This is a genomic window from Paenibacillus glycinis, assembly GCF_009909185.1.
Lineage (GTDB): Bacteria > Bacillota > Bacilli > Paenibacillales > Paenibacillaceae > Paenibacillus_Z > Paenibacillus_Z glycinis.
Window position 1 is genome coordinate 173015 of the sequence record NZ_JAAAMV010000012.1, and the last position, 115343, is coordinate 288357.

89 protein-coding genes, 1 pseudogene and 4 riboswitches (2 of these 94 running past the window's edge) are annotated in these 115343 nt (G+C 51.0%); of the genes and pseudogenes, 21 read left to right on the plus strand and 69 right to left on the minus strand.

All coding sequences use genetic code 11. The features are described 5' to 3' along the window. From GT019_RS16400 to gcvH, 27 genes are all read right to left on the minus strand, one after another. On the minus strand, positions 1-1781 hold the 5' portion of the coding sequence (locus GT019_RS16400; RefSeq protein WP_161744269.1) for an alpha-mannosidase. It extends 1522 nt beyond the left edge of the window; the window shows 1781 of its 3303 coding nt (coding positions 1-1781); it begins with the start codon at positions 1779-1781; its stop codon lies off the left edge, out of view. Between the two features lie 46 nt (positions 1782-1827). After that, complete coding sequence (locus GT019_RS16405) at positions 1828-2580, minus strand: sugar phosphate isomerase/epimerase family protein (RefSeq protein WP_201755415.1); 753 nt, start codon at positions 2578-2580, stop codon at positions 1828-1830. Beyond that, a complete protein-coding gene (locus GT019_RS16410; RefSeq protein ID WP_161744270.1) occupies positions 2577-3518 on the minus strand; it encodes an aldo/keto reductase in 942 nt (313 codons plus the stop codon). Before GT019_RS16410 ends, GT019_RS16405 begins: the two co-directional genes overlap by 4 nt. A 97-nt stretch (positions 3519-3615) precedes the next feature. After that, a complete protein-coding gene (locus tag GT019_RS16415) occupies positions 3616-4575 on the minus strand; it encodes a carbohydrate kinase family protein (RefSeq protein WP_161744271.1) in 960 nt (319 codons plus the stop codon). 44 nt (positions 4576-4619) lie between these two features. Continuing rightward, positions 4620-5630, minus strand: coding sequence for a LacI family DNA-binding transcriptional regulator (locus tag GT019_RS16420; RefSeq protein WP_161744272.1), 1011 nt, complete (start codon positions 5628-5630; stop codon positions 4620-4622). Between the two features lie 49 nt (positions 5631-5679). Beyond that, the gene (locus GT019_RS16425) at positions 5680-6507 is read right to left on the minus strand and encodes a carbohydrate ABC transporter permease (protein ID WP_161744273.1); all 828 of its coding nucleotides are present in this window, start codon (positions 6505-6507) and stop codon (positions 5680-5682) included. 18 nt (positions 6508-6525) lie between these two features. Then, on the minus strand, positions 6526-7410 hold the full coding sequence (locus GT019_RS16430; protein WP_161744274.1) for a carbohydrate ABC transporter permease: 885 nt from the start codon (positions 7408-7410) through the stop codon (positions 6526-6528). 97 nt (positions 7411-7507) lie between these two features. Continuing rightward, positions 7508-8806: an ABC transporter substrate-binding protein gene (locus GT019_RS16435; protein ID WP_161744275.1), complete on the minus strand. Its 1299-nt coding sequence runs from the start codon at positions 8804-8806 to the stop codon at positions 7508-7510. A gap of 461 nt (positions 8807-9267) precedes the next feature. Next, positions 9268-9738, minus strand: a complete 471-nt coding sequence (locus tag GT019_RS16440) for a hypothetical protein (RefSeq protein WP_161744276.1) — start codon at positions 9736-9738, stop codon at positions 9268-9270. A gap of 397 nt (positions 9739-10135) precedes the next feature. After that, positions 10136-10702 carry a GNAT family N-acetyltransferase gene (locus GT019_RS16445; protein ID WP_201755416.1) on the minus strand — a complete coding sequence of 189 codons (567 nt, stop codon included), beginning with the start codon at positions 10700-10702 and terminating at the stop codon, positions 10136-10138. Between the two features lie 281 nt (positions 10703-10983). After that, entirely contained in the window at positions 10984-12054 is a 1071-nt protein-coding gene (locus GT019_RS16450; protein ID WP_235948333.1) for a glycoside hydrolase family 88 protein, read from the minus strand. A gap of 83 nt (positions 12055-12137) precedes the next feature. Beyond that, the gene (locus GT019_RS16455) at positions 12138-12950 is read right to left on the minus strand and encodes a response regulator transcription factor (RefSeq protein WP_161744277.1); all 813 of its coding nucleotides are present in this window, start codon (positions 12948-12950) and stop codon (positions 12138-12140) included. 20 nt (positions 12951-12970) lie between these two features. After that, positions 12971-14830, minus strand: a complete 1860-nt coding sequence (locus GT019_RS16460) for a cache domain-containing sensor histidine kinase (RefSeq protein WP_161744278.1) — start codon at positions 14828-14830, stop codon at positions 12971-12973. An 18-nt stretch (positions 14831-14848) separates the two neighbouring features. Then, positions 14849-20620, minus strand: a complete 5772-nt coding sequence (locus GT019_RS16465; RefSeq protein ID WP_161744279.1) for a sugar-binding protein — start codon at positions 20618-20620, stop codon at positions 14849-14851. Positions 20621-20800: 180 nt separating this feature from the next. After that, positions 20801-22489, minus strand: a complete 1689-nt coding sequence (locus GT019_RS16470; RefSeq protein ID WP_161744280.1) for an extracellular solute-binding protein — start codon at positions 22487-22489, stop codon at positions 20801-20803. A gap of 30 nt (positions 22490-22519) precedes the next feature. Beyond that, on the minus strand, positions 22520-23395 hold the full coding sequence (locus tag GT019_RS16475; RefSeq protein ID WP_161744281.1) for a carbohydrate ABC transporter permease: 876 nt from the start codon (positions 23393-23395) through the stop codon (positions 22520-22522). 18 nt (positions 23396-23413) lie between these two features. Next, the gene (locus GT019_RS16480; protein ID WP_161744282.1) at positions 23414-24364 is read right to left on the minus strand and encodes an ABC transporter permease; all 951 of its coding nucleotides are present in this window, start codon (positions 24362-24364) and stop codon (positions 23414-23416) included. A 403-nt stretch (positions 24365-24767) separates the two neighbouring features. After that, positions 24768-26375: an extracellular solute-binding protein gene (locus tag GT019_RS16485; protein ID WP_161744283.1), complete on the minus strand. Its 1608-nt coding sequence runs from the start codon at positions 26373-26375 to the stop codon at positions 24768-24770. A 58-nt stretch (positions 26376-26433) separates the two neighbouring features. Next, positions 26434-27363 carry a carbohydrate ABC transporter permease gene (locus GT019_RS16490; RefSeq protein WP_161744284.1) on the minus strand — a complete coding sequence of 310 codons (930 nt, stop codon included), beginning with the start codon at positions 27361-27363 and terminating at the stop codon, positions 26434-26436. 19 nt (positions 27364-27382) lie between these two features. Then, positions 27383-28288, minus strand: coding sequence for an ABC transporter permease (locus GT019_RS16495; protein ID WP_161744372.1), 906 nt, complete (start codon positions 28286-28288; stop codon positions 27383-27385). Positions 28289-28735: 447 nt separating this feature from the next. Then, positions 28736-31021, minus strand: coding sequence for an AraC family transcriptional regulator (locus tag GT019_RS16500; RefSeq protein ID WP_161744285.1), 2286 nt, complete (start codon positions 31019-31021; stop codon positions 28736-28738). Positions 31022-31364: 343 nt separating this feature from the next. Continuing rightward, a complete protein-coding gene (locus tag GT019_RS16505) occupies positions 31365-32309 on the minus strand; it encodes a nucleoside hydrolase (protein WP_235948337.1) in 945 nt (314 codons plus the stop codon). A gap of 61 nt (positions 32310-32370) precedes the next feature. Next, positions 32371-32470: riboswitch (purine riboswitch) on the minus strand. A 48-nt stretch (positions 32471-32518) separates the two neighbouring features. Continuing rightward, on the minus strand, positions 32519-33463 hold the full coding sequence (locus tag GT019_RS16510; RefSeq protein WP_161744287.1) for a lipoate--protein ligase family protein: 945 nt from the start codon (positions 33461-33463) through the stop codon (positions 32519-32521). A 4-nt stretch (positions 33464-33467) separates the two neighbouring features. Beyond that, positions 33468-34907 (minus strand): dihydrolipoyl dehydrogenase, encoded by a 1440-nt coding sequence (lpdA, locus tag GT019_RS16515; protein ID WP_161744288.1) that lies wholly within the window; start codon positions 34905-34907, stop codon positions 33468-33470. A gap of 25 nt (positions 34908-34932) precedes the next feature. Continuing rightward, positions 34933-35826: an L-serine ammonia-lyase, iron-sulfur-dependent, subunit alpha gene (sdaAA, locus tag GT019_RS16520; protein WP_161744289.1), complete on the minus strand. Its 894-nt coding sequence runs from the start codon at positions 35824-35826 to the stop codon at positions 34933-34935. Between the two features lie 13 nt (positions 35827-35839). After that, on the minus strand, positions 35840-36505 hold the full coding sequence (gene sdaAB / locus GT019_RS16525; RefSeq protein WP_161744290.1) for an L-serine ammonia-lyase, iron-sulfur-dependent subunit beta: 666 nt from the start codon (positions 36503-36505) through the stop codon (positions 35840-35842). 38 nt (positions 36506-36543) lie between these two features. Beyond that, positions 36544-36933 carry a glycine cleavage system protein GcvH gene (gene gcvH, locus GT019_RS16530; RefSeq protein WP_161744291.1) on the minus strand — a complete coding sequence of 130 codons (390 nt, stop codon included), beginning with the start codon at positions 36931-36933 and terminating at the stop codon, positions 36544-36546. Between the two features lie 201 nt (positions 36934-37134). Further along, positions 37135-37261: riboswitch (glycine riboswitch) on the minus strand. 158 nt (positions 37262-37419) lie between these two features. Next, a riboswitch (glycine riboswitch) is annotated at positions 37420-37522 on the plus strand. 3 nt (positions 37523-37525) lie between these two features. Then, positions 37526-37633: riboswitch (glycine riboswitch) on the plus strand. A 103-nt stretch (positions 37634-37736) separates the two neighbouring features. Between gcvH and gcvT the strand changes: the two genes are divergently transcribed. From gcvT to GT019_RS16555, 5 genes are all read left to right on the plus strand, one after another. After that, the gene (gcvT, locus tag GT019_RS16535; RefSeq protein ID WP_161744292.1) at positions 37737-38849 is read left to right on the plus strand and encodes a glycine cleavage system aminomethyltransferase GcvT; all 1113 of its coding nucleotides are present in this window, start codon (positions 37737-37739) and stop codon (positions 38847-38849) included. A 5-nt stretch (positions 38850-38854) separates the two neighbouring features. Beyond that, a complete protein-coding gene (gene gcvPA, locus GT019_RS16540; RefSeq protein ID WP_268896060.1) occupies positions 38855-40213 on the plus strand; it encodes an aminomethyl-transferring glycine dehydrogenase subunit GcvPA in 1359 nt (452 codons plus the stop codon). Beyond that, the gene (gcvPB, locus tag GT019_RS16545) at positions 40210-41715 is read left to right on the plus strand and encodes an aminomethyl-transferring glycine dehydrogenase subunit GcvPB (RefSeq protein WP_161744293.1); all 1506 of its coding nucleotides are present in this window, start codon (positions 40210-40212) and stop codon (positions 41713-41715) included. Before gcvPA ends, gcvPB begins: the two co-directional genes overlap by 4 nt. Positions 41716-42073: 358 nt before the next feature. Then, positions 42074-42676, plus strand: a complete 603-nt coding sequence (locus GT019_RS16550; protein ID WP_161744294.1) for a TetR family transcriptional regulator — start codon at positions 42074-42076, stop codon at positions 42674-42676. Positions 42677-43050: 374 nt separating this feature from the next. Then, positions 43051-43794, plus strand: coding sequence for an SDR family oxidoreductase (locus GT019_RS16555; RefSeq protein ID WP_161744295.1), 744 nt, complete (start codon positions 43051-43053; stop codon positions 43792-43794). Between the two features lie 152 nt (positions 43795-43946). Here GT019_RS16555 and GT019_RS16560 read toward each other — a convergent pair whose 3' ends face one another. Both GT019_RS16560 and GT019_RS16565 read right to left on the minus strand, forming a co-directional pair. Then, positions 43947-44390, minus strand: coding sequence for a cell wall hydrolase (locus tag GT019_RS16560; protein ID WP_161744296.1), 444 nt, complete (start codon positions 44388-44390; stop codon positions 43947-43949). Between the two features lie 140 nt (positions 44391-44530). After that, positions 44531-45361 carry a sugar phosphate isomerase/epimerase family protein gene (locus tag GT019_RS16565; protein WP_161744297.1) on the minus strand — a complete coding sequence of 277 codons (831 nt, stop codon included), beginning with the start codon at positions 45359-45361 and terminating at the stop codon, positions 44531-44533. A 201-nt stretch (positions 45362-45562) separates the two neighbouring features. Between GT019_RS16565 and GT019_RS16570 the strand changes: the two genes are divergently transcribed. Genes GT019_RS16570 through GT019_RS16580 form a run of 3 tightly spaced genes read left to right on the plus strand, consistent with a single transcriptional unit; the run spans position 45563 to position 49382 of the window. Then, the gene (locus GT019_RS16570) at positions 45563-47125 is read left to right on the plus strand and encodes a spore germination protein (RefSeq protein WP_328803978.1); all 1563 of its coding nucleotides are present in this window, start codon (positions 45563-45565) and stop codon (positions 47123-47125) included. Next, the gene (locus GT019_RS16575; RefSeq protein WP_161744299.1) at positions 47122-48297 is read left to right on the plus strand and encodes a Ger(x)C family spore germination protein; all 1176 of its coding nucleotides are present in this window, start codon (positions 47122-47124) and stop codon (positions 48295-48297) included. Before GT019_RS16570 ends, GT019_RS16575 begins: the two co-directional genes overlap by 4 nt. Beyond that, positions 48297-49382 carry a GerAB/ArcD/ProY family transporter gene (locus tag GT019_RS16580; RefSeq protein WP_161744300.1) on the plus strand — a complete coding sequence of 362 codons (1086 nt, stop codon included), beginning with the start codon at positions 48297-48299 and terminating at the stop codon, positions 49380-49382. Before GT019_RS16575 ends, GT019_RS16580 begins: the two co-directional genes overlap by 1 nt. A 73-nt stretch (positions 49383-49455) precedes the next feature. Here GT019_RS16580 and GT019_RS16585 read toward each other — a convergent pair whose 3' ends face one another. The 3 genes from GT019_RS16585 to GT019_RS16595 all read right to left on the minus strand — a co-directional run bounded on the left by GT019_RS16585 (position 49456) and on the right by GT019_RS16595 (position 52953). Continuing rightward, positions 49456-50643 carry an epoxide hydrolase family protein gene (locus tag GT019_RS16585; RefSeq protein ID WP_161744301.1) on the minus strand — a complete coding sequence of 396 codons (1188 nt, stop codon included), beginning with the start codon at positions 50641-50643 and terminating at the stop codon, positions 49456-49458. A gap of 464 nt (positions 50644-51107) precedes the next feature. Then, on the minus strand, positions 51108-52547 hold the full coding sequence (gene pdxR / locus GT019_RS16590) for a MocR-like pyridoxine biosynthesis transcription factor PdxR (protein WP_161744302.1): 1440 nt from the start codon (positions 52545-52547) through the stop codon (positions 51108-51110). A gap of 130 nt (positions 52548-52677) precedes the next feature. Then, positions 52678-52953: a hypothetical protein gene (locus GT019_RS16595; RefSeq protein ID WP_161744303.1), complete on the minus strand. Its 276-nt coding sequence runs from the start codon at positions 52951-52953 to the stop codon at positions 52678-52680. Between the two features lie 102 nt (positions 52954-53055). Between GT019_RS16595 and GT019_RS16600 the strand changes: the two genes are divergently transcribed. The 6 genes from GT019_RS16600 to GT019_RS16625 all read left to right on the plus strand — a co-directional run bounded on the left by GT019_RS16600 (position 53056) and on the right by GT019_RS16625 (position 59253). Beyond that, positions 53056-53697 carry a GntR family transcriptional regulator gene (locus tag GT019_RS16600; protein WP_161744304.1) on the plus strand — a complete coding sequence of 214 codons (642 nt, stop codon included), beginning with the start codon at positions 53056-53058 and terminating at the stop codon, positions 53695-53697. A gap of 229 nt (positions 53698-53926) precedes the next feature. After that, the gene (locus GT019_RS16605; RefSeq protein ID WP_161744305.1) at positions 53927-54748 is read left to right on the plus strand and encodes a metallophosphoesterase family protein; all 822 of its coding nucleotides are present in this window, start codon (positions 53927-53929) and stop codon (positions 54746-54748) included. 83 nt (positions 54749-54831) lie between these two features. Beyond that, complete coding sequence (locus tag GT019_RS16610) at positions 54832-55764, plus strand: ABC transporter permease (protein WP_235948340.1); 933 nt, start codon at positions 54832-54834, stop codon at positions 55762-55764. A gap of 13 nt (positions 55765-55777) precedes the next feature. Next, entirely contained in the window at positions 55778-56665 is an 888-nt protein-coding gene (locus tag GT019_RS16615) for a carbohydrate ABC transporter permease (RefSeq protein WP_161744306.1), read from the plus strand. A 57-nt stretch (positions 56666-56722) separates the two neighbouring features. Next, positions 56723-58324, plus strand: a complete 1602-nt coding sequence (locus GT019_RS16620) for an ABC transporter substrate-binding protein (protein ID WP_161744307.1) — start codon at positions 56723-56725, stop codon at positions 58322-58324. A gap of 122 nt (positions 58325-58446) precedes the next feature. Then, the gene (locus tag GT019_RS16625) at positions 58447-59253 is read left to right on the plus strand and encodes a tyrosine-protein phosphatase (RefSeq protein WP_161744308.1); all 807 of its coding nucleotides are present in this window, start codon (positions 58447-58449) and stop codon (positions 59251-59253) included. Between the two features lie 121 nt (positions 59254-59374). On the opposite strand, the gene map is transcribed toward GT019_RS16625, so the two are convergent. From map to GT019_RS16640, 3 genes are all read right to left on the minus strand, one after another. Continuing rightward, entirely contained in the window at positions 59375-60121 is a 747-nt protein-coding gene (map, locus tag GT019_RS16630; RefSeq protein WP_161744309.1) for a type I methionyl aminopeptidase, read from the minus strand. Positions 60122-60199: 78 nt separating this feature from the next. Beyond that, the gene (locus tag GT019_RS16635; RefSeq protein WP_161744310.1) at positions 60200-61405 is read right to left on the minus strand and encodes an MFS transporter; all 1206 of its coding nucleotides are present in this window, start codon (positions 61403-61405) and stop codon (positions 60200-60202) included. Between the two features lie 242 nt (positions 61406-61647). Further along, complete coding sequence (locus GT019_RS16640; protein ID WP_201755418.1) at positions 61648-62514, minus strand: aldo/keto reductase; 867 nt, start codon at positions 62512-62514, stop codon at positions 61648-61650. Between the two features lie 430 nt (positions 62515-62944). Between GT019_RS16640 and GT019_RS16645 the strand changes: the two genes are divergently transcribed. Then, positions 62945-64516, plus strand: a complete 1572-nt coding sequence (locus GT019_RS16645; protein WP_161744311.1) for an amidase — start codon at positions 62945-62947, stop codon at positions 64514-64516. 123 nt (positions 64517-64639) lie between these two features. Here GT019_RS16645 and GT019_RS16650 read toward each other — a convergent pair whose 3' ends face one another. The 8 genes from GT019_RS16650 to GT019_RS16685 form a co-directional block, all read right to left on the minus strand. Beyond that, a complete protein-coding gene (locus GT019_RS16650) occupies positions 64640-65242 on the minus strand; it encodes a short chain dehydrogenase (protein WP_161744312.1) in 603 nt (200 codons plus the stop codon). A 38-nt stretch (positions 65243-65280) separates the two neighbouring features. Then, the gene (locus GT019_RS16655) at positions 65281-66024 is read right to left on the minus strand and encodes a sugar phosphate nucleotidyltransferase (protein WP_161744313.1); all 744 of its coding nucleotides are present in this window, start codon (positions 66022-66024) and stop codon (positions 65281-65283) included. Between the two features lie 132 nt (positions 66025-66156). Continuing rightward, positions 66157-67605 (minus strand): hypothetical protein, encoded by a 1449-nt coding sequence (locus GT019_RS16660; RefSeq protein ID WP_161744314.1) that lies wholly within the window; start codon positions 67603-67605, stop codon positions 66157-66159. Continuing rightward, positions 67602-68369: a hypothetical protein gene (locus GT019_RS16665; RefSeq protein ID WP_161744315.1), complete on the minus strand. Its 768-nt coding sequence runs from the start codon at positions 68367-68369 to the stop codon at positions 67602-67604. The genes GT019_RS16660 and GT019_RS16665 overlap by 4 nt, the downstream gene beginning before the upstream one ends. 114 nt (positions 68370-68483) lie before the next feature. Continuing rightward, the gene (locus GT019_RS16670) at positions 68484-69518 is read right to left on the minus strand and encodes an MFS transporter (protein ID WP_407945086.1); all 1035 of its coding nucleotides are present in this window, start codon (positions 69516-69518) and stop codon (positions 68484-68486) included. 408 nt (positions 69519-69926) lie between these two features. Continuing rightward, positions 69927-70493, minus strand: coding sequence for a TetR/AcrR family transcriptional regulator (locus tag GT019_RS16675; protein ID WP_161744316.1), 567 nt, complete (start codon positions 70491-70493; stop codon positions 69927-69929). 236 nt (positions 70494-70729) lie between these two features. Further along, positions 70730-72025 (minus strand): glycosyltransferase, encoded by a 1296-nt coding sequence (locus GT019_RS16680; RefSeq protein WP_161744317.1) that lies wholly within the window; start codon positions 72023-72025, stop codon positions 70730-70732. 46 nt (positions 72026-72071) lie between these two features. Further along, the gene (locus GT019_RS16685; RefSeq protein WP_161744318.1) at positions 72072-72821 is read right to left on the minus strand and encodes an SDR family NAD(P)-dependent oxidoreductase; all 750 of its coding nucleotides are present in this window, start codon (positions 72819-72821) and stop codon (positions 72072-72074) included. 344 nt (positions 72822-73165) lie between these two features. Between GT019_RS16685 and GT019_RS16690 the strand changes: the two genes are divergently transcribed. Further along, positions 73166-73969, plus strand: a complete 804-nt coding sequence (locus GT019_RS16690; RefSeq protein ID WP_161744319.1) for a GNAT family N-acetyltransferase — start codon at positions 73166-73168, stop codon at positions 73967-73969. Between the two features lie 1002 nt (positions 73970-74971). Here GT019_RS16690 and GT019_RS16695 read toward each other — a convergent pair. The 17 genes from GT019_RS16695 to GT019_RS16775 all read right to left on the minus strand — a co-directional run bounded on the left by GT019_RS16695 (position 74972) and on the right by GT019_RS16775 (position 95687). Further along, positions 74972-75622, minus strand: coding sequence for a gamma-glutamyl-gamma-aminobutyrate hydrolase family protein (locus GT019_RS16695; RefSeq protein ID WP_161744320.1), 651 nt, complete (start codon positions 75620-75622; stop codon positions 74972-74974). Continuing rightward, positions 75619-77943, minus strand: coding sequence for a PEP/pyruvate-binding domain-containing protein (locus GT019_RS16700; RefSeq protein ID WP_161744321.1), 2325 nt, complete (start codon positions 77941-77943; stop codon positions 75619-75621). The genes GT019_RS16695 and GT019_RS16700 overlap by 4 nt, the downstream gene beginning before the upstream one ends. Positions 77944-78113: 170 nt before the next feature. Then, complete coding sequence (locus GT019_RS16705) at positions 78114-78599, minus strand: NUDIX hydrolase (RefSeq protein ID WP_161744322.1); 486 nt, start codon at positions 78597-78599, stop codon at positions 78114-78116. Between the two features lie 230 nt (positions 78600-78829). Continuing rightward, positions 78830-80125 (minus strand): UDP-N-acetylmuramate--L-alanine ligase, encoded by a 1296-nt coding sequence (murC, locus tag GT019_RS16710; RefSeq protein ID WP_161744323.1) that lies wholly within the window; start codon positions 80123-80125, stop codon positions 78830-78832. Between the two features lie 105 nt (positions 80126-80230). Further along, complete coding sequence (locus GT019_RS16715; protein WP_161744324.1) at positions 80231-80875, minus strand: hypothetical protein; 645 nt, start codon at positions 80873-80875, stop codon at positions 80231-80233. Between the two features lie 347 nt (positions 80876-81222). After that, positions 81223-82620, minus strand: a complete 1398-nt coding sequence (locus GT019_RS16720) for a Mur ligase domain-containing protein (RefSeq protein ID WP_161744325.1) — start codon at positions 82618-82620, stop codon at positions 81223-81225. 155 nt (positions 82621-82775) lie between these two features. Beyond that, a complete protein-coding gene (locus GT019_RS16725; RefSeq protein ID WP_161744326.1) occupies positions 82776-83507 on the minus strand; it encodes a phosphocholine cytidylyltransferase family protein in 732 nt (243 codons plus the stop codon). 208 nt (positions 83508-83715) lie between these two features. Continuing rightward, positions 83716-84831: a serine hydrolase domain-containing protein gene (locus GT019_RS16730; RefSeq protein WP_161744327.1), complete on the minus strand. Its 1116-nt coding sequence runs from the start codon at positions 84829-84831 to the stop codon at positions 83716-83718. Positions 84832-84955: 124 nt separating this feature from the next. Next, entirely contained in the window at positions 84956-86233 is a 1278-nt protein-coding gene (murA, locus tag GT019_RS16735) for a UDP-N-acetylglucosamine 1-carboxyvinyltransferase (RefSeq protein ID WP_161744328.1), read from the minus strand. Positions 86234-86251: 18 nt separating this feature from the next. Further along, a complete protein-coding gene (gene murB / locus GT019_RS16740; RefSeq protein WP_161744329.1) occupies positions 86252-87163 on the minus strand; it encodes a UDP-N-acetylmuramate dehydrogenase in 912 nt (303 codons plus the stop codon). Then, the gene (locus GT019_RS16745) at positions 87160-88932 is read right to left on the minus strand and encodes a carbamoyltransferase family protein (RefSeq protein WP_161744330.1); all 1773 of its coding nucleotides are present in this window, start codon (positions 88930-88932) and stop codon (positions 87160-87162) included. Before GT019_RS16745 ends, murB begins: the two co-directional genes overlap by 4 nt. Before the next feature lie 47 nt (positions 88933-88979). Beyond that, on the minus strand, positions 88980-89915 hold the full coding sequence (locus GT019_RS16750) for a hypothetical protein (protein ID WP_161744331.1): 936 nt from the start codon (positions 89913-89915) through the stop codon (positions 88980-88982). Between the two features lie 86 nt (positions 89916-90001). After that, entirely contained in the window at positions 90002-90724 is a 723-nt protein-coding gene (locus GT019_RS16755) for a hypothetical protein (RefSeq protein WP_161744332.1), read from the minus strand. Positions 90725-91053: 329 nt separating this feature from the next. Beyond that, a complete protein-coding gene (locus GT019_RS16760) occupies positions 91054-92217 on the minus strand; it encodes an alkaline phosphatase family protein (RefSeq protein WP_161744333.1) in 1164 nt (387 codons plus the stop codon). Between the two features lie 130 nt (positions 92218-92347). After that, positions 92348-93049: an HIT family protein gene (locus GT019_RS16765; RefSeq protein WP_161744334.1), complete on the minus strand. Its 702-nt coding sequence runs from the start codon at positions 93047-93049 to the stop codon at positions 92348-92350. Positions 93050-93144: 95 nt separating this feature from the next. After that, the gene (gene pyrH / locus GT019_RS16770) at positions 93145-93888 is read right to left on the minus strand and encodes a UMP kinase (RefSeq protein WP_161744335.1); all 744 of its coding nucleotides are present in this window, start codon (positions 93886-93888) and stop codon (positions 93145-93147) included. Between the two features lie 422 nt (positions 93889-94310). Then, positions 94311-95687, minus strand: coding sequence for a nucleotidyltransferase family protein (locus tag GT019_RS16775; protein ID WP_161744336.1), 1377 nt, complete (start codon positions 95685-95687; stop codon positions 94311-94313). A 252-nt stretch (positions 95688-95939) separates the two neighbouring features. Between GT019_RS16775 and GT019_RS16780 the strand changes: the two genes are divergently transcribed. Together GT019_RS16780 and GT019_RS32685 are read left to right on the plus strand one after the other, a co-directional pair. Continuing rightward, complete coding sequence (locus tag GT019_RS16780; protein WP_328803979.1) at positions 95940-97340, plus strand: MATE family efflux transporter; 1401 nt, start codon at positions 95940-95942, stop codon at positions 97338-97340. Between the two features lie 488 nt (positions 97341-97828). After that, positions 97829-97945: an IS3 family transposase gene (locus GT019_RS32685; protein ID WP_161744338.1), complete on the plus strand. Its 117-nt coding sequence runs from the start codon at positions 97829-97831 to the stop codon at positions 97943-97945. A 305-nt stretch (positions 97946-98250) separates the two neighbouring features. Here GT019_RS32685 and GT019_RS16790 read toward each other — a convergent pair whose 3' ends face one another. The 4 genes and pseudogenes from GT019_RS16790 to GT019_RS16800 form a co-directional block, all read right to left on the minus strand. Beyond that, the gene (locus GT019_RS16790) at positions 98251-98892 is read right to left on the minus strand and encodes a class I SAM-dependent methyltransferase (protein WP_161744339.1); all 642 of its coding nucleotides are present in this window, start codon (positions 98890-98892) and stop codon (positions 98251-98253) included. 655 nt (positions 98893-99547) lie between these two features. Beyond that, positions 99548-99689 (minus strand): annotated as a pseudogene (locus GT019_RS32690) (IS110 family transposase); the annotation flags it as partial. A gap of 876 nt (positions 99690-100565) precedes the next feature. Next, positions 100566-102188: an MORN repeat-containing protein gene (locus GT019_RS16795; RefSeq protein ID WP_161744340.1), complete on the minus strand. Its 1623-nt coding sequence runs from the start codon at positions 102186-102188 to the stop codon at positions 100566-100568. A 69-nt stretch (positions 102189-102257) separates the two neighbouring features. Then, positions 102258-103478, minus strand: a complete 1221-nt coding sequence (locus GT019_RS16800) for an IS256 family transposase (protein ID WP_161744341.1) — start codon at positions 103476-103478, stop codon at positions 102258-102260. Between the two features lie 572 nt (positions 103479-104050). Here GT019_RS16800 and GT019_RS16805 point away from each other — a divergent pair. Continuing rightward, a complete protein-coding gene (locus GT019_RS16805) occupies positions 104051-105631 on the plus strand; it encodes an ATP-dependent nuclease (RefSeq protein WP_161744342.1) in 1581 nt (526 codons plus the stop codon). Further along, positions 105613-106722 (plus strand): DEAD/DEAH box helicase family protein, encoded by a 1110-nt coding sequence (locus GT019_RS16810; protein WP_161744343.1) that lies wholly within the window; start codon positions 105613-105615, stop codon positions 106720-106722. Before GT019_RS16805 ends, GT019_RS16810 begins: the two co-directional genes overlap by 19 nt. A gap of 241 nt (positions 106723-106963) precedes the next feature. Here the strand turns inward: GT019_RS16810 and GT019_RS16815 are convergent, their stop codons facing one another. Genes GT019_RS16815 through GT019_RS16835 form a run of 5 tightly spaced genes read right to left on the minus strand, consistent with a single transcriptional unit; the run spans position 106964 to position 115157 of the window. After that, complete coding sequence (locus GT019_RS16815) at positions 106964-108907, minus strand: TnsD family Tn7-like transposition protein (protein ID WP_161744344.1); 1944 nt, start codon at positions 108905-108907, stop codon at positions 106964-106966. After that, positions 108898-110310 (minus strand): TnsD family Tn7-like transposition protein, encoded by a 1413-nt coding sequence (locus tag GT019_RS16820; protein WP_235948343.1) that lies wholly within the window; start codon positions 110308-110310, stop codon positions 108898-108900. The genes GT019_RS16815 and GT019_RS16820 overlap by 10 nt, the downstream gene beginning before the upstream one ends. Continuing rightward, positions 110307-112124: an ATP-binding protein gene (locus GT019_RS16825; protein WP_161744346.1), complete on the minus strand. Its 1818-nt coding sequence runs from the start codon at positions 112122-112124 to the stop codon at positions 110307-110309. Before GT019_RS16825 ends, GT019_RS16820 begins: the two co-directional genes overlap by 4 nt. A 43-nt stretch (positions 112125-112167) precedes the next feature. Next, positions 112168-114324 carry a Mu transposase C-terminal domain-containing protein gene (locus GT019_RS16830; RefSeq protein WP_161744347.1) on the minus strand — a complete coding sequence of 719 codons (2157 nt, stop codon included), beginning with the start codon at positions 114322-114324 and terminating at the stop codon, positions 112168-112170. Beyond that, positions 114321-115157 (minus strand): TnsA endonuclease N-terminal domain-containing protein, encoded by an 837-nt coding sequence (locus GT019_RS16835; protein WP_161744348.1) that lies wholly within the window; start codon positions 115155-115157, stop codon positions 114321-114323. Before GT019_RS16835 ends, GT019_RS16830 begins: the two co-directional genes overlap by 4 nt. Positions 115158-115314: 157 nt before the next feature. Between GT019_RS16835 and GT019_RS16840 the strand changes: the two genes are divergently transcribed. Beyond that, positions 115315-115343: the beginning of a helix-turn-helix domain-containing protein gene (locus GT019_RS16840; protein WP_161744349.1), read on the plus strand. Its footprint extends 340 nt past the window's final position; the window shows 29 of its 369 coding nt (coding positions 1-29); its start codon is at positions 115315-115317; its stop codon lies beyond the right edge, outside the window.

Here is a 115343-nt window from a genome sequence, read left to right on the forward strand (position 1 = left end):
TCCGCATAGACCTCGGCGATCGAGGAGCCGGGAATGATATCATGGAATTGATTGCGCAAAATAATCGTCCAGCCTTCGTTCAGCGCCCGCTGCCCGTAGAGGCTCCAATCGCCGCGCTGCACGGCGGCCAGCGCGCTCAGCCATTCCGTCTCGCGGTACAGCAGCTCGAGCTTGCGGTTCATCCGCTTGTTGTACGCCTGGCTCGTATACGTGCCGCGGTGGTACTCCAGGTACAACTCGCCGTCCCACGTATGCACGTAGCGGTCTGTCGAAGCGAAGGTGTCCTGCAGCCGCCGGAAATAATCGTCCGCGCGGCCCGTCTTCACGTTCGGCAAGCCGGGCATGCCGTCGAGACGGCGCCGCATCTCGAGCATCTCGCGGTTCACGCCGCCCCCGCCGTCCCCGTAGCCGTAAGACAGCAGCAGCTCCTGGTTGACTTCCTTGTCGCGGTAGCCGTCCCAGATGCCCTTGACCGTCTCCGGCGTGACGAAGCCGTTGTACGTATAGAAGAACGCGTTCGCTTCCTCCCAGTCGTCCGGCGTCGTGATGAAATGCGTCAGCACCTCCGAGCCGTCGATGCCCCGCCACTTGAACGTGTCGTTCGGCATCCGGTTGAACTGGTTCCAGCTGATCTTGGTCGTCATGAACGTATCGAAGCCGGATTTCCGCAGGATCTGCGGCAGCGCCCAGCTATAGCCGAAGACGTCCGGGAGCCACAGGTACGTGCTTTCCGCGCCGAACTCCTCGCGCATGAACCGCGTGCCGAACAGGAACTGGCGAACGAGCGATTCGCCGGACGTCAGGTTGCAGTCGGCTTCCAGCCACATGCCGCCGCCGATCTCCCAGCGTCCTTCGCGGATCCGCTCGCGAATTTGCTCATAGATATCCGGGTAATCTTGTTTGATATAGGCATAAAGCTGCGGCTGCGTTTGCAGGAACACATAATCCGGGAAACGCTCCATCAGGCGCAGCACCGTCGAGAACGACCGCGCGCTCTTCTCCCGCGTATGCTTCAGCCGCCACAGCCACGCGACGTCGATATGCGTATGGCCGACGCAGGTTACCGTCACCGGGGAGCGCTTGTCGAACTTGCCCAGCTCGCCGTTCAACAGCTCCCTCGCCGCATGGACGGATTCGTAATACGCATCCGAGCCCGGCAAGGACCAGTCGATCAGCAGAAACGCCCGGTCGAGCGCCTTGACGAGCGCGGCCCGGTCGGGATGGGACGGATCGAGCTCCTTGATCGTGCCCAGCACGGCTTGGCCCGTATAATAGAGGTCGTCGACCCGCTCGTCCAGCCAGCACAGCTCGGCGCGCTTCACGGTATGCTTCATGTCGCGCGGCTTGCCGCCGCCTTCGAGGCCGGTCCACAACCGAATATCCATTCTTCCGGCGGCGCCTGCCGCGTCCTCCGGCAGGAACACTTCCTGATGATTCGAATCGACGCCTTGGTACGGAACGCCGTTCCAATAAAACAGCGATTCGAAGCCGTCGTTGTTGCCCCCGCCCGTCTCGCCGAAATCAAATCGGCCGAGCACGGACCGGCCTGCCCATTCCGCCGGCACGTCGACGCCGCGCGACAGCCATACGTAGCGGTCGCGGCCCTGCCACGTATCGCCGACGTTCAATTCGTACGCCGCGCCGGAGGCGGGAGGACGGGCGCCGTTCGCGCCCGCCTCGTCCTCGATCGCGGTAAACCTATCCAAAGGCCGGACGTCGCGATAGCGGGTTTCGCTCAATTCGCGCAGCCGGGCCGCAAGCTTCGATTCCGTAAACAACATGGGTTAGCCTCCCCTTCGCTTTCCTGCGGAAATCGCGATAATCGGCTTAGAGCGTTTCGTCCAGCTTGAGCAGGTACTCCAGGCTTGTCGCGAGGCTGTCCAGCGGGCTGCCCGGGCAGTAATCCTGCTCGACGGCGAACCATTCGACGCCGCTCGCAAGTCCCCAGCGCAGGATCGGCGCGAAGTCGATGACGCCGGAACCGATCTCCGCGAAATACTGGCGGTCGTCGGCTGTCATGTCCTTCAAGTGAAGGATCGGCATCCGGTTCGCGTAGCCGCGGATGAACGACAGCGGATCCTGGCCCGCTTTCTTCACCCAGTACGTATCGATCTCGGCGTATACCGCCGGGTCTTCGAGCAGGTATTCGAGCGCGAACTTGCCGTCGATCGTCGTGTGGAACTCGAAATCGTGGTTATGGTAGCCGACCCGGAATTCCGTTCCCTTCACGCGCTCCGCGACGGCCAGCAGGTCATGCTTCACGCTCGCGTACCCTTCCGGGTTCTGCAATCCGTCCGGCAGGGAGTGGCAGATGAAATCCCGCGTGCCGAACAAACGCGCTTCCTCGAGCACGTTGTCCAGGTCGTCCCGCATCCGAGGCAGCCCGACGTGCATGCCGGCGGTCTTGAGGCCGAGCTCGTTCATGACCGCCGCGATGTCGCGCGCCGGGTTGCCGTGCAGGCCGTCGATTTGGACGGCTGCCCAGCCCATTTTGGCCAAGTCCCGCAGGACGGCTTCGAAATCCTTCTTCAGTTCGTTGCGCACGGTGTACAGCTGCGCGGCCAGTTGATGCTTGATCATTGCGCGATCGCCTCCCTTTTCAAATCCAGCCATTCGACTTCTTCGTGCGTCAGATGCAGATTCATCGCCTCGACCGAGGAGAGCAGCTCTCCGGGATTGCGCGGTCCGATGATCGCGCCGGTGGCGAACGGCTGATGCAGCACGTAGGACAGCGCGAGCTGGATCGGGGTGACGCCCTTCTCCTCGGCCATCTTCACGGCCCGGCGGTAACGCTCCCAGTTGCCTTCGCTGTAGTACACGCGCACCATCTCCTCGTCCGCGCGGTTCTCGGGCGTGAAGTGGCCGGAGAAGAATCCGCCCGCCTGCGCCGACCAGGACAAGAGCGGCAGGCCGTTCGCCGCGTGCCAGGCGATCGTCGCCTCGTCCGCCGAGACGACGCCGGGCCACCGCGCTTCCTGCGGCTTGGCCAGGCTCAGGTTCGTGCTGCTGAACGCGAATCCGGTCAAGCCGTGCGCGGCCGCGTAATCGTTCGCTTCCTGAATCCGCGCGTGCGTCCAGTTCGACGCGCCGAACGCGCGCAGCCGCCCGGCTTCGAGGTTCGCGTTCAGCTCCTCGATGATCGGTCCGACCGGCACGGTCTCGTCGTCGCGGTGCAGCGCGAAGAGCTCGACGTGATCGGTGCCGAGCCGCTCCAGGCTTTCCGCCAGATCCTGCCGGATCGCCTGCGGGTTCACCCGCGGTCCCGGACTCCCGTCGTCGTGATGGGCGCCCTTCGTCAGGATGACGACCTTGTCCCGCAGCTTCTCCTCGGCGAGCCACTCGCCGAGCAGCTTCTCCCTGCCCCGGTATTGATGGGCGGTATCGAACGCATTGCCGCCGGCGTCCACGTAAGCGCGCAGCATCAGCCGTTCGTTCTCCTCCAGCTTGCGCAAGTCGCCCGTGCCCATGATCAGCCGGGAGATCGGTTTATCCACACCTTGAATATGCAACGCGTTCATCCTTGCATCCTCCTTAGACAGCTCAAGTTAGATCCGCTTTATTCATCCGCTTTGCGAAACTTTCATCTGGTATCGATTCCATATCGACCGCTCCCGCTCATTGCGAGATCGCCCGCGGCAGGCTGCGGCTGCCTTCGTGCCGCTGCAGAAACGCCCGCAGCCCGTTCAAATCCGCCGTGCCCGTGCTCCCGCCGTACGCGCCGACGGACATCGCGCCGCAGGCGTTGCCGAACTTGAGCGACGTCTCGACGTCGAAGCCTTGGATGAAGCCGTACAAATACCCGGCATTGAAGGAATCTCCCGCGCCGGTCGTATCCACGGCCTCGACCTTGAACGCCGGATGCCGCGTCATGACGCCGTCCTTCATCGCGACGGCTCCGTCCGAGCCGAGCTTCACCACGATATGTCCGCCGTGATCCGCCATGAGCGCGAGCGAATCCGCGATCCGCTCGCGGCGCGTATAGTGCAGCGCTTCGGTCTCGTTCATCAGGAACACGTCGACGTGGCGCATCAGCTCGAAAATGCCCTCGTACCATTCGCCGGAATCGTCCCAGCCGACGTCGCAGGAGAGCGTAACGCCCTTTTCCTTCAGCTGCTTGACGATCGCGAGAAACTGATCGTGGTTGTCCCTGCCCCGGTAGCCCGTCAGATGGACATGCCGCCCCTGCGCGATCTGTTCGAGGTCGAGCCGCTCGAGCGCCAGCTCCTGATTGGATCCCATATAGGACAGGAAGGAGCGGTCCGTATCCGGATTGAAGGCGATCGAGATGCCGGTTTGATGGGTTTTGCTCGTTTGAATGAGGCTGGTATCGATACCATATTGGGCGAATTGCTCCCGGATGAAGCTGCCGTTGCTGTCATCCCCCAATACGCCGTTGAATGCGACGCCAAGGCCGAGCTTGGCGAGAGAGAGCGAGAACAACGCCGCTCCCCCGCCTACGTGCATCATCATGTTATCCACGAACACTTCCTGGCCGGGCTGCGGCACCTGGCTGTACCCCACTACCACAAGATCTATATTGACGTCTCCGACGACGACAGCATCGAATTTCTTCAAGTCTCTCTCCCTCTTCCACTCCGATGTAATGATGCCTGCGCTAATTATCCATGCTGCCTGCAGCTGTCGCGCACGACGAGATGATGCCGCAGCACGACATCCTGTCTAGGCGCGTCTTCTTGATCCATGATCATGTCGATCAATACCTCGACCGTGACCTTCCCCATCTCCTGGATCGGCTGCTCCATGGACGTCAAACGCGGCCGCACGAGCTCCGTCAGCTGGCTTCCGTCGAAGCCGACGATCGAGAGGTCGTCCGGCACCGCCAGCCCTTGGTCGCGCACGGCGTTCATGGCGCCTACCGCCATGTCGTCGCTGACGGCGAAGACGGCCGTCGGACGGTTATCGCACGCAAGCAGCTCCCGGATGAGATCGTACCCGCTTTGCGTCTTGTAATCGCCGAAACGAACATGCTCGTCCACGAGCGGCAGCGAGCTGTCGGCCATCGCCCGGCAGTATCCGATGTAGCGGTTCTGCCCCGACGTCACGTCGCGCATGTCGCCGCCGATGAAGCCGATCCGTTCATGCCCGAGCTCGATCAGGTAGCGCGTCGCGTCGTAAGCGGCCGTGTAGTCGTCGATGATTACGGAGACGAACGCCTGCTCCGTCGGCTTGACGCTGGAGAAGATGATCGGGATTCCGAGCTTATGGATCATGTCCCGGATCTCGTCGTTCAGCTTCTCGTGCATGATGATGATGCCGTCCACGCGCATTTCCTTGAACACGTTCAAGTATTTGAGCTCTTTGTCGATGTCCTCGATGATGTTGCACACCAGCAGGTTATACTCGTTCATGCTCGCCGTTTTCTCGATGCTGCTCAGGATGGTGGAATAAAAGCTCGACGTCACGTCGGGCACGATGACCCCGATGAGATTCGTCTTCTTCCGGACGAGACTCCTTGCGATATGGCTTGGCGTATATCCCAGTTCGTCGATTGCCCGCTTCACTCTGTCCTTCAAGTCGTCTTTGACATACTTTTCGCCGTTCAGCACTCGCGAAACCGTCGTAACCGATACGCCCGCCTTTTTCGCCACATCTTTGATTTTCGGCGCCATACGCTCATCAAGCCCCCAATTTCTTCATCCATGCGTCGTTATCGCCCCGTTAGCTCTTGACCGCTCCTTCCATGATTCCGGCGATGAACTGCCGGCTGACCACGAGGAAGATGACGATAAGCGGCAAGGTTGCCATGAGCGTGCCGGTCATGACCATGGAGTAATCTGCCGTATGAACTGATTTTAACTGTTGGAGAGCTAACATTAAAGTGAATTTGGACGTATCCGTCAAAACAATTAACGGCCACAGGTAATCTTCCCACGTGCCCATGAACGTCGTGATCGCCAGAAACGCCAGCGCCGGCCGCAGGATCGGCAGGGCGATGCGCCAGTATTGGCCGAATTTGCTGCAGCCGTCGATGCGCGCGGATTCCAGCAGCTCGTTATGGATGGCCAGCGCGTACTGCCGGATCCAAAAGATTCCGAACGCGGAGGCGATACCCGGCACGATCAGCGCTTTATAGTCGCCGACCCAGCCGAGCTCCTTGATGATCATGAACTGCGGCACGAGCAGCATTTGCCCCGGAATCATCATCGTGCCGATCATGACGTAGAACAGCGCCTTGGAGCCCGGGAATTGGAACTTCGCGAACGTAAACCCCGTTAACGAGTTGAAGAACAGCTGCAGCGTCGTGCTGAGCACCGCGATGAAGATGGTATTGAAGAGGGCGCGAATGAAATTGGTGTTATCCATGACATGATTGAAGTTCGTCATGAAATACCCGCCGAACGTCAGCTTCGGAGGGAACGCGAAGATGGCGCTCGTCTGGTTCGTCGACATGACGACCAGCCAGTAAAACGGGAAGATCGATACCAGCACGCCGATCATCAGCACGGTGTGCAGCAGGATCTTCTTAGTCAGGATTGCCTTGCCCATCCGTCATTCACCTCGTTATCAATCGTCAGATTTATTGAAGACTTTCCAGTTCAGGACCGACAGCAGGCCGATGATGATGAAGAGCACCCACGAGACGGCGGCCGCGTAGCCGTAGTTCTGATACGTAAAGCCTTCCCGGAACATGTACAGCACCACGGTATCCGTGCCGGGATACGGGGATTGCGTGCCTGCCAGAACCTGCGGTTCGGTGAAGATCTGGAATCCGCCGATCGTCGACATCATCACGGAGAACAGGATGATCGGCTTCAGCATCGGCAGCGTGATCCGCAGGAACGTCTGGACCGTCGACGCGCCGTCGAGCTCGGCCGCCTCGTACAGGTCTTTCGGGATCCGCTGCAGGCCGGATAAGTAGATGATGGCGTTGTAGCCCATGTACCGCCAGCAGATCATCGCCGCGATGACGACGCGGGACGCGAAGGGCGAGTTGAACCATTCGATGCGCGAGAGTCCTACTTTCTGCAGCAGGAAATTGATCAGCCCGTATTCGTTGCCGAACAGGGACTGGAATATGATAACGACAGCGACCATGGCCGTAATATTCGGTAGGAAATAAGCGATGCGGTAGAAACCCTTGAACCTCACGATGGCCATGTTGATCAAGAAGGCGACGATCAAGGCGCAGATCAGCTGCGGCGCGTTCCCCAGGATCCAGAGGATGATGTTGTTGACGAGCGCATGCCAGAACGTCGGATCCGTGAACAGGTACGTGAAATTGGCGGAGCCGACGTACTTCATCTCCCCGATGCCGTCCCATTTGTGGGTCGAGAGGAAGACGGAGTAGAAGATCGGGAATACGGAAAAGACCAGGAACAAAATATAAAACGGCGAGATAAACAGATACAACGCTCTGCTCTTGTAGATGTCTTTCAAAAGGCCTCCCATGCGATTCCTCCGTTACTTGGCTGGGACGGGAAGGGCCTGCGCCCTTCCCCGTTCCATCCGTTATGAATGCCAAGCTTGGCTGCGGTCCCGGATCCGCTTAGTGGGACAGCTGTTTCTTGATTTTGTCCTGCGCGTCCTGCCACGATTTGACGGGATCGCGCTTCTTGTCGACGGCGACGAGCGCGTCGGTGATGGCCGTGCTCGCAACCGTGTCGCGGGAATCGGTGTGCGCGACCTTGACGTCTTTCGCGGCGTCCGCGAACACGGTGCTCAGGTCTTGGTTGCCGAAGAATTCATTCTTGTTGACCATGTCCGGGCTCGTGTAGATCTCCGGCGTCGACGGATAGTTGCCGAATTCCTTGTATGCCGTCACCAGGTTTTCCGGGCTGACGAGGAACTGGATGACTTCATAGGCTTCCTTCGGATGCTTCGTCGAGCTGAGCGCGCCGAAGAACGAACCGCCTTGGTTGCCGGCGCCGCCCGGCGGATGCGCGATGTTCCATTTGCCCTTCGTGTCCGGAGCCGCGCTGATCAGATCGCCGACGGCCCACGAAGCGCCCGTGAACATGCCGATTTTGCCGTTGTTGATGGCCGCGTTTTGCTCGGAACCGTTGGAGTACGGGAAGGTCAAGCCCTCCTGATCGGCTTTAACCGACATGTCGTACGCGCTCTTCACGTGCGCTTGGTCGCCGATATAGTTGCCTTGCTCGTCGAAGTACGACTTGCTGCTTTGACCCATGATCGTGTTGTAGATGTCGGCGATATTGCCCGTCGTGGCGCCCGTCGCGTCCTTCAATTTCTTCAGCAGGGCGAAATAATCGTCCCACGTCTTCACCGCGGTGCTGACCGCGTCCGGCGTGTTCGGTATGCCCGCTTTCTCCAGCAGGTCCGTGCGGTAGTAGAGCACGACCGGCGCAACGTCGATCGGCATGCCGATCAAATATTTATCGTCCGGCGTCGCGGCCATTTTCCATTTCCAGTCCAAGTACTTGGATTGCACGTCCTTGGCGCCTTGGTCGTACAGATTCACGAATTTATCTTTATACGTCAACATCGAGGAAACCCAGCTGTCCATCGCGACGATATCGGGACCGTCCCCGCCGCCGACGAGGGTAGCTTTCAACTTGGTGAAATAGTCGTCCCCGGATGGAAGCTTCTCTGCCTGCAGATCGATGTTCGGGAATTTCGCTTTCGCCGCTTCGATCGTGGAATCGGAAATCGCGCCGTTCCAGTACCATAGCTTCAGCGGAATTTTTTCGGTTGAAGCGCTTTCTCCGTTGCCGTTACCGGATGCCGTGTTATTGGAACCGTTGGATCCGTTAGAACCGCAAGCCGTCAGGACAAGCAGCACGCACGCCAGCAAGATGGCGGTTAAACCAAAGGACTTTGTTTTCATTGACTCGTTCCCCCAATTTTAGAAAATAAAGTGCATTCATAGGATGACTGCATTCCGCTTTCTTCAAAGCTTTCCTCATTCGCAACTTCCTATTCACCTGCCGACATGCTTTCCGATCCTACCACCACCCTCGAAAAATAAGTCGGAACACGACACTCTGGTATCGATACCAGAAAAAGAATAAAAAATATGGTACCGATACCAGAATAACGAATGCGTTTTCTATGGTATCGCTTCCATACCGTTGTGAACAGTATAATCGCATCGTTTCGTTTTGACAATCCTTTTTTTAGTCGAATGTAAGCGTCCCACATGGACGGGATACGTCCCGATTGTTTACTTTTTTTGGTGCCGCCCGCGGACGCAGGCGGCACGGCCGCGGTTCCCGCGTATCCCTGCGAGATGGAAAGTCAGGGTTTCGATTGCGCGATCGCTTTTCTAAACGAACGCTGACGCGTCCCTTATTGTGCGCTGCTGCTCGTGCATTTTGCCGTTCCTCTGTTCGGGGAATCCGGATCCATGTCGAATTCGCAGCGTTGTTTTTGGACTTGGTAGGCATCTGCCTTCTTCACGATATGATAGTCTACCGCGGGATAATCGAATTCGTCCGCGTACTTGAATTTAACGGATACCTTGATGTCTTCGGAATCGGACGCGTCCGTATGCATGATTTCGAAGCCGAGCGGAGCCGTTGCGTCCCCCTCCTTGCTTTCGCCGCTCTCGTTCCGCGCCATGACGGCCGCAAAATAATCCTGCATGATTTTATTCGCGGCATCCGCGGGCGCTTTGCTGAACTCTTCGACGGACATCGCGGTCTTGGCTTCCAAGGAATTCGCCGATTTCGACCTCTTAGCCCCGACGACGCCGACCGCGATGACCATGGCCAGAAAGACGACCACCACGATCGTCGCGAATTTGTTCTTGCTGCTCATCGACACTTCCACCCCATCCGAATTTTCAGTTCCCTGCTAGTTCATCGTTCGGGAACGCCGTTTTGTTTCAATCGCATTCGATTTCCGCCTAATTCATCCGAATCGCAAGTCTCTCCGGCGCGCACGGCAGCACGAAAAAGACAGCCGTTCGGTAGCGGCTGCCCTGATCGTAATGCCTATTCGGTTCTCTTTCCCGCGAGCGAGGTCACTCGAATGCTATCTCTTGGTCCAATATGATTTCCCTGCGCGGCGACTCCATTGGGTGCGCATAGCAAACTCCCCAATCATTACCAGTATTAAAAGGCAAGCTTTAAGCCTTGATTCGGCAAGGTTCACGTATGCCGCCATTGCATTCATTTGTACCGAAGAGGTGCGATTCACGCGTTGCCCGCCAACGCTACAAGTCCTCGCCGGCAATTTCTTGGCGCGCCGCCCACTCGCGGACCAAAAGCCCCATCGCGATGAGGTCATAGCGCCGACCGCCGCGCAGAACGGCTTCGCGAAGCCTGCCTTCCTCGACGAACCCGGCCCCGATATACGTTCGGCGGGCGGCTTCGTTGTACGCGATCACCTCCAGGCTGATCCGTTCCAGGTTCAGCTCGAGAAACGCGTAGCGCAGCAGCATGTCGACGGCATCCCGGCCATAGCCCAGGCCGCGGTCGCCAGGATGGCCGATGCCGACGGCCATGCGCGAGGAGCGGTTGTTCCACTCGATGCCGTGGAGCGCGGCGAAGCCGACCAGCCGGTCGTCCTCGATCGTCCGGAGCATGAACTCGATCGTGTTTTTGCCGTTCTCGGCCTGTTCGAAATATTCCGCCGTTAGCGGCACCGCGTATTCGGTATCCACATTGCGCATGTAGTCGTAGCTCTCGGTAAAAACCGACAGCTGCGCGGCATCGTCCGGCCGGACCGCCGCAAAACGCAGCCATTCGCCGCTGAACAAATCTAAATCCCGGAATCCCATGCGAATTCGTCTCCTCCTTCAAGCCAATCGGCCGCGCCTCTCCGCCCCGTTGGCGCCAGCGGAATAAGCGCCTGCCGACTCATTATGGCACATCGCGCCGAGAATAATAACAAACCGGCTCCCCCGCGGATGGCAAGCGAGAGAGCCGGCTTCTGCCGAGCGGCAGGCTTGAACGTCATGCCACTGTCAGTAGGCGATAATCCGCCCCTCGTCAACCTAATCTGGATCGGCGAAAGCGCTGTCCGCCTCCCGGCCTTTGCTCGAGCTATACGCGGCGCCCGTCAAGCCTTCAGCGCTTCCGCCAGCAGCATCAGCGTCAAACCTTGCCCGTACAGCGTCGGGAAGATCGGAACCGCGTCGTACGCTTCGATGCTCGCAAGCACGGGCGTTCCGCCGGAGACGCCGGCGACCGCGCCGTTCTCGCGGATCTGGCGCAGCACGGCGGGAACCGCCCGCTCGGCGCTGCCGATCAGCGCCCGCGGAACGAGTCCCGCCCGGGCCGCCTTGTACAAGCCGCAGGCGATGCCGGCGGAGCCGGACGTCTCCTCGTAGTAGGACGGCCGGTCCAGCACGGTCTGCCACAATCCGCCCGGCCCCTGCCGCGCGACGAGCGCCTCGGCGAGCCGGTGGTACCGCTCCTTGATCTCGCCGAGCGGTCCGGCGTCATGGTCCGCCGCCGCGGCCGCCTCCAGAATCATCGGAACGCCGACCGCGTTCCAAGCGTTCGCCCGATTCCACTTCGCGGCCGACATCCAGTCGTTCGTGCCGCAGTTCCAGGCGTGGTAGAGCAGGCCCGTCTCTTCGTCCTGAAGCGCCTGCAGATGCAGCAGCAGCTGGCGGATCGACTCGTCGGCCATTTGGCGGTCCCCGGTCATGCCCGCGGTCCTGGCCAGGAAGAGCACCGCCATGAAGACGGTGTCCGCCCAGATCTGCTCCGCGAACGACGCGTTCTCGGTCACGGTGTGCTCGAACGCGCCGCTGCGCGTGCGCGGCGCCTGCCCGATCAGCCAATCGGCGATTTGCCTGCTCTTCTCCGCGTAGTACGACTCGCCCGTCTCCTCGTGCAGCGCGGGGAACACGGCGAACGGCGCGACCGCGTTAATGACCATCGCCGCCCCGGATTGCCGGATGTTGCGCGTCATCCAGGCTTCGACCTCGCGGATGATCGCCGTTCCGCGGCCCGTCTTCGCGTAATCGGCCGCCGCGATGATGCCGACGCCCGAGTTCCAGTCCCATCTGTCGATATTCATGGCCCAATCGGTCCAGGCATGGTCTCCCCACGCGTCCGGGCGGCTGTGCATCATATAAGCGTATACGCGCCCGGCCGATTCTTGCACTGCTTTCCTATCCATTCGTATGCCCCTCTCTTCGGCAGCCATGCGGGCGATGCTCCCGCTTCGCATGGCTTTATGATCCTAATCATTCACGCCTTTAACTAGGCATGGCCGTTGCGGTACTCGGTCGGCGTCACGCCGTATTGCCGTTTGAACACCTCGCGAAAATGATCCAGGTCCGCGTAGCCGATCCGCTCGCAAATCTCGTAAATCCGGTTGGACGGATCCTGCAGCAGCCGCGCCGCTTCCTCCATGCGGAAACGAATGATCGCATGATTGATCGTCGCGCCGGTCACTTCCTTGACGAGTACGTTCAAATACTTGTCGCTGAGCCCTACCGCGGCGGCCACGTCCGGCAAGGCCAAGTCCTTGCGCATGTAATGCGCCTTCATGTAACGGATCGCCTGGTCCACGAGCTTCCTCTTCTTCAGGTCGCCGGACCATTCGCCGGCCTGCGGGGCGTCCGGCAGGCGCGGCGGCCGTTCGCCCGGCGGATGCCCGGAAACGGACGCGCCGCTTCGCGCTTCCCGCTCCTCGCGCAGCTCCCGAACGACGTTCGCGAACACCTCGGCGATCTCGCCGGGGTCGATCGGCTTCAGGATGTACTCCTGCACCTGCAGCTTGATCGCTTTCCGCGCATGCTCGAATTCGTTGAGACCGGACAGAATGACGCAGCGAATATCCGGCTTATGCGCCTTGAACGCCTCGATGAGCGCGAGCCCGTTCATCTTGGGCATCCCGATATCGGTCAGCAGCACGTCCGGCTGCTCGCGGCCTCGATCCAGCCAAGCCAGCGCCTCTTCGCCGTTCTCGGCCGTGCCCAGCAGCGAAATGCCGAGCTTCTCCCACGGAATGGAACGGGCCAAGGTCTCGCGAACCGTCTTCACGTCCTCCGCGATCAGCAGCTTGAACATCGGTTCCGCCTCCTTCTCTGTTAAACCGGCATGCGCGGACGGATCGGCAGGACGGCTTCGACGCAGGTCCCTTCGGCCGCCGCCACGTAACGCAATCCGAACGCTTTCCCGCCGTACAATTGAATTCTCCGGTGCACGTTCAGCGTGCCGTACCCCGTGCCGCTCCCGAAGGCGGAGTCGGCGACCGCGTCGCGGCCCGGATGCGATTCGGCAGCCGGCTGTTCCCGAAGGGCGCGGTTCATCCGGTCCGGATCGCAGCCCGCTCCGTTGTCCTCCACGCGCAGGACCAGCATGCCGCCCTCCAGCCTGGCCGTGATCGCGATCAGGCAGCCGGACGAGCGGCCGGCGAAGCCATGGATGATCGCGTTCTCCGCGAGCGGCTGCAGGATAAAATGCACGATGCTCATGGGCAGCAGGTCATGCGGCACGCGAACGTCGATGCGCATGTCCTCGATCATCATCCGCTGAATATGCAGGTAAGCCTCGACTTGCTTGAGCTCTTCCTCCAGGGAAATCCAAGCCTGCCCCCGGTTCAATCCGTAGCGGAACACGTTCGCGAGCGAGCGGACGATGGCGCTCGTCTCCAGATCGCCGGCCATGATCGCCCGGCAGTTGATCAGATCGAGCGTGTTGTACAGAAAGTGCGGATTGATTTGCGCGTTCAGCAGCTCCAGCTGCAGCTGGCGCCGCTCCATCTCCTCCGCGAAAGACTTCTCGACCAGCCCGTGCAGGGTGACCAGCATGGAAGCGAACTGCGCATTGAGCGCATCCACCTCGTAAATGCCCGAGCGTTGGGCGGGCAGCGGCTCCTTGAATTCCAGCACCTCCGGACGCTGAATGGCACGGGCCAGCCTCGTGATCGGCACGGTCACCCGCACGACGATCCGGCGAAGCCAGACGCCGGCGATCAGCAGGGCGGCGGCGGCGGTAATGCCGCCGATCGCCGAGATGGCGAACGCGTACCGGTTGAAGTGGCTTTCCGGCACGACCGTAAGCAGCTTCCATCCGTTCTCGAGCGTCTCGTACATGACCCGATGCCGGGCGCCGTCGATCTTGGCCGTCACCGAACCCGCGGAACCGGCTAATGCGCGCACGTATGGCAGCTCCCCGACGGAGGCGAGAAATCCGTACCGTTCGCTGAAGATGACCCGGCCGTCGGCATCCATGAGCAGATGGTAGCCCGATGCCAGCGAGGCGTTGTCGAACACGCCCCGGATGCTTCCGGTATCGGCGCCGACGATGACGGTGGCGATGCTCCGGCCGTCCTTGATGCTCGTTTTCTTCGTGGCTGAATAGATCATCGGCGCGTCCGCGCGTCCCGCCTTCTGCGCCCACCAGACGGTTTGCCGCTCCCCGCTTCGCAAGGCCAGGTACCACGCCTGGTTCTGCAGGTCCGTGTCCTTGAAGATGCCCGTCACGGGATCGAAACGATCGGCCGCAAGGGGATAGAGCCCGCTCTCCGGCTCCAGCGCGACGGACACGACGTAGGACTGCTGGACGACGCTCTTCGAGCCGGTGTCGCTGAGGAGCGAGAGCAGCGACAGGTTCTGCAGGTTGGACTGGAGCGTGAACAGGTCGCCGACGGCTTCGAACGGCTGCTGGTAGGCGCTCTCGAGCAGATTCTCGATGGATTGGTTCGATACGACGAACGCCGCCATGTTGTTCATCGTGTCGAGCTGGTATTCCACGTTCCGGTAAACGAATTTCATCGACTGCTCCGCCATCTGGCGGGTGTGGTCGTTCTGCACCCGAATGAGAATATAGCTGGCCGACGTCGCGAACAACGCGATGAGCGTCACGATGAGCGCGAACACCGGCAGGCTGATCCGAAGCAGCAGGCTCGATGGCCGGCCGCGCCGGGGCACCACGCTTGCGTCCATGGCCGCTCCTCCTTCGTGTTATTGCTCCCGCAGGTATGCGATGTCCAGCTGCAGGCTGGCTGCAAAAGCGGCCATTATTTTTTTTCCGCTTTGGGCTATGATTTCGTCGAGCAAGGGCTTGAAGTCGACCTTCTTGTCTTTGTCTTTGTCTTTGTCCTTGTCTTTGTCTTTGTCTTTGTCGTCTTTGCCTTTATCATCCTTACCGTCTTTATCGTCCTTGGCCTTGTCGTCCTTGCCCTTGTCGTCCTTGGCCGCGTCCTTTTGAATCTTTTGCGCCTTGGCGAGCAGGCTCTGCAGCGCGCCCTTATCGGTAATCCAGCCCTGCGCGTAGCCGTAATTCAGCATGTCGTCCAATTCATCGATGCCGAAGATCACCTTCAATGTCGCGGATTGCGTCGAGCGGTTGCCCGCCGCATCCACGGCTTCGACGGTCAGCGCGTGAACGCCCGCCGCCAAGGACAACGGCTGGATGACGTACGGGCCGGCAATCGGCTGGCCGTCCAATTGAAGAGACGCCGTCGCCAAGCCGCTCAGCGCGTCCTGCGCATCCGCGGCCAACGTTCCGGATGCAAGGCGCGACAGGGTCGTCGGGCCCGAGATGCGAACGACTGGCCCGGTTCCGTCCACCGTAACCGCCGCGGAGCCTTGAATGCCCCCGGCCTTCGTCGTTGCCGTGACGGTCGTCACGCCCTCGCCAAGCGCCTGGACGAGTCCACCGGCGGATACCGCCGCCACCGCCGAATCGCCGATCGACCAGGCCACCGTCTTGTCGGCCGCGTCATCCGGCGCCACGAGCGCGTTCAGCGTCTGCTCCTGCCCCGGCCGGAGGAGCAGCGCTCCCGGCTGGAGCGTGACTTCCGCCGGCGCGGCCGGCGGATCGTAATCGATGAACGCGAACGCGTCGTACAGCGCCGTGTTCTTCGCGTCGGCCGTCCCGTTCGTCCATTGAATGAAATCGTCCCGGCCGTTCTGCAGATCCGCGTCGTTGACGGCGACGTTCAGGCCGATCACGCCTCCGCCCGCCGGCGCCAGGTCATGCACGTAGGACGCAGGAATCTCGAATTCGTAATAGGTCATTTTCGCGGCATCGTCCCGAACCGCCGCGAACGGCGTTTGGCCGCTGACGTCCCCGTTCGGGTTCGGCGCGCCGGAGCTGAAGATCTGCACGAGCCGCGTGCCGTCGTCCGCCAGGGCGAAGCCCCATTCGACGTCGTCCGGTCCGTACGGCGCCTCGCGATTGTTCAGCGGATCCAGACTGATCTGAACGGAATCGTTCTTCCACATGTTCGCCGCGTTCTCCGACTGCTTGTGGATGTCGTCGCGCACCGCTACCGCAACGTACAATCCGTTTGCCGCCCATTTGGCGTACGCGGTCGCCTCCAGATTGTCGGGATCGTGGAAGCCGCTCGCGTTCTGGGCCTTGCTGCGAAGATGGAACGGGAACGCATCCTGCCAATCGGCAAGATTGCCGTCGATCGTCACGCCGTCCGTTCGCTGAACCAAGTTGAATTCGACCGGCATGGCGGCATCGTGAAAAATCGTCTTGCCGGTCGTCGTATCGTCGATTTGCAGGTCGACGTCGTATTCGTTGAACGGAACCGGCTGATGATCCGTCCATAAGAAGCTTAGCTGCACCTTGCCGCCCTTCTGCAGCGAGGCGAACGCATTCGAGGCGACCGGCTGCAGCTCGTTTCCGTCCGGACCCTTGATCGTCACTTCGCCGGTCTTCGCGAACGACGACGTTCCTTCGAGCTCCACGGTCAGCGTGTCCAGTTCCTCGATCGTCCGCTTGACGGGAAGAAGCTTGACGCCGATCCCGTCTTCCACCGTCAGCTGCGCGCGCTTGGTCTCGAACAAGGCGCCGTCGTAGCTCACGTCGAAGTCGATCCCGTAACGTCCCTTCGCCGCGTCCTCCGGCACGACGACCGGATAAGATTCGTCGAGCGAACCGTTTGCCGGAATCGTGTAATCCGCCGCGGCCGGCGCGGTCTGCGACGATGCCCATCCGTCCGGCAGCCCGAGGTGCACCGACACCTGCTGCGGCACGTCCGTATCGTTGACCAGCGACAACGTGAACGTATTGACATGCCCGGCTTCGCCGTTCGCCTGCGTCGGCACGAGATTGGCCATGACGCCGATGAACTTCGGCTGCTCCGAGGCGACCATCGCTTCCGCGGCGCCGGCGAATTCCCGCGCCAGCAGGTTATAGGCGTAGCTCTCCGCATAGTTCCCCCGCTCATGCAGGCTCTCGGCCAATCTGCCGTAGCGGTTCATCCGCAGAATCGCCGACGAAGCGACCGGCATGACGCTGAACTCGCCTTTCTTGACGTTGAACGCGTCCGTCGCGGCCTGAGCCGCCCCGGCGTAATCGAAGCTGTTCGGTCCGATCCCGCCGAGCGCGTAGACAAGAGACACGGACGCGCTCTCCGCCAGATTGTATAGCGCCTCCAATTGGACGTAACCGGGCGCCCGCTCCAGGGAGCCGTCCCCGATTTCATCCGCAATGTCCGCCATCAGGGCATAGATGTCCTTGATTCCTTGCTCCAAGCCCGCAGCCGGCTGGCTGCCGCCGATCGCCGCCGCGAGGTTCGCGGAGATGCCGCCGAGCGCGGCCTGATCGCCGTCGACGACCGCGGCGTTCGCAGAGGTCCGCAGCGCCAGCAGCTTGGCGGAGGCGTCCTGCTCCTTCTTCGCCAGCAGCTGCTCCGCGGCTTCATGCACGAAGCCGGAGCTCGCTCCCGTCACGTAGACCGGCGCGCCGGATACGGTCAATTGCAGGTCCCCGTTCGCGGCCGCGACCGCGGGAATCCCGACGCCGTTAATATCCTTCACCGTCGCCCCGGCCGCCGGGAAAGGCAGCGTGATTACGCTCGTCGCCGGATGCGAGGCGGGATCGTCCTTCGCGTCGACCTTCTTCCAGGCGACCGCGACCGGCACGCCGTCGTTCAGGAACAATTGCACGGTCACGTCCGGATTCCCGGTATCCCACGCGCCGAGATATTGCGCGTGATCCAGCGCGGTCATCAGCTCGTTTACCGCGGCGTAAGCCAGCTTCGGCCGGCCGTCGTTGTCCGTGATGCCCCAGAAGATATCGTAGTAGCGGTCGTCCGTGCCGTCGTTCTTGTAGTTGTAGTATTCATAAGCCTTCACCTGATCCTCGGCCATGTAATTCAGGAACGCGCGGACGATGTAGTCGCGCTGGGTTTCCTCCGAGACGGACGGATACCCGGCATTGGCCGTCGGCCAGCCGCCCTCCGTCAAGTAGTAATCCTTCCAGCCCCCGTAGTCGTTGACCATGTCCTTCACGCCGTTAAGCATGTTCTGCAAATTGCCGTCCGGCATGGAGTTGTAGACGTACGGGTGGAACGAATACGCGTCGGCATAGTCGTACGAGCCGAGCGCCAGCTCCTCCGGCAGCACGCTGAGCACGCTGGAGGTATGGTCGCCGGCGAGCAGCATGGCGTCCGGATCGGCTTTCTTCATGTTCAGGTACGCGGTCTTCTGCAGCTGGACGAATTCCTCCGGAATGTACGGCTTGGAGAAGATCTCCGGCTCGTTCGGCATTTCCCACTGCCGGATTCGGCCCTTGTAGCGGCTCACGGCGTCGTACACGAAGTCGCCCATCGCCTTCAGCGCGGGAGTCGTATTCACGATGCCGTTCTGATAGGCGGCATTCGTATCGATATCGAGCCCGGTGATCTGGTTGAAGCCGTACGTGAACAGCTTGTTCAGCAGGGCGTCGGATTCGGCGTAATCGTAGACCGCCTTGCCGGAGGCGTCTTTGACGTTCTTGTCGATCGCTTCCCAGGAGATGCCGGAACGATGGGCGCGCGCGCCCAGCTTGCGGGCGCCGTCGATGATGTCGTCCTTCCAATTGAGCGCGTAATGCGTATTCAGGCCGAATTTGCTCTCGTTGTCGAGATCCGGCTCGCTGACCGGCGCGGCCCGGTTCACGACGGCCAGGCGCATCCTTTTCGACAACGCCGGCGCCGGATTCCCGTCGATGGCGAATGCGGCGGCTACTTCGTACGTGCCGATCCCGCCAATCGCCGGCGCGAATGCGAGCGCGTCTGAAGTCCGTTCGTATTCGCCGAGGCCGTACGTCTTGGAGCCGGAGGCGACGACCGCCTTGTCGCCGTCCGCGCGCCGCACGGTGTAGGCGATTCCGATCTCGTGCGCCGCCGCTCCGGCATCCAGCGACAATGCCAGGCCCGGCGTCTCTTCCTGCGCATAGATGCCGGCGTAGTTGCCGGACGGCTGCAGATCGACGACGTACGGCAGCGGGATCGGGTCGATCTCGAAGTCGTCGATCATGAGGTTGATGCCGCCGACGACGTTCCACTGAAAATACCCTTTCTTCAGCGCGAGCGGATCGGAATCATCGCCGCCGGCCGTCTCCGCGCCGTCGATGAACAGCTCATGCGTAATGCCGCTGACCCGGAGCTCGTAATCATGCCAATCGCCGAGCAGCGATTGCACGTAATTGGCGATGTAGTAGTTGCCGCCGAGCGTCGTCTTGCGCATCAGAAAATATTTGGAATTATGCGTGGCCCATTCCATCGCGTTGTTGTTGGCGTCGTCCGTCGCGCGGTACCGGAACCGCCACGTGTTCTGCAGCGCCGTGCTCGTTCGTTCGTATTTGACCTTGAATTTGACGACGAAGTTATCCGCGTTCTGATACATCGGGAGGTTAAGCTTCGCGCTGCCCGAACCGTTCAGATTGAATACCTTGTTGCCGTCCGGCAGCTGGATCACCTTGGCGCTGCCCCCCGTCGTCCAACCCGCTGGCGCGGCGTTCGGCGCCGTTCCTTCGAAATCGTTCGCGTAGGGCAGCATCTCGCCGATGGATACCGAGATCTCGCCCGTCGCCGGATAGCGGGCCGTCCCGCCCGTTCCGTCGGCGGCGGTGATGTAGTAGCGGATCAGATGGGCGCGGTTCGTTCCCGGAATCGTCCCGGCATACGCCTCGTTCCCGGCGCCCTGCGCTTGTACCGTCAGCACGGGCGCGCCCGTTGCTCCGTAGGCGTAATGGATCGCGGCCGAGGCGGACGAACCGGCATCCGTCAGCGTGAAGGAGACCGGCAGATTCGCGTTATACGGAACGGCGGAAGCCGGCGTATGCACGATGGCGAAGCTGCTCGGCCCGGCAATAGCGTTCACCTTCACGTCGTCCACGTCCATCGCGACCGCCGGACCGACGCTCTTCAGGGAAAAGCCGATCCCGCCCGCGACGAGCGACGCGTCGTTGAACGTCGTGACCGCCGTCCCGTCTATGGACAGCGTGAATGCGCTTCCGCTAACGGCCAGCTCGTATTGATGCCAGCCCGTCAGGTTGAAGCCGGGCAACGCGGTCGCGATATCCACGGCAGCGCCTACCTGCACGTTCGCCGAGGCATTCGGGTATTTCCACAGCTCGACCAGATGCGTATTCTTGAATTCCAGAAAATAATAGCTCGTGCCGGACGTATAGCGGAACATCGTCCGGAACCGGTCGCCCCGCGCCTTGAACGTCAAGCTGTAATTCGTCGAACCGTAGGGCAGCGCCGTGGACTTGGTGACGATCCGCTGGGGAGACGTCGCCGTCGTCGTGCCCGACAGCATGGCTGCGGCCCCGCTTCCCTGCGTGCTCCAAGCCGTGCTGCCGAACAGATCCCAGCGGCCGATCCCCGCGCCGAAGCTATCCTCGAACAGCGGCGCCGTTTCTTCCGCCTCCGCGGGTAGCGGCAGGCATTGCAGCAGCAGAGCCGCGATAAGCAGCACGGGAAGCATGAAGCGATAACGCTTATTCATAATTGCACCCCCTTTTACGAATGGAAAAGCAGCCCCCGCCAAAGCGGACGAACCGCGTTTGACGGAAGGCTTGAGCCTGACCTATTTGCTTGCTTGCCGAATCTTGACTGCTGGATGGCTTCATCGGCTTAACCGCTTGACCGGCTTGGCAGCCGGCCTGCGACTGCCGCCTCCTGCAGCTTACTTGCCCGCTTTCTTCTGGAAGGACGCCTCGAGCTCGCTGATGATCTGGTCGCCGCCCTGCGACTTCCATTTCTTCACGAAGTCGTCGAATTTGCTGATGTCGCCGCCCATGATGATCTGCGTGAATACCGAATCGCGCATCGTGTTCAGCTCGACCATCTTGGCGATCTTCGTCGGGGATTCGAGGTAGTTGGACGCGTCGGCAATCTGGAATTTATTGTTGATGGCGACGCCGAGCGATTCGGAGAACCGCAGCGGCAGCGACTCCAGGTAACGCGGCCAGCCGTTCAGGCCCGGCGCGAACAGGTAGCTTTGGATGCCGCGGAAGTTTCCGTTCTTGTCCTGCTGCGTCTTCGGATCGACGAAGGTCGGATTCGTCTTCAGCTTGCCGTCGACGATGTTGTAGTCCTCGCCCTCGATGCCCCATACGGTCAGCAGCTCGTTCTCCGGCGCCAGGGAATCCTCGATGATTTGCAGCACTTTTTTCGGATCCTTCGTTTTGGCGCTGATGGCGTTCATCTGGGAGAACGGAGCGCCCGTCGGCGCGACCGCCGTGCCGTCCGGTCCGACCAGCGAGTCGGTCAACGCCAAGTATTTGTACGGCTCCTCGGCTTGGTTAGGCAGCGATCCGTCCGCCGCCAGCTTGCCGCTCTTGATCAGCTCGTTCGTCTCGATCTGCGTGTCGTAGTCGCTCGCGGTGGACCACCAGCCCATCCACGAGAACAGCTTGCCGCTGTACAGCTTCGCTCTCAGCTGCTCTTCCTTGATGGTCGCGAATTCCTTGTCGATCAGGCCTTCGCCGTACATTTTCTGCAGGAAGAGCAGCGCTTCCCTCATCTTGGGATCGATGTCGTAGCTGCTGAACTTGCCGTCCGTCTGGGTGAAGTACCCCGGCGTTACGCCGAACGCGCCGAAGATGTTGTCGAAGGAGTTGTTGGCGAATTTGACCTCGCCGATCTGCGCCGTGTACCCGCCGAGCGGAATGACGTCCGGCTTCTCGGCTTTGATCTTCTTCAGCAGGTTGTAGTACTCGTCAAGCGTCTTCGGCACCGTGGCGCCGACCGCGTCGATGTAATCCTTGCGCATGACGAGGTCCCACCGATAGCCGGCTCCCGGTCCGCCCTGGTACGGAATGCCGTAAATCTTGCCGTTCACCTTCGCCTGCTCGAACACCTCGGGCGACACTTCGCGCAGAATGTTCGGCGTATCCGTCTCGTTGATCATGTCGGTCAGGTCGACGAAGGCCCCCTGCTGCGCGTACTTCTGGAAGTCGTCGGCGAAATCGATGCGCGTCACGTCGGGAATGTCGCCGCTCGACATTTTCAGGTTGAGCTTCGTCTTGTACTGCTGCACGTCGACCATCTCGGGCACGATCTTGATGTTCAGCTTCTGCTCGATCGCTTGTTTGACGGCATCCTTCGAGGCATCGTACGGCAAGGAAATATCCTGGGCCTTCAGCCATTTCAGCTCGTAGGGCTGGTTATCCTCCGCCGGCGGGGTCGCCGCCGGGTTGCCGTTCGTCGACGCTTCCGTCGTCTCCGCCGCATTGCCGTCGGCCGGTTTATTCGCATTCGCGTTCGCGTTCCCCGCCGTATCGTTGTTGCTGCCGCATCCGGCCAGCGCGAACGTTCCGAGCATCAGCGCCGCGACGGCGCCGTAGCTCATGCTTTTGATTCGTTTTGACATGTCGTTTTCGTCCCCTTTATATGTGCTTGATTAGCCTTTGACCGAACCGATCAGCATCCCCTGCTCGAAATAGCGCTGGATGAGCGGATAGATGATCAGCATGGGCAAAGCGACGATGACGATGGCGGCCATCTGGATGCCTACCGCCGGCGGCGGCTTGCTGCCGGCCGCTTCGAGCAGCTCCGGCGGCAGGCTGGAGCTGGCGATGATCGTCCGCAGAATAAGCTGCACCGGCGCTTTGTGCCAGTCCGTCACGTAGAGCAGCGCGTTGAAGAAGTCGTTCCAGTAAGTAACCATGTAGAGCAGGCCGACCGAGGCGATCACCGGCAGCGAGATCGGCAGGACGACCGAGCCCAGGATGCGGATCTCGGAAGCGCCGTCGATGGCGGCGGATTCCCGCAGGCTCTCCGGGATGCCTTCGAAGAAGGATTTCATGATGATCATGTTGAACGCGCTGAAGGCCATGACCAGGATCAGCACGTAATCGGTGTTCAGCAGGCCCAGGTTCTTGACCGTGACGTAGGTCGGGATCAGCCCGCCCTTGAACAACATCGTGAACACGAAGACCAGCATGATGATCCGTCTGCCCGGCAGCCGCTTCTCGGCCAGCGCGTACGCCGAGCCCGCGGTCAGCACCAGCGCCAGCAGGACGCCGGCCGCCGTGTTGCGGAGCGTGACCCCGTACGACCCGTAGATCAAGGAGCCCTTCTTCAGCAGGTACGCGTAGTAGTCGAAGCTGAGCGAGGACGGGAACAGCACCAGGCCGTCCTTCGCGCTGAAGATCGAGTACGGCGTGACCGAGACGGAGATGACGTACCAGAACGGAATGATGATGATGATGGTCAAGATCGTGAGCACGACGTAATTGGTGGCGACGAATGCGGTTTCGCCTTTCGTTAGCTTCATCGGTCCGATTCCCCTTTGTCAGAAAATGCCGGAATCATTGATCCGCTTGGCAATGTGATTGGCGACCAGCACCAGCGCCAGCCCGATGATCCCTTTGATGACGTCCGCCGCCGCCGCAAGGCTCAGACTGAACTGTTCGATGCCGACCCGGTAGATATAGGTGTCGAGGATATCCCCGACCTCGAATACCATCGGGTTGTACAGGTTGATGACTTGATCCAAGCCGGCGCTCATCAGGTAGCCGACCCGGAGAATGAAGATGACGACGATGGTGCTTGCGATGCCCGGCAGCGTCACGTGGATGATTCGGCGAAACCGCGAAGCGCCGTCCACGATGGCCGCTTCGTACACTTCCGGATTGAGCCCGGCGATGGCCGCGATATAGATGATGGCCGCCCAGCCCATCTCCTTCAGCGCGTCGGTCGCCACGAGGATGGTGCGGAAGTACGCGGGCTCGACGAGCAGGTAAGCCGGCTTTCCGCCGAACAGCTCGATGATCTTGTTGATGATGCCGGTCTCCGGCGAGAGCAGGATCGTGATGATCCCGCCGTACACGACCCAGGACACGAACCTCGGCAGGTATACCGCCGTCTGCAGCGTCTTCTTGAACCACTTGGCGCGGATCTCGTTCAGCGACAGCGCCAGCAGGATCGGGCAAATGAAGCCGCTTACCATCTTGTACAGGCTGATGATCAGCGTGTTGACGAAGGCGTTCCGGAACATCTCGGATTCGAACAGCATCCGGAAATATTTCAGTCCCGCCCAGGCGCTGCCGGAGAAGCCCTGAATGACGTTGTAATCGGTGAACGCGATGCTGATGCCGTAGAGCGGCAGGTAATCGAACAGCACGACCCAAGCCAGGGCGGGAAGGAGCAAGGCATACAGCCATCTGAATCTCCATATCCGCTTGAACGTTTTTCCCTGCGCCAGCCTCCTCTCTTTGGCGATTTTCACAGTGGCCAATTCCATCTTTTCCTCCTCCGATCGTTTCTCTCTAGCCCCGCCTATTTGAGAAGTAAGTGCTTACATTCGTAAGCTTACCGGATATCGGAGACGGGCAAAACCGGAGCGAAGGACGATATTACCCGGTAAAAGTCGCATAACGCCGCGGCCCGGCAATCCCCCGTTCTTGGCCGGGTTCGGGCGATCGGAGGGCGAGTGCCGGGACGAGAACCCCGCCCGGGGCTCGAGGCCGCCGCATGCCGCCGCGGGCTGCGGGCATGCCATAAACAAACGGACATCCGGTGCCAGAAGCTGCCGAATGCCCGCCGTTGTCGCGATGATTATTTAAGCCCGTTTACGATTGCGAACGTTAATGAACGCCGGTTGCTTGGATGCGCGAAGCAGCCTTGCGCAAGCTTCGTCGTTCGCGCTATTTTTTGGCCGCGAGGAAGGCGTCGATCTGCTTCTGCAGCTCGACCTGGATCTTCTTGGCGTTGCCTTCGGCTTCCTTCTTGAACTTCGCCCACGTCTCGTCGGGATCGACGACGCCGTCGAACAAGGCGTTGTAGTACTTGTCCTCGGTCGCGTTGTAGAGCGAGAGCTCGTTCGTGACGGGAGTCGGGTCGAAGGAGAACCCGGTCAGCACGCTCGCCGTCAGATTATCCGCCGCTTTGTTGAACTGGTAGTGCTTGATCGTCTCCTCGTCGTAGCCGGCATTGAGACGGTCGAGCGTCGGATTCCAGATCCAGCCGTACGGGAAGTAGGAGTAGCCGGTTCCGATCTGCTTGTATTGATCGTCGCCGATCTTCTCGTAGTTCGTGCCTTCGATGCCGTAGGCGAGCAGGTCGTAGTTGTCCTTCTGCGCCGCCCAGTTCAGGAACATCATGGCGCGCTCTTTGTTCTTGCTGACCTTCGGAATGGCTTGGAAGTTCGCTTGCTTGAAGTTCGTGATGTTCTTGCCCTTCTCCATTTGGATGAAGGTCACGGCTTCCAGCTCGGCACCCGGAACGTTTTGCGCAAGCGCGGTTTGCGTGCTGGACGGCACGCCGAATTCATTGGATACGGCAACGGCGACCTTGCCGGAATTGATGACGGACTCGACGTCCTTGATCGCGAGAATATCGGGATGAATAAGGCCGTCCGTATACAGCTTTCTGGCGTCCTCGATCCAGGACCAGATCGTCGGTTCCATCTCGTCGAAGAGGTTATACACCTTGCCGTCGTTGTTCTTGTAGTACAAGACGAGACTTTGTCCCAGCGCATCCGTTCTCAGGTACTGCGGATCGTACTCCATGAACGCCCTGAACGCGCCCCACGCGATATCCTTCGACGAGGATTGGCCGTAAGCCATCAGCGGGATGACGTCCTTCTCGTTCTCCTTCACTTTGTAAGCGAAGTTGATCAAGTCCTCATAGGTTTTGATCGGCGGCACGCCTAGCTTTTCCCGGATATCCTTGCGAACCAGGTAGGTTCTGCCGGCCAGATGGTTATTGCCGAGCGGCAGGGCATAGATTTTGCCCTGGAACTTGTTGGCGTCGAACATTTGCTGGGAGCGGACCTTCACGGCATCTTGGCCGTATTGGGCCAGCAGGTCATCCAGCGGCTCATAATAGCCCGCGCTGATCATCTGGTCGATGTGCAGCCACGGCGCGTCGAATATCAGATCGACGTTCTCGCCGGATGCGAGCATGACCTGCGTTTTTTGCGCCAAGTCGGAAAACGGCACGAATACGACGTCGAGCTTGACGTTGATCGTATCCGCCATGCGTTTCTCCGCTTCTTGGATGACCTTGTCCATGTCGGCCGGACGGTCGCCCGGCAGGACGATTTTGAGCGTGACCGGATCCAGCTTCGTGGTTGCGGGATCCGCCGCAGCCGGTTCGTTCGCCGGTTTGTTGGCCGGTTCATTCGCCGGTGCAGCCGTATTGCCGTTCGCCGCGTCGTTTGCCGGATCGTTCGCGTTGTTGGAGCCGCACCCGGCCAATGCCGCCAGCAGCAGCATCATGGCAACCGTTAACATTAACCCTCTTTTTCTCATTCTGTGACCTCCTAATGGATGTGGTTCTATTCTCAACCGGATGGTCTCCGGGTTAAGACTACCCTTTCAGGGCTCCGATTGTAATCCCCTTGACGAAAAAACGCTGAATGAACGGATACAGGAAAATAATCGGCCCGATGGTCAGGCACACGGTCGCGAGCTGCACGCCGTAAGTCGGCAGGGGCTGGGTATAGGTCGTTTGGCTGCCTCCGACGTAAGCGCTCATGTTGATGTTCGAGATCAGCTGGCGAATCATCATCTGCAGCGGATGAAGCTTGTAGTTGTCGATGAACAGGAGCGCCAGGAAGAAGTCGTTCCAGTACTGCAGCGCGTAAAATAAGCCCACCGTCGCGATCACCGGCTTCGAGATCGGCAGGATGATCCGGAAGAAAATCCGCAAGTCGTTGGCCCCGTCGACCGTCGCCGCTTCGTTGATCTCGTACGGCAGCGTCCGGAAGAAGGAAACCATGATGAAGGCGAAGAACGGGTTCAGCATGTAAGGCAAAATAAGCGCCCAGAGCGAGTCCTTCAGATGAAGCCAATTGGCGATAAGAATATAGAACCCGACCAGTCCCGCCCCGAATATCATCGTGAAATAGGTCAGGAAGGATAATACGTTCCGGTACTTCACCTTGGGATGAGCCAGCACGTAAGCATACATGGCGGTGATCAGGACGGCCAGTACCGTGCCGACGACGGTCACGGTCGTAGATACGAGGTAGCTGCTCGCGATCTGCTTGCCGTGCAGGACGTACTGATACGCATTCAGCGAGAATTCCTTCGGAATCAGCTGATACCCGTGCACCTTGATGGCCGATTCCTTGGCGAACGAATTGATGAACACCAGCCAGAACGGAAGAAAGCAGGCCAGGGCGAACGCGCCGCTGAATGCGTAAATGAACACTACAAATACCTTTTCGGAAAGGGAGCGGTCGGTTTTGACCTTGATCGCCTTGCCCGATCGGACGTGTTGAATCGAGCTTTCCATGTAAACACCTACCTGCTTTCTAGAATAAACTGGAATCCTTGTCGATTTTCCTGGCGATCGCATTGAAGATCATGATCGTGACAAGTCCCATGACGGACTGATACATGATGACGGCGGACGATTTGCTGAAGTCGCCCAGCTGCCGGAGCGCCCGGTACGAGTACGTATCGATGACGTCGGTCGTCGGATACAGCGGCGCGGTATCGCCCACGATGCCGTAAATCATGCCGAAGTCGCCGTAGAAAATCCGCCCGATCCCGAGCAGGGCCAACACGATCAGCACGTTGCGAATCAAAGGGATCGTAATATGAACGATTTGTTGGAAACGGGTCGCCCCGTCGATTCGCGCGCTCTCGTAATAGTCGCCCGATATGCCCGTGATCGCGGCCAAGAAGATGATGGAGTAGTAGCCCGCGAACTTCCAGACATAGATGATCGTCAGGATTGCCGGCCATATGCCGGGCTTCAGATACCAGTTCTGCCCGTCGAGGCCGTTCGCGATCAGCGTCCGGTTCAGGATGCCCTCCGTCGTGTTGAGGAACGCGAACACCATCATGCTGACGACGAGCCAGGAGATGAAGTACGGCATGAAGACGAACGATTGGGCGATTTTCTTGAAGAGCATGCTCCGGATCTCGTTCAGGAAGATCGCCAGCAGCAGCGCGAGGCCGAGGCCGCAGACGATAAACAGTCCATTAAGGAAGATCGTATTGAACGTGACCTTGTACCAATCGCTGCTCATGAAGAAGAACTTGAAATTGTCGAACCCGACCCATTTGCTGCCCCAGATGCCGTCGGCGAGCCGATACTGCTTGAAGGCGATCAAATGTCCGGCCATCGGCACGTAGGCGAATACGATGAGAAACAAGAGGCCGGGCAAAGCCAGCGCGTATAAATATTTGTTCTTCGCGATCTCTCTGATCATGGACACTTGGGTGTTGGTCTCCTTTCCTGCCGTTCGCGGTATTCTCGTGCTACGACCAAGCTTAAGATTCGCGCGTCCGGTCTGTATAGTTCTAATAACGGAGATCGGCGCCGGAAGCCGCGCGCGGCCAAGGTTCTCGATCCGGCGGCCGGGTTCGCAATGCGGAAATCGGCCGGGAATACGGGTTTCCGTACAGGAAACGCGCTCGAATATCGGGTATCCAGCCCGGAGATGCGCCGGAATATCGGCTCTGCAATCCGGAGATGCGCCGATCATACGTCCGCTTACCGTCTTGACGGCCCCCGGTAGCCCCCGGTACACGATAACGCGCCTGGTCGAATCGGCCGGTTGGAATCCTTCGCCTGCCAACCGAAAAAAAGGCCGTCCCCAAGGTCCATTCGACCTTGAAGACAGCCTCTTGAGCTGCGTTCCCCTGCCTATCCGCGATCATTTGTCCCGGTACTGGCTCGGCGTCATGCCCGTCGCCTTTTTGAATACCGTGAAGAAGTGGCTCTTCGTCTGGAACCCGGCCCGTTCCCCGATATCCGTCACCGTCCAATCGGTCGAAGCGAGCAGCTCTTTCACCTTGGCGATGCGCTCCTGCAGGATGTAATCCGACAGCGTCACGTCGAACGCTTCCTTGAACAGCTGGCGCGTGTAGCGCGTCGACAGCGAGACATGCTCGGCGATTTCCTCGATCGTGAGCATGGCGTCGTGCAGGTGGGTTTTCACGTAATCGACGATCTCCGACACGATCTCGTCGCGGCGGCTCGCTCCTTTCTTGTTGCTCAAATCGTCGATGATGCCGAGCAGCTCGCCTTCCAGCCAGCCCCGGATGCCGCCGAGCGTATCGAAGGACTCCAGGATATGCTCGATGCCGTCCACGGATTCCACGGAGGGCAGCTTGTTGAAGGTCTTGAACAGCGTGTAGAGCATGAGCGAGAGCTGAAATTTGCTTTGCGCGTAACGCATCGCCTGCATATGCACGAAGATTTGATCCAGAATCGCCGACACTTCCTCGCCTTTGCCCGTTCTGACCTTCATGATCAGCTCGTCCAGCAGGTTATCGTCGGCCAGCGGCTGCACGCTGCGCATATAAGCCTCGAAATCGCGCTCGAGAAAAATCTTGTCTTCGCCGGAGACGAAGCGGAGCATCGTCAATTCCTGGATATGCTGGTACGTCGCGCGGATGTCCTCGCCGAATTCCAATCGGCCGCTCACGGATACCGTCACCGGCACGTTGACCCATTGCCGGATCTGTTCCTTCACGTCCTCCAGCAGTCCGGTTACGGGATCGGGGGACGAGGCCGGGCAGGAGATCAATAGGGCGAGGTGGTCGCTGCCCAGATCCACGGCTTCCGCATGCCCGCTTGGGCGGATGATCTCCTCGGCGATGTTGCCCATTGCGTACTTCATCAATTTTCTGGACGCGAAGTCGTATTTGTCCTGGAACGCGCTGTAGGCGTTAATCCGGATCACGCTTAAGTAAAGTCCCTCGTAATCGAACAATCCGGTATGCTCGCGGAGATATTTCTCGACCGGCGAGATCAGCTTGCCCTGCAGGATCCACTGCCGCAGGTATTCCATCTTGATGACGTTCCGGTGCTCGCGCATGGAAGCGTCGAGCCGAACCATCCGGTCCTCCAGCATCTCGATGCCGTAACGGATGACGCGATGCTCGTCCAGCGGGCCTTCGCTGTGCCCGCTCTTGAGCGCCCCCCCGAATTTCGTCTGCAATTGATCGGCCAGCAAGGAAAACGGCTTATAGGTTCGCCGGGAGTTCCAGAAGAGGATCGCGAGCAGCAGCACGACCATGCCGGCGATGAAGACCATCATCTTCGTCAGGAACGCATGGAAGTCCGCGCGAATGCCTTCGAGCTTCGCCATCTGGAACATCGTCCAGCCCTGCGGCTCGATGAGCGCGTACTGCACCGACCACGATTCCTTGTCGTAATCGATCGTGTAGTTCCCGGAGTCCGCTTGGGCCGCCGCCTTGGCGGCAAGCTCCGCATAAGGCACCGACGCGTCGGGCGAACCGAGCATCACGCGGCCGTCGTCGTCGAGGATGAACGACGTGAAGCCCGCGTTCGCGTTGCCCTTCAGCAAATATTGCTTCATCAACTCGTCGTTCAGCAGCAGAACCAGGTATCCGTAGGACGGCTGTCCGGAAGGCACCATCGGGATCATGAGCGCCAGCTGCCGCCCGTCGTCCGACGGGTGGACGAAGAAGCGTTGATAGGAGGGCTGCGGCTGCTTCGCCAACGCCAGCATATCCTGGTCCGCGAACTCTTCGAACGCGAAGAGGCCCGACTTCAGGTCGATGACATGCGCCGTCCGCATGTTGATCAAGTAGGCGTCCGCCAGATACGGCTCGGTCGTCATGTATTTGGTTCCCGCGGCCAGCGCCTCGACTTGGGCTTCCTGCGTCTCCGAATCGGCCGATATCCAGGCTTGGATGCTCTTATCCGCGTACATGGTGAAGCCGTATCCGATCAGTTTATTGAAAATAAAGGCCGCGTTGTCCCGCGAATGCGTGATCTCCGCTTCGTTCACGGTGTCGATCTGTTTCATCGCGTAACGGGAGAACTGGTTCGCCATAAGGAAGACGAACGGCACGGAGACCAGCATGAACAGCAGGGTCAGTCCGAGGAATATCCGGATATGCAGCTGTCTGGGGAGATAGCGGTTGAACGCTGCGGCCGATCGCAGCCGTCGCATGATGGGATGTTGCATGCGGATCCGAGCCTCCTGTTTATCGTGGTAGCCGTTCTGAATGCGGGAAAATTTATTGTTACGAACATGGATATGTTCGTTTATAACATTATTATAGAGGCAATTAACATTTCAATCCAGCTGTTTGATAGAAATAAGCGATAACGGGCCGATTCCATAGAAGCGCTTTCATTTCCAGGCCGACCCTGTCATATTCATTTTCACACGCCGGATCAAGAAAGGGAAGACCGTTTTCCGCCGCGGCCGCCATTCATTCATGCGATGAATGATTAAGAACAGCAAAAATAACCGACATCGCCTCAAGAAGGGCGATATCGGCCATTTGCATGCCTGCGGACGGCGATCAAAAAATCGCCATCAGCGCGTTGACCGCGCGTTCGGCATCGACCTCCACGCCGACCTGCACGGGCTGGCCGACGGCCGGCCGGTTCCGCAGATCCGCCACCGTCATGCCGATGCAGTGCCGGCCCTCGCATTCGACCGACAGCCGCATCGATTCCATCGCGACGAGTCCCGGCTCGATCGCGGCCAGCACCGTCAGCGGATCATGCAGCGGCGCGCAGGCCTCGAAGCCGTTGGACTGGCGGTAAAACTCGAAATAATACTGCATCGATCGATTGATGAAATCGGCGACGGCGCGATTCTCAGGCTTGCAGGTCCGCTGCAGCCGATCCAGGTCGGATTGATGCAGGAGGGTGCGCATCGTCACGTCCAAGCCGATCAGCGTAATCGCCATCCCCGATTGCATGACGGCCTCGGCCGCCTCGGGATCGCCCCAAATGTTGGCCTCGGCGACCTGCGTGACGTTGCCCGGCACGCGGACCGCTCCGCCCATGATGTAGAGATGCTTGACCTTGGACGGCAGGCTCGGATCCTTTCGCAGCGCCTGCGCGACGTTGGTCAATCTTCCCAGCGAGACGATGACCAGCTCGCCGCCGAGCTCGTCGGCCGTGCGCACGATGAAGTCATCGGCCGGCTCCTCGACCGCGGCTTGCGAGGACGCGGGAAGCTCCACGTCCCCGATGCCGTTCTTGCCGTGCACGTGCGTCGCGAATTCCACGCCGCGCGCAAGCGGCCGCGATGCCCCTTGGCTCACGGGAATCGCGTTCTCGAAGCCGGCCAGCTTCAGCAGACGCAGCGTATTGTCCGTGGCCATCTCCACGGGAATGTTGCCGAACACGGTCGTAATCCCCGCGAGATCGGCTTTGCCCGATTTCAATGCCGCTAAAATCGCCAGCGCGTCATCGATCCCGGTATCGGCGTCGATGATCATTTTCGAATGGTTCATTTCATTCATCCTCCTTCGATGTGGACAAGCGTTCCGCACACGCAAAAAAAATCCCGATCACAAAAAGAAACGCCCTTTTTGTAATCAGGATTTTACGGTTCCTGGTAGAGACCCTCAAACCTTATTATTGAGGTTATACGTATAGGTAAGAATGCTTTTACTATAATAGCTTGGCGCCAAAGAGTCAATCCTTCCGGGAACGCTTGGATTCACCGGCGCAAATTCCAGCTCTCCGCGGCGTATTTCTCCCTGGCGAGGCGGTCGGCCAGCTCGATCTCGTAAGCGGTGAGCCCGCTTGCCGCGAGCTCCGCGCCAAGTCCTTCCGCGAAGCCCGCGCGGAATACTTGCTCCAACCGCGCGATCGTAACGGGCTGCCGTCCTTTCTTGCGGAGGCAGGCATTGATGGCCACGGCCTTGCGCTCGAACAAGCGCTTCATGCGTTCCTTCTCTTCCGGACCCGCGAAGCGAAGCACCTCGAACAGCTGATCCGCATCCAGCTCGAGCAGGATCGAGCCATGCTGCAGGATAACCCCCTTGGCGCGCATTTGCGCGCTTCCGGCGATCTTGCGGCCCTCGACGACAAGCTCGTATTTCGACGGCGCGTCGAAGCAGGCCGCGGACGCCGCGCGTCTGGCGGCGCCGGCCGTATCGTGGTGGCCGGCCGCCGAATCCGCCAGAAGCGACGGCGCTTCGGCATCCGCTTGACCGGCGGCCGAATCCGGCAGCGGCGAAGTCGCCTCGGCATCCGCCCCATCCTCCGCCTCGCCCAATCCCGTCATCTTCGCATCCAAGCCCAACTCGCGAAAACCGATCAGCAGCCCCATGCTCAGCACGCGGTAAGCTTCCGCCACGCTTGCCGGGATGCCCGCATAATCCTCCGAGACGACGATGCTGTACGTCAATTCCCGGTCATGCAGCACGGCGCGTCCTCCGGTCGCCCGGCGAACGAAGCCGAGCCCGCGTTCGCGCAGGGCTTCCCTGTCCACTTCCTTGTCGGCCTGTTGGAAATACCCGATCGACAGCGTCGCCGGACTCCAGCCGTAGAACCGGACCGTCGGCGGGACGCGGCCTTCCTGATGGGCGGTCAGCATGGCTTCGTCGATCGCCATGTTTTCCGCGGGAGAGCGGTCGCCGGTATGCACGAATCTCCACATGGCCTTACATCCCGAGCGCGAGCGAATCCGCGCTAAGCATCGATTCGCCGATGATTTCCGATAAGGTCGGATGCGGATGGATCATGCGGCCGACATCCATAGAGGTCGCCTGCACGACCTGCGCCAGCGCGGCCTCGCCGATCAGATCGGTCACGTGCGGACCGATCATATGGACGCCGAGAATCGCGCCCGTCCCCCGATCCGCGACGACCTTGACGAAGCCGTCGGATTCCCCGAACACCAGCGCTTTGCCGATCGCTTTGAAGGAGAATTTCCCCACCTTCGTCTCGTACCCGCCATCGATGGCGGCCTGTTCGGTCAGACCGACGCTCGCGATCTCGGGCCGGCCGTAGATGCATTTCGGGACGGAAGCGGCATCAGGGGCATGCGCGTCCAGTCCGCAGATGCGTTCCACCGCCACCACGCCCTCGTGGCTCGCGACATGGGCAAGCTGCAAACCGCCGACCACGTCTCCGATCGCATAGACATGCGGATCGGCCGTCCGCATGGAAGCATCGACGGCAATGAAGCCCCGCTCGACGACGGCCCCCGTCCGTTCCAGGCCGAAGCCTTCGACATTGGCCGCGCGGCCGACCGATACGAGCATCCGCTCGGCCGAGAGCATTTCCGTTTTGCCGCCGCGCTCGATCTGAACCGTTACGCCGCCGTCCGCGATGCCGGCTGCCAGCAGTTTGGCCCCGGTCAGCGATTTCACGCGCCGCTTCGCGAACAGCCGTCCGAGCTCGCGGGATATATCCGCGTCCTCTGTCGGCACCAGCCGGTCCGCCGCCTCGACGATCGCGACCTGAACGCCGAAGTCGCTGAGCATGGACGCCCATTCGACCCCGATCACGCCGCCCCCCACGATGAGGATCGAGGCGGGAAGCTCCGTCATGGCGAGGGCATCGTCGCTCGTCATGATGCGCTCGTGCGCGGGCAGTCCCGGAATCCGGCGCGGCCGCGAGCCGGTCGCGACGATCAGGTCGGTATAGCCGATCCGCTCGATGGCATCCCTGCCCGGATCATCGCCGCCATCCTCCTTCATCGCGCCGCGCACCTCGAGGATGCCGTTATACCCCGCGCGTTCGGCGCATTCGACGATCGTGCCCGTTCCTTCGTAGACGTCGATCCGATTTTTCTTCATCAGGAATTGCACGCCGGTCTCGAGCTGCTTCACGATCGCGTCCTTGCGCGACAGCACGCCGCGGAAATCGACCTCGACGTCCGCCGCGCGAATGCCGAAGCTTTCGCTGCGCTTCATCGTGTCGAACAGCTCCGCGCTGCGCAGCAGCGTTTTGCTCGGGATGCAGCCTCGGTGCAGGCAGGTGCCGCCAAGCTTATCCTTCTCGACGAGCGCGACGCGCTTGCCGAGCTGGGCGGCGCGAATCGCGGCCACGTAGCCGCCCGGCCCGCCGCCCAGGATGACGATATCGTAGTTGTTCATGTGGACGGAACCCCTTCCTTGTATGCTATAGGGACGATGACGGCCTGGCCGCCTTGATCTGCTCCGTCAGCTTGCGTCCGGTCGGCGTCTGCGCCAACCCGCCGAGCGCGGTCTCGCGGTGCTCGCCCGGCATCCGGGAGCCGACCTCGAGCATGACGCCGATAACCTCGTCCGTCGGAATGACGCTGCGCACGCCGGCAAGGCCCATATCCGCCGCTGCCAGCGCATTCACGGCGCCCAGGCCGTTACGGACGATGCAGGGCACTTCGACGAGCCCGGCAACGGGATCGCAGATCAAGCCCAGCGTATTCTTGAGCGCGAGGCCGACCGCGTGCACCGCCTGTTCGGGACTGCCGCCACGAAGCTCGACCAGCGCGCCGGCCGCCATGCCGATCGCGGAGCCGACCTCAGCTTGGCATCCGCCCTCCGCGCCGGAGATGAACGAATTGTTGGCGATCACGTAGCCGATCGCGCCCGCGGCGAACAAGCCCCGCACGAGCCGGTCGTCGTTCCAGCCGAACCGCTCCTGCGAGCTGACGAATACCCCCGGTATGATGCCGCACGAACCGGCGGTCGGGGTGGCCACGATGCGCCCCATCGAGGCGTTGATCTCGGATACGGCCAGGGCGTACGCCATGGCTTTGCCCGCCCAATCCCCGACGGACGGCTCCTCGAGCGCGGCGTACTCGCTCATCTTGCGGCCGTCGCCGCCGACGAGTCCGCTCCGCGAGGACAATTTGCTTTCGAGTCCCTTGCGCACCGCGTCCTTCATGACCTGGTAATAGCTCGCCATTTGCCCGAACACGGCCTCCGGCGATTCGCCGGATTCCTTCGCCTGCTCGGCAAGCATCAGCTCGCCGATCGTCAGCGATTCCTCCGCGCAAATCGCCGATAACTCCTTCAACGTACGGAAACGCATCGCAACCGCCCCTTTAGTTCAAATCGATGATCGAGACCGAGCCGACGTGTGGCAGGCCGGCAATCGCCTCGCGCAATTGCGGGTCGGGCTTCCGGTCGCATTCGACGACCGTCAATGCCGCGCCGCTTCTCGCTTTGCGGTCCACGTGCATGAAGCCGATGTTCATGCCGGCCGTGCCCAGCGCTCCCGTAATGGCGGCCAGCACGCCGACCTCGTCGTCGTGCGCGATGACGAGCGTCGGATAATAGCCGGTGCAGCCAGCGTCGAAGCCGTTGATCTTATGAATCTCGATATTGCCGCCGCCGATCGAGGCGCCGCGCACTTCGACGGTCTTGCCTCCGCGGGTCGCCGTAATCTCGGCATAGTTGGGGTGAGGCGTCGTCCCCGTTCCCCGCCGCAGCTGAACCTGCATGCCCGCGGCGTCCGCCTCCGCGAAAGCGCCCGGAATTCGCGCGTCGTCCGTCGCGAAATCAAGCAGTCCGCCGATCAGCGCCAAGTCCGTGCCGTGGCCGGCATACGTCTCCGCGAAGGAACCGTGCAGCGTAATGATCGCCTGCTCCGGCACGTCGCCAAGCAGCTGCCGGGCGACGCGGCCGATGCGCGCCGCACCGGCGGTATGGGAGCTGGAAGGACCGACCATGACCGGCCCGATAATCGAGAATACGTCCTTGAACCGCATCGCCATCCACGCTCCCGTTCCTTAATTCGCTGGAATTTCTAAGACGTGAACGACTCGTATTGCTCGGCGCTCAGCAGCCCCTTCACGACTTCGGCGGCATCGCCGTCCACTTCGACTTCGACGATCCAGCCGTCCCCGTACGGATCGGAATTCACCAGCTCCGGCGCGTCCAGCAGCGCCTCGTTGACCCGCGTCACCTTTCCCGTGATCGGACTGAACAGGTCGGAGACCGTCTTGACCGATTCGATCGAGCCCATCGGCTGATTCGCTTCCAGCTCCGCGCCGACCTCGGGAAACTCGACGAAGACGATATCGCCCAGTTGGATTTGCGCAAAGTCGGTAATGCCGACCTTGATCAGCCCGCCGCCCGCGGCCTCCGCCCATTCATGCTCTTCCGAATATCCAAGTCCCGCTTTGATTACGCTCATGTTCAGCATCCTCTCGAAATTGATCGTTTTGTTTTCTTATTGTTATTGTAAAGGCAGCAAGACATCCGCCGTTTCCGCCCTCAGCGCAAAAAAGGACAGAGAATCGGCCTGCTGCCGAGTTCCCTGTCCTTGGTACCTGAGAGTTTAAGCGGTCGCAGGACCGCGTTACCCCTTTGGTGGCTTTCGCTCTCTCCAGAGTCGCGTCGAATGGCGGTTCCTGTTACCTGAGAGATTAATCAGCCGGCTGGCTGGCCGCTGACTTGCTCCTTCGGTGCCCGGCGAACTTGCTTTCCTTGTCCCTCGCCCGGGTCTCTCCCGACCATCGTCATCCGCTTATTTCGCTTAACATGCTTAGCTTACCGGAGAGGACAACTCCATGTCAATATAGCTAACAATTAATGACCTAAAATACCCAAATGACGTTGACACTTTCTCCCGCGGTCGTGTATAAGTAGACTATGATAACCGAAATAACCGAATACGCGGATGATGGTAACGGGAGAGATCGCCCTCTAAGCTATGCGGGCGGCGCCGAAGGAGTAAACCTGACACGGGTGAATCTCTCAGGCAAAAGGACCTTTACCGGACGCACCTCTGGAGAGAACGTGCGGGAAGCCTGAACGCTTCCGCGTCGTCACCCAAGGGGAAACCTGGACGCGCAAGCCGTGTCCGGGGCAACTCTCAGGTACAAAGGACAGAGCAAAGAGAAGACGCGGGCGGCAGAGCATGCTGCGGCGTTAGCCTTTTTGCTGCTGTTCTTTTTTGCGTTATCGCGGTGATCATGAACCCGAGGAGGTTTATTAATGACGATCGAACTGAAGAGAACGCCGCTCTACCCGCTCTACGCCGACTATCCCGGAGCGCGCTGCATCGATTTCGGCGGTTGGGAGCTGCCCGTCCAATTCTCCGGCATTCAGAAGGAGCATGACGCCGTGCGCCAACAGGCCGGCCTGTTCGATGTCTCCCATATGGGAGAATTCATGGTGACCGGGAGGTACTCCGAAGCTTTCCTGCAGCAATTGACGACGAACGACGTCGCCAAGCTGTCCGACGGCCAGGCGCAGTACACGCTGATGTGCTATCCGAACGGCGGCGTCGTCGACGATCTGCTCGTATACCGGATCACGGCGGACCAATACCTGGTCGTCGTGAACGCGTCCAACATCGACAAGGATTTCGAATGGATGCGCGAGCATCTGATCGGCGACGTCATGCTTGAAAATAGATCCGACGATCTTGCCCTGCTGGCGCTGCAAGGTCCGCAGGCGGCGGCCGTCTTGGCCGAGGCCGCGGAACAATTCGATTGCGGCGCGCTGGCGCCGTTTCATTTCGCGACGGGCGTCTCCGTCGGCGGCGTCAAGGCGCTCGTCTCGCGAACCGGGTATACCGGCGAGGACGGCTTCGAGATCTACGTGCCGGCCGAAGACGCGCAGCAAGCTTGGAAAGCGCTGTTCGCGGCGGGCGAAGCCTACGGACTCGTGCCGGCCGGACTCGGCGCGCGCGACACGCTGCGGTTCGAAGCCCGGCTGCCGCTCTACGGCCAGGAGCTGTCGCGGGACATCTCGCCGCTCGAAGCCGGCCTCGGCTTCTTCGTCAAGCTCGGCAAGGACGGCTTCGTCGGGCGCGAAGCGCTACTCGCGCAGAAGGCGGCAGGCGTGCCGCGCAAGCTCGTCGGCATCGAGATGATCGATCGCGGCATCCCGCGCAGCCATTATCCCGTGTACGCGAACGACAGACAGATCGGCGAAGTCACGACCGGCACCCAGTCCCCGACGCTGAAACGCAACCTCGGCCTGGCGCTGATCGAAGCCGAATTCGCCGAGCTCGGCACCGAGCTTTGGGTCGAAATTCGCGGCAAGCGCTTGAAAGCCGAAGTCGTGAAAGCCCCGTTCTACAAAAGACAACCGAAGGAGTGAGCCGCTTGACGAACCTGCACCGCTACATCCCGATGACCGAGCAAGACCAAGCCGACATGCTGGCGACGATCGGCGTCCAGTCGACGGAAGAGCTCTTCCGCGACATTCCCGAGGCGATCCGCTACCGCGGCGTGCTGCCGATGTCCGGCGCGCTCGATGAAATCTCGCTGCTCGGCCATATGAAGGAACTGGCCGGACGCAACGCCGATACCGACAGCTACGCCAGCTTCCTCGGCGCGGGCATTTACGACCACCACGTTCCCGTCGTCATTAACCATATGATCTCGCGTTCGGAATTTTATACCGCTTATACGCCTTATCAGCCGGAGATCAGCCAAGGCGAGCTGCAGGCGATCTTCGAATTTCAATCCTACATCTGCGAATTGACCGGCATGGCCGTGGCCAACGCGAGCATGTACGACGGCGTGACCGCCTTGTCCGAGGCCGGCGCGCTCGCGGCCGGCGCGACCAAGCGCAGCCGGATCGTCATCTCCCGCGCCGTGCACCCGGAAGCCCGCGAGACGGTCCGCACGATGGCCCGCGGCCTCAACCTCGAGATCGTCGAGGTCGGCTATGCGAACGGCGTGACGGATCTCGCCGAGCTGCAAGCCGCGGTGACGGCCGAGACGGCGGCGGTCCTCGTGCAATCGCCGAATTTCTTCGGCTGCCTGGAGGACTTGTCCGCGATCGAGCCGATTATTCACGGCGTGAAAGGCTTGTTCGTCGTCAGCACCAATCCGATCTCGCTCGGCTTGATCGAAGCGCCCGGGAAGCTCGGCGCCGACATCGTCGTCGGCGACGCGCAGCCGCTCGGCATCTCGCAATCGCTTGGCGGGCCGACCTGCGGCTTCTTCGCGGTGGCCGAACCGCTGATGCGGCGGATGCCCGGCCGGATCGTCGGCCAGACGACCGACATCGACGGCAAACGCGGCTTCGTCCTGACGCTGCAAGCGCGGGAGCAGCATATCCGCCGCGAGAAGGCGACCTCCAACATTTGCTCGAACCAAGCGCTGCTCGCGCTCTGCGCCTCGATTTATCTGTCCACGATGGGCAAGCAGGGGCTGCAGGACGTCGCGAACCTGAACCTGCAAAAGGCGCATTACGCCTCCGCGCGGCTCGCCGAACAGCCCGGCATCGCGCTGGCGTTCCCGGCCCCGTTCTTCAATGAATTCGTGATCCGGCTGCCGGAAGGCACGTCCGTGAAGGAACTGAACCTGAAGCTGCTCGAGGCCGGCGTGCTCGGCGGCTACGACCTTGGGCTGGCTTATCCCGAGCTGGCGGGCCATATGCTCGTCGCCGTAACCGAGAAGCGCACCCGCGCGGAAATCGAAAGCTTCGCAAGCAGACTGGGGGAACTGGCATGACCAAGACGACGGATACTATCAACGATTCCTTGCTGCCCGCTTCCGCGAAACCGGAAAAAGCGCTTATTTTCGAGCTGAGCAAGCCTGGCCGGGTCGCCTACTCGCTGCCGGCCTGCGACGTTCCGGAAGCCTCGCCGGAGACGTATATTCCCGCTTCGATGCTGCGGACGATTCCCGCGCAGCTGCCCGAAGTGTACGAGGTCGACGTGATCCGCCATTACACCGAGCTGTCCCGCCGCAACTTCGGCGTCGACAACGGCTTCTACCCGCTCGGTTCGTGCACGATGAAATACAATCCGAAAATCAACGAGGATACGGCGCGCTTCGGCGGCTTCGCCAAAATCCATCCTTACCAGCCCGAAGAAAGCCTGCAGGGCGCGCTTGAACTGCTCTATACGCTGCAAAACGATCTGGCCGCGCTGACCGGCATGGACCAAGTGACGCTGCAGCCGGCCGCCGGCGCCCACGGCGAATGGACGGGACTGATGATGATCCGGGCGTATCACGAAAGCCGCGGAGACAAGCGGACCAAGGTCATCGTGCCGGATTCCTCGCACGGCACCAACCCGGCGAGCGCCACCGTAGCCGGATTCGAGACGATTACCATCAAGTCCGACGCGCGCGGCATGGTCGATCTCGACGCGCTGCGGGCGGCCGTCGGCAGCGACACCGCCGCGCTCATGCTCACCAATCCGAGCACGCTCGGGTTGTTCGAGGAACAGATCGTGGAGATCGCCCAGATCGTCCACGATGCCGGGGGCCTGCTCTATTACGACGGCGCCAACTCCAACGCCATCATGGGCATTACCCGCCCCGGCGACATGGGCTTCGACGTCGTGCATTTGAACCTGCACAAGACGATGAGCACGCCGCACGGCGGCGGCGGCCCGGGCGCCGGCCCCGTCGGCGTCAAGAGCAAGCTCATTCCGTACCTGCCGAAGCCGATCGTCGGACGCCGCGAGGACGGCGCGTACTTCTTCGACTACGATCGTCCCGAGTCCATCGGCCGGGTCAAAGCCTACTACGGCAATTTCGGCATCCTCGTCCGCGCCTATACGTATATCCGTACCTACGGTCCGGAAGGCCTGCGCCACGTATCCGAATGCGCCGTGCTGAACGCCAATTACATGATGCACCGGCTGGCTTCCCATTACGAGATTCCGTATCCCGGCGTCTGCAAGCATGAATTCGTCATGTCCGGCCGCGGCCTGAAGCAGTACGGCGTCCGCACGCTCGACGTCGCCAAGCGGCTGCTCGACTTCGGCTACCATCCGCCGACCATCTATTTCCCGCTGAACGTCGAGGAATGCATCATGATCGAACCGACCGAGACGGAAAGCAAAGAAACGCTCGACGGCTTCATCGACACGATGATTAGAATCGCCGAAGAAGCCCGGACGACGCCGGAGCTCGTCATCAACGCCCCGTACGACACCGTAGTACGTCGTCTGGACGAGACGACGGCGGCGCGCAAGCCGGTATTGAACTGCGCCTGCAGCTAACGGTACCGAAGCCGTCCGGTTTCCCGGCAATCGCAGTTGAACGCTCTAAGAAGGTAACGGCGGTCATTCGGCGAATGCCGGACGGATGCTCGGTCCCCTTCGGAGATCTACAATAGAGTCAGCAGAGTCAGCAGCTCATAGCGGCAGGCTTGGACGGCATTACGGCGTCCGAGACTGCCGCTTTTTGCCGTCCTTTTCCGCTGCCGCGGCAGTGCCGTTCGAAGCTGCCGGCGCTGCCGCGGGGCAAAGTGCGAAACCCGCTTCCAGATTTGCTCATGACATATGACAAAGTTGCAATATTGTTATCGCGATTATGTTCTGCTATAGTGAAGAAAACTACCGTAAGGCGGAGGAACACATGGCGAACGATCTGTCTTTGAACAAGGAGCAAATACTCGATGCCGCGGAGCAGGCGCTGAAGCGCTACGGACCGGACAAAACGTCCGTCGTGGACGTGGCGCGCGCGCTTCAGGTGAGCCACGGCACGCTGTACCGCCACTTTGCGAGCAAAGCCGCGCTGCGCGAAGCGGTGACGGAGCGCTGGCTGCGGCGGAGCATCGCCGAGCCGCTGGCCCAGGCGACCGGGCTCCCTCAGGGCGGCAGCGCGGCCGAACGGCTCCGCTTGTGGCTCGATACGCTGATCGCCGCCAAACGGGCGCATGCGGCGGAAGATCCCGAGCTGTTCGCGATGTATGCGGCCGTCACGATGGAGGCAGCCGAAATGATCGACGCGCATATCGACGGCCTGATTCTGCAGATGGCTTCCATCATCGAGGACGGCATAACCGCCGGCGAGCTGCGGCCCGGCCGTCCCGAAACGATCGCGCGGGCGATCTTCATCGCCACCTCGAGATTCCATCATCCCGCGCATGCGCGGGAATGGAACGCGGAGCGGACCGATCGGGATTACGATTCCGTATGGGAGCTGATCTTGGCCGGGCTTGCGTTACCTACGGCATAAAAGACCTGCATAACCATACCTGCTGCGCGCAAGCAAGCCGACATCTATGCCCGTGCCCGTAAAGGCGCAAACCTGCGAATCCTCCCGATGCGAATCGGGAGGATTTTCGCCGTTACAAGGGCGGAATTCGCGCATCCGAAATTTAAGATGACAAATATTAATATCTGTCACTTGATATTTGTTTGTCAGCTGTATATAATCAAATCAGCAAAGAAAGGGGATGTTATCCATGAACCCCCCGGCATTTCAGGCATTCGTCTTGGAGGCGTTCCCTGCCGCCGAAAGCCCGGCAGTCCGAACTGCCGCTATGGATTAGAGGCTCGACCGTTCACGTATGCAGCAATCATCGATTTATCGACGAGGAGGAAGAAATCATGAACGAGCAATTATCGGGAAAAGTCGCGCTGGTGACCGGCGCATCGAGAGGACTCGGGAAGGACATGGCGGAACTGCTGGCGCAGCACGGCGCGAAGGTGGTCGTCAATTATGCCAGCAGCCCGGAGAAAGCGGAGCAAGTCGTGAGCGGGATCAAACAGCGCGGAGGAGAAGCGCTCGCGATTCAAGCCGACATCGGCAGCGCAGCGGAGGTCGAGCGGCTGTTCCGGGAGACGATCGAGGCCTACGGACGGATCGATATCCTGCTCAACAATGCCGGCATCATGATCACGAAGCCGCTCGCGGCCATCACGGAGGACGACTTCGACAGAACGTTCGCGATCAACGCGAAAGGAACCTTCTTCGCGATCCAGCAGGCGGCGAAGCATATGGGCAAGGGCGGACGAATCATCAATTTCTCGACCTCGGTCGTCGGCCAGATGTTTCCGACCTACAGCGCGTATGTAGGATCCAAGGCCGCCGTGGAGCAATTCGGCCGCCAGTTGGCCAAGGAGCTGGGTCCGCAGGGCATCTCGATCAACACCGTGGCGCCGGGTCCGATCAACACGGAGCTGTTCACGGCCGGCAAAACGCAGGAGGAAATCGCGCGCGTCGGCAGCATGAACTCCTTCGGACGTCTCGCCGAGACCGAGGATATCTCGAAAGTCGTGCTATTCCTCGCCGGCCCGGATTCCGGATGGATCTCGGGTCAGACGATCCGCGTCAACGGCGGTTTCATCTGATCGCGGACGTCCGCAGCCGCTCCTTCGTTCTTTCGCCGCACGACCTTACGGCTGCGCTCCCGAATGTCCCATGACGCAAAAAAAGCCGCGGTTTACGCGGCCATTCATGACATCCTGCGCTTTTCTTTTCATGCGACTATCCGTTTATGCCATTAAAACGTGTTATATACATTTTCGCATTCTTGCCCGGTCGGTTCATAGAAACAGTGCTTCTTCCATCGTCCCGCGAACGGCTGATCGTACCACGTCGGCGGACAGGGTCCGGGATTCTCGAACGATCCCGGACGGAAGTACCAGAGGGAGAATTTGGCCGGCCAATTCCGCTCCCCGTTCACGGCCCTTTGCGCCAGACGGCGTTCCCGCTCTCTTGCGCCCTGATAGTACAACCCGTGCTGCAGCGCTTCGAACGCATGCGGCTGATTGATCATCTGAGGAATCGTCCGGAGTCCTTTAAAATCGGAGCAATTCGCTCTTATTCGGTTAATGCCGACATTTCCGACGAGGAGCATGCCCATCTCGCCTTCGGTCTCCGCTTCGGCCCGAAGCAGCCTTGCCAACATATCGATATCCTGTTTCCTGGCTTTTACGACTCCCATTGGCTCACCTCTTTGGATTTCTAGACTCATCATATTGTAAGTGAAGCGCATGTGTTACTCCGCGCCATCCATCAACATGCGTCCGGAGCCGGAGGTACTCGCAGCGCAGCGGGTTCGTTTGGACGATGAGGCCTTCTGCGTTACCGCCTTCTGGCGGCCGCCCGGCCTTCGCGAACGAAACGGGCGGCGGCTGCCAGTTGTTCCGTCTGCACGTCTTCGAGCGTGACGAACCCGAGCGGCTTGTGACGCTCGAGCAATTGCCAGAACAACGGATAATGCAATTCGCCGAGTCCGGCCGCGGCAGCCGTCACTCCCCCGTTCTCCCCCCGCTTCAAATCCTTCGCATGCGCGCTCACGATACGCGGCCCGAGCAGGCGGAAAGCCTCTCGCATCACCTCGTCCTGATCGCGAAGCGTACCCGCATGCAGCAAATTGCACGGATCCAGCACCACGCCGAGGCAGGAGGAGGGGAAGCGTTCCAACGTCGCTGCCAGCGTATCCGCCGAGGCGATCAAATGTCCTTGCGCCGCTTCCAATCCGATCGTGACTCCCCACCGCTCCGCTTCCTCCACCAATTCCTCCAAGGCCCGATTCAGCCGTTCCTCATAGGCTTTCGATCGAGCAGGATCTCGAGGCACGCCTACCTCGGTCGCCACGATCGGCGCGCCGAAATGCCGCGCATGCCGCAAATGCTCCTTGAACCGGTCGACATGATGCCGGAACAGGTCGTCGTCCAGCTCTATCAAGCTGGCGTAGCAGCCCAGAACCGCAATGCCGACGCGATGCTCCGCGAAGGCGCCGCCTATTTCGTTGGCTAGTCCCGGGCTCAAGCGGCCGAGCGAGAAATCCACGTCCGAGATTGCCTTGGACAGCGCAAGCTGCACGTAATCCATGCCTTGTTCCGCTGCCTTCCCCGCCAATTGCCGATACGGCAACTTTCCCATCAAATGCGCCAGCAGGCCAACCGTCATGCGAACTCCCCCTTTAAATGGCAATCGTCCCCTTTCTTTTTCGAATCCCGTGCGGCATTCTCCTGCTGCCGGCGCGGCAGATCGCCAATCCGAGCCTCGGATGCATAATTCAAAACGGATGGAGAGATGATAACCGCATTCCCAATATTCGCCATTCATTGCTTATTCGCATCGTTAACGTTCTCTTGGAGGTGGACTGCCGTGTCGGCCGCGCAACATGCAAGTTCTGGCGATACCTCTCCCGAACAAACAATCCATGATCCGATCAGCGAATCCCTGGCGGAGAACGAACGCCTTATCGGCGGTTATTTCGCCCATTGCTACGATATTGTCTTTCGGCGTGCGCATATTTTCGGGCAAGTCCCTGTTTTGGTGGTCTATTTGGACGGCCTGGTGGATACCAAAGCCCTGGATGCCGTATTGCTGAAGCCTTGGATGCTGGAAGCCCCCCGTCCCGGATTGGACGAGTTGAACGCCGCGGACCTGATGTTGGAGCAGCGGCTGGTCTCCATCGCGAAGACCAATACGACGGGGACCATGGACGACGTCGTGAAAAGCATCTTATCCGGCAATGTCGCGATCCTCTCGGATGGCTCCGCGCAGGCCGTGACCGCCGAATTGAACGGCTTCGAGCAGCGGGCAGTCGAAGAGCCGGCGAGCGAGACGACCGTTCGCGGGCCGAAAGAGGGCTTTACGGAAAGCCTCAACGCGAACACCGGCATGCTTCGAAGGAAGCTCCGCAGCCCCAAACTAAAAATGGAGTCCATGAGCGTCGGCAATCTCTCCAAAACCACGATCGTGATCGCGTATATCGAAGGAATCGTCCAAGCCTCGGTGCTGGAAGAAGTGCGCGGGCGCATCTCGCAAATCAAGATCGATACGGTGCTGGACGGGGCTTTCGTCGAGGAGTTTATCGAGGACCACCCGTTCACGTTTTTTCCGCAAGTGCAAAATACCGAACGCCCGGACATCGTGGCCTCCTGCCTGGCGGAAAGGAAGGTCGCCGTTTTCGTCGACGGCACGCCTTTCGTGCTGATCGTCCCGTGCACCTTTTGGAACGCGTTTCAATCGGCCGACGATTATTACGAGCGATTCCTGTACGCGACCGTCATTCGCTGGCTGCGGATGATTTTGATTACCACTTCGCTCTATTTGCCTTCCATCTACGTGGCGATCTCCACGTTTCATCCGCAATTGCTGCCGACGAATTTCTTGATCAGCATCACTTCCGCCCGAGAAGGCGTTCCCTTCCCGGCCGTCATCGAGGCGTTGTTGATCGAGTTCTTGTTCGAAGGCCTGCGCGAAGCCGGTCTGCGCATGCCGCGGCCGAACGGTTCGGCGATCAGCATCGTCGGCGCGCTCGTGATCGGGCAAGCCGCCGTTCAGGCGGGGATCATCTCGGCTCCGATCGTCATCGTCGTGTCCCTGACGGGAATCGCGTCGCTCATCACCCCGAGATACAGCATGGGGATGGCCTTTCGACTGCTCCGTTTCCCGATGCTCGTATGTTCGGGCATGTTCGGCTTGTACGGGGTCACGATGGCGTCGTTGTTCCTGCTCATCCACCTGACGAACCTGGAGTCGTTCGGAGTCCCCTATTTAAGCCCGATCGCGCCGTTGACAAGAAGCGAGCTCAAGGACGTCCTGATCCGCGCGCCATGGTGGAAGATGCACACGCTGCCGCTGTCCGGCTCCGCCAAGCGGCATGTTCGCATTCCCAATGGTCAACGACCGGGCGGGAGCCAAGGAGACGAAGCGTCATGAACCGTCGTCCGGCAGCTGTCGTGGCCTGGCTACTCTGCATCGCGTTGACTGCGGGCTGCTGGGACCGCACGGAAATTTCGGATCGCGTCTTCGATCTTGCCGCGTCGGCCGATCTGAAGGAGAACGGAACGTATATGATCGCGGGGCAGTTCATTAACCCTTCCCGAATGGAAGAAAGCCCGAAAGGCGGCTCCGGCGGCAGCAAGTCGTATTTCATCGAAACGGGCACCGGTCAGTCCGCGCTGGAATCCATTCAAAAAATGCGGCAAAAGCTGTCCAGGGTCATCACCCGCGGCCATCGGCGGAATTATTACATCGGAGAGAGCCTGGCGAAGAACGGCATCAAGGATATGCTGGATGCGTTCAGCCGGGATCCGGGCAATCGCATCCGGTTGGACATGTGGGTGGTCAAGGGTGGCACCGGCCTGCAAGCGCTGGAAGTGCCCTACCCGCTGGAGAAGATCCCCGCCGTCGCGCCGTTCAAGATCCATAAAGCGGTCGGAGGAACGACGGGCACGACCTATCTCGACTATTTGATGGCTTCCAGCGCCGAGGGCGAAAGTCCCACGTTGCCCGTCGTCGACATCGTAAAAGGATCTTCCCCGCAAAAAACGATCCGATTTTACGGGCGCGCTATTTTCAACCGCGATTATCGGTTAGTCGGGTATTTGAATTTTGTCGAAGGCGCTTATCGGCAGTGGATACTCCATAAAATCTCCTACCTCGACTTAGTGGAGGAGGTCCCCGGAGCAGGCGGGAGCGTCGGCGTGGTGATCTCGAGATTCGGCAGCAAGGTCAAGAGCAGCGTCACGCCGGATCATAAAGTGAAGATGCGCATCGAGCTGAGCGGCGCCGGACAGATCGTCGAGAACCATACCAACCTGGACTTCCGCGAGCTGAAAAATTTGACGCTTGCGCAGAACGCCGTCAACCGGCAGACCAGCGAGCATGTTTCCGCGATGATCGGCAAGGTCCAAAAACAATACGGCACGGACGTCTTCGGTTTCGTACAGACCCTGAATCGGCAGCATCCAAGCGAATGGAAACGATTAAAGGGACAGTGGGAGCATATCTTTCCGGGCATCGAAGTCACGGTGAACGTAAACGTGAATTTGAAATATTTCGGCCTGGTCGGCCCGCCGCTTCAATTTAGGGAAAGCGAGATCAAATAATGAAACTCTCCGGCTATCAACTGTTTTGGCTGATCTTCACGATGGCCTTCGGGATGACGGCGCTGTTCACCGTCTCCCTGCCCATCGCCGTTGCCAAGCAAGACGCTTGGCTGTCCACGGTCCTGGCCGCACTGATCAGCTTGTTCACGACCTTCGTCGCCGTCAGGCTGAGCCTGCTCTACCCGGGCCAAACCTTTATCGAATACAGTCAGGTCATTCTCGGCAGATGGCTGGGAAAAATCATGTTGCTATCCTACCTTGCGACGTGGGTGTCCTTGACTGGAATCATCTTAAGGGAATATGCGGATTTCGTTTACCTGGCCTTGTTCGATTCGACGCCGCTATGGATCGTGATTCTCGTCATGCTGGGCGCCAGCGTCTACGTCACCTGTTCCGGAGGCTTGCGGGGCATCGGCCGCTGCGGCGAGATCATCGGCCCGATCAGCGTCGTCGGCTGCCTGCTCATCATCATTTTCAGCGTGAACGATTGGGACTGGCTGCGGCTGCTGCCGGTCTATGCGAACACCGGCTTGCTGCCCATCGCGAAAGGAAGCTTGCTCCCCGCCTCCTTCCTCGGAGAATCCTTCATCGTGGTCATGTTGATCGCGTTCATGCCCAAGCCCCGTCGCGCGCAGATCTCCGCCTTGCTCGGGGTCGCGGCCGCTTCGGCCGCCGTGCTGGCCATGACCTTGATCGTGGTCATGACCTTCGGTCCGAATATCCCGGCCCGCTTGATTTACCCGCTTTACTCGGCCGTCACCTACATCTCGGTCATGGAGTTCATCCAAAACATCGACGTGCTGGCCGTCTTGCTTTGGATCGTCGCGATCTTCATTAAGCTCTCCCTGTATTTGTTCGTTACCAGCTACGGCAGCGCGCAATTTTTCGGCATCAAACGGTGGAAGAACACGATATGGTTCATCGTCCCGATGGTTTTCGTCATCTCGCTGCTGCCGCGAAACTTCGACATCGAAATGATCTACACGAAATTTTGGCTGGCGGTGATCTATCCGATCAGCCTCGTGGGCATTCCTTTGCTATTGTGGATGGTCGGCTCGCTGCGGAAAAGAACCCTCTCGCATTGAACGCAAAGGGCTGCCGACATGACGCATCGGCAGCCCTCCCTTCATTTTGCGGCAAGGATGATCTTGGATTCGGTTAGCGCAGCGACCTCAGTCCCGCGCGAATTTCCGACGTCATGAATTCCGGCTGCTCCCAAGCGGCGAAATGCCCGCCCCTCGGAAGCCGGTTGTAGTGGATCAGGTTCGGGTAGGCTTTCTCCGTCCAGCTCTTCGGCGCTTCGAAGAGCTCGTCCGGAAAGACGCTTACGGCAACCGGGAGCTTTACGCCCTGCACGGCGAAGAAGGAGCTTTTGTTCTCCCAGTAAATACGCGCCGCGGATATCGCGGAGTTCGTCAACCAAAACAGCGTGATGTTGTCGAGCACGTCGTCGCGCGTCAAGCCTTCCTGGACGCCGGCAAACGATCGCGAGATCAAGGCAAGGCTCTTCCAGTCGTGGTCCAGCATGAAGGCGGCCAGACCGACGGGCGAATCCGCCAGTCCGGTCAGCGACTGCGGGCGGGTTCCCATGAAGAAGGCGTAATAGAATTTATTTTCGCGCACTTGGTCGCACGCTTTCTTCTCTTCGTCCGAGAGGCCGGGCGGCAGCGGGTTGCCGGACCAGATCGCCGCATCGACTTCGGGCGGAATCACCTTCGCCATGTTGGTGTGAATGCCCAGCAATCCCTTCGGCTCCTGAACGCCCATCGCATCCACGACGATCGCGCCCCAGTCCCCGCCCTGCGCCACGTACTTCTCGTAGCCAAGACGCGTCATCAGCTCGCCGTAAGCGCGGGCGATCCGCTCCGGATCCCAGCCGGTCGCGGTCGGCTTGCCCGAGAACCCGTAACCCGGCATCGAAGGAATCACGACATGGAAGGCATCGGACTCGCTTCCGCCGTGCGCCGTTGGATCGGTCAGCGGTTCGATCAGCTTCATCTGCTCGATGATCGAGCCCGGCCATCCATGCGCGATCAGGATCGGCATCGCGTTCGCATGCTTCGAACGAACGTGAATGAAGTGAATGTCCAGCCCGTCGAGCTCCGTCAGGAAATGCGGCACGGCGTTGATCTTCGCCTCGATTTTGCGCCAGTCGTATTCGTTCGCCCAGTAACGGGCGAGCTCTTGCATCGTTGCCAGCTGCGTGCCTTGCGATTGGTCCGAAACCGTTTCTTTCTCCGGCCATCTGGTTGCGTAGATCCGGTTGCGCAAATCGGTCAATTCCGCCTCCGGGATGCTTACTTGAAACGGGCGAATTGCCGTTGTTTGAATCGTTGTTCGTGTCATGAGATCAGGCTCCCCTAGTTATGAAGTTGACGTATTCGCGGACTAGTCGACTAGCGAAGCCGCCGTAATGCCTGGCGTAATCCTGCAGTGATACGCTTCGGCGGCGACTACGCTGACGAATGTTACAGGGCCGCAATCGGAATCGTCAAACGGTAATAATTGGAGCGATAATCATCCTTGCGGACCGCGAAAGAGCTAGCGATACAGCCCCTTCGCCTCGCATGCCGCCACGATGCTCGGGCCAAATCCGCGGCGCTCCTGACGTTTCGGGTTTCGAACCGCGGCAACGATTCGTGCCTGAGACGCGCGCACGCCGACGAAAAGTCCGTGTTTCGGAATATGGATTGCACCGACTCGGCTTCTTTGGCCGTGTACCTGCAAGCCAAGCGCTGTTATAGTTCCTTATACGCCGTCGCAATGAGCCGGGACGTTGCGGCGGCGATTTCGCGCACGACTCCTCGCGGTCATGAACGCAATAACGCTTCGGCGAGACGGGCAATCCCTTCGTCGATCAGCTTCTCCTCGACCTTGGCGAATCCCAGCACATAGCCCCTCCTCATGCTTTCCAGGCAATAAGGAGCGAGCGGATACACGCGAACCCCTCTATGCAGCAACCGGGACGTGAATTTATGCTCGTCGAACGGCGGCTCGGCTTCGAGCAGCATATGAGAGCCCGTCTCGATGCCGGTCAGCGTGAACCTGTCGGCGATGCCGCTGTCCGCGACGGCAATCGTCAGCCTCTCGTGCCTTCGCCTGTATACGTTCCGCACTCTTCGCATATGCCGCATGAAGTGGCCTTGTTCCATGAATCGCGTAAGCGTAACGGCCTCCATGATCGGCAGATGAAGATAGATCAACTCTTGCACGCGGGCGATCCGCGCGATAGCTTGCGCGGATCCGACAAGCGCGGATATGCGAAGGCCGGGCGCGATCATTTTGGAGAAACTCATCAGATACAACGTATGATTGGGCGCTTGGCTAAACAACGTCGGCAGCGGTTCGCCGCGATAGCGATACTCGCTGTCGTAATCGTCCTCGATGATCCAACTCCGATTTGCCTCCGCCAGTCGGAGCAGCTTCTGCCTTCTCGGCTCCGCCAGCACGACGCCTACCGGACATTGGTGGGACGGCGTGACGAACGTCAGCTTGGATGCCGGGGGAATCCGATCCACGACCAGGCCGTATTCGTCGACGGGGACGGGCACCACATGCATGCCGCGGTATTTCATCGCGATCCAGGCAGCCGGGAAGCCCGGATCTTCGACGGCGACCGTGTCGCCTGCGTCGAGCAGCGCCTGCGCGATCATGTCGATGCTGTTGCGCGAGCCGGAGGTCAGCAGGATTTGGTCCGTTCCCACATGAATGCCGCGTTCGAGCGACAAGTACCGCTGGATTTGCTCCCGCAACGGCAAATACCCGTAGGCATCTCCATAAGCCCAATCGCACGGGGCCATAGTCGAGGATGCATGCAGGTACGACTGCCGCCAGAGCTTTTGGAACAGCGAATCGATGTACGGTTCATGCGGGCTGAAATCGATCCTTGCTTCGCCGGCTTCCTCGCCGTTGAGCCAATCCTGCAGGCGATCGGCGGAAGCGTCGAGCAGCGGGCGCGAAGGAATCGCGGGACCTGCTGGCTGCGGGTTATCCGGCGCGGCCGGAACGATATTCCAGCACGAGCTGACCCGGGTGCCTCCCCGCCGCGACGTTACGATGTAGCCCCGGGCGAGCAGTTCCTCGTAGACGAGCTGGATGGTCGAACGCGAGACGCCGAGCTGCAGCGCCAGCTCGCGGGACGGAATCAACCGCTCGCCCGGCGGCCAGTTCCCGTTCGATATATTGACGATGGCTTGGTCCAGCAGTTGCTGCCAGATCGGTTTCGTATCCTTGCGGTTTACTTTCAACATCGGGTGCACCTGCATTTCCGGCTTTGGTCTGGACGAACATAGCGACAAGACGAAGACCCCGAACGTTTGACGCTCGCGGTCGGCATGCACAACTCGGATCAAGACCTATTGTTCGCACTTGCCGATTCCGCTATTCGATGCGCCGTTGTCCCGCACGGAGCGGATGCATGGCGAAGGCGGTGCTTTGAAATGTTGAGCGATAACGGCGGCGCCTCGGATAGAATGCAGAGCGAGCAGCAGATAGCATTCGCAGACGTGCATATTTACGAATTGTTAATAAAACAATAATATCTTTCTTACATACAAGGACAATAATTCTTGTATGTATTTTTTTAAGGGACGTCTTCGGCAACGCCGAGCAGCCCCCTTTTCCCGCTTCCTTGATGGCGGCGGCATTCCGGCGCATTAGCAGCAGGCTCCGGGCCGCGGCGTCAGCATTCGATCCGGCTATCAACTTTGCCTGCTTTGTTTCAAGGAAGAAGAAATCACGACTAAGGAGCCGTTAATCATGTCCAATCCGCCCCTGGTGGAAACCGCCTATCGCCTAATCCGGCAAAAGCTGCTGAACGGCGACTTTTTGCCGGGCACCCTGCTGTCCGAAAACGAGCTCGCGACCGAAATGAGCATGAGCCGGACGCCGGTGCGCGATGCTATGGCCTTGCTGTCGCGCGAAGGCTTCGTCGAACCGCTCAAAAAACGCGGCACGCTCGTCAAAGGCGTCGATATCAAGGAATTGTACGACATGCTCGACTTGATTCAAGCCTTGTACGTCTATGTGATCGACGCCTTGGAGCCCGAGCAGTACGAGGATGCCTTGCCGATCATGAAGGAACATTTGGACCGCCTGATCGAAGCGAGCGAGCAGAGGCGCTACCGAGAATACTACGAAAATTGCCTGTTGTTCATGCGGACGCTGCTGGCAACGGTTCATAACCAGAGCATCCTGCAGACGTTCGATGTGTACAAGGACAAAATCCTGTTTTACGTCGTGGTGTACCGTACCGCCACCAGCCCGAATCGCCCCTATACAAGCAAAAAACTCTATTCCGACATGTTCCGTTTTCTGTGCGAAGGCAATATTCCGGATGCCAAGAAAGCGTTTCTCGATTCGATGCGGAATACCCGCGAGGAATTGGTGCGATACTTGTAATCAGGTTGAATACTGGGGCAAACCGAAGAACCGCCTGCCGTCGCTGAGACGGGAGCGGTTTTTTTAGATGCTTCATTTCCATAAGCATACATTTATTCCTTTTTATTTGGCCGTTATTTACAAAACCCTTAATCCGCCATAACACTCCGCTTACATGCTAAAACAATAATACTTGTATGCATAATAATTTTTATTGCATGCAACCAACTTTTATCGGAGGTAGAACAAGATGGAGACCGTACGCTTCGTCCATATGACGGACACGCACATGAACGCGCCCGGCCGAGAGGTTTGGTCCGTGAACATGGCGGAAAAGGCCAAGCGCATTTTTCAAGACGTGCACACTTCCGGCTTCGATCCCGCTTTTGTCGTCATTACCGGCGATCTCGCGCAAGACGGCAACGTGACGGATTATGCCTATATTCGCAAGCTGGCGGACGAAGGATCGGCGCTCGTTAACGCGCCTGTCCATGTCGTGCTCGGCAATCACGACGATCGCTCGGCTTTCCGGGAAGGCTATCTGGGCGCGGCGCCTTCCGAGCAGCCGTATTACTACTCGACGACCATCGGGGGATTGCGCCTGATCGGGCTTGACTCGGAAGTGCAAGCCGGCAAAGAGACCGGGTTCGGCCTCATCGACCGGGAGCAATTGGATTGGCTGGCCGAAGAGCTGAAAACAACGGCGCCGAACGGTACCGTCATCGCGTTTCACCATCCGATGCTGAAGGTCAACAACGTGGCGTCCAAGTATAATTTGACGAACGCGGATGAGGTTAGCGCCGTGCTCAAAACCGGGCGCGATCTCATCGGCGTCTTCGCCGGCCACGTGCATTCGCACAACGTCGGGACCTATGACGGCATTCTCCAGGTCGTCGGCGGCGGGTCCTTCACGATCGGGAAGAGAGTCGGGGACGGCCTCGTCGCGGGTTATAACGTCTGCAGCTATAACCTCGTCACCGTGACGTACGGCCAAGCATCCGTGGAGACGATCAATCTGCCGACGCCGAACGAAGAGTTGTTCCGCGTGGAATTGTCGCGCTTTGCGGACTAGCATGGATAGAACTGCGCCTGCGGCGCCTTACCGTCAGGTGCCGAGCGCAGCCAATTCGTAAGCATGAAGAAGGGAAAATCGAAATGAAGCTGCTAGCGGCCGGCAAAAGGTTAAGAAGTCCCCGGCGATACGCCGCGTTAGGTCTCATGATGGTGCCGGGCCTACTCTACCTCTTGATCAACAATTACTTGCCGATGTTCGGTGTCATTATCGCGTTCAAGGATTTCAACTATACCAAGGGCATATTCGGCAGCGACTGGATCGGATTCAAGAACTTCGAGTATTTGTTCAAGACTTCCGACGCGCTCCTGATTACCCGAAACACCATTCTGTATAATGCCGCCTTCATCTGCTTGAACCTGATCGTGCCGACGGGCGTGGCGATTATGCTCAATGAAGTCAGGAAACGGTGGCTGTCGCGCATGTATCAGACCGTAATCCTGCTGCCTTACCTGATCTCGATGGTGATCGTCGGCTATCTCGTCTACGCGATGCTGAGCGCGGATACCGGCTTTCTCGGTCGAACGATACTGCCCATGCTCGGCTTGCCGGACATCTCCTGGTACAGCGAGCCTCGTTATTGGCCCTATATTCTGACCGCCGTTCATATCTGGATCAGCGCGGGCTCCTTGAGCGTGATCTACTTGGCCTCGATCATCGGCATCGATCCCGAGTATTACGAGGCGGCGATGATCGACGGGGCCGGCAAGTGGCAGCAGATCCGGCGCATCACGATTCCGCTGCTCGCGCCGGTCATCACCATTATGACGCTGCTGCAGATCGGCCGCATCTTCTACTCCGACTTCGGCCTGTTCTATCAGGTGCCGCTGAATGCAGGCGCGCTGCAGTCGACGACCAACGTGATCGATACGTATGTCTACCGCGCCCTGATGACGCTCGGCGATGTCGGCATGTCCTCGGCTGCCGGCGTATACCAGTCGCTTGTCGGCTTCGTCTTGGTGCTGGTGTCCAACTTCGTCGTCCGGAAACTGAACAAAGATCATGCTTTATTTTAAGAGGGTGGCTCGCATGAAAACGAATAACTCCATCGGCCAATGGTTCGTGCACCTCGTGCTGCTCGTCATTTCGGCCTGCTGCTTGCTTCCTTTCCTATTGCTGTTCATCACATCCATTACGGACGAGCAGTCGATCATTCGTCACGGGTATTCCTTTTTTCCGGAGACCTTCAGCCTGGCAGCCTATCAGTATTTATGGCACGATATCGGCCGGATCTTGCATGCTTACGGCATCACGATCGCCATTACGTTGATCGGGACCGCTGCCGGCCTGATCATAACGGCGCTGCTGGCTTACCCGCTGTCGCGAAAGGACATGCCCCTCGGCAGGTTCTGGTCGTTCGTCGTGTTCTTCACGATGCTGCTTAATGGCGGGCTGGTACCGCAATACTTGGTCTACACGCAGCTGTTCGAACTGAAGAACACGCTGCTCGGCCTGATCGTGCCGGGCCTGCTGATGAACGCCTTCTATGTGATGATGATGCGCACGTTTTTCGCGACCTCGATTCCGTTTCCCGTCATCGAGTCGGCCAATATCGACGGGGCCGGGGAATTCCGGACGTTCGTTCAGATCGTGCTGCCGCTGTCGATGCCGATTCTGGCGACCGTCGGGTTGTTTCAAACGATCCACTATTGGAACGATTGGTTTAACGGCATGCTCTACATCACGGACAGCAAGCTGTTCAGTCTGCAAAACCTGCTGAACCGCATCCTGCTCGACTTCGATTTCCTGACCAGCAGCAATTTCGCCGGCGGCAATGCGGCCGAATTGACGGACGTTCCGCGCGAGACGGTGCGCATGGCGATGGCGGTCATCGGGATCGTTCCGATTCTGATCGCCTATCCGTTCTTCCAGCGTTATTTCGTGAAGGGACTTACGATTGGCGCGATCAAAGGGTAAGGCTTTATCCAGTCACGCACTGGTTGGCATAATAACATTCACTTGGAGGGTTTAATCATGTTGAAGAAACGAAATGCCGCGCAAGCGGGATTGGCCGTCCTGCTGGCATCGGGTATGCTGCTGGCTGGCTGCGGCGCCAATAATGCCGACGGCAGCAATAACGCAGGCGGCGCCAACAATGCCGCTAACGAGAATACCGCGGGCAATGCCCAAAACGCCGACGGGTCTTCGTCATCTAACGCGGCAACGGCGTCGGCGCCAAGCGCATCCGACCTAAAGCCTTACGAGCTGAAGATTGCCTTTTGGGGCGATGATCAGAAGGACTTGCCCGAGGTCGAGGAAGCGATGAACAACATTTTGAAGGCGAAAATCAACGCTACGATCAAAGTGATGCCAATCGCCAGGAGCCAGTGGGCGCAGCAATCGAACCTGATGCTTACGAGCGGCGAGAAGATGGATCTGATCATCGGTTCCACGTTGACCAATTTCCCTTCGCAGGCGGCCAACGGGGTCTACGCGCCGCTCGACGACCTGTTAGCGAAGTACGGCTCCGACATCCAGGCAGTCGTGACACCGGCCCAGCTATCGACCGCTAAAGTAAACGGTCAACTCTATGCGGTTCCGACCATCAAAGACATGGCCCAGTACTACGGCATTATGATGCGCAAAGATTTGGTCGACAAGTACCATATCGACGTAACCAAGATCAAGACGCTGGACGATCTGACCGCCGTCTTCCAGACCATCAAAGGGAACGAGCCGGACGTCACGCCGCTTGTCGCCAAGAACCCGGGTACCTCTCCGTTTTATGCGGGTTATCTGCCCTTCGACCCACTGGGCGGAAGCATCGGCGTGTTGCCCGATTACGATAACGGGTTGAAAGTGGCCGATTGGTATGAAACGCCGCAATATGCAGCCGAATTGGATTTGATGCATGGCTGGTATCAGGCGGGGTACCTGCCGAAGGACGCTGCCACGAGCAAACAAAGCGGCAACGAGCTCCTGAAGGCGGGAAAGGCGTTTGCGATCTTGGGGAATTTGAAGCCCGGCAGCGACGCGGAAGCCTCCCGAGTCGTCGGCCAAGAGATGGTCAGCGCCAGACTGACCGCCGATCATGCGACTTCCGATATGATCAACAATTCCATGTGGGCGATTCCGAAAAGCTCCGGGGATCCGGACAGGGCGATGATGCTGATGAACCTGCTCTACTCGGACAAAGAGCTGTTCAATCTGCTCGCCTGGGGCATCGAAGGCAAGGATTACGTGAAGAAATCGGACAATGTCATCGATTTTCCGGAAGGCATCGATATTACGAACGTCGGCTATAATTTCAACTTATCCTACTTGTTCGGCAATCAGTTCCTGTCCTATAACTGGGCAGCGGAAGACCCGGACATCTGGAAGAAGATCGACGCATTCAACAAGAATGCCACGCCGTCGAAGGCGCTGGGCTTTACATTCGACGTGACTAACGTGAAGACGGAAATCGCTGCGGCCAGCAACGTGGTTAACGAATTCTCGATCGGACTGGAAACGGGGACGCTTGATCCCAAGGAGGTTCTGCCCAAATTCATCGCCAAATTGAAGGCTGCCGGCGCCGATAAGATCGTGGCCGAGAAACAAAAGCAGCTGGACGAGTGGGCTAAAACGCAGCAATAGTAGCAGTATTAGCGGCATTAAATCAGGATTCGTCCGGCCGGGTACCGGTTGAGGGCCGCTGCCCGGAGTTCAACCGCCTCCCCGGCATTCTTTTTTTCAAATTCAACCGGCGAGGTACACGCATGAATCGAATCATTCCATTTCAAGGGACGCACAACTTTCGCGATATGGGCGGTTATCGAACGGCCGACGGAAGAACGGTCAAATACGGTCTTTTTTTTCGCTCCGATGAACTGACCGCCCTGTCGGCGCAGGATCTGACCGCTTTTCAAGCGCTCAAGATCAGAACGATATTCGACTTCCGCGACGGCGGGGAAGCCCGCCATAAGCCGGATCCGGCAGTAGCCGGCGTCCAAAATATACGCGTATCGGCCGTTCCCGAGGATCAAATCTCCCGCATGAACTTGCCGGGTGCCATGCAGGGCCGGGAGCGAAGCCAGCACTTTATCGAAGATTTGGTCAAGAGCGGGTTCTTCAAACAATTTCGAGCAAACGCCTACTTGCTGGAGCTGTATGCGAGGCTTCCGATCAATAATCCGTCCTACAAACGGCTGATGAGCCTTATCCAATGTCCGGACAACCTGGGACTCCTTCATCACTGCACGGCAGGCAAGGACCGCACGGGCGTCGGGGCCGCGTTGATCCTGCTCGCGCTCGGCGTGCCGGAAGCAACCATCATGGAAGATTATCTGCTGACCAACGAGACGATGAGAGCTTATAACGACATGCAGCTGCAACGGCTTGGCCGGCATGTCGACGAAGCGGAGCTGCGCAATATCGAACAGATGCTGGGCGTCAAAGAGGAGTTCATGGAAGCGGTTTTCGGGACAATCAAGATGACGTACGGCAATGTCGACGCTTATCTGGCCGGAGAATTCGGCTTGCTGGAGGAAGAACGGGAAGCCTTGCAGGAGATGTGCTTGGAATAAAACGTCCCTTCATATACAGACGGCAGCAGCCCAGGACGCAATAAAGGTCTTGGGCTGCTGCCGTTTATGCCATCGAATCCGTTAACGAACACGCCAACAAGCTGGTCGTCCTTCGAATCGTCTAGGCCACAGTCACGATGATGGGCCGATCCTCCGTGATGATGATCGTATGCTCATGTTGGGCCACGAAGCTGTTGTCCGGCACGGTTAACGTCCACCCGTCCCGCTGCTCGACGGCATAGCCGGCGCCGGTAGATAGAAAGGGTTCGATCGTAATGACCATGCCCGCTTTCAATACGCGTTTGTCGTGCTTGTTATAATAGGGAAGAATCTCCGTCGGGCTCTCGTGCAGGGATTTGCCCACGCCGTGGCTGCACAGATTCTTGATCACGTTGTAGCCGCCTTTTTCGGCTTCGCTTTGAATAATCCTGCCGATTTCGTTCAATTTCACGCCATGCTTCAGCGAAGAGATCACCTTCATCATCGTATCGTGCGCGTATTGACAGAGACGCGTCAAAGACGGGTCGCAAGCGGGCATGGTAAACGAGTGTCCGGCATCCGCAAAATAGCCTCCGAGTTCGGCCGAAACATCGATGTTGATTAGATCGCCCGGGCCGATCTTTCGATTCCCCGGTATCCCATGCGCAATGTCATGGTTGACGCTGATACAGGTGTGGCCCGGGAAGTTATACGTCGACTTAGGCGCAGGCACGGCTCCGTGCTTCTCCAAAATCCGTCCCCCGATATCATCCAGCTCCCGTGTCGTCATTCCCGCGCGCGCCTGACGTTTCATCTCGCTTATCGTCCATGCAACGATTCTGCCGATTTCCTTCAAACCATCGATATCGTTTTGCGATCCTATTGTCACGTTATGCCCCTCCGTTATATAGATACCTCCATCTTATCATACGGGAGAAGCAATCCGTTATCCTGCCCATCATGAAAGCTATGATCGACCTGAAGCCACGCTCGATGCCGTTCCGCTACCGACTACTCTTCTCAACATCACTTGCCCCAGCACGGCAGTCACGCACCCCAGCGCGCCAACGATCACAAAGCCTTCCCGCAGGGTCAGCCAATCCCCCGCAGCCCCCATAAATAAAGGACCCGCGAACATCCCCAATCCGTAGATCGCTTGGTAGAATCCCATGGCCGTTGCGCGTTTCTCGGGCGCCATATGCTTGATGCTGAGCGACATAAGAACCGGAGACGTAAAGCCTCGACCAAACCCGGCCAGCGATTGGGTCGCAATAAGAAACCATAGCGAGCCGGTAAACGGAATACAGACCGTAAACAAGCCGCTCAGAATGAATCCCAGCATGATAACCCTCCGCTCTCCAAGCTTACGGGCCAAATGCCTGCCGCCTATCCAGGAAGCAAGCGCGGTAGGCAACGTCGAACAGAATGTAAGCAGCCCCATATCCAGCTTGGTGGCTCCGAGCGACTGGGCAAACACGGGGGTAAACCCGAAGACGGTCGCAAACGTCAGCACTTGAAACAAAATCGAGAGAAACGAAACGGTCAGCAGCGTGCGATCGCTTGCCACCTCTTGTATCCCTTGCAGGGTTATGGGGGCCGCCTGGTCATCGAATTTCTCCACGATGAAGAAGGAGCCCGCCATCCCGATCAATCCGACGACGGCTCCAATGAGAAAAGCCGACTCCCAGCCAAATTGATCCGCGAACCATCCCCCGCACAATATCCCCAGCATCTGTCCCAAAGAATTATAGACCGCAATCGTTCCCATGGCACGGGTCGTTTCGTGATTGGCGTAGTAGCTGGCAAAAAGAATCGTAAAGTCGACCCACGTCGATGCCGCGATGCCCGCCGCGACCCTAAGAAAAAGGATCCAGTTCAAATCATGCGTCACCAGAATGCCTGCACCGGACAGGGTAGAGAACAATAACCCGATCACTATAAACAGTTTACGCTTATGAATCCGATCACTCAGGATGCCGACGGGAATACGCAACACCATTTGGCTAAGCCCATACATGCCTACGATCAGCCCTGCCATCTTATTCGATGCTCCCATGCTTTCTACATACGCGGTCAGAATGGGAACGCAGGTATACATCGAGAACCAGAATAGCAGCGTAACTGCACAAAAGAGCGGCAACCTGTAGTTGGCAGGTTGAATTTCAGTTCGCATCGTCCACGACCCTTCGGCATTTTAATGCTAAGATGCGCGATGCATGCGATGCTTCGCGTTTCGATGCATGCGTTGTCCGATCTGCCCCTTTCGACATAAAAAAGATCCCCTCCAAGCACCACCCGAACCTCCATGCGAACATGGCGGTTTCTGGAGCGGCTGCTTGAATGGGATACTCGCGTTGTCCCTCGAACCGGCGTTACCGCCTAATCGGGTCATCGCTACGAGCGGCGAGGCTATGATCAGGCCGTGATTTGAGCGGCGATGCCGTTCAGCTCGGCCACATCTTCCGCGGACAGCTTCAAGTTGGCTGCGCCGGCGCAGTTGACGATGTTCGCTGCTTTGCTGGCGCCGGGGATCGGCAGCACGACCGGCGATAATTGAAGCAGCCAAGCAATCGCGATCTGTTGCGGCGACGCGCCATGGCGGCCGGCGATCCGCGAAAGCGTCTCGTTGCTGCCGATGCCGCCTGCGTTGCCCATCCCGTTCAGCGGACTGTACGGCAGGAAAGCGATGCCGTGCTCCTCGCAGCGCTTCAGCACGTCCATGGACGATTGGTCGAATACGTTCATCCGGTTCTGAACGCTCGCGACCGTCAAGATTCCGCGGGCTTCTTCCAGTTGCGCGACGGATACGTTCGACAGCCCCGCGTGGACGATTTTCCCTTCCCGCTGCAAGTCCGCGACCGCTCCGACGGATTCGGCAAACGGAACCTTCGGATCCGGACGGTGGAATTGATAGAGCGTGATCGCTTCGACACCGAGTGCGCGCAAGCTGTCCTCGCACGCTTGACGTAAATACTCGGGACGTCCGTCTGTTTCCCAGCGTCCTTCCGGACGAATGTGTCCGCCCTTCGTCGCGATGATCGCTTCGGGACGATCATGCAGAGCTTTGGCCAGCAGTCTTTCGTTATGACCGACCTCGGTCGAATTCAAGCAGTACGAATCGGCTGTATCAAACAGCGTAATGCCCTGCTCCAATGCAGCATGCACCGTTCTGATGCCGTCTTCCTCGGAGGGCCGCCCGTTCACGGACAACGGCATTCCGCCCATCCCGATTTCCCCGATGATTATCCCTGTTGAACCCAGCTTACGTTGTGGCATTGTCATCGTATAACCTCCTGAGAGAGTAAGAAGCTTCTAAAAGCAACGATGAAATCGTCCGTTTTCAAGTATAGCAGTTCGGCCTTTCCTCCTGTAGTACTGAAAATAAGTTCACATAGTTACCTTGATGTAAGCGATACGCTTCAAGTGTCGTGAACGGCCCAACGGTATTACGCAACAATTTTATGTTATGTTACATGACATATTTTTCATTTTATGCAGCGGATTGGGTATTTTGTAGCAATTTATGTTAGCTATATTAACATGTTTCCAGTTTTATGCTACCGTATGTTTCACGAAGCTCGTTCGTAACCGGCATGTCCCGGCGGATACGAGGTTTCGATGGAATCGGGAAGCGAGGGTTGCTTATAGCCTGTTTGGGGATTCGAAATCATTGCGCTTTTTACTATTAAGAGCGGAGGGTGAGAGATTAACCATGTTAAAACGGATAAGCACGATCATGCTCCTTGGCGTTTTGTTAACGACCGGCATTACGATGGTACCGGCCAGCGCAGCCAAAGACTTTCAATTTGCCGAGGTTACGGTGGATGAACTTCAGGCCGGCTACGCGGCGAAAAAGTACACGGCCGAACAAGTCGTTCAGGACTATCTCGATCGAATTGACACGTATGAGTCCAATTATAATGCCTTTACCGCAATGAATCCCGACGCGCTCGCACTGGCACGGGACTATGACCGGCGCCTGGCGGCCGGCGAGAAGCAGGGTCCGCTTGCGGGTATTCCGATCGTCATTAAGGAAGCGGTAGACATGGCTGGTTTCCCGTCGACGATGGGTTGGAAACCGCTGGATCCGAGCTCGGGCGGCATCAAGCTCATTCCCGAAAAGGACGCCCCCGTGGTGGCGCGACTTAAAGCGGCCGGCGCCATTATTATCGGCAGAACGAATATACCGGCTTTCAGTTCGGACGGCACAAGGGCCAGTACGAGTTGGGCGGGGGATACCTATAACGCCGTGGATCGCAGCCTCGTCCCCGGCGCCAGCAGCAGCGGTACCGCTACCTCCGTATCCGGCAATTTCGCCGTCTTGGGCATCGCGGAGGAAACCGGCGGATCGATTCAGAACCCGGCCGCCGCACAGGCGCTGGTCGGGATCAAACCGACCTTCGGCCTTGTTCCGAACGTCGGCGTCGTTCCGCTCGGCGGCAGCACGCGCGACGTCGTAGGCGCCCATGGACGCACCGTTCACGATGCCGCGCTTATGTTAGATGCCATAGCCGGGTATACGCCGGAAGACCCGAAGACGGTAGCCTCGATCGGCAATATGCCCGTCGACGGGTATACCTCGAAGATGAACGACTTCGAGCTGAAGGGCAAACGCATCGGCCTGTATGGGCCGGGCTGGCGAAATCAGCCGCTGACCAAAGAAACGCAAGCCTTGTACGAACGGGCCGTGAAGGAATTGGAGGCGCAAGGCGCGACGGTCGTGGCCGACCCGTTTGCCGGCAGCGGCTTTGCAGCCTTCGTTAAAGCTGCCGGTTCTGTAGGCATCGAATCCGTCGTATACGACATGGATCAATATCTCAAGCGCCTCGGACCTTCGGCGGCCATCCATTCGGTCAATGAATTGATCGCCAAGACCGGCCAAACCCCCGACGTGCTAGCCCGCTATCCGGATGCTTTGAAGAATCCTTCCGCGTTTCCGGATTTGACCAATTTCACGAAGGTGCGCAAGGAGTACCTGCGAATCATGAATGCCGTCATGGACCGTAATGACCTGGATGCGCTTATCTTCCCGCAAATGTTCAAGGAAACGCCGAAGCTGGCAAACAAGACCGAAAATATCGGGGCGACGACCGTCTCCGAAATCAACATTGCCGGCGTCCCCCTTGTCACCGTACCCGCCGGTTATTATGCGAGCGGTTCCCCGTTCGAGCTGGCCATCATCGGCAAAATGTGGAGCGAGGCCGATATTCTCGGCATGGCGTATGATTACGAGCAGGCAACGCATTACCGGAAAACGCCGACTCTCGTAAAAGCCGCTAGCTGAAAAAAATTCGCGACCGCACTACCTTGATTCATCGAACGCCCATTGCAAACAAATAGAGCGCTGACCCGAAGGTCGCGCTCTGCTTGCATTCCGACCGCAAGGCAATGCGGGAATCACGTTCATTCAAAATCCGACTTTTAAGATGCGCCCGGTGATGATTCCAGTAATCGAACGTACATAGGCTTGAGCGACTTTACTCGCTTCAACCGGAATAAATCCCGGAAAGAAAGGAGCATACTTAGCCATCGATTCCGTCACGACCGTCGGACTTACGCAGTTAATGCGTATTCCGCGCGGCAGTTCCGTGGGCACGACTTGGACGAATCCTTCTATGGCATGGTTAACGGTCGTACTAGCAACGCCTCCGGGCAAATACTCCTCCGTTAATACGCCGGAAACGAGCGTGAAGGACCCTTTATCGGAGATAAACGGAAGCGCAGTCCGAACAATATTGATTTGCCCCATCAGCTTCCCGTTTAACGATTGTTCCCATTGTTCGTCGCTCGAGGTTTCAAATAGTCCCATGCCTGCCTCCGATGCCGCATTCGCCACGGCATCGAAAGGTCCGATCGTACCGAACAGCTTTTCCAAACTTGCTTTATCGGCGATATCCGCGCGATAATCGCCCGAGTTGCGCGAAACGGAGACCACTTCATGCCCCATCGTTTCCAAAGCCTTTTTGATCGCCGTCCCAATGGTTCCTTTGCCGAATACGATAACCCTCATCTCGAACACTCCTTCGGATAGATTTGCATCCATTGCGTTTAGAGCTTCAGTCTGCCGAATTCCTCTCCGAACAGGACATCCTTCGCGAGTTCGTTCGCCAAGCTTAAGGAAGCATGCGTCCCTGCGTCCGTCCACCAGCCTCGAAGCACGTCGTACGTTAATTCGTTCGCGCGGATATAAGCGTTGTTGACGTCCGTAATTTCCAATTCGCCCCGCCCCGACGGTTCCAACGTACGAATGATATCGAACACCTTACTGTCGTACATATAGATGCCCGTGACGGCATAACGGCTTTTCGGAACGCGCGGCTTCTCCTCGATGGATCGAATGGTATATCCGGCGAGTTCCGGCACGCCGTACCGCTGCGGATCCGGAACTTCTTGGATGAGGATCTTGGCTCCGCTCCCGTTCGAACGAAAACGCTCGGCATACGGCGCGATGTCGTCCTCGAACACGTTATCTCCGAGAATGACCACCATCTGATCGCCGTTAACGAAATTTTGCGCCAAACCGAGCGCTTGCGCGATGCCGCCGGCTTCGTCTTGCACCTTATACGTGAGCGACAGCCCGAAATCCCTGCCGCTGCCCAGCAGATTAACGACGTCCCCCATATGGTCTTTTCCCGTGACGATCAGAATATCCTGAATGTCCGCCTGCTTTAATTTGACGATGGCATGGAAGATCATCGGATATTTGCCTACCGGCAGCAAGTGTTTGTTCGTCACTTTGGTAAGCGGATATAAGCGAGATCCCGTGCCCCCGGCAAGAATGATGCCTTTCATGATGTCCCTCCGCCAGTCCGATTGTATTATTTGCTAACTAAATATTTAGTCGTTAAATGACATGTATGAAGGAGACCGAATTCCGGCCGTCATGACCTGCAAACGGCCAGCATTCGATCTCGGAACTTTGTTCTACTCGGTAAGCATGAAACCCATTCGGATGGCCGGAATAGCCGAACCCGGATGATCCGCGCCGTAAGTCAGTTGCGGCGCCACGTATACGTCCGGATCGGCTTGCTTGCCCCGATAAATGCCCGGATACAGATCGAGGATATGATAACCGGGCTCCCCCGTAGCCGTGACCGTAAACGTGACGGTGCCTTGGCTGTTAAAGCCGCACATATACCCTACATAGGCATTATCGTAATCCAAGTAATACGCGTTGTCGTATTCCGTCCAGCCGACGCCTTTGATCTGAATCGTGAATTCGGTCCCTGCGTGCCCGGAGGATGGCGTAATTCGGGCAATCGATGGCGAGATCGCCAAGTATGCCTCTGCATACGTTACCCCTCCGACCTGCAATTCAATTCGGTGCGGAACGCCGCCCAGATCGTCAGGAATCGGAAAGTCATAGCTTAAACTTCCGCTGCCGTCCGCGTTAATCGTTCCGAGCGATCTCGTCTTTTCCGAGAAGCCTTTCCCCGTAACCCGGCTTCCCTCCATCGTATGCCAGACCACATCCGCTTGCTTGCCGGCAGGCAGTCCGCTCGCCTTCAACGTCACGGAATCCCCGACATGGCCGATGGATCGGCTCAAGGTCGCGCTCACGCCCGTTTTGTTCGCGAGCCGCGGCATTCGCACGCCTCCCCCGGCAGCCATCGGTTGCGCTTCGACTTCATTCCGGACGATCGGAGCCTCATCCGTAACGGTAAACGAATAGCTTGGCACCGGCAGATAGGAGGTCGGCGCTTCCGTATAGTTCAAGTAGGGCATACCCAGGTAACCATGCCAGATGGTAATGGAATGCTTGCCAACCGGGCCTGCGGCTCGAATTTTCGCGGTCGCGCTCCCGTTCGTGGATACGGCGGAGATCAACCCCGTCATCTTGTTGTCGTAGGACAGCTGCCAGTTGCTCTCCATGGCCGCGTAGCCGATACCCTCGGCCAGCACCGTGATTTCCGTGCCGACAGGTCCCGACTCCGGGAACAAACGGAAGGTCGGAGCGACGAATACATTCGTTTGGGCGACTTTCTTGTTGTTCTGTCTCACGTAAATCGTATGGTCGCCACCGAAGCCTTTCGGCACGACGAAGCTTCCGTTCCAGTCGCCCGAACCGTCGGTCGTGCCCATCGTCATCGTATGCTCTTCCAGCTTGTAGGAAGGACCGATCAAGGTATAAATACCTTGAATGTCATAGCTGCCCTGCTCCGTTTCCCACTGAAGCTTAACGGGAGCGTTCGGTTCCAGTCCTTTGGCCGAATAATGTACGACAGCGCCCACCGTGCTGTTGTTTTCTTCGATCATAACGGAAGGCGTAACGGAAGCAGCCTTCTTTTCCGCCGACACGTTCGACGCGATTAGGACGGAAGAGAGCAAGAGGAGCGTGCTTACTATCGCGCAAGGTTTAACCGTTCGAATCATCGGGTCGAGGCTCCCGCTGCCGCGGGCTCGGCGTCAACGATCGTAATCAGCGACGGCATAACTTGGAACGGCTTGTAAACGCCTTTCATGGAAGGCGATTGAGCAGTGACATAATAGCCGAGGGTTCCTTTCGGCGTTTTATCCGTTACTTTGTATTTCGCGGTCCAAAATTTCTCGGCGCCCGGCACGCCCGGCGGATGGAGCCCCAACTGCATATCGAGAACCTCGCCCGTAGCCAGATGAACTTGCATGTTCGCGTCTTCGGCTAGCTTGCCCGTAACCGGGTTAAAAGCCTTCATGCGGAAAACGATGCCGTCGCCGACGGAGAAGCGGTTCTGCAGCACGCAACCTGCCAACTCGGAAACGATATCCCCGTATACGACGAGTTTGGATGCGAAGAAAAGTTGAGCCGTGTTTGTTTTACCGTTCCAGGATAAACCGTTCGCGCCTACCGCGTTCGCCAGATCTTTAATGGCTACCGTCGGCGTGCCTTTCGTTTCAACGGCTTTGACTTCTTTTCCGTTTACGATTGCGGAATGCTTCTTGCCGTCATAGGAGAAAGTAAACCCAGTGAACGCCGAGAAGCTTTTCAGATCGACGTAGACTCTGCCGTCCGCAACGTGGTTAGCCGAAGAAACCAAATTCGTTCCGTTAATGGAGATCGTGAGTCCAGCTTCGCTTGCGGATACTGCTGCAGGCAAAGATGCCGTAGCTATAGCGGCAAGCAGCAACGCTCCCGCCTTCTTTTTGATGCCGATTTTCATGTGCTTATCCTCCATGTGTCATCGCGTCGAAATTTATTGAGAACCTGTTACCGGCCGGTAAGTTTAACTATATTATATAACTAACTATTTAGTCTATTATCAATAAATTCCAGTTTATTCATTTCCGCCAACCGTTCGATTCGCCAGATTTTCCATGGCTTCATACTGCGTACCGCTTGTCCTTTCCGATTTCCTTTTTTCGAATAAAGCAAGTATCAATCCAGCCAAACATACGTATGTTACGACTTCAAACGCGACATTAACGCCATGAACCGAGCCGTCGATGCCGAATTTGACGGGATCCAACGCGCTGTTCGTCATCACGTTGATCAATACGGCGCTTCCGATCGCCCCCGCCACCTGGCGCAACGTATTCGTCATCGCCGTGCCGTGCGGGATCAAGCGCGACGGCAGTTGATTCAGCGCGGAAGTGGTCAGCGGCATCAGGACCATCGCCACGCCGATCATCGTAAGGGAATTAACGATCGCTAAATAGAGAAGCGAAGTGTCCGGTTCAAGATGCGTCAGCATGAACGTACTGAAGGCGACAATGGACAATCCCATTATGGCAAGCCATTTAGCGCCGATTTTATCATAGATCTTCCCGGTGACCGGAGACAGGATTCCCATGATTATGCCGCCGGGCATCAGCATCAATCCGGATTCCAGCGCGGTGCAGCCCAGCATATTTTGCGTGTAAATGGGGAGAAGCATTAACTCTCCGAGCAACGCGATGAACACGATAATGACAAGCAACGTGGACAGCGTGAACTTGCCGTAACGAAATACTCTGAATTCGAGCATGGGCGATTTCAACTTCAATTGGCGATAAATGAATCCGGTCAGCGCGAGGATCGATCCGGCCAGGGTCGCGACCACTTCAGGACTCCCCCAACCGGCCGTCCCCGCGATGCTCGAGCCGTACAGCAGTCCTCCGAAACCAAGCGAAGATAGAACGATCGAAAGCACGTCGATTTTGGGCGAGTTCAGCGCGGTAACGTTTCGTAATAAGAAAACCGCCGCAACGAGATCGAGAACGGCAACCGGCAGCAGCATCTCGAACAACACGCGCCAGGAGTAATTGTCGATGATCCAGCCCGATAAAGCCGGGCCGATCGCGGGAGCGAATGCGGCTACTAGACCGAACAGCCATTAGAATGAAAGAAGTCGTTAACCATTGCGCGGTATTGCTCGACAGATCGAGATCTTGCATGAGATGGGGCAATGCGGTCGTCAACAGCGTTTGATTCAACATTCCGATGAAGGTGCCTAACATGAGAATAATAACGATCGCCGTCCGATTTACCGGCGAAACGATTTTCGCGGTCATTTCTATCCCTCTTTTCCAAAAATGATAAAACGGTCATCTTATGTGATCGCCTTTCGTTCTAAACCATATAACTAACTAAACGTTTAGTCAATTAAATAGCCTATTCATCCGCTATGAAGTTTATGTGAACCGGAACAACGCCTTCCAGTTAAGAAGCGAAAAAAAAAGCATCCGAAAAATAATCGGAGATTATTTTCCAAAGCTTCGATTGTTCAAACTTCGACAGGTTAACTCTTCACGATGATTCCTATGAGCTTCGCAAGATCAGCCTTAATCTTGTCGGAATCGTCGCCTGCTCCGTCCGGATCTAACGAAGGACCGAACGGGTTCGGCTTCGTCCATGCGGTAGACAACGTCATGATGAGGGTGAGCAGGAAGTTTGGCGAGAACGTCTTTCCGATCAAGCCGTCGCGTTGGGCCTGTTCGATCTCGTTCACCTTTTTTTCCCGCTTAACGATTCGCGTATCGATGTTATTATTTTGCATTTCCAAACTATCCCATACCATTAATCGAATTAAATCCTGATTTCCCATCGAAAATTCAAATACCTTCGTCACGTAGGACGGCAAATCTTCGGGAGTAAAATCGATTTCTTCGTAGACGCGGGTTAGATGCAGTTTCAGCACATACTGAAACAGCAACTCTTTGCTCTCGAAGTAATTGTAAATCAGGCTCTTATTACAGCCGGCATTTTCCGCGATTCGATCGACCCTCGCGCCCGCGATGCCGAAATCCGAAAATTCCTTCATTGCCGCTTCCAAAATCCGCTCTTTTGTCAATTCAGCGCTTCTCATGCATCCTCCACCCCGTTCACAAAATCAGTATTTACACTATATCACACTTTCCTAAACGGATGAAATAAGCGGCATACCCATCAGAATGACGATTAAGGGAACGGGATATAGAAAGCGCAGTCGAAGGTGGTGACACAACCCGGGCGCGAACCGAATGGGTCGTTTAGCGCGGTTTGCCTAGTTGAAAACAGCGGCATTAAGGGAATCCCTTATGCCGCCATCCGTTATCTCGTTAATTAGAGACCGCCATTGTCGATCAGTTGTTCCAGCAATCGTGCCGCGTCGCGCGGACCGTCGTATTTCGCGAACACCTCCTGCAATTGTTTCGCGCGTATCCGGTACTTGCCGTCAGCCAGCACCGTCCTCACCGCGTCGCGGAGCTGCTCGGGCGATGGCGCGCCCGTCAATAGGTTAAGGCCGGCACCGGACCAGGCGATGCGCTGGTTAACCTCGGGCTTGTCTTCCGAATCGCCTGCCGCGATTAGCGGCACACCGTTGGCGAGCGCTTGCTGTACCCCGCCGTAACCGCCATTCGTGATCATGATGTCGACCAACGGCAAGAAGGCGTTGTACGCCAAGTATTCCGCTACGCGCACGTTAGCCGGCAGATCGGCGCCGATCGCGGACACCGGTCGTCCGCCCGTGCTCACGACGACGAGCACGTCCTCTTCGGCCAGCGCCCGGATCGTCGGCACGACTAACCGGTTAAAGTTCCCGGTGTCGAGCGTTCCCTGAGTAACGTGCACGACCGGTCGTTCACCGTTCAGCTCCGACCACCAGTCCGGTAGATTTTCCGGCGTCTTCGCGTTTTTGTCCAACATCGGTCCCACGAAACGCACGGTGCTCGGCAGGTCGGATCGCGGATACTCGAAGGCGGGAACCGTATATTCGAGGTACAAATCGCAAAGCTTAGTCATGGCATCCAAAATGTAAACATGGACCTGCGGCAGCCCGTTATCGGACAGCAGTTGATTAAAATATTGAAGTACGTCCGCGAAAATCACATTTTCGAACTGATGGTTCATCGCGATATTTCTTTCGCGCTCGTCCACGCCGGGCGTAACGGGCAGCGCGGGACCGAACGGAGGCGTATCAACGCTGGATACCGTCAGCGCGGTAAATCCGGTAACGACGACCTTGCGACTTTTCAGCTCGCCGGATTCGATCATCGGCAGCATAAACCAGCACGAGGGATCAACAACGATCGCCTCCGCGGGGAACGTCTCGAGAATGCTTCGAATCTCTCTAACGTAAGTAGGGGTCGGCTTCAAAAATATTTCGCGCATATCGTGCTTCATTTGTTCTATTCCGGCATGATTCCGGCGATCCGGAAACTCTTCTTCCAATTTCCGGTCGTCGTAATCGAAGCTCATTGCGATATGGCGCGCACCGATCGCTTCGATCGTCTCTTTGAACCGTTTTCCCGTATACCAAACGACTTCATGCCCTTTTTCGACTAACGTTTTGGCAAGCAGCAAGCTTGCGTTAATGTGTCCGTGAAGCGGCGTCGTACTAAATAAGATCTGTGCCATGTTCGTATTGCCTCCAGTAGATCGTGATGTGTTGCGAAGAATCGAATTAGATGCCCATACCGCCGGAAACTTCGATTCGCTGCGCATTGACCCAGCGATTCTCTTCCGATACGAGCGACGCGATCATCATGCCGAGGTCTTCGGGAAGCCCAGGGCGGCCAAGAGCGGTCATATCCGATACCATCTTGTTGACCTGCGGATTATCGCGCACCATGCCTCCGCTGAAGTCGGTTTGGACGGCGCCCGGAGCGACTACGTTTACTTTGATGCGACGAGGTCCAAGCTCCTTCGCTTGATACTTCGTTAATACTTCGATAGCGCCTTTTACGGCCGCGTAAGGAGCGCTGCCGACGATTACCCTTGTCAAGCCTGTCGAAATATTCACGATTTCGCCGCCGTCATTTATGACCGGAAGCAGCTTTTGCGTGAGAAAGAAGACCCCTTTCAAATGAACGTTATATAGCGTATCCAATTCTTCTTCCGTCGTAGAGGCGAATGTGCCATGGTGGGACGTGCCTGCGTTATTCACCAATATATCGAAGCGTTCTTGGCCCCATGCGGCCAAAACGCCTTTCACGCTCATGACGAAAGCATTGAACGCAGCCGTGCTGCTAACATCCAGCTTCAGCGCGACGCCTCTGCGGCCGGATTCTTGAACGAGCTTAACGACTTCTTCGGCTTCTTCGCTGTTGGTGTTATATGTCAGGATCGTGTCAATGCCGCGATCTGCCAGCGCAAGTACGGTGCTGCGACCGATTCCTCGGCTGCCGCCGGTTACAATAGCGATTTTGGACATGAATAAATTCCTTCTTTCATCTTGTTTCCGGAGCTCATCGCGTCCGGTTGACTGTACTATAATATATAACTAAACAGTTAGTCAACAATTTCGGATTGCATTTTCCTTCCATTCGTAAATCGCCGAGCGATCCATGCTCTTCGCAAGAACCTGGTGAACGCTACGACGATTCATGTTTGTTTATGCAATAGACATCCCCAGCATACGGCGATTCAACCATAAGTAACGTTACGAGTCATTGCCTTATTCATCTAATTGACTAAATAGTTAGTTTAGAAATATAATAAAACTCGCCTCGCCCAACGCAGAGAGTATTGAACGAAACCTACAAGGAGGCCACTCAAATGAAAACGAACGAAAGTACGCACTCGCCTAACGTTGGCGTCATCGTGTCGAACATGCTGAACAGCCTAGAAGAACTAAGCAGGAACTGCCGGCATCTTCGTTTTATTAGAGACGACAAAATGATTCGAACGGAATCCGACGTTCCTTATGGCGTGTTTAACTCCGTATACGGCAATCTGAACACTGAACAACCCGACCTTCCGGATGAGGTTCAATTGATCGCTTCGTCTTATCGCGCTCGGGGTCAACGCGCCAATTGGATGACTTTCTCGGAGCAAGAAGACGAGATCCTTCATCAATCGCTGCTGGCCAATCACTTTGTCCACGCGGGAAGCTTGACCGGCATGGAGCTTCCTCTCGATCAACAAGAAATCGCGATCCCTTCCGTAGAAGGATTGGCGGTTAGCGAAGTGCTCGAATCTAAACAACTTGAACAATTCAGGCAAATGAAACTGAGCTTACATGCTCCTGGGGATGTTACCGCTGTGCCCATATCGGATTTTTTGACGGATTCGTCAAGCCCGAAACTTCGTCGCTATTTAGGAATCATGGACGAGAAGCCGGTGGCGACATTAATAACGTTCTCGGATGGAGACATCGTTGGTTTTTATTCGGTAGCTACCAGCGAGTCCTATCGATCTAGAGGCATAGGAAGCGCCATGATGGCTCATGCTCTTCGCGAAGCGCAAGTTGCCGGAATGAAGTTAGCCGTTCTTCAGTCCACGCCCATGGGATTAGATGTTTACTCGAAGCTTGGTTTTCAACAAAAACTTACGCTGCGCATCCATGCATCATCTTTTTAAAGGTCGATAGTTAGCCGCGCGAGCTCCCCCTATCTAACCGAATCGAAACAGGCTGCCTATCGGCAGCCTGTTTCGTTGCTTTATCGTTGTTATCAATCGCCGTCGGTCTGATTCTTCTCGATGGCCGACTTGATCTGCGCGAGGCGGAGTGATTATGAGGATTCCATAATTTAATCTCCCCAATTATGTCAGGTGATAAAAATCTCTGGAACTAAATTTGTTAATTTTACTGGATTTGCCGCGACATATGATAAACATGAAAAATAAAAAGTCTGAAACCATCAGAAATTACCATGCAAAGAAAATTGGAAACCACTATAGTTAAATTTTCTTTTATTCATCACCTGACCAATAGAAAAGCCTTGTTTGGTACCTTAATAATTTTATAAGTATCTCGTTTTAAATTTTCTATCGCCTGTCGAGTACCGTTATCTTTAACAGTAATACCTACAATTATTTGGACGTCCTTCATTTTTGAGATTGTATTGAAAAACTGCTCCATATCGTTAACGACAATACTATGCTGTGCTGGCTCATCAAACATTAGAACTCCTGGATGCCCTAGCGAACTGGTAGATTTCTTCAAAAGCTTCCGGTGATCCCCATCCACGCTGAAAACAGGTCGGGGTAAGTCTTTCTAAGCCAAAATAATTTTGAACATTATTTATAACTTAAATAGTCGCATTCATTAATAAATATGTAACTTCTCCTTTCATTTATTCATTATTTCCGAGCTTTATGAAAATAACTCAGCTCTTAGTAAAGAGTAGTTAGGGCTCCTTAAAACTTAAACAGAAGTCCGCTGAATATCAGCATGAATATATCTGAATCAACAGTTCTTTCGGATGCCTCAGATAACGCAAATGTAAAAATAAAAAATGGCGGTGTGGGAAAGGTTCCCACACCGCCATTTCATAGAGGTTATGTTATTTGCCTATACCATCGTTCCCCGTTCCTCGTTTATGAGAGTTTATCTCACATATACTCATTCATTCCAGGATTTCATCTGAGACACTCTGTCGGAGTCGTCCTATTGTGATCCATTCTTTTCGTGAAAATGCATTCGAACAGTTTTTGATCTTCTACTCGATAAGGATTGATTCGCTCAGGATGCCACATAATACCATATATTGGTTTTTCCCTATGAAGTATCCCTTTAACAATTCCTTCTTCACTTTTCGCCCATACATAATAGTTGTCACTTGTTTCTTTTGTCCCCCACACATGATAGCTGTTGACAGTTTGAAAGGTCCCTTCAACGATAATCTTTTGTGTAGCTGTGATCTGATTGCTTACCCGTTCTAAGTTCATTCCGTCACGCGTCTGAAGTAATTGCATCCCACGACATACCCCGATTACTGGGATACTATATTCCCGAGCCCAATCAAGCAAATAATCTTCTACTTCTTCTCTTTCACGATTCCCATTGCCGAATAAACAGAGATCTCCCCCTCCAGTGAGGAGAATACCATCCGGGGGAAATAGTTGAATATACTGCTTGACAAGAGACTTTTCACTTGGAAGAACAATGGGTAATAAATTACACTTTAAAAGAAAAGTGATCCAATGTTGATCTAACGAATCCCTCTTCTCATCGGTGTCAGTGATGTAGATTTCGCGCTGCGTTACGAAAATACGTGGCGATGCATTCATTGAATCACCTTAACTTGTTGATTTATAGCGTCAATCTCAAGCACCTTTGCTTTTGCCCATTGCCGGTATAAACTTTCTCCTGCTCCTATGACAGCTGGAATTCCAAGCTCCCCCGCACGAATCGCCATGTGAGAGTTTCTCCCGCCATAGAGCGTAACAAATCCCACAATTCCTTGTGTAAAGACCCAATCATAGCCTGGGTCTGCCTGTTCAGTAAATACAATGCTTCCTTCCATTAGTTTTCGTTCTCCTAGAATGGTCACAGGTGCAGTGACTTTTTTTTGAGTAACAAAGTTAGGCTCACAAGGCGGGAGGTGAAATGCAAACAAATCACGGCTTTCCCCAATTAATGGCGGCAATACTATTTGTTTTGTTATTTCATATTGTGTCCTGCCCAATTCTATGCTTGTTTCCAACACTGTCTTTATATCATTAGCAGTTCCGAATGAATCATACAGACTCCGAATGTTGGCATACGTTGCTTCTTCTTTTGAAATCCCGTGTTCCTCACAAACCAATTCAAATAATCGTAATGCATCACTGAGCGATTTTGTGAAAATGTACTTTGCGTATTCCCTACTTTCTATAGATATTTTTATGAAATTAAATAATGCAACTACATCCCCTAAGATCCCATGTTTCATTAAAAGTGCATTTATTTGATTCATTTGATCAAGCGAAATATAGAAAATGTCGTTTTTCTTATCATCGCAATGTGCCTTTTCCCAATCAAAATAATGATCAGGTTCTTCGTCATAACGGGCTGATAAAAGATCGTATGTCCCAGGACGCAAATGCCCATATTTTTGCAGGAATTCGCTTTTTTCTAACCTTGTATAATCCATTCCGATCTTCTCGCTAATGGTAGATAGGGATCGCATAAATTGCTCTTTTTCGCCCTCATTCATGATTCCAACGTGTACTAGGGACTGTAGCAACTGAACAGCTATAAATCCGGCCCGTGCCAATCCCGCAAACGGAAGAGTGCCATACCGCTTACAATCTTCAAGTAACCAATATATTTTGCCTACTGTATCAAGCGGACTGTCCATTATGAGCGCATGCCGAGCAACCAGATTTTGAATTTTATCAAGGTCCTTCTTCCAAAGACCTTCACCAATAATTCGATTCGTTAGCCTAAGTAACGTCTGTCGTAATTCTTCTTGTTCGGAAGTTGAAAAACCGTGATGCCCTAGTTTTTGCAAGTGCTCCTCAATATCAAACGTAAAACAAGAAAATACTATATCAAATTCTACTTTGTCGTGCTTAGCAGGCGTTGCTTCGAGTTCACTAAGGTAATGGTTAATCAACTTTTCACATAGAGGTGCGGAAAGGTCTGAAGGTAGAAATGAATTAAAACTTACACGCACATCGATATAAGGAAGTCCATTAAGATCGACCATTAAAGGAAATCCATGCAAATCTCTATAGCCATAATTAGCCCTTTGGGATGCCCAAATACTATTAGTAATTAACTCCTTATATAAACTCATTGCAAGAGGACGAGGTCGTATTCCAATTATTTCAGCAGGGTTCCAATCGGGCATAACCCCTAAAAGCGTCCTCTCTCCAAAGAGATAAGGGTGCCTTTTATTCCATTGATTAATTTTGTCTGCAATACGACTAAGTGTTTCTTCTTGTTTGTAGTATAAGGTTGATGTAGTTGACACAATAAGAGGCCGGACCTGAAGTAAATAGAGTGTGTTGTCCGCAAAGGCGAATTCTACGTCCAAGCAATCTCTTTGACTATACTCCATAAGCTCCTCAAGAAGCTTCACGACCTGTTCTATGTTAATAGGGAGATCTATAAGAGGAGGAATCCCACGTTTGTAACGGCGAATATAAAAAGTTTTCAATTCGTTGCTGCTACCCGCAGTAATAGTGTCGGTTTGTCCGCTTCTATCGTCATAATTGATTACATAATATGGAGCGCTGGTATGGGGATCTCTTGTAAAGGCTACTCCACTACATGTAACGTTATGCAACATTGGTTGTATAAATACCTGATCCTCTGGCTGATTATTGTCGTATGAAAAAATCACTTCATGAACAGCACGCTCAAGCTCAATTTCGTTGTTGATATGTAGGACCGACATGTATTTTCCTGCAAGAGATTGATACTCACTATCTTCGGCAATCGCACTACTACGAACAATTACACCCTTTGATAACCATCCTTGTTCCTTTACTTGATTCATAACGAATGATCGGTCATGGTTCCACTGATTGACTGTAAAACGAATTTGCGGCAATATGCGGGCGAATTGAATTAAAGAAGCACACGCTTCGAGCGACTCAGCTTTAGTTGTAAACGTTAACATAGGCTTCTCCTTAATCGCAGCCTTAAAAACTAGAGTTTGCGATTTTTGCAGTAAGTGTTGAAAAGATGATCATGCCATGCTTGCCACCTAAGTATCGCTTGAGAAAACCACTTAAATAGAAAAAGAAGCGAAAACGGATATTAAAATTATTTTCTACGACATTAGTTAGTCTAATACGTTACTTCACTTTTCTGAAACAGTATTGTTGAGCCAAAACGACTGATAAAACTGTCTAAAAAATGGGCATATGCTGTCCCGATGTTGACAGGCAACCCATTTAGTGGGAAGTAACGCAAGTCGACAGATTCATTATTATCCGAACTCAACTCACCTTCGAACTCTGATGTAAAGTATACTGCCGTTACGGCGTATACTTCGTCTCCATTTTCCATCCGTCGGAAGTATTCTGTACCGGAGAACACATCAAGCAATGTTATCGCCTTGATATCAAGTCCAGTCTCTTCCTTCACTTCCCGCCGAGCGGTGTCCTGCAAAGATTCTCCGAGTTCCATGAGTCCGCCCGGCAAGCCCCAATATCCACTTGTTCTACGCTGGAGCAAAATGTGACCCATGGCATTTATAATGATTACACTTGCGCCTGGCAGAATTAATGGACAGTTACCCACGTACTGACGTAAAAACTTATAGTACTCCACTATATGTACCTCTTTTCCAAGTCCCGACTTAACTTGTTTCTCTATTGGTCACTCCTGTTTCTTACAGGGTAATTCGGCTGTTAATTTCTTCTAACAAAAAAAATACTCCTTTGCTTAGTTAGCTGATTTATCTATGGATTAGAGATGCTCTACACCATACTTCAAACTCTTCTCTTTTCAGATTATCTTGAAGATGAAGGTGCCTAAAACATTCTCAAATTCCACAGTTATTAAGATTGAAATAGTACCTCTTGGTATTTCTGTATGTCTCCAGCTCCCATAAACACAAGTACTGAATCATCATAAGGAGACATCTGCGATTTAAAGTTCCTCTCTGATACAAGTTGTGAACCTGGAATTCGCAATTGCAGGTCATTTATCGTAATTGTGCCCGTTGCTTCTCTTGCTGAATTAAATATCTGACAAAGGTAAACTTCATCGGCATCTTTCAGTGAGAAGGCAAAATCATCAATTAACTTCTCCATTCGACTAAATGTATGAGGTTGAAAAATCCCGATAATTCTCTTTTTAGGGTATTTACTTCTTGTTGCTTCGAGGGTAGCCTTAATCTCAACTGGATGATGTGCATAGTCATCAATAATCACATTAGAACCCCATTGCCTTTCAGTAAACCTACGCTTGACGCCCGAAAACGTAGCCAATTGTTTCTTGATAATATTGATATCATAGTCTAGTTCTAATGCGACCCCAATCACAGCTAAAGCATTGAGTACATTATGCTTCCCGAATAAAGGTATTGAGAATCCATTAATTCTTATATCTTTAAAGTAAACGTCAAAGGTTATACCATCACTTTCAACTACAAGATTTGCAGCTCTAAGGTCATTGTCGATTTCAAAACCATAATAGAGTACATCGGTAGTTAGTTTCAGCAATCGTATCTGTGGGTCATCTCCACATACTACTAATCGTTTCTTTGATAAAGAGGCCATTTCATTAAAAGCGTCTCTAACATCATTTATATCAGAGAAATAGTCCGGGTGATCAAAATCAATATTTGTAATTACAGTAATTTGAGGTTCGTATGCAAGGAAATGACGTCTATATTCGCAACCTTCAAATACAAATAATCGAGCATTGGGAGCCCCTTCGCCTGTTCCGTCTCCAATGAGACTGCATACTGGCTCAATAGCATTGAGTGTATGTGTCATCATCCCAGTGGTTGTGGTTTTACCATGTGACCCCGTTACTGCAATACTTGTATATCTCTTCATCCAATCACCAATAAAATGATGATAACGATAAATATGAATACCAAGCTCTTTACAACGAAGAATAGATGGATGAGTATCTTCAAAAGCGTTTGAGGCAATAACCTTCATATCGATAGTTAAAGGTGCATCCCCGAAATTAAATAGAGGAATATTTCGTGTTTCAAGGGGTACTTGTGTAAAGAGAAATGAATCAATATCCTCCCCTTGTACATTATTCCCAAGGTCATGTAGGATCTGTGCTAAAGCACTCATTCCGCTGCCTTTCACCCCAATTAAGTGATAATTTTCCATATTTACCTCCACTAAATTAATAGTACATAAAAGCTTTATAATTTTTTATATCCAGGAATTACGTATAAAATTAGGCAGTAAGTATAATAGAATTATATAGTACTATCAAGGTAAAGCCTTATCCCAATCTTCAATTATTGTTTTCACCCTATCCACTGTTTCTTCAATAAAATCTTCAACCACTATTCTAGTAATGTATTGTGTACCAATTCCTGGTTTTTTCTCCAAAAGATCAAACCAATGAACAGTTCGCAATCTCCAAAAATTGATCTCTTGTTCACTAAGTAAAGGACTCATACCATATATTTTGCTATTTATTAAACCCTCCCACACAATTTCTTTCCACCATTTCGTTTCATATAAATAAAAGTCTACTTCATCGGTTTCTGAGGAATATGTTTTTTTAATCTCCTCTTTACTGAAGTTGTTACTTAGTGCCTCTTTCTTAAATGATTCGTATACGTTTTGCACCCAGTAATAATCAGTTATTATGTGGGCAAAATAACCTTTCACAAAGCTATTCCAACCCGAATCCCTGCTCTGACTAATGTATCCTCTATAGTCTCCCTCCAAAGAAATCAGACCTTTTTGTTGAACTTCAAAATGAGTTTTATTTTTATCATTTCTATTAGCATTCTTTCTCATATGCACTGAATCTGGAGCAATGCAACCAAGTAAAAATGAAGGGGGGATACTTCTACCTTCAAAATATTTAACCCCTATAGCTAGATGAACCATAGGTAAAGGCACTTTCCACCATCCTTAAACATAAAATTAATGATATGAGATAGTATAACGTCTTTTGGAGCCATGGCTATGAGCTGAAAAGAAGTGATAACAAATAAGACCGATGGTACCAATGCCTAGTCCCGCCGAATTTGTCCAATTATAATAGAATCCCTGCAAAAAATTTAAATTTAAAGGATTTACAAGTGTGATAGGTGTAAATTATAGACATGTAGAGGTGCCATTCTAAGTGGCAAACGGTCGAGCCTGCATATGTTCTACGCAACCTCGAATCAGACCCAAGAGTAATTCTATGCCACATACAAATCACACCGGTAATCGTCTCTCATTCTAAATGAACTGGGCTTAAATCAAAAATTTGCCGGTTCGAAGCGATGTTTTATGTTTGAAATAACTGCATTATGGATTTCAATAAAATTTTCTTTATAATTATCGTAACCAAATGTCAATAATGCAACCGGGCCGTCTTTGGACAAATTTTCAACTTTTTCACAAATTTGCGCTATGGAGATCCCTCTCACTCCAATCACTTCGAAATTAGCCAATTCCTCAATTAACAGCTCAATTGCATTATCATCTTCAGCTCCTCCCATACTCCGTGCAGCTCTACCAATATCAGCTATCATTACCGCATCAACATTCTTCAATACCTCGGCAAATTGATGTAACGGTCTCGGATTCAGATGCCCCCACATACCCGCAACCACAACTATTCTATAATTCGGAAGAAAACGGGAAATTACAGAGAGTGTAGAAGCAAGTTGTGACGGATTTCTAGCATTATCGTCTATTCCAATGTAGTGGTCACTCTGATACTTAACATCAAATCGCCTATTTGGAAGACGTGCATTAAGTAATCCATCCCTAATGACATTTGGGCTTATTCCAAATTCCATAGCTAAAGCGATTCCGGGAATTAAGTTCTTAACTAAATGATCGCCAGGCATGTTAATTAAAAACTCTCCAGCCACCGTATTGTTATGTTGAACTTGAAACATTGTAGTAAAATGGTTCCGACTAATAATATTTGCGCGCCAGCTTCCAGAATGTAAACCATATGTAACAACCTTATTATCACGAATGAGATCTTTAAAAGCTGGATTATCCTCAATATTAGCGGGCAAAAATACTTTAGAAGCAAGACTAGATTCTATAAAATTAACGAATGCACTACTCACACTATCGATATCAGTACCAAAATAGTTTTCATGATTTGGTACAATATCTGTTAATATTATATTATCTGTTCTAAAGCCAAAAAAAGCTCCTTGATATTCACAGCTTTCAATGATCGCAATCCTGCCATCTCCTAGAGAACCACTTTCACCAGTGGTTTTTGATTCTGCCCCCATATAGACAGTTGGATTAATCCCATTACTAAAAGCGCTTTCCAGTAAGGCTGTAGTGGTAGTTTTCCCAACTGAACCAATTACCGAAATTCGTTGGCCAGATCCATGAAGCAAACGATCTAGACCTTGCATTCTACTCCAAATTGGAATATGGCGCAATTTCGCCTCTAATATCTCCGGGTTATCGTTGTCTATCATCCCGGAAACGATTATAGCATTCACCTTCTCCACATTTCTCTTGGAGTGCTCATTAAAAATCTTTATCCCTTTTTTTTCAAGTTTATCAACATTTGAAGAACGTTTCAGATCAGAACCAGTAACCAAATGCCCTTTGGCAGAGGCAATTTCGGCAATCCCTCTCATGCCGGTTCCACCTATTCCAATAACATGTAATTTCATTTTCCCACGTCTCTTTCTAATCAATATCATTTATAAGTCTATTCGAGATAAATATTCAGATTTTATAGGCAATATAGATAGACTCATTCTTGTCGACATCAAAAATGAAACTCGAAGACAGGGATGTATATGAAGAGTCCTTAATTTCATAAGCACTATTTAAATCCATGTTCCCAAGATTCATACAGTCTAATATCCTGTAAACTATCTACCTCAATCCAAAAATCGTCACAAGGAATAGTGCTCACTTGAATATTATACTTCAATAGAATTGCTAGCATCGCTGTTACGTCAAGTTGATCTAAAGCCTCGGAGTTTAGAGAATTCAACACGGCACTTAATTTCCTAAATCCGGATGGGGTCGTCTTCAACAATCCCATAAATTGACCTTCTATTTCATCCAGATTCACTGCTGGATTACCTATCTCTAGTAAAATTGAATGATCGCTAGTTTTAAATGTCTCCAAATCACTCAAAGGGTTTATAAATCTCTGTTCCCATAAATCCCTATAATTAGTTTTGTATGGAATTGATATTTCATCGTGATTATTTATGAGCAAACGAATGGTATTTGGAGTATATAAAATATCAGAATAAGCTATTATGCAGTCATCGTTCTCCAGCCAATCTTTAGATGACAATAAGGATCTTACAATGTTTGAATTCTCCCATCTCTGGTTATGGAAAAAATGTACTTGTTCCAATTTAATTTTATCCGCGAGGTATCCAACCACAACTCCTATTTCATTAATACCCGAATCTCGCAAAATTTTTATTTGCCATTCTATTAGCGTCCTTCCCCACAATTCTGTCATACACTTTGGTGTATTATCTGTTCTATCTCCCATTCTACTGCCTCGACCGGCTGCTAGAATTATTGCTTTCATTTCGCTACTCCTTTTACCCATATACTGAATCCATTTAGGCGTTTGTGCTTCGTACTAAAATTCAGACGAAACAACACAAATCGCAAATGCATCGTCTTTTCGAAAACAACATCAGGTTTACCCTTATAAGCAGTCCAAAATACATGTTTCTGGGCATTTTTTATTGATAGTGGATCTGCATCTAAAGAAATTCCCTACAAATATAGAATCACTGTTGCAAACTCAAAATAAACTTCCAGCTTTGCTTTAATATATTTTCTCTAAGCTCATGAATACCAAGTGTGTTCCGGGTTGGGTGTACACGATTAGTTAATAATATGACAAAACTATCGAGACTCGGATTAATCCATAACCCTGTCCCCGTAAATCCAGTGTGTCCAAATACCCTCCCAAATTCTGTATTATCTGTTGCCCAGGCCAGTCCTCGCGAGGCATTTAAATGTTCTGTATGATTAAGCAGGGAGTCGTTTATTAATTGTTCACTAAGAATTCGAGTCCCCTGCCTTTCTCCTCCAGCCATTAACATTACAAGAAACTTTGTTAGATCTCCACTGGATGAAAAAACTCCAGCATGGCCAGCTACTCCCCCAAGCCAATGAGCATTCTCGTCGTGTACAACTCCTTTCTGGATGTCCCTTATCTCCTCCCTGTATTCAGTGGGAGCTATTTGTTGTATGAAATTTTCAGATGGATTGAACATCGTAGAATACATTTGAGTGGGTTCCCAAATATTCTGTCTTGCAAATCTTTCTAAAGACATTCCTGATATATGCTCAATAATATAGCCGAGCAAGATAAACCCACGATTGCTATAGAGTACTTTTTCCCCGATTCCTTCAACTATATTATCGTTGCATATCCTGTCAATTAGTGTTCTTTTCTCATTTGTCCCATATTGTTTAATATACGTTCTTTCCGGCAATCCTGAAGTATGGCATAAAAGGTCTTTGACTGTGGCCTTTCCCACTCGCGTATTTCTAGCTTGAATAAGACAGTCTTCAACCCGCATTTCAAAATCGAGTTCCCCATATTCCACTAGTTTTAAAATTGAACACCATGTTGAGATAATTTTCGTTACAGAAGCTTGATCAAAAATAGTTTCTATATCCATTGGCTTCTTTATAGGAGACACCTCTTTAAAACCGTAAGCCTTGTGCAGCAGAAGTTTTCCTTTAGAAGCAATAACTAGTACTGCACCAGGTATGGTGCCCATCTCAACATTTTTCATAATAGTGTTACTTATAGTTGTTTCCAACTCAATTCGCCGACTTACTTCATCGTCAATATTAATTTGAAATTCATCCCAAGGATTTGCACATTTCATCTCTTCCACTCCTTTATTTTTCAGACGTCCCTTAACTCTCTAATTAAAATGATGGGCTCCTCAAAATTTTGTACTGTATGAATGCAGCTGATACTTTGATTTATTATAGAATGCAATTCCTTGCTCAGATTTCCAACAGTGATGCTGATATTGGCTCAATAACCTGAATATTGGCCCCCATATTCTTAAGTTTCGTATATAGATTAGCGTAACCTCTATCGATATGATAAAAACCATCTATAACTGTTTCCCCTTCAGCTGCTAGTGCCGCAATAACCAAAGAAGCACCACCTCTAATATCTTGAGAAACAACATTATTACCGAAAAGTTTTGTAACTCCTCGAACTATAGCAGTCTGTCCCATGATTTCAATGTCAGCTCCCATTGAACGGAGATAAGGTACATGCAAGAAACGGTCGTCATGGAGATTCTCAACAATCCTACAATTTCCTGCTGATTGCGTCATCAGTGCCATATATTGAGGTTGTAAATCTGTTGGAAAGCTAGGATATGGATTAGTTTCAATTGACTTTGATCTTAACTGATCAATACAAGAAATTGTTACAAATTCCTTATCCTTAACAAAGTCCGCTCCACCTTCTGATAGCAGATCGCACAAATAGGCGATCTGCTTAAGTTCAGATGCCTTAACAGTTATTTCTCCTCTTGAGGCGATAGCAGCCATTATATACGTACCAACCTCAAGCCTATCAGGCATTATTTCCCATTGACCACCAGATAACGTCTCATGCCCCTCTATAACTATCGTTTTAGTACCGACGCCATCTATTTTCACGTTCATATTTCTGAGGAGGCACGCTAAATCTTCGAGCTCTGGTTCCATTGCAGCATTTTCAATAATTGTAATACCTGCAATTTTTGCAGCTAACATCATCGCAAACCCTGTTCCTGTAAAACTAGGGAAAGGAAGAGACAATTTTGTGGCCTTGAGTTTAGTAGCCCGAAATGTATACCCGTCCTCTTTCTCAATTACATGCCCACCTAACTTGTTGATAACGTAGAAATGTGTATCCAAAGGTCTACGACCAATTTTGTCTCCACCTGGGCGAGGAATAGTTACCTCACCAAACCTATGTAACAAACCTGGTACGAATAAAATACATGATCTAACTTTACGACCATATTCAGCCGATATTTCACTTTTAACTATTTTTTTAGAGCATATTTCCATGTATTCATTTGATTCATCTAATTTGACATCACAATTAATGTCAAGCAGAATTTGTGTAAGTGTATGAATATCTTGTATCATTGGAACTCTATTCAATCGAATAACGCCATCCGTAAGTAATGCGGTCGTCACAAGAAACTGCATTGAATTTTTAGCACCGTTAAAACTCATTTGTCCTTTCAATGATTTCCCACCATTAATTACCAACATTTTATGAACCCCCATTATTTAATTTGATACGAATTTTCTAGTTAGTAAACTATCAGCTAAAATTTTGACTTCCGGTCTTAATTTAACCCCAAACTTTTCTTGAACTCGGTAGTATGCCTGTTCCATCAAATCAAGTACATCAGAGAAGGTTCCCCCTCCCTGGTTCATAATAAAATTTGCATGTATTTTTGAAAATGATGCACCACCCACTGTAAAGCCCTTTAATCCACACTGATCAATATAATAGCCAGCTGAAACTCCAGTGCCTCTAGTAAAGTCAAAACTTTGCATGAAAGTCGAGCCTAATGTAAGTCCTTTCGGTTGCGTTCGTTTCCGGTATGAAGTATATTCCAGCATTTTTTTTTCTATTTTCCCGATATCTCCTTTTTGTAGTAAGATAGAAACTTCCGTAACAATAAAGTTCTCAGGGTGGATGTTAGAAGATCTATGCGAAGTCTCTATGTCTGATCTTGGAATTGTCTTCTTGTTTCCATTCATATCAATTCCCGTAACAGCTTCTACTTTATCAAAAAATTCAGTATCATATGCGCCTGCATTCATTATGGCGGCACCACCTATTGTTCCTGGTATAGCTGATGCCCATTCGAACCCAGTTAATCCATGACACAAGGCAATCCTAGAAATCGTAGGTAAGTACACTCCTGCCTTTGCTATAATTTTTTCCCCAATGACTTCAACATCCCTCATAACCATTTTTAATACAAAAGTATCCGGATTTTCTCCTATCAAAACATTGCTCCCTGCTCCAATAACATGAACTTTTTTGTTTTTTGAATATGCATATTCCAATGCTTCCATTATGCTATTCTCATTCGAGGCTTCCGCGAAATGTGAACACACTCCACCAATTCTAATGGTGGAGTGCCCCTTGAGTAGATAGTTATTTTGTATGTCTAGTTGTGTTCTCATATAGCAATAAACTCCTCTACATTATTTAACAATTCGTGTGTGAGCAGACTCTCATCCTTCAAAATCAAATAATTTTCAATAACGAGAGCATCCAATCCTGTCGAATAGAAGCAGCGAATAGCATCCAATGGCGATGAAACTATTGGTTCATCTTTAATATTAAATGATGTATTCAAAATGGCAGGCACATTAGTAATCTTTTGAAACTGGTTTATTAATTCCCAATATCGGGGGTTCGCTTCCCGTGTTACAGTCTGAGGCCGTGCAGTTCCATCAATATGTATTGCGGAAGGTATAACGTCTCTTTTCTCCGCCAAGACACGACGAGCCACTAACATGAAAGGCGTCTCATCTCGACTATCAAAAACCTCCTCTGCATTCTCAATTATTAAAGAAGGTGCAAATGGTCTCCAAGCCTCTCGAAACTTTACTACTGAGTTTAAAGAACTCTTCATCTCTGGACCTGAGGGATTTGCAAGAATCGAGCGAGCACCTAATGCACGCGCCCCAACCTCAGATGCTCCTTGAAACCAACCAAGAATTTTATTTTGCGCAAGTAACTTTGCCGCAACCTCAGACGGATTCTCAATGTAAGTGTACCTTACCTTGGCTAATTGAAGCGCACTTAGGACTTCATTGTTGGAATAGTTTGGCCCCCAATATGCATGAGTCATTGTAAATCTTGGGTCATAACCATTGTTTTGACTCACAATCATTGCTGCACCCAGAGCAGTTCCTGCATCGCTACTGGCCGGTTGAACAAATACACTATTAACTCCTGGTAAATCAGCGATTTCGCCATTTAGTTTGCAATTCATAGCAACTCCGCCAGCAAGACAAACATTTCGGGAATCTAATTTCTCCGTATAATCTTTAACCATATTTATAATAACTTCCTCAATAATATCTTGTGCGACATATGCAACGTTTTTATAAAATTGAGTAATCTCTTCATTTCGCCGTCTTGGTTTACCCAATTCCGCAACGAGTAGATCGGTAAACCGAATTCCAAAGTTATGATCGCCGTAAAAAATGTAATTCGGATCGACGTAATATCGACCATTCCGAATACATAAAACCTTTTGTAAAACCTCACGTATTCTTCTGTCCTCACATCCATATGCAGCTAATCCCATTACCTTCCCTTCATGAGAATTGCTTAAAAAACCGAGATACTCCGTAATCGCTGCATAGAACCAACCTAATGAGTGAGGTAGCTGGTAATCATCAACTAAAGTAATTGATGCTCCCTCTCCATACCATACAGCTGTACCAATATCCTCACCCGCTCCATCAATTGTTAATATTGTCGCCTTTCTGAAGCCAGAACTGTAATAAGAACTTGCTGCGTGTGCAAGGTGATGGTCAACAAATACTATATTGGGGAATTGACTTAAACTATATCCCTCTTTTAGAAAGCCTTGTCTAATCTCCTCTATAACCTGTTCTCGATTAAATCGCGCAAGAAGCATTCTCTCATTCAACCTAGTGACATGATCTTTGTTATAATCATTATCTAATTTCTTATAGAATTGTTGCATGTATCCCTCATATTTGTTGAGGTTCCATCCCACAGCAATATATGCTACATCAGATAAATTGATATTGGCTTTTTGCAAACAAAAATGAGATGCTTTAAAGGGGTATTGATTCGGTGCATTTTTTATGCGCGTTAACCGTTCTTCTTCAACAAAACTCAACAGTTTTCCATTCTGTAATAGACAGGCAGCAGAATCGTGCCCTTTCTCTGTGATACCAAGAATGTACATTATTAATCTCCCTTTGGTTCTCAAATCAAAACCGTTAATATAATTTACTATGGCAGAATTTTCTGAAATCTATCCAACAACAACTTACTGAGCAACTTTTCATCTTTGATTTTATGATCGCAGACTAATACCTTAACATGTTCTGGGACTTCAACAATATGGTTTTGTTCCGGATAAATCTTCAACCAGTTACACCATGGATCATGCACATAATTGTTTAATAAGCTTTCTTTTGCTTCTCCGGCTTCATAAATATTAATTGAGTCTTTACCCGAACGTAGGATTATAATAACCTTTAGATCAACTTCTAGAGCCCATTCGGAATTATTAGGTAGTTTTTCAAAAATATTAATACCATGTGATTTAACTTTTCGATTCAATGTTTGATCCATAATATTTATCGTAGGATTTCCACAAAATATTTTTTCCCTTTGCCAAAGAACCTTATCATTGTCAATAAAGCTAAAGTCAGCCATACTGAGAAACTCAAATGTTAGAGTAGTTTTCCCTGCCATCTTATCGCCACAAATCATTATCCCATTATCGTTATATTTCACTGCACTTGCATGCATAGGAACAGCGCCTTGGTTTTGCATCCAACGAGAATAACAATCCAGCATAGTATATCGTACAGACAGTACCTTGGTGGAATATATCCTAATATTATTCGAGTTATGAATAATTAGATCACCACTTTGGTGTAAAAGGACCTTAGTATTAAGATAATTACTTTCTTTTATCCTAATTGACTGGGAGAACCCTTCTCTATATTCTGACCACTCAATCTTATCCAATTTGTATTCATCTATCGCTACAATCCGATCTTCAGGATTTGTCACAACATCAATCGATAAATCCTCCTGACTTTCCCTCACTTCCTTAAATAAGGGGAATATTCCACTTGCTAATTCTTGCATCATCTCTTTACTGCATGACACTTTAACAACATATTTTTCAATAGCCTCGAAATACTTCGTTTCCATTCAAAATCCCCTCAACTCTCATGAATTACCACTTCATATGAAACACGATTAAGTATAACAAGCGTGATCTACGACTAATTACAATATCACATACATTCGATAAGTTTACTTAGTTTCTCATAAACTTCGTTTGGTGAGAATAAAGTGACCGGTATGGCTTCAGTTTGTACCGGCTTCTCCTGAAGGAAGACTCGAGAATATTCTAATTCGGTTGGCCCTTGCAGCACAAAAGTCGCAGTTGTAATATCACAATCCCGAACAACCTTGTGAATATTTTCAACTGATGATACGTACCAAGATTCCTTATTTACCGTGGTTTCTAGAAGAGATTTCAAACCACTACGACCTTGACTAAGCAAATCAAAAGCTTTCTTACCTTCTGCTTTCTTGCCATCAGTCTTACGAGCATAATACTTGTAGTATCCCTCCCCATTAATGTCTTCTATATAATTAATTGAGTTAAGATTTCCAGTAATAATATATGATCCAAAGGACCATGCGTGAGAATGAATATCCTCATCCTTGTCTTTATTACCTGGCCACCAAATATGCATGCGTAATTTATATCTCTTGCTCTTAATTAACTGCATTTTGTCAAAACCGTTGCTATGTGCATATGAACTTTTTGATATACGTTCTAATTGTTGTGGATTTTCCATAATAGAACGTAAAAGCACCTTTACTTGTTCCTTATTAGCAAAAGGGAAAAAGTTCTTTCGGACTAACAAATGCGGATCTAAGGTTTCCGCCATTCGAACATCTAGCCATTTCTCTGCCTCGTCTAAATTCCGAAAAAACAAACGAATCATTCCTTCTTAACAATTTTTAAAGTATGATAAAAGTAATTCCTGATGCTGCATCAGCTCTTCTCAAGTCCCAATCTGTACCATTCTCTAAAACAAGTATTTAACAACAAAGTCTAAATGCAATGCACGAAATTTCCTTTTCCATTAAATAATGCAATCTTAGAATTAATAACCCAAAGAACACTTGATTCATTAGAACCAACAGCTTTAAACTCCCCTCCCATCAAAGTTACTCAGAACTCACAACTTATGAGGGAGAGGGGACATTTGCTCCAACACACTACCACTTAACCATAATTATTAGGAACGCAATTTATTTGATTATTAAAGACTTAAAAAACACTTCCAGGCCCTTTGAAATCTAAATTCCACCATTTAGAAATTGTCTCGGCAATATCAACGTGGTTCCTATCCCCCAAAATTTGCGAGGTCGAGGATGGGCTAAATACCAAAAGTGGATTCCACTCTCTAGTGTGTTGCCCTGAGACAACAGGATCAGTACCATGATCGCCAGTCAGAATTAAAACGTCATCCTCATTAAGTTGAGAAGTTAAACGCTCAAGCCAGCTATCGTACTTTTCGAGAGTTGCCTTCCACATTAGTGGGTCTTTCTTGTGTCCGAGCTTATCTAAATCATTTAAATTCGCCCAAATAAATCCGCTTTCTGTAGTATTCATGACCTCCAAAATACTTTGCCATATTTCCTCACTATCTCTGTAGCCATACGATGCGGTGAATCCACGATTACCGAATAGTTGACCTACCTTACCGATAGCAACGCAATTTCTACCTGTTCGAACAATTGACTCGATAAGATTTGGCGTAGGAGGACGAAAGTTCGGTAGATCGAGGCGTTCCTTTGTTTTACTGGCTTTCTCACCATCGTAGTCAAACAACCTAGCCCCAATACGCCCAAACCTCGGGTCATCGCTTAAAACCTCTTTTGTTATTCTAACTAATTCAAACAAGCTTTCCTTTGAAATCACTTCCGAGCAACCACATAATACAAATGTTGAGATTGACTCTTCTTTGCCTACTGTTAAAGCAATAGGATACCCCGTTCGAATATGCTCTTTAATTATTGAATGGTCTAAAAGATCAATATCTGGGTACAACGCCTTATTACCTAATAGTGGCATACCAATTGCTGATTCTATCTTTCTAATAACATCTTCTGGAAGGCCAAAAGGCAAAGGGGGCTGTAAGCCTTCATTTACAATGCATCCAGCCATTTCCCAATGGGCAGCATAAGACTCACAGAAGCTGGACTGTTGTCGTGTTCTGCCTACAGAAGCGGTTGGTCGAGACACTTCAAGTCCAGGAACGTCTGAAATCAATCCTAGCCCCATTGACTGCAGGGTTGGCAAGGATATCCCACCTGTCACCTCCACAACGTGCCCAAACGAATTCGGTTCAGATTCTGAGTAAAGTTTGTAATCTGGTAAGGGACCGATACCAAACGCATCAAACACCACTAGCAATACCCGTTTAACCATATTTTATCAACTCTCCTTTTTGGATTATTTTTCTGTGCAAACGTTGTGGAAGAATTTAGAATTAACATATCCACTTTGGTCCTTTTAATATGTACATGATATGCCGCTACTTCATGCAACTCCATTACTCTTATCGGGACTCAACGAGAGAATTTATTCGTTTTACGGTTCTAAGCATCTTGTCCACCTCAGGATATGATCGCCAGTTCCATTTATTAGGGACCCCGCATAATTCAGAAATTCGTCGGCGAAGGTATTGTGATTCGATATCAGGAGCATCAAAAATATACTTCTCACCTGAATCACTTTGTAGGAACAAATAGGGAACCTGTCTTTTTGCTTGGCTTCCTAATACCGACAGGTCTTCGATCGCTCTGAACGAGAAAGCTGACTTGAGATGACTGAGTAATTCCCCTGCTATTCCACGTACGGGAATATAGTGAAAGTGTGCATGATCAACGCAAGCTCCACCTCCCTGACCATAGAAAAGCGATGGCTCCTCAACTTCCATTGCACCATGTTCAAACACGATAACGTCAGTATAGATTTCTCTCAGAATACCGACCAATCTATTATGCACTGTGATAAATTCTCGTTCGAGCTCCTTATCAAGATGAGCCATAGAGATGTAATGGTCTTTGGGTAAGAGCAATACGTAACCTTCAACAAAAGCCCCAATACCACAAATGACTGAAAAGTTCTCTGTCTCAAAAATAGTTCTCGAGAACTTCTCATTACTGGAAAGTTTACTGAATGCAACCGTTTCCCCCATATCCCGTGAAGTCATTAATGCATCACAAAAATCACAAACAATACTACATTTTACATTCATATACCCTACCGCCCTTCAACATTAGTTATAAGATCGCTGCTTTTTTAACTATTTCCCCGCAAATCTTAGCACTGTGGACTGTTATACTTTTGAAACTAAATACCTTCATACTTAGTGATAACATCTCTGTGTATGAATGTCCCGTGCGAGTGGCCTTCGCAAATTGCTTTCATTACTCCAGAATGCTCAAAATTGAATACATGTATCGGTATATTATGATCACGAGCTAATATAATCGCAGCTTGATCAATAACCTTTAGATTCTTACTTATAACTTCATTATGATTTATGCTTACAAACTTCCTTACAGTAGTTACCAATTTCGGATCCTTATCATATACCCCATCCACTCCGTTTTTTGCCACTAATATTGCATCACTATTGACCTCCAAGGCACGTTGAACAGATGGATAATCTGTAGTCACATAAGGTTGACCATTACCGCCAGCAAATATAACAATATAACCTTTTTCCAGATGATGAATCGCTCTTAATTGAATATAATCTTCTGCGAGTTTACTAATTGGGATCGCAGACATGACGCGAACCTCTCGATTTGTTTTTGACTTGATAACTCCCCGGAGCATTAAGCTGTTCATCACCGTAGCCAGCGTTCCTAAGTTATCAGCTTCTATACGATCAATTCCCCAGGTGGCAGCATTATAACCTCTAAAGATATTCCCCCCTCCAAGTATAATAGATACTTCTATCCCCAATTCCACTATGGAAATTATCTCATCCACAATATGCAACAGACGCACATTATCAAATCCATTTCCCCTTTCTCCACCCATGGCACCACCACTCAATTTCACTAGAACCCGTTTATATTTCAGCAACATTAAACCTCCTTCTACGATAAGGTGCACTTATATACACCAAAGGCAAACCAGTACCGGGAACATCGTCGAAGCAGCGCATCATATACGATTAGCATCTTTCCCATTCAAAGTATGTCAAAGGATGATTGAGCCGAGAAGCCAAGGATCTATCTGTATGTTATGAATTAGTTCTTTAAGAACTTGAACTTGAAGATGCTCGCCCCAACGAAAACACCCTCAGCGGCTAAACCAAAACATCAAATTTGTATCTGATGGGGTAGCCTCCCGACGACTGTGAAATTACCACTGCTTACTTACCATATTAAGTTTTGTAAATTCATTCAGTAGTGGCACCTTCATTAATTAATGCACCCATTATTTCGACACAATTTTCATCTCAGCATACCTTTTGAAGTCTAAAATCAAGGTAGGGAATATAGTTATATTTTAATTTCAATAGGTACTACCTCATAGATACACTCATTTTTTTTGTTGAACTTATAAAACTGAATAATAGAATGAATCTCATTTGAATCATTAATTCTTATTTGACTGATTGGAATTTCTATATTGAAACAGTACTCCGTAGAAGACTTACTTAGTTTTGACGTTGCAATTCCACCTGTTTCTAATAATTCACCTTTCTCGAAGACTAAATATAATGTCTTCCAATAATCAAATTTCATTACTACTCTCCCCCTATTTTGTTCAAAAGGAGATAACGGTATCTTCAATTGCACTAGCAAAATATTATTTTCATTAAGGAAGTATATTTCGTACGGGAATTCCTTTTCAGTTTCTCCAATCCACAAATAACTCGTTTCTACAGGCAGGTATGTCGGAGTGAATGGAGATAATATTACAATATTCGGGTGAATCCTTTTAATATATTCATTTAATTTTGTTGAATCAGTGAATATCTCAACTGCGTTATAAGTGTAAAGCCATGGGTCTCCACTCAAACCCAAGGTATTTTTATTAAATACCTCTTTCAACAGATACCCAACAAAAGATACAGCATCTTGACCTTCAAATTTATCTACTAACTCGTAAAATTTGTGTATGCGAAATTTATTATCTAATGATAATTCCATGATCTCCACCAATTCATTAAGACGCAATGGTTTTTCAAAGTTTAGATAATTTTTAAATAGATGCGAGCATTTGATTAGAACAAGAGTATGAATATTAGGAATAATTAGATCTTTGGTATCTTCTGTACTACCCTTTACTGTGTTTTCAAGCATTTGCTCATAATTAATTTGCTTTTGATGAATTTCCCCCTCTTGGGCATGCCCTTTTTGAGGATTTTTGAAAATTGTAAACCAATTGTGAAGCTCTATATCTAACTGCACATTTTCTTTAGTCAATTTAGAGAACTCATGTCCAACACCCGTGAAATTATCTATATATCCCATGTTGAGTAAAATTGTATTAAGTACTGCTGAATCTATAAAAAATATATCCAGATCCAAACTAAAACGAATTGCCCTTTCGTCACCTGTATGCGCATAAGTAGTGAAACCTTTGATTGGAATGATCGGGCCTATATTATCAACAATTGACGACAATTCTCTCAAAAACGAAATTTGTGAAGAATGTGAAATATGAGCTTCTTCCTGTAACTTATTTAAATTATCAATAACATAATCGCTAAATGGATTTTTATTAATTTTTTCCGTTTTCTTAAGTATTCTGCCAGATAATCTGTGATATTTTACTGACTTTATTAATTTCTCCTCTTCAATCTGTATTGATGAAAGTCCCTCTTCGTTATTGAGTGCCCACTTGAGCATCTCAAATTCAATTACACTCATCTTACATCATCCTCCAATATTTATTATTGAGAACTATATACCAATTAAAGAGATATATTAAGTAAATTTATTGTAAATTTATGAATAATCCAATATACCTATCCCTATTTTCGAGAAGTATCCCAATTAAATGAATACTTTTGCTTATTTTTTTAATACTTATTAAATTAGGTTGACAAAAGTTGATAATTTATATAATTTCAAATAGTCGTTTATTTTTTGGAATGTTTTTGTAATGTTTTAATTCCGGAGGTGTTCCCAATAAAACAGACTCAAATTACAAAAAATATTGTTGGTAGGGCAGGGCCACTGTTAGTTGAGAGTGTACTTTTAAACATGTCCACTTTCTTTGATATGGTTATGGTGGGTAGTTTAGGCGCTTATGCTGTTTCCTCAATCGGCATCACTGGTCAACCACTGATGATTATGAATTTCATTCTTTATTCAATCAATACGGTAATGCTTACAAAAATATCTGTTACAAAAGGTAATAACGATGCGAATTATATTAAGCTATATGTTGTTAATTTGACTGTTCTTTCCGTTATTATTTCACTTTTATTTACATTATTAGGTTATTTTTTTGCTGATGAAATTATGAAGGCAATGGGTGCAACACCTGATATCGCTAAAGTCTCTGCAAATTTCTTTAAAATTATTATTAGTTGCATCTGCGTTCGTGCTGTATCCAATGCTATCACTGGGGCACTGAGGGGAATCGGGGAAACGCGAACTTCCATGATGATAATTTTAATTTCAAGTGCATCCAATATTATTTTTAATTACTTTTTAATATATGGTCATTTGGGATTTCCTAAAATGGGGGTAAACGGGGCAGGACTTGCAACTTGTCTTAGTTATGTAGTTGGGCTTTTGTTAGGTATGATCAGGCTTTTTTTTCTTAAACGAGATAGTTTGCTTCACTTTACACTAAGAGATTTGTTCAAGATACGTCTTAACTTAATGAAAGAGATATTCTCACTGTCTCTCCCAGTTATTTGGGAACGTGTTGCTGTTAGAATTGGGGTTTTAATAACTGCGAAGTTTACAATTTCGATCGGAACGATCTCCTTTGCTTCTCATACAATCGTTTCCAATTTACTAAACTTCTCTTTTTTTATAGGCACTGCACTTACGACTGCGACTACTACGTTTGTAGGCGAGAGTGTCGGTAAGAACGATTCCAACTTGGCCAAAGCTTACATCAAGTCAGCACTCATAATTGGTATTATCGCCTCTAGCGTGTTTACAGTTGCTTTTCTGATCTTTCCTCGACCATTGGCACAGATTTATACAGGTGATTCAGCAGTAATTGACAAGTGTGTCATCATCTTGGGAATGGTTGCTCTGCTTCAACCTTTTCAGTGCACAGCCACTATTTTATTTGGAGCGTTTCGGGGTTTTGGTGATTTTAAATCATCAGCTAAAATTACTTCGATCGGTATTGTTCTTATACGTCCTGCTCTTACGTTTGCGTTTGTTTATTTGTTTAAAATGAACCTCATTGGAGCATGGATTGCAATCATTGCCGATGAATTCTTTCGCTTTGCAATGGCTTCGCTTAAATACTATAAACAATATCTGTTCCTCAATAAGCGGGTCAAGTCTCATAGGGCAAACATCGGAGATAACGCAATCAACACTGATAAATAGCATTCAAGTGAGGATAAGTACCCATACTGTGGACAGGTGACAAATAATAAAGCCTGTTCACCGAGGGAAGCATTTCTATGTCGCGGGGAAAATATGGCGCACTTGAGAAACTAACGATTTAAGACGAAGTCTCGAACGAGAATAATGACTTTTGGCTGCGGCTAAGAAATACGGAATTAATAAAAACTCTCTGTTGAAATGGCAGGCGGTCAAGCAGCACGGTTATGACGGACTCACGCGTTGCACACATAATCGAAGTAATGATGCTGAACTTTATCTTCACGCGGTAACGGAGTTCTTTATAGATGCACCGGCCCACGCGAGACATACTTTGGATTATGTTTCGGTCATCCAAGAGCACTTTGAAGCCCAAGATTGGAAGCTTTGTGAGTCAGAACGGTACTTTCTGGGACGACACGGATAGCCCGTTTAGCGTATCGAATACCAATAAATTGTTATTCGAACACCCCAGAACATAGGAAACAATCATGTTTGAAGACCTTGAGCGAGACATCAACGCGTACATTCACTTTTATAATGACGACCGTTTACTAGCAAAACTAAACGGCCTCAGTCCGATGGAGTACCGGGCAAAGGCCGCTTAATAACTATATATTATTTCCACTGTCTACTTGACGGAGGCAGTACAGTGCAGTGATCATAAGTTTCCAAAAATCGAGTCCTCTAAATAGTTTTGCTAATTTGCGTTTACGTAGTTTTTTCAAGAGTTGTATTCTGATTAGCATGAGTACTAGAGTAGTAAACGGAATGGAACACGTATCCTGAGTTATACTCAGTAACACAAAACCTAAAAGCCTGGGGCTCATAAACCTAAAACATTTTCTCTAATTATTAGCCTTGATTTTATGCTGAACAGTTTATCTTTCCTACAGTATGATGGCAAGATCGCTTACACCTTTACAGCAACCAGTTCCCAACATCGTTTCGGCTTGCTGTAACGGTACAAATCCGTCTCTCTGATCGATTTAATTTCCCAATCTGCAAACAACAGGAGCAAATCTCTCTCATCGAAAAATCGTTTGCGCCGGCCATCATGCTCATAATAGTTCGGCTCCAGTTCTAAACCAAGTCCGGCACCGTAGTGAATGTCGCCCACAGAGTTAAATCGAGCCAGTAAAACGCCCTGTGCCTTCAGTACCCGGTCGATATCGTTTACGATGTTAACGGTATCCTGCCAAGCGAAATAATGGAGCGATAAGTCGGCCACGACCGCTCCGGCGCTTCCACCCGCAAACGGCAAGCCTTCAGTCATATCGATCTGCCTCGTCTCAGCTTCTGGAATGTGTTCAGCGATACGGCTTAGTGCCATTTCGGAGAAGTCGCAAGCTATAACGCGGTAACCGCGCTCCGTCAAATAGAGCGTATCACAGCCGTAGCCGCAGCCTAGATCGATAATTGCGTCATTTTTTGTTCCAGCCAAAAACGGTTCATAAGCATCGAGCCATAAGTCGTAGATCGGTTTCTCAAGGTATAATCTGTTATACACTAAATCCCAATGCTCTTGATCCGACACACTCGAACGTTTCGTCATTATACGTTCTCCTCATCTTTAAATAATAATTCAACTTTGTGTTGAATTATCCTGTCGGTTAGCGCAACGATGGCAGCCGTCGTGTCACCATTAAGCTATTGTTTCTCGCTAGAAGATTGACCTAGTGGATTTAGATATTATTGTATTATTGTACAGTATTTAATGATTAATTATCTTATAGTCTCTTTTCAAGTAGAAATTATAGGTTGGTTTACACGTATTGGTTTGTAATTTCACATAATAACAAGAGGTTTCCGAATTATTATTCATGGTCGCTTTTTCTTAGATTTTGACCAAGCTTTCTTCTTCGCAAATAACATTTTAATGGAACGGAGTTGTAGTTAAGGCACAAAAAAGTCCCTAGGCCAATCACTTAAAAACCAAGCCCAAGCTAAGTAGCTTCTTTCAGGTGCTGCAGCAAGGTTCAACTGGCACGTAAACGAGTTCATGTGGCAGAAAATGGAGGCTTAGCATTTGAATTGAGACTTGCATTCCTAATCTTTAAATACACGCGCTTGGTCTACACTACACAAAGGTCAATTGTCAGGTGGTCGCGAATTTCATCGTTTTATCAGGTCTGCATAAATGCACTGTGGAAGGCTCGATGCGGCGTATCCCCCCTTTTTGACCAGCTATGCTATGACTTTACCCCTATATCATTTTTCGTCGGTGAATTGTCATCGAGCTCTTTGCTTTTCTTCACGTGCTCCGAATTTACGACGCCATACACTATCTGTTTTCTTGTAAGAAATGACTAGGCTCATCCGGTAGTGGCCAGTTGGTTCCATACCTAGTATAGCCTATTGGAAGCTGTGCTCCATAGAGATTTTTCCAAACCAGCTCACATACAAATCAAGCTTGGCTGTTTTCAGACGTAATCGCCATCTCGAACTCGGTTGCTTAAGTCACATGCGCCTGTAAAGGTATAGGCTTATCCATCCATAAACATAATGAATGCTGTAAACACTACCTTAATTCTATATCCTCATGCTAATATTGGTGAGACATTCAGGGAAATTAATAAAATGTCCGAATTACCGTAAACCATATTCAATAAAAGTTTCTGTCAGTAAATCGAATTTTATATATTTATAAGTTAAGTCTTTATGTTTAGATCTCTCTAAAATAATAATGTCCTCACTGAAGTCTCTACTTAATCCACGTGCTACAGATGGTTTATTCATCTTTTCCAGCTCATTGAGCGTACCTTAAGAAACACCAATTCTCCTAGCGAACTCCACTTGATTATATTCATTTGTTTTTCTTACCCATTTAATCTGATTCCCGATTGTACTCATCCAATCCTCTCCTTAGATGCGAAAGTCCCGATGAATTATGCATCATCGGGACTGACAAGTTGAAGTTCGCATTCTTCAGCTACACTTAGTAAAAAACTATAATGTTTAAGTTAAGAACTATTTTGTATAACCCTTATCTATGATGTATAGTCAATAACTTTAATGTAATCGAAATCACGAAGGTTTTCTTACTCTTGCTATTCCGGCATTGGAAGAGATTGAAACCACTCACATCGAACTAAAAGTATAATTTAAGGCTTATACACTAAACCTTACTACACTCTATCCAGGAATTGTTCACTTGATAGCCTTCCTTTTTTATTGATGCTCTCTCTTCATAACTTATGTATATTATTAACAAAATCGCGTTTGCAATTAATTTTCATCTGTTTTCTTTGATCCAGTGTAGTAAACAACTTTTTTGTTAGACTCCCTATCCTCCAATTCTTTAACTTCCCCGTTACTCCATTCTGCTTTTATAAAGTCCTCCCAGCGGTGATAGGATTTTCTGATGTTTTTATTACTTTGTTCATGGAACCAATCTTCCTGTTGTTGTGAAAATTCATCATCATTATAATAATCATCGTGATGAACATCGCGTTCCTCTTGCCACTCTTGAAAGTATCTATCGTTTCCGTCCTGATCATTTTGAAATATATACCCTTTCCCATCGTGTGGTTTACCCTCAACAAGATCCCCACTAAAATCTAATACATAATCATTTGATAAATTCCTAATTTCACCTGTCCAAGGCCTATTGTATTTAAATTGCCCTTTGAAATAGAATCCTTTTTGACCGAACTGCTCACCGTATATAATATCTCCTTTGCTAAATTCCCCTTTAAATTTCACCAGCCCCCGAGAATACCTAATACCTTTTCCTGAAAACTCCCCTTCTTTTACAGAGCCCTCATATGTAATGATATGATTACTAAAAAGTGTAACGAATCCATTTGATATTTCATTATCGGTAAAATCACCTTTAAAGTAATAAGGCAAATCACATTCTCCATTTTTCTTCATATATCCGCTTTTCAACATATCGTTTTCAAGTTCAACCTCATATAGTATGTTGCTAGATTCATAGTATTCATAAATTTTACCTGTTATGAATTGGCCCTTATTAAAAATACCTTCTAGCTTTGGCATCCCCTCTTCATTATATAATGTCCCCTCGCCCTCAAAAAGATTATTAGTCACTCTCCCTCTATACACTGGATTTTGACCAACTAATACTAATTGTCCTTCTTTAACTTCAGTCACAACGACTTCTTTTTGAGTAAAAGAGGAAAGCCTTATTTTCGTGAGTACTATGTAATTATCTCGATTCAAGTATTTCATCGCACTTCCAAAGTTGTTTTGAATAAGTTCCATGGGTATGAATTCCGCAAAATTGTCAGCTAACATTATATTAATATAGATAGCAAGCTTCTCTCTATCTTCTCCCGAATCTAATAAGCTCTTCAGTATTAGAAAGTTATTGAATAATCTATGAATGTAATTTAATTCACTAGAATTTAATTTATCTCTAAGCGTGGATATATTTTTCACCCAATCATCTGAAAAAAACATTTTTTGAGGACTGGGGGAAACATTCTCTAGAATTACACTAATATATAGCTCCCTAAGATTGGAGAACCCCGTCAGCAACTCATAGTAAGTAATTAACGCCCCTTGTCGAATGGCCTCTTTATCTCTGTTATCTTCCAAACTCTTAACAGCCTCAGCAACTTCGTAGCTCCGAACACTAGTCTTCCAAACCACATAACTGAATATACCTGTAACTATTATTGAATAACCGGTGATTGTATAGTTTATTGTTTCAGAGAGAGTCGGATAAGATGCTGCATTTAGTGTTAGGTGATTTCTGTTTTTAAGTATAATGTCCGGTATATCATTTATATTCCCATAAAAAAAAAGCAGGAGGGCAATCACAACAAGGATTGGTAGAATAAGAAAGAAAGTAACTAAAACCCAAAATCCTTTTGATAACTTCACAATAGAACTCCTTATATCAGCTTAATTGGGTCTGTCAATAATTTTGTGTAAACTCACTACAAGTGAATCCTAGCGTAAATGCTGACCGATGCGAACGGGGAAGAAGACGGACAACTGGAGGAGGATTTGTCCCCAGTTCTGTACCCGACCCGTCCACTTCCGAACAACATCCATCGTCGCCAAATAGAGCATTTTGAGCAATGCCTCGTCAGTCGGAAAGATGCTCTTGCCTTTGGTAACCTTACGAAGCTGTCGGTGGTAGCTTTCAATCATATTCGTCGTATAGATGAGTTTGCGAATCTCCGGCGGGTACTTGAAGAAGGTGGAGAGCTCGGACCAGTTGTTGCGCCATGACCGGATGATGAGTGGATACTTGCTGCCCCACGCTTCTTCAAAGCGGTCGAGCTCAAGCAGCGCCAATTCCTCCGTCGCAGCTTTGTAGATGGGTTTCAAGTCCGCGGTGACCTTCTTGAGGTCCTTGTAGGATACATAACGGGTCGAGTTACGGATTTGGTGGATGATGCATTTCTGAATCTCCGTCTTCGAATAGCAGGCAGAGATTGCCTCTGTAAAGCCTTTGAGGTTGTCTACGCAGGTGATGAGGATGTCCTGCACGCCACGATTTCGAAGGTCATTTAGCACACTCAACCAGAACTTGGATGACTCGTTTTCACCGATCCACATGCCTAGTACATCCTTGTTTCCATCCAGATCGATCCCGATGACCATGTACGCGGCCTTGTTCACGATAGCGCCGTCCTGCTTGACTTTAAAGTGAATAGCGTCCAGAAAAACGACCGCATAAACACCCTGTAAAGGACAACTCTGCCATTCCTTAATGAGCGGCAGCAACTTGTTCGTGACATTGGAAATGAGTGTGGGCGAGACCTCAATCCCGTACACTTGTTGTAAGTGATCCTGGATGTCTCGCGTGGAGACGCCCTTCGCGTACAGCGCCACAATTTGGTCCTCGATGCCAGTAACGTTCGATTGGTGCTTCTTCACGACAAGCGGTTCGAACTCGCTCAGCCGGTCACGTGGAACCAGGATCTCCTGTTCACCATACTCGCTCACGACGGTCTTTTTGCTCTTGCCGTTCCGGCTGTTGGAAGAGTCTTTGGCTTTCGTCTCGTGCTTCTCGTAGCCAAGGTGAGTGTCCATCTCGGCCTCTAACATTTCCTGAATCGTTTCGGCAAACAAGTCTTTCAATGCAGTCTGAGCGTCTTGTGCGGTGACCAGCTTGTTCTCCTTAATGAATGCCCGTAGCTGCTCCTTCGTCCACAATCCCATGTGTACTCCCCAACCTTTCTGTTACTTTTATTTTAATAGGTTTGAGAGTTTACACAAAGTATTTTACAGACTCGCTTAATTTTTCATCTTCTAAACATTCAGGAGAACACGCACTCATCATGCCCTACACATAAATATACAATACCAATTCCAGACGAGATGACACACTGACATTTAGTAGGCATTCTGTGACGTCTTTCAGCTTAGTGACTGCATCATCATCATTTATATAGAATATATAATTCCACGCTCTACTGGTGATATTACTACCTTCTAAATCCTTTCTATATGTGAATTAGTACTATTTCGATATCCGGTGTCAGTTCCCTAATTCTACCATAATTTTGACTGCCCTGAAAATGTGAAAATCATCTCGATAAATTCTTAATGTCCACAATAAATTTGCATTACTGCAACATTCTGAAGGCAGTTCCAAAGGCTCCCCTCTCATCTACCACTCTGTTAAAATCGACATATACAAACATTACCAACTGAAGTATTCTTAAAATGAACTCCAACAAGAATTTAATATTATTATTGATTACTAAGGATCATGATCAAGGAGGACCTAAATGTATATAGAGCAGTTGAAGATTAAAGGATTTAAGAAGTTCAAAGACTTTACTATTAGCTTCAACAAACATATTAATGTACTGATTGGCGAAAATGAAGCTGGAAAAAGCACCATATTAGAGGCCATTGATATCGCACTTAATCAAAAAATCTTTAATTCTACGAATAACTCAGAAAAATATTTCAATAACGATATTGTTCATCAATATAAAACTAATCCATCTATTGACACCTTACCTAGAATTGAAATCGAGTTATTATTTAATGATGAAAATGAATTGAATTCCGAGTATTTTAACGGACTACATTCATCATTTACTCCTATCCTAAAGAACGGCATTACTTTCACGTACAAATTTGATGAAAGTTATCGTGAACTTCTTGAAAGTATGTATGACGGGGGTTATGATGAGAGCTTTGTCCCGACAGATTACTACATAGCAGAATGGGTTACTTTTGCCGGCAGAAAATATATTAATAAAAAATCTCCATTAAAAAACGTATTGATTGATAATTCTATTCGAAAAAATAACCTCTTTGATTCTTATTCAAAGAGAATTTTTAATAACAATATAAAAGTACGTGATAGACAACATCTTTCTTATCAATTTAGAAAAAACATTCAAAACTTTATAACAGAAAATAACGAACAACTAAATATAAAAGAATACAATTTTGGAATTGATGAGGATAAGACGGTATTAGAAAATTTACTTGATCTAAAGAGTGATGGGGTCTCAATTCAAAACAAGGGTAAAGGAAAAGAAAATTTAATTAAAACGGAAATTGCCTTAGAGGTTGAATGTGATCTAATTCTATTAGAAGAGCCGGAAAACCATTTGAGCTATATCAATACTAGAAAGCTTATTAAAGATATTCAGACCATGTGTGGCAACGCTCAAATGATAATTACTACGCATAATCCGTTGATCGTTAGCAGGCTGGATTTACGGAATACAATATGGATTAGTAAAGGAACATGTCATTCTCTAGAAAAAGTTCAAGAGGATGCTGCAGACTACTTTATGAAGACAGATAATATGCAACTATTAAATTTCATATTAGCTCAAAAGGTAATTCTTGTAGAGGGAAATAGCGAATTCATTTTATTACCACAACTTGTAAAGAACTCACTATCGTATACACTAGAAGGAAAAAATATTGAGATATTATCAGGGGGAGGTATTACTTATAAACATTATATTGAACTATCTAAAGTTGTTAATAACTCTCTTTTAGTTATTACCGATAATGATGGGGATCAAGATACTGTGGACTCTATTGGTCAGTTAAATAAAAAATATACTAATATTCAAGTTAAATGCTCAGATTCTGTTATTGAATTTACTTTTGAAGTTTGTCTCTTTAATAAAAATGCTTCTGAACTTAATACTATTTCGGATATTAAACCAGGTACTAAAGCTGAGTATCGTGAAGTAGCAACAGATAAAAATCTAGCTTATATGCTCAAAAATAAAACTGAGGCTGCCTTAAGGATTTCTGAAGAGGATAATTATAAAGAGATCGTTCTACTACCAGAGTACATTCAGGAGGGAATTGAATGGCTCGTTCTACAATAATGCTTGCAGCAGCTGGTTCTGGAAAAACGTATTATATAGCGAATCATATAAATCCTATTTCAAGAAATTTGGTCATTACATACACTAGACAGAATGTCGCTAACCTTAAAAGAGAGATAAAAAACACACATGGAGAACTACCTAAAAACACACAAGTATTAACCTTCACCAGTTTTGTATATAGGTGGCTTTTGAAACCTTTCGAGCCGATCTTAACCATAGGAGATAGAACAGCTATAATAACTGTTGGAGTGGAAATAAATAAGGAACCCGAACCTCAAAGAGTTAATGGAAAGCCAAATTATAAATATCGTAAACAAGATGACTATAGACACTACCTAAACAATCAGAAATATTACTCATCAAGAATCTCCAGTTTAGTTTTAGCTCAATCGAAGGAAATAAAAAAAGTAATAATTAAACGTTTATTTGAATTTTGTGATCAACTCTATTTTGATGAACTACAGGATTTTATGGGTAAAGATTTTGAATTACTATCAATGCTTATAAATGAAAAAAATGCAAAAGTCTTTGCTGTAGGGGACTTTCACCAACACTCAGTGAGTAAGTCTAATTTTACAGCCAGTAAACCATTTACCAAAGGGAAACACTTTATATCAAAAGATGAATACAAATTACTTTTTAAAGGAACTCATATAGATGAAATGACTTTAATAAAAAGTAGACGTGTTCCAAGAGAGATATGTGAATTTATTAGTACTAAACTTGGTATCAAAATACAGTCATCAAGCATAGTTAAAGGTCACTTCGAGTTGCTAGAGGAAAATTCAAGAATAACGGAGGTTATAGAAGATATCAACATAATAAAGTTATTCTTTAGAGATAGTCGTAAATACAACTGCTTGCCAACTATAAATTGGGGCTATTCTAAAGGCGATACCTACAATAAAACCTGTATTATATTAACCAAGACATTCGAATCATTGTTTGAAGAAGATTTCTCTTGTGATCATTTAACACCTGCTCAAATAAATCCACTCTATGTAGCGATAACAAGAGTTACAAATGAACTTTACTTCATTAAAGAAAAAGATTTTAAAAGACATAAAGAAAAATATGCGATTCTTTAATTAGGGCCATCGAAAAGGATAAAACTTCTTATTCATTGCTATATAAGCGTCAACCAGCCCCCAACATATAATCATGATGAGGGCTGGTTGACGTTATTGTAGTTTTAATACTCATCAAGCTAGACCAACAATTACAATGTATGGGGCTTCAGGGGCAGTCGAAAAAAGCTACCGTAGCTCTTACCAGAGAGCTCAATGGGTTTCTCGGCTATTGAGTAATCCAAATAAACAAAGGGTCTCTTTACAATGTATCAGTTGCTGCCATTACTTCATTAAGTTTTTCTTGTATTTTAATCTGCGTGTTCAATGGAAGGTTTCTATAAGATCTTCGAAATGCAACAATGCTTTGAAATGTCGGATTACGGTACCCTGATGCCTTTAATTGAGAAACGATACTAGGTATGTGCCTAATCAAATAATCTTCCTTCGTTTCAACATATTTCTCGAGCATTAATCTTGTATTAGGCAAGAGTTCCTTTTTGGATAACCGATCACGAATCCTCCCTTGATCTAGCCGGTTCAATACATTCATAATAGAAAATCTCTTAATTTGTGTCGACGGATTTTTTAAATACAAAAGCTCAGCTGCTGCTTGAACTTTTTCACTAAGCTCTTTATCAATAAGCTCCAAATCTAGTTTATTTGAAGGTGCCTTCTTATTGGGCAATATATCATTTAGCCACTCGTAATCATGTTTCATTAATATTGAATAGTGGCCTTTAAGTGCTTTATAAATTTGATGTCGAGTTAAATTGGGACTGACTTTAAGAATATCCATCAATTTTTTTCGGGATTTAGTTATTAATTCTTCACTGTTAGCAATACTATTTGTTGCATCGATAATATCACCAATTACGTCCTTGAGATTTTCAATAGACTGCTTTTGTTTATAGTCTTGCCCTAGTAGCCTTACCAAGGCATTTCTTATCACCGCTTGATTTGAATGTGCTTTTTTTGCTATCTCTTTGTTGTTTAGACCCTGGAAGTAAAGCTCTAGGACTTCACGATTCCATAGCTCCCCTTTGTTTATTATTTTCACATAACCGTTGCTTCTTTCTTCCAGGTCCCAACCAACAGAAAACTTGATCTGGCAGGCCGAGCATGTAAACAGAACAAAATGTCTACCATTCTTTATCTCTGAAAATGTCTTCGTGAGAATCGGACTACTACTCTGATGATTCTCACAGAGTCGATTCAAACATTTCCACGGTCTACAACCATATGGAAGTGGATTACTAATACAAATTTCACTTCTCTCAAGAAAATCTTTAACATTTGGAGAAAATAAACGCATGAGTAAAATATAAAGTATTATATTAGTTTGATTACTATTTGAATCTAGCATCTGTCTCCAACGTGTGTTTGATATAATAAAACTCTTCGAGACGCCGTATTTCAAACACATCTCCTCAGAATACTTTAACAAAAATTCGTAACTTAACCTCTTAGATAGTTGGCCTGAATATGTATAGTACCCTTTCTCCCAACACGCTTCACGTAACTTTCTTATAATCATTTCTCGCTCAATATTCATAGAGTTATTCATAATAAATTGAATATCATCATTTATCTCTTGATTAAAGATATTGCTCTCATGCTCATACAACTGTGAATTCAACTTATGTCCTCTTGAGCAACAAGGAGTGGTGAGTAGAGATTCCGCTACTTTTTTACTTAGACATTCCGAACATTCTGGACAATGAGATATTAGAGGCACCGCATGTGAGGGACACGTTTCAAATAACATCAATTGATGAGTACGATGAGCGTATACCTCACCATACTGTTTATAATCACTTTCCAAACATATTGGACAATATCGAACAACTTCTGAAATAACTTTTAAAGCTAATTTCCCTGCAATGTAACTTTTATCTAGTGTGACACCTGTAAGTATCTCCTTACTCACTTTTTGTGAGCGCGATTCACTTATGAATGGCTTAAACAGTGGAAGTAGTGTATGTTTGTTAATTAATAGTTCTTCATTTAATCCTGACATTGGAGGCAACTTTTCTAGCAGATGCTTTATATTGTACGGGAAATACGTATTATGAGGGGATTTCACTCCTAGCAACTCTTGTTTGGAATTATGAATTTCAGTATTTATAGATCTAATATGATAACGGTGTATAATACTTCGAAAGTCTTCATCTGGGTATGGGGTTGGAAAAAAACTCAAGTACATATGAATGATCTCCTGTTTGTCTTTTCAAAATAGTAATGACATAAACTATTAAACTTTTCCTCAACAGATCTTCTAAGAGGCCTGTTTAACCCCGCGGCCTTAAGAAGACGCCATCCTTGAATTTTTGTTCCTTCACTTACAAGTTGTGCTGCCGCCCATTCAAGTCGCCGTATTTGGAACCCTTCTGTACTTTCAATTTCCCTAGCTAAAAATCGTTTCGTTTTAGGCAGTTTATTTAAGCACTTTTCTAACACGAATGGTACTTTGAATTTATCAAGACTATTCGAAACTAATGAGAGAGATATCCGCCTTGGCTTTGTTTCTTGTAATTTTATCTTTATAACAACTTGCTTTACCTCAGTAAGAGTCAACTCATCTCTTTTCCTCCAGTCTAGAATTTGATTAGGCGATCGCGAATTATTCTCGTGCTCAGTACTCCCTCCCTTTCTCGTTACTTCTTGATATTTATATTCATACTGCTCGCCTACGTCTAATTTTGTTAATCCAAAAAAGTTGCCTACTAATATGTGCCGTATAGGATGAAACATTAAGTCCTGACCCCTAATCATCTTGTGCAACCAAGATTCGAATAGTGCACCATCAACTTCACATTGCATATGTCTGAGGAATTCTGGGGGAAAGTGTGTATTAAAGTCTCGAATCAATTTCAAAAAGCGTATTCTACCCTGGGCTGTCAAATAGCCTTTTTCAATAAGATTCACTTTAGCAATCCTAGAGCAATCGGGAACCATATTTGTTGCAGAAAGTAACTCATATGACCGAGCTGCAACCATTTCATATTGATATAAACATTCTGGATGCACGTGTATAGTTTGTGAATCCTCTCTCTCCAGCTCGATTAGAGGAGTGAATCCGAATTTTTTCCCTCGAGTCACATAAGATATCTTGGATTCCATTAGAACCTTTTTATGAAGTTGACATACATACACTCCCGGAGCCTGATGAGATCGATGCCAATATGGTTCATGAAATAATGAAAGGTCTTCTTCATAACAAATGCTGCAATACCTTAAGTAACCTGGCAATTTTATTGTACTTGCCGGTATTCCGAGTAGTACGTGAACTTTCCCTTGAGGAGCCCCCTCACTCATTAAATCATATGCTTTGCTAGCTCTATTTTTAGATATAAACGAACTGTAATACGGATATAACGTATGCTTCATGATGAGTTCTCGAACGCTGTAAACTGATCCTAGTCGCTCTGACAAATATTTTAGATGGCTCGGCAAATCTACCGTGGCACATGCAAGATGATTTCCAAACAAATCCCGGATGGTATGTTTCTGCGCAATATTACCGGAAAGTTGATGATATCTCGCTATTCCACTGTAGAGCAGCTCGTCGGGATATAAAGAAGGGAAATATGCTACCACTGAAATCATTCCTTTTCATGGTTTTTACTTTGTACTTCCCTTCTCCTCCTACTACTAATATCCTTAACAGTCAGCTTTGATATATCCTCATCGGAAGGAACCGTGCCAAGCCCGACCAAGTTATCATAGATCTCTTCACTCTTTACTTTGCTGCTTGTAACAGCACGTCTGAGATCATCTACTTCTAGAATGCTTGCTACCGCTTTACTAGTCGTGTTTTTCCTTGGTTTTTGTTGGTCGTTTAACCTTGTTTTACTTTCAGAAACTATTGGGTTCTGAATATCTTCTGAGGCGTCACTCAACTCAATTTCATGAAGTATTAGTCTTCTCAGATGAACTAAATCACTTTCCGTCTCATTCCGCAGTAAAACACGTTTTGCTAACTGCTCCGCATTCTCCGCAGGAACTCCAAAGTCAATTGCAGTCTTCACCAACTCCAAAAATCGTTCTTGGTCCACTTCAATTTTCTCATCCCGCATCAGTCTAGAACGTATTTCACCTTGAACATTCACCTTCTCTTCAGCAGTCCTAAGGTACTGGTCTAATACGTCCCACTTAGGGTATAAGTCATCCACCAAGATCTTTGCCGCAGGATCGTTTCGCTTAAGAACTTTGAGCAGAGGCTGTACCAACTGCATATGACGACGCGCAACCTCTTTAAGGACTCCGCCCGTAATCCGCTCTTTGTCTTCTCCGTACATAATGACTTCCCACTGGGCGAGCATATAAAGTTTTACCGCAATATCTACAATCCCCTGGGATAGTTCATACATTTCCTTTTTCAGTGCTTTAGTGCATTTTGTGGCAGTACATGTCCACTGGTATTTCCATAGCTCCTGAATAAAGAATTCCCATTCTTCACCTTCCGTTAACCGATCCATGATCATATCGCCTTGACCAGTACTCCTCCTTGCCTGGCTAAACGAACCTGATAGTAACTTCATTGCCTTAAAAGTGCCGATAAGGATGACTGGTACGCCAATTGTATTAATTAATTGTGTAAAGTAATTAAGCATTCTTTCGGCCCCGCCGCTTTTCATAAAGCTAAGATTTTGGATCTCATCGATCACGAGTACGCCAAGTCCATGAAGAGTTGCAACATGAGCCATTACAGGCAAGAGCATGTCAACAGAAGATCCTTTAGAAGCAAACTTCCGAAAATAATTCGTCTCCAATACAGAGTCGACAGCCTGCAGAAAGTTAATACATAATCCCTTCAGAGAACCGTCATGAGGGCAGTTGAGTTTAAGCCACACCAGTTGCTTTCTAATAAACGGTTGCCCTTGGTATGTGGAATGCTCGATTACCTGTGGGTAAAGCAGTAAAGAGCTTTCTATAGCTGTTGTTTTGCCTTGGCCACTAACACCGAGTATGGCAAATCCTGATGCAGTAGAACGAATACCGGCAAGATTAACTCCTTCATCGTTAACTCCGGACTCCAAGATGCTCTTAAATCCAATATGGAACTGTTTGACGGATTCTCTTGACAGAGGGTTCCTTGATTTGTAACCATGTCGCATCATTCTCGATAATCGTTGTTCCACCACTAGATGTGAAGGCAACGGCTGAACATAATCCGAAATTTGTTGGATTAAGTGGAGTCTCGTTTGTTTTCCTAACTTACGTTGTTCTTCATTATGATCTGGGAATCTGGCTATTTGGGTTGCTACTTCTTCCTCCTCAAATATAGGTGGTAATGCTTCTATGAAGGGATTATTTTTGTACCCCGTTATTATTTGTTGCAAATATGCTGCCTCAATTTGACGGCCAATCAGGCTCGGGGTATAGTAATACATTGTTTCCAAATCACTCTTTCGTTCCATCTTAATCTTCCTTTCTTGAATTTCTTGAACTACAAAGCTATCCTTAACCCTTTTTCACTTTTGATAACATGTCTAGTTTCGATCTCGGCTTATATTTAATAACATTATCGAGATTAGGTTCTTCATCTCCAATTTCCCTAACATCATCATCAACTGGTTTATCTAACTCATAACTCTGCTCTTTTCTTAACTTGTCCCGTTCATCCTTTTGATTCGCTCGGATATTTGCTTTTCGTTCCGTTTTGGTTAATGAGGCATCACGTTGCTCTTCAACTCTCTCTTCTGCTTTCTGCTTAACTGCCTCGAGCCTCGCAGCTAAACTCACCTCCTGTTGCAGTATGGTGGATTCGTATCGATCTTTCGCAAGCCTTTCCTCGTATCGCTTCATTTTGACTTCCTCCAAACTGAGGTCTAAAAAGCGTGAAGACTTCTCGAGCAACCAGCATTTTATAAAGTCTCTTCCATTGTCTACTTTTACATAGACATGATTCATACATCTACGATCGTAAGCAATGACTGCTTTAATAGACTTACCTTGCACGAACCAACCTTGACTTTCTAACTCTTTACTTCCAAAATACATTCCTTCAAAGTAAATTCCTTGGGCGCTTGCAGTCACTTCCGTATCGGGCAAGACATTCAACCTCACGATATCGGGATCTACCTCTTGCAAGAAATGATCATGTGCAATGCCCCAGTTCCACAACTCCCTCGCAATGGGCTTAACTTGATCTCGAGAGAGCGCCTTGTCCAACGGGTAGTGTTCCATATAATGAAAATTGTTACGATGTAGGATGACCTCGATTACCATTCTCGTGAAATCCTTTATAGTCAACTTGGCATCTAGAACGTAGTCTGGTCCTCCACGCTTTACATATTCTTTCTTTACAGCACCAGGTGTCCATGGCTGAAGAGTCAAATTCAACGTCCTGAATTGTTGTTCTACAATCCCCTTTAAGTCGGCTCGGTAAGGCGGTGCATTCTTTAATTTAATTCCAAGTGCCTTCCCTAACGAATCAGCATACTTACTCTCCATTTCCCCGCGGTCTGCGTAGAAATATTGAGGCATATGATGGCACGGCCATTCACCTTTGAGAATGTCCAAATCAAACTGAGAACAATATTCGACCTTATCTACACTAGTGTTTTCTATAGCCATCATAATGCCTTGCCAGGAAGGTCCCTCAAAACCGACATACATGCCTACAACCATATGCGTCCATACATCGACTACGATATACACTACAGGCCTACCAATGATTTGATTAATATCGTCCATGCTAACTAAGTAAACATCTGCAACTGTAGCATCAATTTCAAAAATCTGCCCAGGTCCTGATGCTTTTCTTGTCTCCGATCCAAGTAGCGGACGTAAATCTCTATCAAAGGTCACTTGACCCTCTCGTGATACTAAACGTTTTCGTCGAGTGTATTTCGTTCGGATATAATAACGGAGTTGGGCAATACTCGGGACTTCGTGAGACTCTGGAATAACAGGTACTTCAACCCCATGTTCCATTTTCGTATCAATTCCATAGCGTTCCTTGAGCATTAAAATATATGTATATTTCACGGAATCTCTTCTATTAACTTTCAGGTACACCTTTGTCGTGAATTCATCAAATATCTTGCGTGTTTCCTCATTCACTATAACCCCATTTAACAGCGGATCCTCCGTTGCTAATCGGCGCTTTCGTCCCATCTTCATCCTAGGGTTTTTCTTCTTTGATGGGCCCCCGCAATTGCGAAACCTCGGTAGCAAAGCATTCTCCTTTTTCCCACCCATCCAGTAATAACGAAGATACTTATAAATCAACTTCTTTCCTTTGTTTTTCCGTGTGCAAACATCTTTTATAATTTGATATCTTTCCGATTTGTCATAAATATTCGGTTCTAAATCTACAATATCGCTAATCGCTAACCATGCATTGTCCCTTATTTCCTTCTCTTTTTCGCTTAACTTGTCATCTGTAACCATAAACTTCGCATAAGGGTCATATGGCAGTTTTAAAAGTCGCCCTTCAGCAACATCAGTCTCTAGTTCAGAAAGCATTTTTTCTTGAGGAAGTGCACTCTTATCAATAATCGAAATCGTTATTGCACAATTCTGAGCGCGATCAATCCAAAGAATTCGCTCCGATTCTAAACGCCCACTTTCATCACTATTTCTTTTTAAAACATTGTTAACGAAAAGACTCATAGCTCTCCTCCAGTACGTGGATATTTATTTTCATGGATATGTAGCGGCTTTAGAGTAGGCATTATTCGCTGACACATATCGACTACCCAGTAACGGTTCGCAATCAAATGTTTAACAATCTGTATGCATGTTCCTTTTGGCAATGCGAATTGCTGGTCTTTTGCTAAAGTAACTTTGGCTAATGGAAGGTCACTCTGAGTAATTGCAGCATATAAATCTGGTTGGAGTTGATCTACAAGTGCTTTAGTTATACTAGAGTTGTTGTAAATCGATTTAGTTGAATGCAGCCATTCTACATTTTTAACCAAGTCATAATTTATCTGCTTTTCTGTAATTAATGCCCACTCAATACCATCATCCTTAAAGAATTCTTTTTCGATCTGTAGTTTCTCAAGAGTTCGTTTGTTCAATTGGTTCATCGGTTTGATTGAATGAGCAACAAACTTTGTTACATCATCATTTCTTAAGGTGAGCAGCATATCTGTAGTCATCACAATGGGGTGTTTAGTTTTCGGATCTACTGGGTGCCGGATACCCAACTTCTGTGCAATGTACAATGTCTTTTCTAGCGGTAACAAAGGATACTGTTCACGAATGTCGATTACATCTTCAGACCAATCCATTTGAAAATGATGAGCCAATTCAAAATGTTCTGATAGGTAGTGATGCAGCCTTCCGCTTTTCCATCCCAATATTCTTGTCACAACTCCGATGGAAGGAACATCATGAATTGTTAACCAAGGTCTATATTGTGAGTAATGTCCAGTTCCCCTTCCCTCTTTTATTCTCCGCGCAATTGATGAGGCAGTCGTTCTTGTTCTTTTCTTTGCCATCCAATTACCTCCAGTATTTTTAACGAAATCCGATATTTTTAATACCAATAACACATTATTATAACGAAATTCGTTTGTCAATACAGATGTCAGTGATCATCACTTGCTCTAAATAACGAAATCCGTTATTTTATTAGTAGATCAAGGAGGAAACATAATGGATGCAAAGGATAAATTCCGTCATCG

Coding starts and splice junctions, on each gene's coding strand:
- GT019_RS16765 (WP_161744334.1), bottom strand. CDS start 93,049: ATGAATGTAAAATGTAGTATTGTTTGTGATTTTTGTGATGCATTAATG.
- GT019_RS16605 (WP_161744305.1), top strand. CDS start 53,927: ATGGAGACCGTACGCTTCGTCCATATGACGGACACGCACATGAACGCG.
- GT019_RS16565 (WP_161744297.1), bottom strand. CDS start 45,361: ATGACGGTTGGCCTGCTGGCGCATTTGATGGGAAAGTTGCCGTATCGG.
- GT019_RS16725 (WP_161744326.1), bottom strand. CDS start 83,507: ATGAAAGCAATAATTCTAGCAGCCGGTCGAGGCAGTAGAATGGGAGAT.
- GT019_RS16700 (WP_161744321.1), bottom strand. CDS start 77,943: ATGTTAACGTTTACAACTAAAGCTGAGTCGCTCGAAGCGTGTGCTTCT.
- GT019_RS16490 (WP_161744284.1), bottom strand. CDS start 27,363: ATGGAAAGCTCGATTCAACACGTCCGATCGGGCAAGGCGATCAAGGTC.
- GT019_RS16585 (WP_161744301.1), bottom strand. CDS start 50,643: ATGACACGAACAACGATTCAAACAACGGCAATTCGCCCGTTTCAAGTA.
- GT019_RS16410 (WP_161744270.1), bottom strand. CDS start 3,518: ATGAACGCGTTGCATATTCAAGGTGTGGATAAACCGATCTCCCGGCTG.
- GT019_RS16730 (WP_161744327.1), bottom strand. CDS start 84,831: ATGAAATGTGCAAATCCTTGGGATGAATTTCAAATTAATATTGACGAT.
- GT019_RS16420 (WP_161744272.1), bottom strand. CDS start 5,630: ATGGCGCCGAAAATCAAAGATGTGGCGAAAAAGGCGGGCGTATCGGTT.
- lpdA (WP_161744288.1), bottom strand. CDS start 34,907: ATGAACAACTACGATATCGTCATCCTGGGCGGCGGGCCGGGCGGCTAC.
- GT019_RS16475 (WP_161744281.1), bottom strand. CDS start 23,395: ATGAAGCTAACGAAAGGCGAAACCGCATTCGTCGCCACCAATTACGTC.
- GT019_RS16720 (WP_161744325.1), bottom strand. CDS start 82,620: ATGAAATTACATGTTATTGGAATAGGTGGAACCGGCATGAGAGGGATT.
- GT019_RS16645 (WP_161744311.1), top strand. CDS start 62,945: ATGTTAAAACGGATAAGCACGATCATGCTCCTTGGCGTTTTGTTAACG.
- GT019_RS16450 (WP_235948333.1), bottom strand. CDS start 12,054: ATGGATAGGAAAGCAGTGCAAGAATCGGCCGGGCGCGTATACGCTTAT.
- GT019_RS16775 (WP_161744336.1), bottom strand. CDS start 95,687: ATGAGTGTAATTGAATTTGAGATGCTCAAGTGGGCACTCAATAACGAA.
- GT019_RS16805 (WP_161744342.1), top strand. CDS start 104,051: ATGTATATAGAGCAGTTGAAGATTAAAGGATTTAAGAAGTTCAAAGAC.
- GT019_RS16745 (WP_161744330.1), bottom strand. CDS start 88,932: ATGTACATTCTTGGTATCACAGAGAAAGGGCACGATTCTGCTGCCTGT.
- GT019_RS16440 (WP_161744276.1), bottom strand. CDS start 9,738: ATGAGCAGCAAGAACAAATTCGCGACGATCGTGGTGGTCGTCTTTCTG.
- sdaAB (WP_161744290.1), bottom strand. CDS start 36,505: ATGCGGTTCAAGGACGTATTCTCGATTATCGGGCCGGTCATGGTCGGT.
- GT019_RS16620 (WP_161744307.1), top strand. CDS start 56,723: ATGTTGAAGAAACGAAATGCCGCGCAAGCGGGATTGGCCGTCCTGCTG.
- GT019_RS16695 (WP_161744320.1), bottom strand. CDS start 75,622: ATGAATGCATCGCCACGTATTTTCGTAACGCAGCGCGAAATCTACATC.
- GT019_RS16485 (WP_161744283.1), bottom strand. CDS start 26,375: ATGAGAAAAAGAGGGTTAATGTTAACGGTTGCCATGATGCTGCTGCTG.
- GT019_RS16610 (WP_235948340.1), top strand. CDS start 54,832: ATGAAGCTGCTAGCGGCCGGCAAAAGGTTAAGAAGTCCCCGGCGATAC.
- GT019_RS16550 (WP_161744294.1), top strand. CDS start 42,074: ATGGCGAACGATCTGTCTTTGAACAAGGAGCAAATACTCGATGCCGCG.
- GT019_RS16830 (WP_161744347.1), bottom strand. CDS start 114,324: ATGAGTCTTTTCGTTAACAATGTTTTAAAAAGAAATAGTGATGAAAGT.
- GT019_RS16640 (WP_201755418.1), bottom strand. CDS start 62,514: ATGACAATGCCACAACGTAAGCTGGGTTCAACAGGGATAATCATCGGG.
- GT019_RS16555 (WP_161744295.1), top strand. CDS start 43,051: ATGAACGAGCAATTATCGGGAAAAGTCGCGCTGGTGACCGGCGCATCG.
- GT019_RS16595 (WP_161744303.1), bottom strand. CDS start 52,953: ATGCGCCGGAATGCCGCCGCCATCAAGGAAGCGGGAAAAGGGGGCTGC.
- GT019_RS16460 (WP_161744278.1), bottom strand. CDS start 14,830: ATGGACGCAAGCGTGGTGCCCCGGCGCGGCCGGCCATCGAGCCTGCTG.
- murB (WP_161744329.1), bottom strand. CDS start 87,163: ATGAGAACACAACTAGACATACAAAATAACTATCTACTCAAGGGGCAC.
- GT019_RS16500 (WP_161744285.1), bottom strand. CDS start 31,021: ATGCAACATCCCATCATGCGACGGCTGCGATCGGCCGCAGCGTTCAAC.
- GT019_RS16580 (WP_161744300.1), top strand. CDS start 48,297: ATGAAACTCTCCGGCTATCAACTGTTTTGGCTGATCTTCACGATGGCC.
- GT019_RS16815 (WP_161744344.1), bottom strand. CDS start 108,907: ATGTACTTGAGTTTTTTTCCAACCCCATACCCAGATGAAGACTTTCGA.
- GT019_RS16430 (WP_161744274.1), bottom strand. CDS start 7,410: ATGGGAGGCCTTTTGAAAGACATCTACAAGAGCAGAGCGTTGTATCTG.
- gcvPB (WP_161744293.1), top strand. CDS start 40,210: ATGACCAAGACGACGGATACTATCAACGATTCCTTGCTGCCCGCTTCC.
- GT019_RS16600 (WP_161744304.1), top strand. CDS start 53,056: ATGTCCAATCCGCCCCTGGTGGAAACCGCCTATCGCCTAATCCGGCAA.
- sdaAA (WP_161744289.1), bottom strand. CDS start 35,826: ATGCGTTTCCGTACGTTGAAGGAGTTATCGGCGATTTGCGCGGAGGAA.
- GT019_RS16760 (WP_161744333.1), bottom strand. CDS start 92,217: ATGGTTAAACGGGTATTGCTAGTGGTGTTTGATGCGTTTGGTATCGGT.
- GT019_RS16835 (WP_161744348.1), bottom strand. CDS start 115,157: ATGGCAAAGAAAAGAACAAGAACGACTGCCTCATCAATTGCGCGGAGA.
- GT019_RS16675 (WP_161744316.1), bottom strand. CDS start 70,493: ATGAGAAGCGCTGAATTGACAAAAGAGCGGATTTTGGAAGCGGCAATG.
- GT019_RS16625 (WP_161744308.1), top strand. CDS start 58,447: ATGAATCGAATCATTCCATTTCAAGGGACGCACAACTTTCGCGATATG.
- murC (WP_161744323.1), bottom strand. CDS start 80,125: ATGGAAAATTATCACTTAATTGGGGTGAAAGGCAGCGGAATGAGTGCT.
- GT019_RS16495 (WP_161744372.1), bottom strand. CDS start 28,288: ATGATCAGAGAGATCGCGAAGAACAAATATTTATACGCGCTGGCTTTG.
- GT019_RS16575 (WP_161744299.1), top strand. CDS start 47,122: ATGAACCGTCGTCCGGCAGCTGTCGTGGCCTGGCTACTCTGCATCGCG.
- GT019_RS16635 (WP_161744310.1), bottom strand. CDS start 61,405: ATGCGAACTGAAATTCAACCTGCCAACTACAGGTTGCCGCTCTTTTGT.
- pdxR (WP_161744302.1), bottom strand. CDS start 52,547: ATGTTGAAAGTAAACCGCAAGGATACGAAACCGATCTGGCAGCAACTG.
- GT019_RS16750 (WP_161744331.1), bottom strand. CDS start 89,915: ATGGAAACGAAGTATTTCGAGGCTATTGAAAAATATGTTGTTAAAGTG.
- GT019_RS32685 (WP_161744338.1), top strand. CDS start 97,829: ATGTTTGAAGACCTTGAGCGAGACATCAACGCGTACATTCACTTTTAT.
- GT019_RS16655 (WP_161744313.1), bottom strand. CDS start 66,024: ATGAAAGGCATCATTCTTGCCGGGGGCACGGGATCTCGCTTATATCCG.
- GT019_RS16505 (WP_235948337.1), bottom strand. CDS start 32,309: ATGAACCATTCGAAAATGATCATCGACGCCGATACCGGGATCGATGAC.
- GT019_RS16690 (WP_161744319.1), top strand. CDS start 73,166: ATGAAAACGAACGAAAGTACGCACTCGCCTAACGTTGGCGTCATCGTG.
- GT019_RS16685 (WP_161744318.1), bottom strand. CDS start 72,821: ATGTCCAAAATCGCTATTGTAACCGGCGGCAGCCGAGGAATCGGTCGC.
- GT019_RS16405 (WP_201755415.1), bottom strand. CDS start 2,580: ATGATCAAGCATCAACTGGCCGCGCAGCTGTACACCGTGCGCAACGAA.
- murA (WP_161744328.1), bottom strand. CDS start 86,233: ATGTTGGTAATTAATGGTGGGAAATCATTGAAAGGACAAATGAGTTTT.
- GT019_RS16755 (WP_161744332.1), bottom strand. CDS start 90,724: ATGATTCGTTTGTTTTTTCGGAATTTAGACGAGGCAGAGAAATGGCTA.
- gcvH (WP_161744291.1), bottom strand. CDS start 36,933: ATGAGCGTAATCAAAGCGGGACTTGGATATTCGGAAGAGCATGAATGG.
- GT019_RS16680 (WP_161744317.1), bottom strand. CDS start 72,025: ATGGCACAGATCTTATTTAGTACGACGCCGCTTCACGGACACATTAAC.
- GT019_RS16470 (WP_161744280.1), bottom strand. CDS start 22,489: ATGTCAAAACGAATCAAAAGCATGAGCTACGGCGCCGTCGCGGCGCTG.
- GT019_RS16650 (WP_161744312.1), bottom strand. CDS start 65,242: ATGAGGGTTATCGTATTCGGCAAAGGAACCATTGGGACGGCGATCAAA.
- GT019_RS16560 (WP_161744296.1), bottom strand. CDS start 44,390: ATGGGAGTCGTAAAAGCCAGGAAACAGGATATCGATATGTTGGCAAGG.
- GT019_RS16480 (WP_161744282.1), bottom strand. CDS start 24,364: ATGGAATTGGCCACTGTGAAAATCGCCAAAGAGAGGAGGCTGGCGCAG.
- GT019_RS16510 (WP_161744287.1), bottom strand. CDS start 33,463: ATGTGGAGATTCGTGCATACCGGCGACCGCTCTCCCGCGGAAAACATG.
- GT019_RS16790 (WP_161744339.1), bottom strand. CDS start 98,892: ATGACGAAACGTTCGAGTGTGTCGGATCAAGAGCATTGGGATTTAGTG.
- GT019_RS16615 (WP_161744306.1), top strand. CDS start 55,778: ATGAAAACGAATAACTCCATCGGCCAATGGTTCGTGCACCTCGTGCTG.
- GT019_RS16820 (WP_235948343.1), bottom strand. CDS start 110,310: ATGATTTCAGTGGTAGCATATTTCCCTTCTTTATATCCCGACGAGCTG.
- GT019_RS16800 (WP_161744341.1), bottom strand. CDS start 103,478: ATGGGATTGTGGACGAAGGAGCAGCTACGGGCATTCATTAAGGAGAAC.
- GT019_RS16665 (WP_161744315.1), bottom strand. CDS start 68,369: ATGAAAATCGGCATCAAAAAGAAGGCGGGAGCGTTGCTGCTTGCCGCT.
- GT019_RS16425 (WP_161744273.1), bottom strand. CDS start 6,507: ATGGGCAAGGCAATCCTGACTAAGAAGATCCTGCTGCACACCGTGCTG.
- GT019_RS16455 (WP_161744277.1), bottom strand. CDS start 12,950: ATGTTCAAGCTGCTGATCGCGGAGGACGTGAAGACGGTTCGCGAGACC.
- gcvT (WP_161744292.1), top strand. CDS start 37,737: ATGACGATCGAACTGAAGAGAACGCCGCTCTACCCGCTCTACGCCGAC.
- GT019_RS16825 (WP_161744346.1), bottom strand. CDS start 112,124: ATGGAACGAAAGAGTGATTTGGAAACAATGTATTACTATACCCCGAGC.
- GT019_RS16465 (WP_161744279.1), bottom strand. CDS start 20,620: ATGAATAAGCGTTATCGCTTCATGCTTCCCGTGCTGCTTATCGCGGCT.
- GT019_RS16435 (WP_161744275.1), bottom strand. CDS start 8,806: ATGAAAACAAAGTCCTTTGGTTTAACCGCCATCTTGCTGGCGTGCGTG.
- GT019_RS16445 (WP_201755416.1), bottom strand. CDS start 10,702: ATGGGATTCCGGGATTTAGATTTGTTCAGCGGCGAATGGCTGCGTTTT.
- GT019_RS16810 (WP_161744343.1), top strand. CDS start 105,613: ATGGCTCGTTCTACAATAATGCTTGCAGCAGCTGGTTCTGGAAAAACG.
- GT019_RS16660 (WP_161744314.1), bottom strand. CDS start 67,605: ATGATTCGAACGGTTAAACCTTGCGCGATAGTAAGCACGCTCCTCTTG.